This window comes from Novosphingobium sp. BL-52-GroH, from assembly GCF_044813085.1.
Taxonomy (GTDB): domain Bacteria; phylum Pseudomonadota; class Alphaproteobacteria; order Sphingomonadales; family Sphingomonadaceae; genus Novosphingobium.
Genome location: NZ_CP171151.1, coordinates 57,518 through 170,992 on the forward strand (window position 1 = coordinate 57,518; position 113,475 = coordinate 170,992).

Consider the following 113,475-nt stretch of genomic DNA (forward strand, 5'->3'; position numbering starts at 1 on the left):
GAGGCCGACGACAAGCGCGAGTGCTTCGGTATGGGACTTGCGGTCCCGGACCACCGCGAGGGCCTCAAGTTCACGAAAACGACGGCCGAAGCGCGCGATTTCCGTAAGTGCCTCTTCACGATCCCGGTCGGACCAGTTGCGGGCGGGCCGATGGAGGAGCACGCTCACAAGGCTTTCCAGATCGCCGGTACCTTGCTCGATCGCGCCCGCGCGATCCGCGAACGCATCGAAGGCATAGTCGTTCGTCAGGCCCTTGATGGTCGCGGCCCGCTCGGAAATGCCTCCAAAGCTGTCGACATCGATCCCGAGGGCTCGTGCCAGGGCCTGTCGCAGTTCGCCAAGGAGATCCGAATAGCTCGTCTCGCAGGACACAAGACCTTGGAAGACGAGGTCTGGTGAAAGCCGATCGCCGAACGCTTCGGGCAGGGCGTCGAACAGAAGAGCTTCCGGATCCTCGGCCTTCAGGACCACCGAGCGAACCTTGCGCGCATCCCCATCCAACCGGCTCGTGCGCGTGGCATAGTCGGGGAGCGCTTCAAAACGCTGGAAGAGCGCAGCGGCGACCGGCAGCGATCCCTCACTCGACGTGCAGCCCAAAAGCTCCCCAAGGCCACTCAGGAATGCCGTTTCGCGAACTGATCGGTCTATCCGCCGCAGGCGGAACTCGGCTGGGTTTTGCAGCAATTTGTCGACGACCACGTCGTCGATCGCCGTCTGGTAGATGCCGTCGATGTAGATGGCGACGGTGTCCCGCCTCGCCAGCATATAGGCGAGCGCCAGCACGGGCATCACACCAGCTTTGAGCCCGTAGGGTGGCTGCGCCCAGTGGTTGAAGACCACGTCGAGACCATCCACCCCCATCTTGTCGATGAGATCCCAAGCTGGTTGCAGGGATTTACCTTCGGCGCTGTCGTCGGGTTCACCGAAGGCGAAAGTCTCGTTGCCAGTGCTGCGATGCAGGCCGAACGGCTTGAGGACTGTCAGATAGAGGCCAAGCTCGGCGGGGTAACCCGTGATCCCGAGATCGGATTCTGCAAAACGGCTGACCATGGCGTGGGCAAGATCCCTTAGTGCCGCCATGGCGTTGGACGAGGGTTTGTCGCGCTGGAGCAACTCGCTCTTGAGAATCGGTGCGGACGGATAACCGGCGTCGGCCAGCGCGCTCGCGACAACCGCAAGCGGCTCGCGCCATCCCTTCGTGGGGGCGGGGGCGAGAAACCACCTCGCCGTTTCGAGCGCCCCTTCGAGGGTGCGGTGGAGTTCGTCGATGCACAGGGACTGGCGCGCGGCAATTTCCCGGCGCGCGATCCTGTCCCCCTCGAGCTGGGGATGGTCCCGGATCACGCGTTCGACAGCGAGTAATTCCGCAGCCGAAGAACGCAGCGCGAAACTGTCCGCCGCCGCTCCTACCGCTATCACGCAGCCATTGCGCTTGAGGAGTTTCGCTGCCGCCTTGGCAAGAGCGTCGAGGTCGGACGGCTGGAGCGCCCCGTCGCTGAGGGTCAGAGCGAGCAACCCGCTTCCGCGCTTACTTCGGGCGAGCAGGGCGGCGGCGAGAGTTTCGGCGGTTTCATCGGCACCGACGATCTGCAGTGCGACCTCGAAGGTCCGGAGTGCCCCGGACATAAAATAATGCCGCTTTGCGGTCGCGAACCCGAAGCCTGCGCGCTGGGGAATATGTTCGAGTTGCCGGTTGTCTATGGGCGTGGTTGCACGGTTAACTGCGTCTTCCAGATCGAAGTCGCTCCCGGCGAAAAGAGCGTATCCGCCCAGTCGGGGCTGGCGGATGAGCACCGCCCAGTCGAGGAGATCTTTGATCGCCGCGGCCCGTTCGGGCTCCGGGACCATCGGGTGCGCGGCGGCGAGGAAATCGTTCGCAAGTGCCAGGCCCGAACCATTACGGAAGAATTCGATGACCGCGGCGGACTTGGTGAGGGCAACATGGAGCGGTCCCCCTTTCGCTCCGGCCCGCTCTATCGCCTCGAAGGCAAGGCTGAAGCGGCTGCCATCGGGTCCGCTCGCGAGCGCCATACCGAAGTTGGCGGAGAGATAATCCCACAGCATGGACGGGTCATAGGTTCCTGCTCCCACCTTGGTGGCCGTGAGGAACTGCTGGAATCCGGCGGGTTCTGCGGAACTGAGGAAGCCAAAGACGCTTCGCTCATTCTGCGCGAAGCGCGCACGCGAAACCGGCCCCAGAAGCAGTGCTGTGACGGGATTGAGCGGCCAAGTGTCGGCGAGGGCGCGGGCAAGGCTTTCCGTTTCCGTTGGCCGGCGCTTTGCCACGGCCTCAGATACGAGCCGCGCATTCTCGAACGCGATAGCGGGCGGCGTGCTGGCAATGGCTCGCCCGAGGAGTGCGACCGTTTCGTCCGCGCCGCTGAGGAACGCGATATCCTGGTATCGGCCCTGGACCTTGGCCCATTCCTGCCGGGCATCGCGCGCTGCGCGAGCGGCATATTGCTCGAAGGACTGGTGAAGGATACCGATGACGACAAGCCTGCCGTCGCTGCGTGATGCCCGCTCCGCGAGATCCTGAAGCAGATGCACGTCACCGCCCTCGAGCGCCTCGTGCTCGAGCATTTTGCCGAGTTCGTCGAGGATCAGGAGTATTCCGCTCGCGCGCTTTTTCTGTGCTGACAGGAGGGATTCTATCAGGTTGTCGTCGCTCTCGCCACAGCGCAGCTTTGTCTGGCCGTCCCATCCCAGGCTTTGCGCTGCCGCCTCAGTGATGGCTTCGCGGAGCCGAACCCGCCCGCCGGTCACGGCGACGACTTTCCAGTCGCCTCCGCGCTTGGGGAATGCTTTTGCATAGAGCTCGCTGAGCTCTTCACCGGCAATTTCGCGGGCGATCTTCCGGTTGGCATGAGGCCCTGCGACCAGATTGGCCAGAAAAAGCGCCGCGCTCGACTTGCCACCGCCATAGGGGCCGGTCCAGGTGAAGGCGCCCTGCTGGCTCTCCATCTGGCTTTCGGCGAGCAAGGTCAGCGCCTTGGCAACCGTCGCCTGCAGGACATAACCGACGAGCGGCGGCGTGCCGTTGAGATCGGCATCCAGCCTGGCCGACCGCGCGAAACGCCGGTCGATCGCGACCTGTGTAGCAAGTGCCTTCATGCTGCGGCTTTCCAAGCCGTTCCCGAGCGGTAGGCGGCGGGGACCAGTCTTCTCGCGTCGATGTCCCTGATCTTCTGGATCTGTCGCAGGCCGGCGGTATCGACCCATTGCCAGGCACCATCGGTCACGTCATCAATTCGCATAAGGCGGGTAACCACGCTGTCTTCGTCGAGCTTGAAGACGCGCCCCGGTGATCCTGGCGCATAGCAGATTTGTTCGGCAGTTAGGGTCGTTGCACCGCCACTGCGTTCCCAGAAGGCACCAAGGGCATAGGCGAAAATGGCGTCGTGCAGCGTTGGTTTTGGCCCCCGGACGAATTCATACCAGCCACCTAGCCGCGCTTCGCGGATGAGGGAGAGCTCGGCGAGTAGCGGTTCGGCAGCGTCTTCGCTGAATGTCTCGCCTTTGCGCACATAGCTGCGCAAAAAGACTTCGATGTCGCGTTTCAGCGTACCGCGCGTGGCGCGCCAACCGTTGGCGGTGACGGAGGCAATCAGTTCCTCAAGGAGGTTGGCCGGATCGAAGTCAATCGCGTTTAGGATATTGAAGGCATAAAACGCCGTCGTGGCCTTAGTCTGGATGCTCGCGATATGCCAATGGACGAGCCAGATAGATGCGGCCTGTTCAAGAAAGGGGTCTAGGCCGTCATCGGCTAGAATGGCGTGGCCGAGCATGGTGGGCCGGATTATCCGGTCCGCCTCGTCGAACAGGCCTGAGGCATTGGCCCAATAACGCATCGAATTGGCCATGTTGCGGCCGACGCCGAAGCGCGCTATGGCCTCTTGTTCCTGGAATGTTCTTATAGGAGCTTCAGTACCAACGGCGTCATACGCTTTTTTCAGCCACAGCAGTCGGAGCGGGAACGTTTCATGTCCCGTGAACTGCACCTTCGAATCAATTTTCAAATCATCCCGCGCCATGGAAATGTGCTACTGGCGAATGTCACCAGTAGCAAGTCCGCATCGGTGGACGGCCTCTACAATCTGTTCGGCAGCAGTTCGAATTTCCTGTTCACCTGTGTAGCGATTGCAGAAAAGTCGAATGACAGATCGAGCCTTTTTCTCTGAAAAGCCAATGGCTTCAAGCACATGAGATGTCCGAATTTGGCCTGATGTACAGGCCGACCCGGTCGAGATTGCCACTGTTCTAGCGAGTAGTGCGCTCAAAATGTCCCCATCGGCGTCAGAAATGGCGATTGCAGCGCCGCCGGCGATGCGTTCGGCGTCGCCGCTAACGATCGAGAAGCGAAGCTGGGCTCGGCGCATTTCGTCGAGAAGCAGACCAAGCAGACCGTTCCCATGCTCTGCGTCCATGGCAAGGCTCGCCTCGGCCAAGCGAGCCGCCGCCCCGAACCCCGCGATCAGGGGCACGGGCTCTGTGCCGGAACGCAAGCCGCCTTGCTGATGACCGCCGAACAATTGCGCGTCAGGTCTGATGGCGGCCGCGGACACGTAGAGCGCGCCGATGCCCATGGGACCGTAGCATTTGTGCGCTGACAAACTGAGATAGTCGATGTCGAGATCGATTACGTTGACCGGGATCTTGCCCACCGCCTGGGCGGCATCGCAGTGGACGAGGCCGCCGGCCTCGTGAACGATGTCCGCTGCCTGGGCTACGGGCTGGATTGTCCCGAGTTCGTTATTCACAAGCATTATCGACCCGAGGGCGATGTCGTTGCCCGCAAGCGCGCGCAGGGCGGCAAGATCGATGACGCCGTTTGGCGTCACGGGCACGATCGTAGCGACAAATCCCTCGGCTTCGAGCTGGCGCACGGGTTCAATCACCGCCTTGTGCTCGATGGCCGAAAGTAGAATGCGCCGCCTATGCGGCGCTTCGCGTGCGATGGCGCGTGCGGCGCCGAGCAAAGCGAGATTATTCGCCTCTGTCGCGCCCGAGGTGAAGATGATCTCGTCCGGTGCGGCGCCGATCAGTGCGGCCACCGCCGCACGGCCATCAGCCACGATCCGCGCGGCTCGTTCTCCCGCGGCATTGGGCGAACCGGCATTACCCGGCTTAGACCACGCGGATACCATGGCGGTCTGGGCCTCTGGGGCAAGCGGCAGGGTCGAGAAGCCGTCGAGGTAGATAGGATCGCTCATAGACTGCCGCTCTTAATGGATTTCGGCAAATGTACCTCCCAAAACATTCGCCCCAGCATAGTACATCCAAGGCACCAAGCTACGAGGTGGGGGCCCCAAATATAACGGGCAAAGATATACGCTAAAAGACCTCTGTTTCGAGTTCGGCGGCCAGGCTGATGAGGGCCTTATCTGCCCCAGCATGGGGCACATCACATACCCATCTTCAAATCCAGCTTGATTCCTTCGATCGGCATGCCCGTTAGGACCGCAATCTGTTCACGCGAAAAGGTCAGTACCTCGGCCACGGTCTTTAAATCGAATGCGCGCGCCGCATCCGGGGTATGCACCACCTCTTCGGCCAGCGCCTCGCCAGCATCCCCGTCTTCAAGCAGATCGTCGATATTGTAATTGGCGATCGGCGGGAAATCGGCCGCAAGGCCGTGGCCCGCCTGGCTGGGAACAGTGTCGTCGGCCTTGTCGAGCGGCACCCACATCCCATAGTCATCCTCGACCTTGTGACCGTTCTTGATGCGTACCTTATGGCTCGTGTCGAACCGCTGCGTCACTTCCGTCGCGTCAAACAGGTGTACCGCGATAAACCGGGGGTGTTCACGGCTGTCGATGGCGCTGACCAGAACTAGGTCGCTGTCGCTCAACGTTTTCCAGCGCTTGCCGCCCTCTTGGGGGACGAAGGCGATGGCACGATCTTTAGTTGTCCGCACGCAGGCGATTTTCGTCACCTTGTCCTTGGTCAGCTCATAGGTGTTCGACAGCCCGCGACCGGGCCTGCGCTTGTAGGTGTAGCCCTTCTCCGTGACGGCCTTCAGGGCGGCGTCGATCAGCATGTCTCGAGTTACGGCTTCCAGCGAATGATTTGTCATGGCTTTCGGGTCCTAATCCCACGAAGAACAATTCCGTCAGGATGGCGAACGGATATATAACATTTGACCGCATGGCAATTGGTTTTGCATTCTCTGCCAGAAACAATTGGATTCCTTGGATCTAGTACGCGAATGGTCTCTGTGAGAATTATCTATGCATTGGCGTTCCTCAAGGAAGATAGGGATTCTCCCTTCGTTCGGGTCAGCAGCCTGTGACGAAACTTTGCAGATAGGCATACCCATCATGGTTAGGTTTTGGCCACCCGGTCAGGGCGCCCCATTTTCGCTAATTCGGCGGCCGCGAGCCGTTTACGCTGCAACGAATGCATAAAGGCCCAATGGCAATGGAATTCTGCCGGGTCTTCGGGCCGAACCGCCGTCAAGGCTGATGATTTCTACCGGTCGCCGTCCAACATGCTGGTCTCGGTGGTGGCTGGCCTATTAGACGAGGGCATCACGCCTGCGGCAAGACCGGAACACCTTTCGATTTAGCTCTGAGAAGGGAGATGCCGGGGGCCTCTCCGGGAGCATATATCGGCATGGCGCGCTACCTATACCATATGCGCCAGGCGCAAAAGCTATGGCGCATATGGTGGATCAGGCAACCCTATTGAGCCACCCCTCTAGTGCCAAGAATTTGCGCCTAGCGGCCCCGTCTGGACTGCCAGAAATTTTTCCGTCATCATAAGGGTATGATTGCATACCTTGCTCTCTTGGTACTCGCTGCCACTGCGCCGGTAGGTGGGCGAGACGCGCAAATGAAGTGTGCCTCCGTTTTAGAAGATCAGGCCGCTAAATTGCGTGCTCATAGCCATATGCTTCTAGCAGATGCGGAGTATGCCGAGTCGCATAATAATGAAATGTCACCCGACATGATGCAGCGATATATTAGTTGGTATCGAGATAGGGTGGCTGAAGGCGCGAAATACCCAGATTTAACTTCGGCAATTTTATCCGCTTCCGAGCGGCATCAAAGACAACGATCAATTATCGATTTTCTTGATTACGAGAAAAGAGAGCGCGAAGTTTTCGATTTAGAAGTGAGGGCAGCGCTTATCGAAGCCTGCCCTTGGAAGACTGCTGATATAAAGGCGAAAAGTTGGCCGGAAGGGCTTTAGAAAACGTCATTTGCCCAATAGCAGTTTTTCGCGACACGGGCGCGATCGGATCGCATCCCAAAATCGTTGCCGATTCATAGGATACAGCCAGCGGTTTCCTGGCGGATCGGTCGCGCGCACATAAACTGTCCGCGAGCGTGATCGAAGCGCAATGTACGTGTTGTGTTTTTGCTATGTTCCCTTCGTGTTCATTTTTGCGGTATGAGCGACCAATGTCCACCACTCTTGCCATACCCCCGTCCACGCCGATTCCCCTCAGCGACCTCCCTCGGCCCGTGCAACTTAAGGTTGTCGGCGCGGCCGGCGCGGGCTTTCCCAGCCCCGCCCAGGACTGGGAGGAATCCGCGATTAACCTCGTTGACTTGCTGCGCCTCGATCGCGCCGCCAGCTTCGTGTTCCGTGTCAGCGGACAATCCATGCTCGATGCGGGCCTGTTCGATTCCGACGTGTTGGTGGTCGATCGTGATGCGAAGCCGGTGAACGGCCGCATCGTCATCGCCGTCGTCGATGGCGGCTTCGTCGTCCGCCAGCTCTGCGTCCGCAATGGCGTGCCAACGCTCGAGGCGCGCAACAGTCGCATGCACTATGACCCTGTCGTCGCGGATGAGAGCGTCGAGGTGTGGGGCGTGGTCCGCGCCAGCGTCCGCAACCTTCAGGCCTGATCCGTCATGAGCTGGGCCATTGTCGATATCGAGAACTTCTACTGCTCGGCCGAGCGGGTCTTCGATCCCACGCTGCGCAATGTGCCGCTGATAGTATTATCGAATGGCGACGGATGCGCCATCGCGAGATCGGCAGAAGCCAAGGCGCTTCATATTTCGATGGGGGCACCCATGTTCAAGATTCGCGACATCGTGAAGCGGCATGGCGTGCAATATCGATCGAGTTCGTACGAGCTTTACTCGGATATGAATCGGCGCTTCAATATGGTGCTCTCCGAGTTCAGCGATACCGTCGAGATATATTCAATCGACGAATCGTTCTTCCATCTACCAGTTTTACCTTGTGGCCTTGGTGATGTCGAGCAGGCGCAGCGCATTCGCGCGACTATCAAACTACATGTTGGGCTGCCGACTCGGATTGGGCTTGGTCCGACACGGACCCTAAGCAAGGTCGCCAACGCTTTGGCGAAGGCGTCCGAGAAAGTCTGGAACGGCGTCATCGACCTGCACGACGAGGGGCTGCGCCGGCGCATGTTCGCCAAATGGCCAATCGAGGAGGTGTGGGGTATCGGCAAGGCTATGGCAAAACGGCTGCACCCGCTCGGCATCCGCACGACGGCCGATCTTGCAGCGATGCACCCTGACATCGCTCGTGACGTCGGGACTGTCGTGCTCGAGCGCTTAGTGCGCGAGTTGAACGGCGTCGAATGCAGTGACTTCCAACCTGAGCCGGAAGCACTGAAGTCTACGGCGGTGACGCGCACGTTCGGAGATCCGGTCCACGATCGCGAGGTACTGCGTGAAGCGATGGTGCGAAGGGCTGTACGCGCGGCCGAGAAAATCCGCGCTCAAAAACTTCAGGCTTGCCGGTTGTTCGCATTCGCGCACGGAAGCCGGTTCAAGCCTAATGCACCGTCGGCCTCCAAGGTGGCACGGCTTTCGCCCTCCACCAACGATCCGCGCGTTATTGCTGGAACCGCAGCGCGCATGGCCGAAGCGATGTTCGAGCAGGGCGCGGTCTACACCAAATGCGGCGTAATGCTGGAAGGTCTTGAAGCGGAATCAGGAGCGCAGCACGATCTCTTTGCTGCGCCTGATCCCCGTTCGCCTGCCTTGCTAGCCGCGCTTGACGGCATCAACGACAGGTTCGGGCGTAATACGCTGCGCCTCGCCTCCGAAGGTATGGGCGCCAAATCGTACGATACCAAACGGACCTTCAAAAGCCCGTCATGGACCACGCGCATCGACCAAGTGCCCGTCGCGCGCTAAAGCCAAGCCAAGGAATCGGCCATGTGTAACCGTGCACGCCTGAAGAACGAGCCGGAGACTCTATTTGGCTCGGCTGCGAAACTATTCAGCGCTCGGCCGCGCGACAACCGGTTCGATCCGCAGGAGTTGCGGCCCAAGGGGCGCTGCTACGTAATTCGCGAGGACGCAGGCCAGCGTGCCTGGGACGTGATGACGTGGGATGTGCTGGGCGGTAAGGCACCTTGGCCGATGACCAACGTGCGCAAGCTGGCGCTGCCACAGTGGCGCGTGCTTGCCGAGAAGCCCGGCAACCGGTGCATTGTCCCACTCACCGAGTTTTGTGAGTTCACGCCAGACAAGCACGACCTTGCCGATGGCAAGCCACCGCTGAAGGGCGAGATGTGGTTCTCAGTGACCAATCAACCCGTGTTCGCTGTGGCGGGCCTTTGGCAAACCACCGAAAAGGGAAACGGGTTCGCCATGGTGACATGCGATGCCAACGACCTGGTGGCGCCGATCCATCCCAAAGCGATGATCACGATCCTCGATCCCAAGGATGTCGATACCTGGTTGCGCGGCTCCTACGACGATATTGCTGCCCTTCAGCGACCCTACGAGGCCCGCAGTATGAGCGTGCGCGGGCCTGTTTTTCCGACGCGCAATCGGTAGGCTTGAAACGAGTGATCCTAGGAACGACCGGACTTTAGGTTCAAGTGGTTTGCCAAAGCGTTTGGCTCATTGAGGCGCCAGCCAGATCAGAACCATCGTCAGTGATGCGCAAAAAAGCGAAAGCCAAATCGCTATCTGACTGTAGATGTGCAGGGCGACGCCCACCCATGAATACTTTCTCCGTAGGATTGCACCGCTGCCAAACGCGATGAAGAAAGCGACGACAATGGGGGCAGCGATCGAGGGAGAACGATGTAAAGAAGCTTCCGCGAGCGGAAGAAGCCCTAGCGCCGAGACAATCAGCCACGAGAATCCGAGCGCGCAGTAGCCAATCGGATCATCGCTGTATCTACCTATCCCGGCAGACCGATTTCTTGGGTTTGTTGCCATGATGTTCTCGTTATGCTATCCTCCGCTTGGAGGAAGGTCCAATGAGTTTCGATCTGAATATCTATACCGCGACATTGAACAATCCAAACGGTCCAATCTTCGTACCGGAGATGACTGATTGGACGCCATCGTCCGATGATGATTCTGCGACTGCGTTGGAATTTTACGGGCCGCCAAGTCCTGCCGTGAAGATTGCCCTTCTCCTCAACGCAGTCATGCTTCTCGCATTTCTCGGATGGCTGCTGTCGATCATTTTCTAAGCTTGGGATCGCGGAAGTAGTCCTTATCCAATGCTTGATCAACTTCACGCTGCAGATCGGACCCGGCAATCACACTTTGAGTTCGTCCAGCTCTCTTGGCTGCAGATGTTGCTTCAATTTGTGACCTGCCGGCGCTGATCTGATCGGCTACCGCCGATCCATCACTTTGGCTCCCCAGGTTAACAGTGGGTTTGAGACCTGAAGGGTGATAACTGGCGGTAACATCTGCAGCATCCTGAATAGTCGGTGCGGTGAGGTTTTGCGCAAGTTCAGGCTCTTTCAAATACGGAGCGATTTCCTCGTAAATTGCCTCCCTGCGCTGCTCGAAGAACTTTGCAATGAGTGAATCCCGCGCTTGCCGCTGCGTAGCGTTCAGCACGACCTCGTTCAACCCTGGAGCATTCAGGGATGGGTTTATCGACTCTTGGTGGCGATACCATTGCTGGAGTTCCTGAGACAGGTTCTCACTCATCTGCAAATTATGAGTTTCGGCATAGCTGGCGTCCTGCGAGAGCTGCTGCGCTTTCTCTCTAAACTCGCGAGCCCGTGCCTCAAATGAGTTTGCAAGAGACAATGCTTCTTCGTGACTTTGTGAGGACGTGCTTGAGCGCGAGCTTCGGCTAAAGGTTCCGCTGCCGTCTTCGGTTCCCTCCCGTGCCGACAAGTTGGTACCATTCGAGTGTTCATCTCGAACACCATCAGTTGCCGCCATGCTGCTATCGCGAGAACGGGAATGATCTGTATTGTAGTGAAGGTTATTAGACTGCTGGATATTATTTGTTTTTTCCGCGCCGATCGTAGCGCTCGGAATTGGCAATTTCCGCTTTCCAGCAGCAACTGACCCGCCACCGCCACCGCCACCGCCACCGCCACCGCCACCGCCTCCCATCCCAGCGCCAACTTTGGTCGAGAATATATCATTCAACGTCGATTGATGGCCGACACCGGCCTGAATGCGATCGGTAGAGCCGATACTATCGCGATTTTCCAGCCCGTCGAACTCGGACGACGAATTGCGGTCGAATTTCTCCGAATTGGTCCCAGATGTTGTTCGACTGCTGTGGTCCGATCCAGATGATGTTTCGGTAGATGTGCCATGGGCGGTTCGATCGGTCGACGTAGCCGTTCTGATTCGCGCTGCCGAATTTTCCAGAGACTCTGCGGCCCTCATGTAGCTGGATGCCGCTTGGCGATTTTCCGCTGCAAATCCAGTGCCTAGGCTCACTGACATCGGTAGTTTCGAGATGGCTCCGGTCGTATCGGTGACGATCGCGCCATTCTCCATATATGTGTCTGTCGAGCCGTTAGACCCTCTTACTGTGAAGGCGGACGCCCCCGTCGAAAACGTCGGTGCATCGGACCACTGGTTGCTCTGCCGCATGTTCGAGGTGAGGTTTGCAAAGCTGGTATTCCCGTAGGAATAATTTCCGGTAGTCTGCTCGACGGCCGCCGCCTCGGCGGCGTTCTGCGCCGGCGCCAGGATCGATGTCGCCTGCCCGGAAATGCTCATGGCACCGCGCGCCAGACCCGCCGCAATGAACGGCACGCTCATGAGCATGAAGCCGGCGATCGTCGCCGTCTCGGCGTTCACGGCCCCGATGCCAGCATAACTCGAGAGGGTTATCCCGCCTTCAGCGACGGCGTTCGATGCGCTCTCTCCCCGCGTCATGCAGATCATATGCAAAATGACGTAGAGCGGTCCCCAGGCGGCGAGGTAGAAGAACCCCGTCACATACCCCTTGAGCGCCTGGACCCCGGTCTGCGGCATAAGGAAGAGGGGGAAGATCACCGGGAACATGGCGTAGAAGACGACGGTGAGCACGATGTTGAGGATCGGCACCCACGACATCGCCTGCATGGCAATCGAGTTGTAGGTGTTGCGAGCCTGGATGTCGGCGCGCGTCGCAGCAAAGGCATCCATCGACGCGCTGCCGGCACTTCCTCCCATGGCATCGCGAGCCTGCATGAAGGCGTTGATCGCCGTGGTCTGCCGCATCGCAGATGTGTAATCGCTCGACGATCCGGTGAAGGTCTGGTTCACGATCGGGACGTCTTGCCGTAGCTTCGCGGCCGCGGCCGTCTCGCTGAGGTTCGTGTAGGTCTGACGCCCCCAAAGCGGCGTCGAAGCATCGATGATAGTGTTCCATTGCCCTGTCAGCGCCTGATAGGCCGCCTGGCAAGTGATGATGGTGTTACTGACGGACCCGCCAGCCTCTTTCTGAAGCCAGACTTGCGATCGCGCAGGCGAGCCGGGCCCGATCGATGCCCAAAGGTCGGTGCTGCTCGCAAGATCCGTCAGCGACTTGAAGTTCAGCAGCACGTCGCCGAACACGCAGTTCTTGTAGTGGTTCTGCAGGTTGGTCGCGAACTCGGCATCGCGGATCTGGAAATTGCGGGTCGCATCGAACAGCCGTGATCCATAGATCATGCCGTTGTTGGAATAATTGAGCTGGCTCGGCATCGTGAACACGGTCTCGGCCGTGCGTGTGAGCCAATCGCCCACCTGGCTCGAGAAGCTGGCGATCACACCGAGCCCGAGCGGAACATTCGCGACCGTAGCCGGCGCGAGCGACGGGTTGATCCGATCCGTCACCTTCACGTCGACGGTCGGGACCATCAGACAGGAATAGATCAGGGTCGAACCGAGGAACCAGTTGAGCCACACGCGGAAATTGAGGGTGAATGCCACGGAGAGAAGGGCGTAGATCAGGCCGATGACCATCACCACCTTGATCAGCGATCCATAGCCGCCACCGCCCGTCCAGGCAGCAACGGCGTTGAACGTGTTGACGATGTATTCCCCGCCGCCGATCGTGAAAACCTCGACCATGGCCCTACCTCCCGCTTAGTTGAGCCCCTGGACGTTGAGACCACGCGAGAAATTCAGCGCGGCCGCCATCCCCGGCGACATGGCATTCTGCAATGTCGATTCCAGCATTATCGACTTGTTGATGAGCGAGATTGTGATGTTGAGCGTGTTCTTCACCTTCACGTCCCGCTCCGCATACTTGGCGCGAGCCTCGCCCAGCTGCTTGCGCCAGGTTTCCGCCGTTGACTGGTCTGCTGGCTGAAAATGGACCTGAGACTGCGTCACGCGATCGAGCATGTTTTCGATCATCGAACTCAGAAGATTGACGGCGACAATCTCGGCGAGAGCGTCGAGGTCGCCATCGATGTAGCCGCCATGGGCCATCGCCTCGACGGCCAGCAACTTGTAGAGCGGCACGGTGGTCAGCGCCAAAAGCTGCTGTTCAGCCCCCGATAGCGCGGCATCGCTACGGATCTTGTCCCGCATCGAGATGATCATGGTCTTGATGCGAGGGCGCAGCGCGACATTCGTCGGGATCGAGAGGTTCTGCTCCGACACCTGCAGGCACTTGTCATCGTCCGTACAGGTCAGGATTTTGGCCGTGTTGCCGGTCTGCGTGCCATCGAGGAGCGCCGTCACAACCGCATCCTCGGCGGGGCCGATATACTGGATCGAGGCAGGATTGCTGCCCTCGGCCTTGTTGACGATGATCGTGCCGACGACGGTCATCAGGTATTCGGAAAACTCGGCGTCGAAGGCACCGAACTTCTGGGACCGCTTCAGGGCCTCCCAGGTGTAATTGCGCGGCTCGCCCGGGATATGCTCGTTCATGTTCGGGTCGTTGTTACCCGAGAGCACATCGTCGATCTGGCCGTCGGCACCGCAGCCCTGGCGCGAACGCGCCCAATCCGAGAATACGCCCTGGCTGTTGCCCACGGCGGTACAGATCGTCGAGCGCGCACCCTGCATCTTGGGCCAGACTGCACCGACGAGGCCCTGCGCCGCCTCGCACGACGAGATGTTCATCTGGTTCATCTGCTGGGCGGCTTGCTGGAACTCACCCATGATCTTGCCGATTTCGGGCGAGACGCTGTCGATCGCCAGCTTGAAGGCGAAGCCGAGGGCATTGTTGGCGGTCGCTTTCAGCATCGCCACCATCTCAGAGGCGTTGATGAACGAGAATGAACCGGTGAACAGATCGATGCCGCCGCAACCAGCGCGGGCGCTCGGCAGCTGGAGGTTGAACGGCGACACGCTCTTTTGCGGGAAACGGGTCCATGCATTGCCAAGCGAGTAGTAGCCCGCCGACTGGCCTTGATAGGCGGTCGGGCCGGTCACGTTGGCAGCGCCGCCGGCGTCGTTGAAGAACGAGTTCATCGAGCTGGCGATGTCCGCGCGCGCGATGCCGATCGGCACCATGCTCCCGGCCCCGAGGCTGAGGGCAGCGACGGCGAGCCGCCTGCGAAAGGCGCGGAAGCGGGGGGAGGCCAGGCGATTGGCGCGAGGGAAGGGGGGAAGCTCGGCCATCAGTAGTCACTCCCGACCTTGGTGTTGGTGAGCATGAAGATCCGGTCCATGATCTCGTCGGCCGAGAGGATGCCGAAGCCGATCGGGACGGTCTTTTTGGTGGCGGTATCGAAGAGGACCAGCGCCGGCGTCGCGTTACCCGGCACGCCCATTCGTTCGCGTTGACCGGAATCGACGACGTAATTCGGGAAGTCCTTGCTCGGGCCGCCATCCATCGAGACGGCCATGACGGCCAGCCCATGGCTGTCCGCAACCGAGCGCAGGATCGGCGCGAAAATCTCACAGGCGCCGCAGCTCTGCGCGAAGAAGTAGAACATACCATAGCGCTGGCCGAGATGCGCAAGCACTTGGCCGCGATCGGCGGTGCGATTGTCGGTCCACGCCCGCTTGGCGACCGTCGAGACAGGCCGCTGCAGCGTGTAGTCGATGTCCGGGTTCTGCCACAGGGCGCGCTGCCAGGTGTCGGAGAAGGTGGAGGCGCGATCGAGCTGCTCGCGCTGGAAGCGCACATAGGCGATCACGTTCTCTTCGCTCGGCTCGAGGATGGCGCGGGCCTTCAACTCGTCCAGTTGCCTTGCGATCGCGGCGATCCGCTCGCTGGCAGACTGCGCCGGTTCGGCCGCCATCTGTTCGCTCGGTTTCGGCTTGGGCTTCTCGCAATAGAACCACTGCCCCAACTTGCGCTCGCGGCAATAGAAGTCATCGTTGTCCTCGCCTGCCTCGAGCCCGGCATCCTGCGGGGCGGCGAGCACCGGCAGGGGAAGGGCAGGGGCAAGAGCCAACAGAATCGCACCAAGGCGGGCAATGCGCCCGGGCAACCTGTCAGCGCTGCCACTTGGGCGGATCTCCAGTGCGTCACGCTCATTGGTCATCATCGACTGAGTGCTCCCCATCCAGTTCCTGCATTGCGATGCCCAGGACGGACATCATTCGGGCCACGTCGAGCATGCTCGTGCCCTGATCCATCATCCGAACCAGACCGCGCAGGTGTGTGCGGCCGTGCCGTCGCCCGTCGAGCGTCGGGCGAACACCGCCCGTCCGGCGAACGAGCCAGCCCTTCTCGATCATCGCGCGGAACCGCTGCTCGATCTCGAAAGGGTCGATATGGCAATCGAACCAGTGTCCGATCGTCGCGGAAACCTCGCCTGCAGGCGTGACCTTGCTGACGCGGTGGACCCGCATGAAGATCGCAAGGTCGAGAACGCTCATATCGATCAGGCATGGCACGCAGGTGCCAGCGCCGCCGGCGTCATTGGCTGGTGTGGATGTCATAGTAGTCCTGGATCTTGTCCTGGATTTCGCTGAGCGTGCTGACTTCGTCTGGCAGCTTGGCGGCGTCCACGAACTCGGAATAAACCTCGGTGAAGTCCATGACGGACAGATCGAGGCGCGAAAACTCGTCGATGGTGAAACCCTCGCACTGTTCCTTCTTGGGCTTGCCCCAAGGCTTGTTCAGCTGGGGGCGGCCCTGCTCCTGAAGGATGCGCGAGAGCTTGCTTTCAAAGCAGCAATAGGCCGTGCGCTTGGTCTTGCAGATCCCGAGGACGCTCGAGGAGCAATAGGTGCCGACCTTGTGGCAGAAACCCATGCGATCCTTGATGTCGAGCATCTTCTCCTCGGTCGAGCACAGGAACATGGTGAGGAACGGGGTGGCGAGCGCAGCAATGGCCGTCGGCCCACCGGCCAGGGCAGCAGCACCGGCGCCAGCGGTCAGCAGGCCCGACGTCTTGCCGGCGCAGCAATTGACCAGACCGAAAACCGGCTTGTGGCAGGTTTCGCGTGTCCCGGAGAAGACGGTGAAGTTCTCTTCGTCGAACTCCTCCCCGGCCTGGCCCAGCGCATGCAGCGCAACCAGCGCATCCTTGAACTCGGTCGAAGCCTCTCGCTCGATCGTTTCGCAATCCCCGTTGATGCAATAGACGTCGTTGCCGCAGACATATTGCTTAGGATCGTTGCCCGGCGTCGTCGGCACCGGGCAGCGATACACCTTCTGGCTGACCTTGCAGGCGCCAGGGGTGTAATCGGGATCGTCCTCGTCATCGATGCACTCGTCGCGGACGTAACTGCATTCGGGCTTGTCATCGAGCTCGCCGCAGTCGTTGCCCTGCGTGATCTCGTTGCAGGTATAATTCGTCTGCCACGCCCAGCAAGGCTGCGTTACCGACACGCCGTTGATGATGCGGGTTTGCGGATCGCTGTCGGTGCAAACCTCAGCGCTCTGCGCCACGCATTGCGAATTGTTCTCGAGCGCAGTGCAGCCGTTGACCTTGTTGGTTGTGATCACCGGCGCCGAATTATCGACCCTGAACCAGTGCTGTCCTGTCGTGCGGGAAATGACGGCATAATTGCCGCTGAAAGGAAGCGGATTACCGACGATCGTTGCCTGGACCGAGCACTCCATCACCTGAAGGAGTTGGTTGCCATGATCCCTGTTGCAGCTGCCCGCCGCCGTAGACCCATACTCGGCCATTGTGCCGCAGTACGATGCCGTTCCTACCGCCTTGCACGTTCCCGCAGCGATCTCATCGGCCATGCTGTCCGGATCGACGTAAGGCCCGATCGTCGACATATGATAATAGTAGAGGGTCCGGTTCTCGACCGAGACGTTGAGGCTCGACGTGCAAGTGCGCGGCACCTCGTCGAGCTTGGACCCATAATTGCAGGTCGCCTCGTAGTAGCTGACGTTGCCGCCACCGGGGGGCAGGGGCGTGCAGCTGCCGGTCTGGCCGCCCATCTGCTCACCCTGCAGGTAGGTGTCCGGGTTCGCCTCGATCTCGGTCGCGCGCCGGGTGGTATCGAGGATCTCCTGAGCGTCGAACTGCGGCCGCGTATTGTTGCGATCGGTCGAGACGACGAATGCCTCGTTGCTGCTCGCCTGCGCGCCGGCATCGGCCACCAGCTTGTCGGGATCGTCGAAGTAGCCGCTTTGGGGCAGGTCGGTCCCCTGATAACCCGGCACCTGGTCGCGCATGGTTTCGCTGGGCACCAATGCGTCATTGGCGCGCATGTCCGTCGCGAAGTTCTTGCCGTCCTCCTTCGCCTCCTGAACCGTGCTCTGGGCGAGCAACGCCCCGGCGCCGGCGAAAGCGATCGGGAGGATCAGGGAAAGGGCGAGCCGCCGCATCTCAGCTGGCCTTGCTCATGTTGCGTAGCGCTACCGAGGCAACGCCGGCACCAGGGCCATGACCATCGACGAAGGACTCGAGCACGTAATTGACCGAGACGTTGCCGGTCATGCGATCGTGCGGGGGCACCACCGTCTTGCAGTTGAGGCCGGCGCACAGGTCGAACTCGGAGGAAACCGCAACGTAAGTCGGCACCGCCGTCACATCGAAAGCGCGGAAGAGGCGCGGATCGATCCCGACATTGGAAAGCTGGTCCTTTTCCGTGACCACCTTGGCGAGCCCGGAGGTGAACGCCTTCAGGGAATTGTTCGGGAAGCCGCGAAAGACGATGATGCCTCCGGCCTTCGACGTGTCAGCGATCAGCTGGCGCAGCGCCTTGGGCGGCATCGAGAGGCTCGCAAAGACGATGAACTGCGGTGCATCACCCTTGGTCCCCGCCACGTTCTGCGAGGCGCCCTGGATGATCTTGTCGAAGTCGAACGGGCCATCGCCGTTCATCGGCAAATCCGCCTTGGCCAGGTCGGTCAGGCTGTCGGTGCCCTGCTGCTGGACGGCAAGCGCTTCTTCCCGGAAGGCATCGCCGCGACCCTTGACGTGATCGGCAAAGGTCTGGGCATCCTCCTGCATCGCGGCGGCCCGCTTGCGCACCGCCTCGAGGTCGAGGCCGTCAATGTTCTGGGCGATGGCCTGGATACCGCCGATGGCAGCTAGGCCCGCAATCGCGCTCAGGACCATGGTTCTGCGTCGCATCGGATATGTCTCCTAGAGCACACAACAGTTACGCTTGCGCCACACGAGGTAGCCCATGTCCTCGCCCTGGACGGGGTAGGCACGGCCGGTCTGCGGCGGGAGCGTCGAAGCGCCGATCGGCGAGCAACCCATCTTGCCGCTGACCGTCGGGATCGGGTTGGTCATCTGAATCCGGTATTGCTGCTTCTTGAGCACCGGCATCAGATACTTGTCGCACAGGCCCTTGCTACCCATCGTCCCCCATGCGAGGCCCTGACGGTGCATCTTGAAGGCGAAGCGCGAAAGGGCGAGGCGCGAAGCCTGAACATGGCCGATCGACGAAGAGATGTTTCCATTCATCGGGTACATCGAGCCCTGGCAACCCGCACACCAGAAGGTCACATCGAGGGGGAGGCGCGCCGTAGCCGCGATGCAATCGCCGGCGCAGGCCGCCTTGGCGATTGGATTGGCGAAGATCACGACCTCGGGATTGATGATCGTGGTCAGCGTATCGTCCTGCCAGAGCGGATCGACCTCGGTCATGTAGGCGATGTCGAAGGAGGCCTGCTCGAAGCAGAGGAAGTCGGTCAGGATCTCCATCCAGTAAAGGAGCGGATAGACGTACCAGTGGACGTGCCACTTGGACGTATTCTGCGCCTGCCCGCCGACCTGCGAGGGGCCCGTGAACTGGCCCTGGCCAATGTCGAAACCCGGCGCGATCTTCATCCCGCCAAGGTTCACGAAGCACCAAGGCTTGACCGAGACGTCCGCAAGGCGAACCGGCTCCCAGAAGCCGGCGGCGATGCCGATGCGCGGGATCGGGCTGCCACAAGCGCAGATCGGCAGGCTCGGGTTATTGGTGTCCGGACGAGTGCTTGGCCAGATGCTCAGGCCACCGATCGACAGCGGGAACAGGCAGGACCAGCAGACATCGGTGATCGGGTTCACGAACTTGCCGGTGCAGCGCGATTGCGCCTGCGCGGAAGGGGCGATCAGAGCCGAGGCGAAGAGAAGCGCGAAGACCGCGACGAGGCAGCGCAGCGCCTTCACTGGACGCCTCCGCTGCGCCGCATTTTCACTGTCTCGGCGATAGCAATAATGCCGAGGCCAGCGGCCCAGCATCCAATAGCGCGCACTTGAGCGGTGGAGAGTGGCAATATGGCAACCGTCACAAGCAAGGTCGCCACCCACCATTCAATCACTCGCTCGAGTCTCGAACCCGCCATGATGAAGCCAGGGAAATACGGGCGCAGCGCCTTGACAATGGCAACCATTGTTGCGCCCAGCACATAGAGGAACAGAACGTTCCCCACCCAGACCGCAACCCCATTAAAGGAAACCCTGGACGGCAGATTGCCAAGCTCGGCCCCAATTACTAGACCATATGCAAGTGGTGATCGAAACGCGGCCGCATACTGCTTTGCGGTTATCATCGTGCGCCCCCCTGATCATTTCGGTCCATGAGAAGCCAAGCCTCGTCTGCACGGTTCTTTCGAACGACGTAGAGCGCGGTGTAGGCGGCCGTCGAAACCAGCAGCGCTGCGATGCCAACAGGCGCGAGCCTGCCCAGCAGGGCTGTCAGCGGCGTGATGAACGTGACACCCAGCGCGCAAAGGATGCACAGCCCCTGGAAGGTGCGACGCATGGCCTTGAGGCGAGGCGTCTCGGGCGCGGCCATCGGCGTCTTCAGCAGGTCGAGCCACAGCGGCATCAGCTTGCCCCCTTCAGCTTGATCTCGGAAACCTTGATGACCTTGCCGTCCTGCTCGGCGACGGCGGGCGTATGGCGCACCCCGAACTTGCCGGTCAGGCGGCCCTCCTGATCGAAATAGAACCGCCGCTTGCGCGCGGTCATCTCCTCGATCGGCGAGCCCGACACGAGGATGATCTTGGCCTTGAGGTCAGAATACTGGCTGGTTGCCCATTCCATCTGCGCCTTGTCGTCGCCATCGACGAAGACGAGGGCCTGGTGCATCGACACGAAGTCCAGCGGGTTCACCGTCTGGCCGGCGCGAGCGACGTAGTTGCCCTTCTGGTCCTTCACGTCCTTCTCGATGACGATCGTGGGATCGAAGGCCCAGATCCGCGCCTGCGTTGCCGGCGTGATCCCGGCAACCGGGGTCGGCCGACGAACCTTGGCCTCGGCGCGCCGCGCGAACTCGGCATTCATCCGGTCGATCCCGCCCGACGCCTGTAGGTTCTGAAGGCGCTGCTCGATCACCGAGAGAAGATCCGTCTCGATGACGGGAAAAGTCTGACCGACGACACCGTGATCGCTGGCCTGGCCTGCAGACGACAAGGTCAGCGAGCACAGGATGACGAGGGCACCGTTGTCGAGGAGACGCTTCACAGGATCGCCTCCCCGACACCGACAATCTTCTTCGCGCAGGCGTAACCGATCGCGGCATAGCGGCTGTCGAAGCCGTCCTTGTGCGGCGTGCCAACGAAGTAGCACTGCGGCGGGATTACGCCCACAGGTCCGGCAGCAAGCGGCTCACCAAAGCGGGTGCGGGGCTTCATGCGCGCCACGACCTTGCCGTTCACCAGCACTTCGGCGCCGCGATGGCTGACGATGTCCCCCGGCATGCCGTAGACGATCTTGCCGAACATCTGCTTCTTCGCGCCGAAGTGGCGCACGACCAGCGGATGAGCGGGCGGCACGAAGAAAACGTACTGGCCGCGCTCCGGCTTGGCGGTCTTGTGGATCACGAAGGCCCAATTGGGCAGCGATTCCGAAGTGTTGATGAGAAGACCGTGACTGTCACGCCACTCGCAGATTGCGGAATAGACGGCGCTGCCCGCGATCAGGAGACCGATCGGTCCCCATAGCCGCATGTTGGGCCGCCAGCGGCGGGGCTTTGCCTCGACCGGAAGGGGCTCACTGACCGCCTGCGCCATAAGGCCCTCCAAAGCTCGCGGGATCAGCCATCGGCGCCGCAGCTGCGGGGGCCTGTTCCGGCATCGGCCCGAACGCGCTTGCTCCTGCAGCAGCCTGAGGCGCGGGCGGGTTGATCGGCACCTGCGGGATCGGTCCTTCGCTGCCGCTCTGCATCAACTGTTCTGCAGAGGCGGGCGCCGGCCGCTTCACGCCCGAGGCATAGACCGCCTTCATCACGTCAGGAGTGATGTCCTCGACGCCCTTGGAGAGCACCGCCTCGCCGACAAGGATCACCTGTCCCGAAGCGCTGCGGCGCTGCAGCTCGCCATCGAGCGAAGTCATGAACTTGCGCATCTCGGCCTCGACCTCCTGGGGAGGGCTGGCGCTGCGCGCCTGCGCCTGCACATAGTCGCCGACGATGCTCGAGAGATTGGCCTTCACGATCTTCTGCGGAGGCGTGATGATCGTGCGCGTCACCCACATGCCCCAGATCAGCATCGCGACCACCGCGACACCAAGGATCAGCTGGCTCGCGGTATATCCGGCAAACACCGTCTTTCGCGGCTTCGCGCAAGCCGTTGCCGGCGCTGCGGGAGCGGCGATAACGGGCGCAGGTGCGGATGTAGGTGCGGTGGCGGCAAGAGCCTCGCCCTCGGGGCCAGCTTCACTATTCCAGGTCGGTTCGCTCATGCGCCTTGCTCCAGGCTCAATGTGTCGCGCGGCACGATGGCGTGCCGGCGAAAGAAGATGATCACACCGGCCACAACGAGGTGCAGCACGGCGACGAGAACCTTGAAATCGGCGATGCGCGAAGCCTCGGCCGCGATGTAGCGGCTCGATAGGTTGGCCAGCTGGTGCATCATTCCATCGAGGCTGAAGCCGCCGATCGCGACGAAGAAGAGGACGAACGCCCCCCACGTCATCAGCACGGTCACAGCCAGAAAACCGATGGTGTGAAGGAGGACGTAGAGGAGGAACCTTGGGTCGGTCCCCCGGTCCTGTCGCTCTTTACGCTGCACGCCGATGCTCGCCATCCCGCTTACTCCGCTGCAATCGGGACGGCGTCGTCACCGCCCCACTTTTCAGGATTGTTGGGGAAGGCGACCCGCTCGATCGCCTCATCCATCGACAGGCCCTGGCCGAGCAGATCGTGGATCGCGGCAAAGGTCTTGGGCGAGGAAGAGAAGACGGTGGCCGAGTAGGCATCGAGGACGAGCCTGCCGGTCGCCTGCATGTCCGGCCCCTTGATGAAGACGTCGGAATACTCGATGCCGCTGCGCTTCAGGGACCGCACCAGCGCATCGGTATGGTCATCCATGTCGAAGCGGCCGAGCCGCTTGAAGTCGTTGATGGTCTCCTCCTTCTGGGCGAGGATGACCGACCAGTCGCTGTTCTCCAGCGCCGCGCGCGATCCGTCGGACTTGTAGTAGTCGTTGAGGCTCTGCGTCGCCGTCACCAGCGAGGCCCCGTATTTGCGGCAGGTACGGGCATAGGCTTCAATGAAGTCGGCCATCGATCCGCCCTTCAGCATCTGCCAGGCTTCATCGAGCAGCAGCGCCTTGGGGATCGAGCGATCCACCCGGCGCATCATCTGCGATGCCATGAACATGATCGCGGTGAGCACCACCGAGCGCAGTTCCTCGCGCGAGGACAGGTCCGAAAGCTCGAAGACGGTCAGGTTCACCTTCAGCTCGAAGGAAACCTCGCCCTGGAAGAAGCGGCCGTAAGTGCCCGACGATGAGAAGGGGCGCATGGCGATGCCGAGATCCACACCGAGCGGATTGCCGGTGTCGGTCAGCGCTGCGATCACATCGTCGATTGAGCCCTGGCGGCCCTTGGCACTCCAGACCTCGTTGACGGCGCCGTCGATCAGGCCGCGCTCGGTGTCGTTGAGCTTGTCGACGTGGCGCGCCATCTGGTTGACGATGGACTTGAGCATCGCGAAGCAGTCCATGAGGTAATCCTCATCCCGCTCGGCCATCTCCATGTCGATCATCGAGAAGGGGTTGATGCAGAAGCCCGACGACATGGTGAACTCGACGAAAGCACCGCCCTGCAGCTTGGCCGAGTGCTCGAACGAGCGGCCATCGTCGATCACCACGACCTTGGCCCCGGCCCCGCACAAGGCGGAGCACAATTCCTGCAGCGCGACGGACTTGCCCGAACCGGACTTGCCGAACACCGCGACATTGTGATTGCCCGAGTTGTTCTCGAACGGCGACCAGAAGAAAGGCTGGCCGCGCCGCCCGATCAGCATCATGTGCGGCACGTTAGCGCCCAGATACTCGCCCTGGATCGGCGCGAGACTTGACGCCGTCGTCGTCAGGACCGAGCGGAAACGCTTCATGTTCCTGAGGTCGAACGACAGGCCGTTGGCCATCGTCATCGGCATCGCCGCGAGCAGGCCCTGGATCTGCAGGTAGCGATCGTCGAGCAGATCCCATCCCGCAGCGCGGTACACAGACTTCAGGACGCGCTCGTTGGCATCGCCCTTGCCCTTGGGCGAGAAGGACGTCACCGAGTAGAACGCCTGGATCAGCTTGCGACCCTGCCGAAGCTCATCCTTGACGAACTCCCACTCGCGCGACTGGTCTTTCAGCTGCGGCAGCATCCGAGCCGACTTGGAATCGGCAAGACTGGTGGTGCGCATGAATTTGCGCGAGGCCCGCAGGCTCTCGCTTTCGGCATCGGGGAAATCGAGGCACAGGTTCGTCGAAACCGGGCAGGGCATGCGCAGCTTGTCGGCGAACATATCGCCGATCAGCTTCGCCATGTCCCACGGCGCCCAGCGCTGCGGCAGGTTGCGGACCGAGAACGAGCGCACGTCGAAGACGTCGGGATAAATCTCCCCGATCTCCGGAGCCTCGTCGACCATCTTGCCCGTCGGGCGGAACCGTTCGGTGCGCAGCAGGATGCGGTCAGGCTCGATCTTCATCTCAAGATCGTGCCGCACTGCCTGGTCCGCGATCGGATCGAACGGGTTGTAGATGATGTTGTCGTCACCGGGTGCTGTCGTCGGAGACGTGATGTCATCGATCCACGCGATCAGCGCCTGCGGGTCCATCGGCCGCGCATGGATGCCGATCGATTCCAGCGAGGAGGTCAGGCTTTCGAGGACCGAAACGATTTCCTCGTTCGTCACCCGGCTCGTTTCCGGGGTGGCATAGGAAATCGCGAGGCGATGATTGCGCAGATGGAAGGGTGCCGCGCTCGACAGCGAGTTCCAGACCCCATCGAGCAGGTACTCGGTGCGATGCTTGGCCATGCGCTCGTAGACGCTGCCGGCCATGAAGCGCGGCAGATACCACTGCGACAGGCGCTCACCCACGCGCGGGCTCATCCAGCCATGGAACTGTAGCGTTCCCGGTGTCGGCACGCCTTCGGAGAGAAACTGCGTCATGATCTCCGAGGTGCGCTCGTTCGCGCCCATCATCGGCGTCGCCTCGAGGACGAAGCCCCGCGACGCGCTATTGTAGAACAGGTGCGTCTTGGGATCGTAGCTGCGGTAGGGCAGCCAATGGACGAGGCGAGGGACCGTGGTGTCAGGGCGCCCTGCCTCTGGCTTCGAGTTGTCGCCCAGGATTGCGCCCATGATCTTGCTGAACATATTCATGGCTGCACTCCCGGAAACGACCCGGCGCGCATCACGGGCAGGGGACTGGCTTCCTTCGCGGCGGCCCTGGCTTCGGGCTCCGCTCGTCCAAGCGCACCGCGAATGGCCGGATCGGCTTCAACGGCCGCGATCGCCGCCTTGCCCTTCGCGGTTGCGTGCTGTGGCACCGAGATCATCGGTCCAGCCACTACGGGCTGAGCTGCGACACCGTCCTTTGGGGCCGGGGCAGGGGACGCGGATGAGAGGGGGGTGGCAGGCGCCGGTTGGGTGGCCGGCGCCTGCGCGACAGGCTTGGGCTGAGCCTGGCGCTGGGGCTTGGGAGTGGAGGGCGCCGCGCGCGTGCGACGCGGCGTGGTGAGGCTGCGGGCGACCTGATCCTTGATGTCCCCGACCGGGTCGCTCGACTGGACTTCCCCGCCATTGCCCTGCGCGCGCGCCATTGCGACGGCCTCAGGAGTGGGAAGATCGGGATCGACTGCCAGCGTCTCGATCATGGGCGGCTCGGCGCGCTCGACAGCGGCGAGGAGCGTATCGCGACCAGCGGCAGCGGCGACTTCCTCGGCCGTGCCCGCAACCGCATTGCCGGCAAGCGCCTCGGACCATTCACCACGCTCGACGACAGCGTGAACCGCCGTCTGCTCGTGAAGCCGCCCGGAGGCGTCGATCTGCGCGGGGAAGACGATGCGCAGCACCCGTTCGCGCGTGCGAACCGGAGAGCTGGCCTTCTGGTAGCCGCGTCCTTCGCTTGGCGGTTCCACATAGGGACCGGCAGGCGCGATCATGTGATCGCCTTCATCGCCTGAGATCATGGCCAGCGCCCGATCGTCGATGTTGCCGCTCGGCGCGCAGATGCCGTCAGGCGCGCGGCAGGCGAAATCGCCCTTCACATTGCCACTCAGCGACATGCAACCCGAGAGGCTGGCGCTACCCAGCAAGAGGCCCGCAAGGGCAAGACGCCCCCGCATCACGATTGTCCTCCCTTGAGCCAGTTCTCGAGGAACTCTTTGGGCCGATAGCCCTCGAGCACGCTGCCATCATCGCGCACGATGACGGGCGTACCGCCAAGGCCATGCTTGCGAGCAAACGCCTCGTTGGCATCGAGGCCCGACGTGTTGCAGGGCCCGGTGGCCTTGATGTCCTGCCCGGAATAGGCAGCGTGAAGGGCCTTGGCCTTGTCCTTCGCGCAGTAGACCTTGTCCGCCATGTCGCGGCTGCCCAGCACCGAGATCGGCCGCTCGACGACGCGCACGTTCATGGAGGCAAGCGTGTTGCTCAGCGCACGGCAGTAGCTGCAGCGAAAATCGCTGAACACGGTGACGGTCTTGCCCGAGGAATTGCCCCAGACGATCGCGCCTTCCTTGGGCAGCTCACCCAGCGGCAGCTTCTGGACCGGCGCGGCCGCAGCCTTGGCCGCTGCGGCAGGTCGCGCCGCCAGCCCAGGCTCACTGTCGTCAGCGCCTGCCGCGTTTGCCTTGGCCGACCCGCCCAGCAGCATGTCCGGGTTCATCTCGAGGAGCCGCGTCGCAGTCAGATCCTGGCGCGTCTCCATGTCGTAGACGCGGCCGATCACCAGATAGCGCGCAGTGCGATCGATGTAGAACAGGTTGCTGCCGGCAGTCACTTCGCACAGGCCATCGACCTTGTCGCAATTGACGCTCGTGACCTTGGTCTTGGGCAGGCGCGCTTTCAGCAGCTCGGCGACGCTCTTGCTCGGCGGCGCCATGAAATCGCGCGCATAGGCCAGCGTTGCGATCCCGCCACCGGCAAAGGCCAGCGCGCAGGTGAAATAGAGGAAGGCGTTACGCATGAGCGGACGCTTCACCTCCGTCTCCAGGTCAGGAACGGCGCTCTCGGCGCTGCCTTCAAGATGTTCAGTTGCGGACATAGACACCCTCCAGGAAGACGATTTCGACATCGACGCCGGTGGGCATTTCGATGACGGGCTGATACTGCTCGGCGCGCTCGATCAGGTACTTGCTGACCATGTCACCGGTTTGCGAAACGCCCTCGCCAAGGCCACCTTTGGCAATGTCGCCCATCGACAGATCCTGCCGCTTGCCATCGACGATGACGTTGGGCTGCGTGAGCGCATTGTTGGAATTGGCGGCGAAGCCGCGACCGAAGCCGCCGACGAGACCGGCGATGAAGGCCTGGCTGACGAGGCTGCCTTCACGGCTCACGACGCGGCCGCGAACGCCCGTCTTGCCGCCGAAGGCGATGAAGCCCTTGACCTCGGACACCGCATAGCGCCCACCGGGCTGCGGGCAGGTCATCTTCTGCAGCTTGACGTAGACCTTCTCGCTCGACAGCTCGCCGCGCGCGGCGCCGTTGATGAGGCAGCCCTGGATTTTGGTGGTCAGCAGCTTGCCGTTCTGAAGGACCGATCGCGCGGGGCCGGTGACACGCAGCACGACGGGCAGGGGATCGGTCTGGCTCTGCACGCCCGCAGCGGCATCGACGCCGACGATGACCTTGGCAGTCGCGAAGCTGTTGGGCGGAAGATAGTTCGGGCTGTCGGTATAGACCGTGTTGCCCTTCTCGACCTTCTTGGCGTTGCCTGTCTCGCCTCCGGTGAAGGAGACCATTTTGACTTCGCTGGACCGAACGGGGGGCACGTCCGGTCCAGCGTCGCCACCAGCGCCAGGACGCTGATAGGTCGGGGAGCCCGGGCCATAGAGGGCGGCAGGGCCCGGTGCTGGCGCAACTGGCGTAGCCCGCTCATTGATCTGGCGTCGCAGCTGCTCGTTCTCGTTCTGATAGGCGCTGACCACGCGCTGGCCATCAGCGGTCATCGACTGGTTCTGCGCGCGCAGCGCCTCGATCTGCTCGGACAGCTGGGCGACCTTGGCATTGGTGCCGCCCACCGACTTGAGCTGGTTCTCCTGGCTCTGGAAGCGGTTTTCCGACTGCGCCATCCACTCCTGCTCGGAGAGGTTGCGGTTGATCAGATCTTTGGTCGAGACCTCGACGTCCTCGATCTTGTCGTCCGACTGTCCCGCAACCTTACCGTTGTCTGAGAAGATCCACATGCTGGCGGCCACGACACCGACCACCGCTACGCCGCTCAGAAGCATGCGCTGCTTGCGGCGAGTTTCGGTGTTGCCGTCCAGCTCATTGGCTACCGGCGATACGCCCTCACCGCCCTCGGGGCCGTCGAGGGATTTGCGCGAGCGCGAAAAGATACCCTTCAAGTCCATGGCTCAGTTCCCGGTACGAGAGACGAGGTAGGCGGTCGTGACCTTGCCGGGCGCGAGGCGCGGCTCGGCGATCGAAACCGCAAGCGAGGAGGCCGGCGCAACGCTGGCCTCTGTCAGGGTCGCTTCTTGCGTCCCCTTGTTCTCAATGCGCAGAACGCGGCCGGTCATTTCCGAACCGCGATATTCCGCGATCATCTGGACCTTAAGGTCGCCGACGTAGACCGGGCGCAGCGAGCGCTGGCGCATCTCGTAGCCGTCGACGATCTGACCGCCGTACATCGCCTGGACCAGCTCGATCGCCCGATCCTGCGAACTGGCTTGCTGCACGCCTCGCGGCCCGGCCTCGGCGGCATCGGCCTTGGCGATCGCCGTGTTCGAAATGAACACCTGCACCGCCTGGTCCCCCGCGATGCGGCAGATGAACTTGTAGACGTAGCCGCGTTTGGAGGTCGCGAAGAACGACAGGACAGGGCGGGCAAACCCGTCCGGCACCGACAGGTAGATGTCGCCGCGAACCGGCTCGTTGACCACGCTGAAGTCGTCAGCCGGGTTGCCCGTATTGATCTTCGAAACTGACGCGAACTCGTCTTCGACAAGGCTGATCCGGGTGAGGTCGCGCGCCGAGGCGCTGCATTCGACCTGGCTGCCGTCCGAGGCCATCAGCGTCTGGTCGCCCAGCGCCATAGCGGGCGCCGAAATGCCCATTGCCGATGCTGCAATAAGCAACGCTCCCGTCGTGCGGCTCACAATGCACATGCGTGAGCACAGCGCGGCGCCGGCGATGGCCGAGCCGCTCAGGTATTGGGTGGGTGTCATGACAGCCCGCCTTTCTTCTTTTCTGGCTGGACCATCCCGAAGCCAATCAGCTTCAGCGAGAGCCCCGAATATTCCCAGGTGAACTGGAAGGTGCGAATGTCGCTGGAGACGACCTTCTGGCCGGCCACCGTGTTGAGCTTGCCGGTGACGGTGGACCGCAGGTTCTGGGTGTCGATCTCCATCGATTGGATCTGGAAATACTGCGAGATGCTCGAGCCGCGCTGCTCGTTGACGATCTCGAGCAGGTCCGCCTTGATCTTGCCCTGCGCACGCGGCGAGACGATCTCGAGCACCGACTTCATCCAGTAGTCGAGGCTACCGGGCGAGCGATCCAGGGTCAGGATCGCGGTGTCCCGCGTCATCAGCTCGAGATACTCGCGCGAAACGCCCGCGCTCGACAGCGTCAGCGGCGAACGCAGGACGGGCTGGAGCACGATCTCGCGGCTGCGCGTGACAGAGAAGAGGAGAAGCAGGGCGACGACGCCCGCCAGAACGAGGGCCGTTACCCCCAGCATGTTGCGCTGGCGCAGGATGCGTTGGCTCTGCGCGTGCTGATACGAAAATTCCATGTCAGCCCACCATTAGTCTAAGGTAGGAAGGCGGCGTGGCCCGCAGCGACGGGAACCCGCCCGGCAGATGCCAGTACGCAAGATGGATCAGCCACGATGTTGCCCGCCCCGCCTTGGCTTTCCGCAAAGCCCACCAGCCCAGGAAAGCAAAGCCGATCCCGATGACGATGTGTTGGGACAGGATTCCCCAGATGAAGGGGAGGACCATCGCGAGGAACTCATCAAGCGTCCAGAAGCCGATCAACTCGGGATCGTCGAGATGAGAGGGGATCACATACTTGTCGGCTGCCATGCCACGCCACCTTCCATAAGGTGCCGGCGAAGCTGCTACTTCGCCGGCAGTCGGGTCAGATCGTGGCGGTGACGGTCGAGGTGACGATCGGGATACCGGTGCCGGCGCCAACGCCGACGCCGACCGGGATCGCGACCTGGCCGAGGCTGAAACGGCCCGAGGCGAGACCGACGATACCGCCCGCGAGCGAGAGCACCGTGATGATCTTGCCACCCGAACCTTCGAGGAAGCCGGTGAACTGCGTCAGCGCGGTGTCGAAGGTGGTGTCGGCGCCGGCGAATGCCGGGCCGGCGAAAGCAACGGCAGCGGCGGCGAGGCCGATCACTGCAGCTGCGGTGGCTTCACGGCTCACGCCGCGGTTGAGCAGGGTCTTCATATAAGAGTCTCCTTCAATCGAGCGCATTTCAGCGCGCCCAACGGAAGGCTGCGGAACGGTTTGACGGTCGAGCAAGGCGGAACGACCGGAACGATGTTGGTCCTGCGACATTATTTTCTAGGGAGAGGGATATGATGCTCCGAATCACCAGTGCTGTCCCCGGCTACGGACAACCGTCCGCCGTCAGGGACGACCGTCCTTCATCAGGGACCATGGTCCGCCAAGGGGGACAACTGTCCTTGGACAGGGACATCAGTCCCGCGTTGAGGACACGTCAAACTTCAAGGCGCATGATGCCAAGGTTCACCCTCCATAGAGGAAGGCGACGGGTGCCGCGTTGAGTTGTTGGAAATCCGGCAATCTATCGTATCTTGTGAAGTCAGGGAGCGGCAGAATCGATGATTCGACCCGGGGGGATTTAGTAATCATGGCTGATGGTAGCAATATTTATCGATTTGACGTTTCTGAATACTATTTCCGACTTACGACGGAATGTATTCGCCTTCATTCAAATGAGCGTAAAAAATATAGTGCGTTGAGCGACGTAATAAATTTTCGAGCAGAGCGCGCCTTGAGTGTTAGCGCTGCTCACCCGCCCGAATACATCAGGGAGCACCTAAGGCTTATTCCTTCTACTGGGGAGATTCCCGTCGAAATCGAAATTCTACAGTCGAGTTCTGACAAAATAAATAATGGGGCGGAAAGTATCTCTGCTGCGATCGGTAGTTCTATTCAGTTTTCCGATGCGCTTTCAGTTATCATGTTCGATTTTATGGTTGAGGCTAATAGAACCGAGATTCTTACAAAGATCGGCCTTACATCTGCTGAGGCATCTCAGTATCGCAAAATACTCAAGGCCATGTCGCCGGGCGTAAAAGAGATTAACTGACGCAGCTTAATTATTTCTTCCTTATTGCGACTTCGCAACTGCGAAGGGTTTGCAAGTGGCGATCCTTTGGTTACCCTTCGAGGGCATTACCGGAGGATTGGCGATGGGGGCACCAACATTCGAAGGGGATCTACCCGCGCAAGGTGAGGTCCATTCGTTTGGGTTCGTTGACTATGTCTTGTCCAAGATGGGCGTTGAGGGATTACGTTACCGCGAACTGGCGTTGAAGGCCGGCCTTTCGAAGTCGCGCGCTCACAACGTTTTCCACCCGGATCCTAGCAAGCGCCGACCACTTTATATTCACGAGTTCCACGCGGTAGCGGCCGCGCTTGATCTTTCTCCGCTAGAAGCCGCGCTGGCTAGCGACCTGTTCGCCGGTGCTGGCGATGCCACCGAAGGTATAGAGTCCCAGATTAAGTTCTATGCAGGCGTCCTCAGCCGTTTTCATGAGGAAATGAAGCTGATGATGGAGCGGATAACCGCCCTTGAGTGGGCGGACATAAGGCCTTCACACGGTGATCTGCTTATCAAGCGACTGATGGCCGACGTCGAAGATGCCTACGCCGGCGTCGCCAAGCGAAAAGATCTGCGACACCTCCGCGGACTGGATCAATGACTAAATTCAGCGCAGATCGGACATTGCAATCCCGATGTCGTGATAGAACGCGACGGGTCCGATAGGGGGCGACGCTACAAGAAATCCAGACGATGGGCAGCACAGCGAGAAGTAGAGCACCTATCTCACTAGTACTTTGATAGGCTCGGCATGTTCAAAACATGCAATACGCTACAAACCCAGCATCCATAGAACCACTTTCACGCATTGTTGAGAACAATGCTGAAGGGCGGCGCGCGTTCTAAACGTACAAAGCGCCAATGCATCCAACAAATCGGAGTTTTGGCTGTGACCAAATAGAGGAAAACCCGGCGCTAAGGCCGGGCATCCCAATTTCAGCGATCGAATTTCGATCGGGTATGTCAGCGGCGCCAACCGCTAACGGTCTACCAGTACAAGACCCGACATAACCGATCCCGGTCCCCGATGCAAGGATGCGCGTTCTGCGCCAAGGAACGTCTTTGCCTGGTCCAGCCTCCTTCAAGGAGGATGACGATGGGGATCTATGCAGTCGGTGATACGGCACAAAGTGTGCTGTCCGGTGTCCCTGTAAATACGAAGAAATCCCGTTCCGACGCGAAGCATCGCACCGGGGCGCCTGTAAGGGCGGGCAGCCTCGAGGCGAACACCTTCGAAGAAACCTTCTTCCACGTGCCGAGCAAGGGCGAGCCCGATCGCATGCTGGCCAAGGCCAAATATGCGCTCGACGCCGGCAGGAAGATGTTGCGCGAGCACAAGGCCGGGCTACGGACCCTCACTGCCTCAGAGAGGCTGCTCACAACCCTCACGGCCTCGGCCGTGCGCATCTACGAAGAGTTGACCAAGCTCGCGCGCCTGTGTGCCGGGAAAATCTATCCCAGCTATGACCATCTTGTTGAAGCAACAGGGCTTGGCCGTTCGACTGTCAGACGCGCTCTTGCTGTCCTTGAAGCCATCGGCTTCATCATCCGGCAGCGACGGTTCAAACGGGTTGAAGCCGAAGGCCCTGGACCTCGTTTCAAGCAGACTTCCAACGTCTATCGCGTTCTCACACCCAAGAGCGTCGCTCGTTATACGCCTCGCTGGATGCGCTCTGCGCCGCTCCCCGTCGACGATGACTGGCGGCGTTCCGACGAAGCCGAGCAGGTCAGCGCCATGGTCGCGTCCCTCTCATGCAAGGAGTTCGCAAAGATGTCCGTAGGCGGTGTCCTTGGTGGCGTCCTCGCCCAGCTTGGGGCTGCGATGGACAACAACGAAGAGCGAGAACGCAAGGCATCCGGGAGGGCAAAGGCAGGCTTTCCCTGTGCTTCATAGCGCGAGGTTCATTATGGAGCTCAACCGCTACCCTATTTTTTTGTAGAAGGGAAAATGGAGTTGGCCTAAGTCGGCCAACGCACCGATCTGACGATCCAAGGCCGCATCAACAGCTCACTCAGGAAACCCACGCACAAAGCCGCACCCTCAGGAGTGTCGGCTACGCCGCCACGTGCTCCCAGGGGGAGCATGCGACTTCTTCCGCTCTCTTTTCGCGCCCTCGCGCTAAACGAAGGGTTGGAAAGGCGCGAAATTTACAGGGATCAGAATGCCGATACCGCGACAGTGCGGCCTTTGAGCTCAGGCACGAAACCGGCCCGTTGCTGTACCGCACCATATCCACGAAGCCGCGACCAATTATCGAGGATGGTCGCCACGTAGCCCTGCGTTTCCCTGATCCGCGGAACAACCCCGCCCTTAACCCGGCCCGGCCCGGCGTTATAGGCCGCCAGTGCCAGATGCACCTGCCCGAACGTGTCGAGCTGGGTCCGCAGATAACGGGCGCCGCCGCGCAGGTTCTGGACGGGATCATAGGGGTTAACCCCAAGCTGGGCCGCAGTCCCCGGCATCAGTTGCGCCAGGCCGTAGGCTTTCATCTTCGAGATCGCTGCCGGATTATACCGGCTCTCCTGAATGATCATCGCGTCAAACAGCCCGGTCGAAATGCCGTGTTCGCAGGCGATTGCACTCATCATTCCATAATAGGCGGCGCGGCGCGCCTCTGCATCCGGCTTCAGAAAGCCCGCCGGACGATAGGGAATGGCGGCGCATCCCGGCGTGTAAGGCACTGCAGCAAGCGCGGGATATTGCCCTTTCATCCATCCTGGCACCGCGATCGAGGAAACCGGTGCAACCCCGGCCGCCGCCAGATCATACCAGGCTGCAAGCTCGCCCTGGCCCACTGCCGGCGCAGAAAACTCCTGCCCCATCTGGTACTCAACATAGCGGCGCGACAGATCATGGACGCGGAACGCCTCGGGAATACCCGCGTCAGATCCAGCAGCCGGCATTACCGGCGAGACGTCCGCCTCCGGCACAGGCTGCCCCATGACGACAAGCTCCACCTTGCGCGTCGTTTTTACTTCGCCCGCGCTCACACTATTGGGAACGATGCAAAGTAACGCGATCAGTCCCGATGCTCGATGTACACGCATATGAACCCTCCAAAGCCTTGATAAGAGAATTGGAGTTCACCGCCTTTGCCCTTGTCAACGCCGCCAAGCTCACGAACACTTTTTTAGAAAAAGGCTTTGGAAGGCTTCCAGCATGTGGCTCGTCCCCCGCGACACCAACGGCAAAGGCTCAAATCGCATCCCTCTACCCCCCGATCTGCGCGCGGCGCTGATCCGATGGTACGTCGGCAAAGGCACGGTCCACGACGAACAGGCCGGCATCACGCTCGTCCAGCAGGCCCGGATCGGGCACAGGTGGATCGCCTGCGACTGTCTGGGCGCCGACAAGGCTCCCGCCATCCTGACGCCGGCCTTTCTCTCCGAGGCAGAAACATACTATCTGCGCCGACTCACCAGTTCGAAGCGGCCCGAGCATCTGCCCGACTGCCCGTTCTTCCGCGACCAGGTGACGATCCGCATCAGCGAGGTACGCTCGCGATCGACGCCGCTCGAGCCACCCTCAGGCTTCTTCGAGGTGCTTAAACCCGCGCCGGAGAAATTGGCGCAGCGCCCCGAGGACGATTCCAACGACGATCGCACCCGACAGGCCTCGATCCCGAGGCTGGCCCGATTGCTCTGGCGCCTCATGGCCGCTGCCGGCGTCAACCGCATTGCTCCGCTCGCCTATCGGGAGGAATGGTCGATCCGGCATGAGTTCGCGGCGCTCACCAGAGCGGCGGGGCTGATCGAGATCGCGCCGGGAATCCAGCTGGAGAAAGCCTTCTGGACCCACCCGAAGCCCCTGCAGGCGCGCGCCGTCTACGCCACGCTGCGCGCGCTGGAGGACAGATGGCCCCGCGACCATGCGCCGCAAGGCTTTGTCCTTCTCTATGCCAAGGGCATTCATGGACAGGAAATCACGCTGCCGGACGGCGACACCGTGACGATCGCTAACCGCATCCAGTCGCCATCGGTGCGCGGCAACCCGATTGCGGGTCCGTTCCTGGTCATCATCGTCGTCGGCAAATATCCCGAGGCCAAAGGATACGCGCCGCTGCGCGCCTATGCCCAGCCCATCCTCAATGGGCGCCTGTTCGCGCCGGTCGATTCCGATTTCGAGCGCGACGTTTTCCGAACCATCCTGCGCACCCAGCAGGAATTGCACGGCCGCGGCATCGACCTCGCGATCGACAAACCGGTTTTCGACACGCTGACACCCGATGGGCCGTGTCGCCCGGATTTCCTGATCGAGGCAAGATCACGCGAGACCGGCGAGATCCGCAATCTTGTCGTCGAGGCCATGGGCTTCAAAACCGAGGAGTACGAGGCGAGCAAGGCCATCACGCATCCACGCATGGCGCATCTTGGGCAAATCGTGACCATCGACCGGCAGGACGATGACGCTCACACGGGACGGCGCGCGCTTCTTCGAGGGCTCGGCCTTTGAGGCCGTCAGCGCCAGGAAAGGCTGGCCGCAAAATATCCGATGATGCCAAGCGTCACTGGCGTCGAGAGCAGATAGAGTTTCTGCCAGCGCCACCATATCCGGGGCAGCAGCAACGCAGCACCTTTGACGCTGCGCGCGTCCTGCCAGATCCGATCGTTCCAGATGCCGTGCAGCGCGACCGAGACCGACAGGACCATGGCAATCGCACAGCACAGGCTGGTCGCGAGGTAAATGGCCATCCAGTTGGCGATCTCGAGAGGCGTGAACTGTGACATCTATCCTTCCGCTATACCTGTAATTTTCTACCAGGGCATCCGATTCCGAAACCTACATTCTTACAGGTAAATCGATAATATCGTTGGACTATCAAGTATTTTCACAGACAAATGCGGCAAGAGTGGAGAGGGAAGAGAGGGAGTGGACCGAGCAGATCGGCCAAACGCCCTTCAACCATAAGCAGCTGCCTTATCGCGCATCTGCGTCATGGAGGTAACTCCCCATGGAACGCTTTGTTCTCTTCATCAGCGAGCCGGGATCTGATGACATCGTAGACATTCACCCCAGCAAGCCGGCGGCCGAAAGCGCGCTTGTCGACTATGTGCGCGCCCGCTCCGCCACCATCGGCTTGCCTGCGCATCCTGACGACGATCGGGCGGTGGCCTCCTATTTCCAGAACAGCGAAGCCATTTACGCGATCGCGCGTGTCATGCCGCTGGCCAAACCGGGCAACGATCAATGACTATCGTCGCCCGTCGCCCCTCGCAGAAGCTCATCGACATCGTCGGCACCCTGCGCGGCACCTGGCACGGCACCCGGGCCATGTGCCGCTGCCCGGCCCATGATGACCACGAGCCCAGCCTGTCCCTCCGCCAGGGGGATCGCGGCATCCTCGTGACCTGCTTTGCCGGTTGCGATTCCATCGACGTGCTGCGCGAACTCGATCGCATCGCCATCACGCGCAACTACGAGCCGCCGCCAGACAACGTGCGCGCCGGCACCGCGAATATCGAGCGGCTCTGGTCGCAGGCGCAGTCCGTCCCGGGCACGCTCGGCGAACGTTATCTAGGGTCGCGATTCCTGCTTCCCGTTCCCGGTGACGTGCGCTTTCATCCGCGCTGCCCGCATGGCGCAAAGCCCAATACCGTTTTCAAGCCTGCCTTGCTGATCGCGGTGCGCGAAGGTCAGCGCCTTGTCGCCCTGCAGCGGATTTTCCTCGATCCCGAAACCACGCGCTACACCGCCAAGGCGACCATCGGTTCGCTTGGCATGGGCGCATGGCGCGGGGGCGGTATCGGCCCCACCATCGGCCTTGCCGAAGGCTTCGAGACAGCCCGCGCGTGGAGCCGGATCAACAACCTTCCGTGCTGGGCGACCCTCGGTTCGCGCAGGTTCGGCCTGGTGACGATCCCCGACAGCGTGAACGAACTGATCCTGGCAGGCGATTACGATACGGCGGGGCGCCGTGCCGTAAACCGGGCATCGCACCGCTACGCCCATGACAACCGTGTGATCCGGGTCGATTTCCCAAAGGGCTTCAAGGATTGGGCCCAGGCGCTCGAAGCCCTCGAGACGCAGAAGAGTGGAGGGGGAGGGGAAGGGTGATCTGCCGTTCGGCAGAGAGCCCAAGGAGACCCCCATGCGCGACCTTCTCGATCTCACGCACGCCAATGATGCGCCGGCGGCGCGCACGATCGCCGCCCTTCTCGCCACCAATGCCGCCATCTCCCGCCGCCAGCTGAATGACGCCATGGTGCAGGCGTTCGGCGGCAGCGACGCGGACGGGCGTTGGACCCAGCGCGACAGCTTCGAGATGCTCGAGCATGGCCTGGCCCTTCATCTCGCAAGCGACGGCCATCGCATCAACGCCCCTGCAGACATCGCCATTTCGTCCGCGCTGATGCAGCGCCTGCCGACCCAGACCGTGCGCAGCGAGGAACAGATCGAGCTGCAGCAGTTCTCGACCCCCGCCGACATCGCGGCGATGGCCGTGCTGCTCGCGTCGATCGGCGCCGACGACGTCGTCCTCGAGCCGAGCGCCGGAAACGGCCTTCTGATCGCCCAGGCCCCGCGCGGCCGCGTCCTTCAGCTCAACGAAATCGACCCGCGCCGCCGCGAACGGCTCGCGCACATCTTCCCCGATGCGACGATTACCGGCCAGGATGGCGCGGCGCTAGTCGCCCTTCACGCGGATCTCCCGCGCCCGAGCGTCGTGCTCATGAACCCGCCGTTCTCGCGCAGCATGGGCCGCGGCGCCGATGACCTGGCGGCGCTGCGCCATCTGCAGGCGGCAATCAAGCGGGTCAGCCCAGGCGGACGCGTCGTCGCCATCATGCCCGACTGGTTCACGCCCTGCGCGCGCCTGCGCACTGCCTACGAAGCGATCCTGAGCGGCTGCACGGTGCGCTCCTCGCTTCGCCTCGAGCACTGCTATCGCAAGCACGGCACCAACATTGCGGTTCGCCTCTATGTCATTGACAAGATCGCCGGCGACCTCATGCCCGCCGTCATCGAGCGCGCAGCCGTCCTCGACTTCCTTGATGCCGTCGAAATCCCCGCGCGCATCAAGCTGCAGCCCACAGCCGATCTTGCCGCTCGCGTCGCGCCCGCGAAGCCCACTTCGCTGTTCGGCGCCGTGCGCAAGACCAAGGTGGCCGCGCCGCGCCCCTATCACGCGCCCAAGGCCAATGCGGTCCTGCCCGTCGGCTATCGCAAGCTGGACACCCCGGCACCGCTGGCCGAACAGGTCGGCGTCTACCTGCCGTACCGGCCAAGCCGCATCGTCTTCGACGCTGCAGGAGAGCACCCCACCGCGCTCGTTGAGTCGGTCGCCATGGGCTCGATCCCGGCGCCGATTCCCGATCACATCCCCCATCTGCCCGAGCGCACCGTCAGCGAGCGGCTCCTCTCCTCGTCCCAGCTCGAAACCGTCGTCTATGCCGGCCACGCCTGGAACCAGACGCTGCCGGGCACCTTCAAGCCCGCCAAGGAAGGGGTCGGCCTCGTTGTCGATGCCGAAGGCCGCAAGTACCGCAAGGGCTTCTTCCTGGGCGATGGCACCGGCGCGGGTAAGGGGCGCCAGATCGCTGCCTGTATCCTCGACAACAAGCTGCAGGGCCGCCGCCGCCACATCTTCGTCACCAAGAACGAGCCCCTGCTCGAGGACATCCGCCGGGACGTCACCGCGCTTGGCGGTCTGTCGGCCGACGTGCAGCCGCTTTCGAACTGGAAGATCGGCCAGCCCATCACGCTCGAAGAGGGCACCTTGTTCGTCACGTATCCGGGGCTGCGATCAGGACGCTCTGACGCAACGCGCCTACAGCAGATCCTCGATTGGGCCGGACCCGACTTCGACGGCGTGATCGCTTTCGACGAAGCCCACGAAATGGGCGGTGTCGCGGGCGGCGAGGGCGCCCTTGGCAAGACCGAAGGCTCCCAGCAGGGCATCTGCGGCGTCCTCCTGCAGAACCACCTTCCCGATGCGCGCGTGCTCTATGCGTCCGCCACCGGGGCTTCCGACGTCAACAACCTGGCCTATGCCGTGCGCCTCGGCCTCTGGGGACCGGAAACCTCCTTCCCCGACCGGGAATCCTTCATCTCCAACATCCGTCAGGGCGGCATCGCGGCGATGGAACTGGTGGCCCGTGACCTGAAGGCGCTCGGGCTCTACACGGCGCGCGCGCTCAGTTTCGCGGGCGTCGAATACGAAGTGCTGCGCCACGAGCTGACGCCTGCCCAGATCGAGATCTACGACACCTATTGCCGGGCATGGCAAGTCATCAACACCAAGCTTGCCGCCGCGCTCGAGGCGACAAACGTGGTCGACGCCCTCGAGGGCAAGACGCTCAACTCCGGCGCGAAGGCTGCCGCCCGCTCGCGTCTGGAAGGGACGCGCCAGCGTTTCTTCGGCCAGGTGCTGCTCTCAATGAAGCTGCCCACCGTGATCGCGGCGATCGAGGGGCACCTGAAGCAGGATCATTCGGTGGTCGTCCAGCTGGTGACGACGGCGGAGGCCATCCTCGACAGGCGCCTCTCCGAGATGACGGCCGAGGAACGCGCCGAGCCCCAGATCGAGTTGTCGCCCACCGACCAGATCGTCGATTACCTCAAGCGCGCCTTCCCGACCCACCAGATGGAGGTCTTCAAGGACGACACCGGCGCCCTGCATTCCCGGCCCATGCGCGACGAGGACGGCAACCCAGTCCACAATCCCGAAGCCATGGCCGCGCGCGACAACCTGATCGAGCATCTGTGCGCGCTGCCACCCATCAAGTCCGGCCTCGATGCGCTCATCGAGCATTTCGGCCCCGATCGCATCGCTGAAGTCACCGGGCGTTCCAAGCGCCTGATCACCGGCCCGGACGGTCGGCAGAAGGTCGAGAGCCGCACTGCGCGCACCAGTCAGGCCGAGGCCAGCGCCTTCATGAACGATCAGAAGAAAGTGCTCGTCTTCTCCGATGCCGGCGGCACGGGCCGGTCTTACCATGCCAGCCTCGAGGCGGTGAACCAGGACCGGCGTGCCCATCTCCTGCTCGAACCGGGCTGGCGCGCTGATCGGGCCATTCAGGGGCTCGGCCGAACGCACCGTACCCATCAGGCATCGACGCCGCTGTTCCGTCCCGTCACCACCGACTGCAAGGGAGAACTGCGCTTCACCTCGACGATCGCGCGGCGCCTCGACAGCCTTGGCGCCCTCACGCGCGGGCAGCGCCAGACCGGCGGGCAGGGCCTGTTCGATCCCGCCGATAACCTCGAAAGCGAGTACGCCCGCGACGCCCTCGTGTCCTGGTTCCACCTTCTGTATCTCGGCAAGCTCAAGAGCACCAACATGACCGAGTTCGTGGATTTGAGCGGGCTGGAGATCACTGATGGCGACGGCGTCCTGAAGGAAGATCTGCCGCCAATCCAGCGCTGGCTCAACCGCCTGCTGGCCCTGCCGATCGCGCTGCAGAACAAGATCTTCGAGGAATACCTCACCCTCGTTGAAACTCGCGTCGCCGCAGCGCGCGAGGCCGGCACCCTTGATGTCGGCGTCGAGACGATCACGGCCGACAGCGCCCGCGTCATCAGCGACACGATCCTGCGGACCGATGCCGGCACCGGCGCCACCACGCACCTTCTCACGATCGAGATCGCGCGGCGCAAGAACCCTATTTCGCTCGAGCGCATCCTCGACATGGTCCGCTGGCGGGACAATCCCGCTTTCGTGCTGAATGCCAAGTCGGGCCGCGTCGCGCTGCGCTGCCGGGCAAACGCCTGGATGGACGATGAGGGTGAGCCGATCCTTCGCATCGAGCTGCAGCGGCCCTGCAGCCGCAAATCCATGCGCGAGGCGGATCTATTCGAGACGGCGTGGGAAGAGATCGACGAAGAGACCTTCCGGGCGAAGTGGCAGGCCGAAGTCGATGAAGCAGCCGAGCAGCTGGACACCGAGACGGTGCGCCTCGCAACCGGCCTTCTCCTGCCGATCTGGTCGGCGCTCCCTTCCGATCATCTCGCCGTCAATCGGATCGTCGACAAGAATGGCAACAGCTGGCTTGGCCGTATCGTCTTCGAGCACAGCATCGTCGACCTCTTCACCAAGCTGGGCCTTGCGAGCAGTGAGGAAATGCCCGTCGAAGCCATCACCAATGCCGTCCTCGCCGGGCGCAGCGTCCAGGTGACGCGCCCGTTCCCGATGGCCTTCAAGCGCTCACATGTGAACGGCAACACGCGTATCGAGATCGTCGACGCCCCGGCATCGCAGCTTGCATGGCTCAAGTCTCTCGGGGCCTTCACCGAGATCATCCAGTACCGAACCCGCGTCTTCATCCCCGTCGCGCAGGCCGTGGTCATCATCACCGAAATCCTCAAGCCCTCCTGACCATCTGCGCCTCTTCATCCTGATCGGACCCGAGCCCCATTGCAGCCGGGTCGGTCAGGAGAGGGGGAGGGGGAGGGGAAGGGTGTCCGTGAATTGGCCGGACGATGAGAAGAAGGTGTTTTACCATGATCCAGACCGTCAAGCTCGCGAAGCTGGTCCTGTCCGACATCAACGTGCGCACCCGCGGCGAAGACCTGATCGAACAGTTCGCCGCCGACATTTCCGCGCGCGGCATTCTGCAGAATCTGGTCGTAGCCTCGGTGAAGAAGCCCCGCGGTTCCTACGGTGTCATCGCCGGCAGCCGCCGCTTTCGTGCCCTGAAGCTGCTCGCCGAGCGCGGCGAGATCAATGAAGCCGAATACGACGTACCGGTCCTCATCCTCACCGGCAGCAACGACGAGCTTTCCGAAGCCTCGCTCGCCGAAAACTTCCATCACCTCAATATGTCGCCTGCCGACGAATGCCGCGCCTTCCAGCACTGCCTCGGCCAGGGCGGCGACATCGACGCCGTCGCCAAGCGCTTTGGCATCACCCGCCGTTTCGTCGAAGGCCGCCTGCGCCTCGCCAATCTCGCCGAGCCGATCTTCGAGGCCCTGAGATCGTCCGAGATGACGCTCGACATGGCCAAGGCTTATGCTTCGACCGAGAGCCATGAGCGCCAGCTGATGGTCTGGAATAGCTACGGCGCCAACAGCGACTACGTAAGCGCCGACACCATACGCCGCGTCATCGCCAACGAATCCATGAAATCGACCGACCCCGTTGCGCGTCTCGTCGGCGAGGAAGCCTACACGGCCGCAGGCGGTAAAGTTGATCGCGACCTCTTCAGCGACAACGGCGATCGCTGGACCAACCCCGAGATCGCCCAGACACTCGCAGCGGCCGCCATGGAGGCCGAAGCCAAGCGCATCGGCGAAGAACGCGGCCTCGCCTGGATTCGCCCGGTCGCCTCGAACTCCGCCTGGGAAGTTGCGCGCGGCCTGTTCCACGTCCACCTGCCGAGCTTGCCGCTGAGCGAGGCACAGACCACCCGCATCAGCGAGATCGAAGCGCGCCTCAGCATCGTCAGCCTCGAGATGGAAAACGAGGAACTGGAGGAAGAAGCCTGGCAGGCCCTCGATGCCGAACAAGATGCTCTCAACGACAAACTCCGCGATGCCGGTCGCCGCGAAAAAATCCTTCCCCCCGAACTCGCGCCTCGTGTTGGCCTGTTCCTGACGCTCTCGCAAGACGGGACCATGCAACTCGGCGACACCTATTACAGCGAGGCGCCGCTTAGTGTCACCATGGTCGAACCCGACGAAGGCGACGACGACGCGGACGAAACGGGCGAAGGCGATGCCGAGGACGAAACTGTCGGCGATGCAGCGCCGCGCACCCCAACCTTCCGCATCGAGGAAGGCGAGACCGGGACCATCACCGGCAATATTAAGGATGTGGCACCCGATGAGGCTGCCCCTGGCGGCAAGGCGCTCAGCCAGGTTCTCCTCGATCAACTCTCGGTGCAGCGCCGCGACGTTCTGGGCGCTTCGATGATCGCCAATCCCTCGCTGGCGCTCGATTACATGCTGTTCGTCATGGCCGACGAACGCACCGGCGACGGCGATGTCAGCGGCACCAGCATCCGCGCCTCGCACCCTGACGATCCGGTACGCTACGATGCCTACCCCAAGTCGGTCGCGCACGACTACCTTGCCGAAGTGCGCGAAGGGCTCGACGCCTCCTGGAAGGAGCACAAGGACAAGATCGCGCGCTTCGATGCCTTCCGCGCGCTTAGCGACGACACCAAGGCCGCCTGGCTCGCGTGGATCGTGGCGAAGTCCTTCAAAGCGAAGGAGCCCTACACCACTCGGCAGAACGCCCTGCAAAACCACCTTGCCGGTATGCTCGAGATCGATGTTGCCAAGTGGTGGCGCCCGACCTCGGAGAATTTCTTCGACCGCGTTCCCAAGGGCGCGCTGCTCACGCTGCTCGACGAAGTGGGCGGTCCCGCCCTCTCGGGCCGCCATGCGAGCCAGAAGAAGGGCGAAATCTCGACGTCTTGCGAGAAGCTGTTCGCCGGCGACGCGGTGATCGAGGCCGACGTCAAGGAAAAGGCACTGGCCTGGGTGCCCGCCGCAATGCGCTTCACCCCCGCCGAGACGACCGATCAGGACGAGGGCGACGAAGCCGGGGAGACCGGTGAGGCGAACGCACCTGACGAAGCCGAAGACGATCTGGCCAGCCTGATTGGCGAAGCCCTTGCGGGGCCCGACGACGGCGATGACGGCGAGAACGTCTCGATCGACGACGAGCATACCAGCGAGGGGGACGACGATCAGCAGATCGATGACGGATCGCCGGCAGTCTACGGCGACGACGACGCCGTCAGCCAGTGGGCAGAAGCGGCCGAATAACCCCGATCCATAAAGGTTCCACCGCCGACGCCTCCCCCCAGAGACGCCGACGGTGGAACCATTTTGCTATCTGGAGGAATGCTTCATGTCCACTAAGCCCCGTAATTCGCGCGACATCGCGCGCCAAGTCACCAATGCCATCGTTTCCCGGCTCGAGGCCGGCACAACCCCGTGGACCCGCTCCTGGTCGCTGACCGGGGAGGGCGGCCGACCGCTCCGCCATGAAGGCACTCCGTACAACGGCATCAACTGCCTCTGGCTCTGGACGATCGCTGACGCGCGTGGCTACCGCAGCCGCTACTGGATGACGGCCCGCCAGGCCGAGGAACTCGGCGCGCATGTGCGCCGCAAGGCCGATCCATCCATGTCGATCTACGCCTCCAGCTTCCGCAAGGCAGGGCAGCCGGGATTGCTGGGCGAGGCCACCGGCCAGCTGATCCGCTTCCTGCGCCACTACATCGTCTACAATGCAGACGAGATCGAGGGCCTGCCCGATTACTACTACGCCCGCGACGTGCCCCCAACCCCGAGCCTGCTATCGCAGCGCCAGGACGCGATCGATACATTCTTCGCGGCGATCCCTGCCAGGGTTCACCACGGCGGCGACGAGGCGTATTACAGCCCGCTCGGCGACTACATCCAGCTTCCCCGCCCCGGTAGCTTCAGATCGGGTGACGCCTTCGCTTCCACGAGGGCACACGAAAGTGCTCATTGGAGCGGCTCCAAGGACCGGCTCAATCGCACTTTCGGCAAGCGTTTCGGTGACGACGCATATGCCGTCGAGGAACTTTGTGCCGAACTGACAGCAAGTTACGTTTGCGCCGACCTCGGCTTGCCGACCGAGCTGCACGACAGCCACGCCAGTTACCTTGCGCACTGGATCAAGGTGCTCCGCGCCGACCACAGCGCCATCTTCACCGCCTCGGCCAAAGCCGAGCAAGCATTCAACTATCTGCGCGCCTTCAGCCTTGCCGAGGCGAACGCGCTTGCCGGCGATGCCCTGAAGGCCGCGGCATGACTTCCATTAAGGAGACATCACCATGGGCTGGCTCTTCATGAACAGGCACCACATGGGCGGGCACGCTACGCCCAAGTCCTATCTCGACGCCCAGTTCACCTTCATCAATGCGCCGGACGACAACGGAATCGCGCGCGGCGCTCGCGTCCTTGCCTCGTCCTGCCCCGGCAACCGGGTCTGGTACGCAGCAGTGCAATATTCCGAAAACGGCGTGCCGACCGAGGTCATCGCCATGGTCTGCCTCGTGAAGTGGAACCCGAGGGACAAGGAGGCAATGCACTTCGGCTACAAGGACATGAGTGAAGGCATGGGCCCTTGCGAGGCAGAAGCACCCGAGAACATCCTTCGCCTGCTCACGCCGACCACCAACGAGAATGCTCTCGACTGGCGCCGCCGATGCCTCGCACGCCTGCAAAAGCGTTCCCGAAAGATCGTCGACGGCATGCGCGTCAAATTCCCGCAGGCGATCACATTCACGGACGGCTTTGCCGGCGACGAGTTCACCGTCATCAAGCGGGGCGCGACCATCACCTTCCGGCCTGTCGGTAAATACGGGCACTATCGCATTCGCAATTTCCGTGACCTGGAATGGTCGATCGTCCCGGAAACGAAGGTCCACCGAACGGTCTTCGCCCCCCGCCCATCCGCTGCGATGCCCCCGCCATGAGCGGGGCATCCACCCTCTCGCCGCTGCGGGCACGGCTCTGCAGCCGCGAGAATGCCATCCGCGTCGCACAGCGCATGATGCAGGCCGGAATCGCGGTCATGATCGCCCCCGGCGATGACCTGCAGCCCTGGCGCGTGATCGAGCGCACTGACCTGTCGGCAAACGAGGTCGCCGCGCGCATTGCCCTCAAGAAACAGGAGGACTTGAGATGCCCCGCCTGAAGCCCGCCACACCGCGTTCCAAGCAACAAATCGACGACGCCCTGAAACTCATGCGCCGTGCCCGCGGCCTCTTGCGCGAGGCCGGGGCCTCAAAGGCCGCTGGCCGCCTTCACAGTGCCATCAACAGCGCCGAGGGCGCTCGGCGGCACTGCGAGCGGCGCCCCGTCGTCCAGAACATGGCGACCTGGCTCTCTGAGGCTGAATGAGGGGAGCGGGAAGGAGGGAGCGAACGATGAAGGAGAACACACATGCCCGCATTCGCTTCCTCCCCCGCACCGGAGATGACCCGCTGGGGCAAGCCCGTCACTACCACGCAGCGCCTCCCCGGCATCTGGCGCGTCGTGACCCCGTCACATGGCGGCTTTGTCCTGTCCGAGACACGCCAGGCCGCCATGCCCGAGGCGCTGCGTCTGGATGAACCCGAGTACGAGCATGACGTTGACTGGTCGCTCGTGATCGTGGCCTTCCAGACCGAATTTGCCGCTGCCGGAGATCCGCTCTTCGACATCGAACTTTCGCTTGCCACCAGCACCGTCAAAAGCTGGCGGCCCGAGCGATGGGAAGCCTATGCCGGCGAGGCCGTAGAACCGCGTCAGAGCCATGTCAGGCGCGAGCGCGAAGCGTTCGAGGCACGCATCGGCAAGGTCGTCGTGACCACCGCCTATGGCGATTGGGCCGATTGGGTGCCGAGCGGCAAGGTCGGCGTGTTTGGCTACCGGCTCGCCAGCGTCGATCATCTGGCCCGTCCGACATACGCCGACCCCATTTTCAAGGCGCTCGTGGACAAAGCCCGTTACGATGAGCGCGCCAGCGTCATCAGCTTCGACGAACTCGACGCCGAGATCCTGCCATGACGATCGAGGTGATCGTCGGCCTGCCCCATCTCAATGAAGGGCCAATCCTTCAGCGCGCGCGCATCATGCAGCAGCCCATGCTGATTTCCGCGAACTGCCTGTCGCGCTGGCGCACCGCATCAGGGGGCTGGCGCGAATGGCGAGGCTGGCGCACCGGCCAACTCGGCAACGCCCACGGGCTCAGAAGTCTCGACCTCGACAGCGCGGGCTATGTCCTGATGTCCAGATATGGCGGCTATCCATGGTCGATCGCCGACTACATGGCTCTAGCCGCATCCTATCCGTTCCGGCGCTTCGCGGCCGCTGACTATTGCTGCGAGGCCGAGATCGCCGCCGATCGCGCCGAAGTCCTCGACCGTATCGCCCGCACCGTGGCGACGAACCGCGAATGCCGATCACGCGCGCATGACCTCGGCATCATTGACCGATTCATGCCCGTCCTTCAGGGGCGCTATCCAGAGGACTATGAGCGCTGCGCCGAAATGCTGGCGTGGTCGATGAATCCCGGCACGATCGTCGGTGTCGGCTCCATGTGTCGCCGCGACATCCATGGCCCTGACGGATTGATCGCCGTTGTTGCGCACCTCGACGCGGTGCTGCCCAACCCTGGCCCCCGTCTCCACCTCTTCGGCGTGAAGGGAGCCGCCATCCCCTTCCTTCAGCCCTACGCGCATCGCGTAGCCTCTCTCGATTCCCAGGCTTGGGGCGCGGCCGCGCGGCGCGATGCCCGGCGCCGGCAGGTCTCGAAGACAGATGCCTTTGCGGCCGACCACATGGAGAGATGGACCATCGCCCAGCTCGATCGACTGCGCGAGCCCCATCGCCCGCTCACGATCACGATAGAACCGGCACCTTCACAAATTCCATCTGATCCATGGGAAGCCGCCATCCAGCAAGCACAGGCGGAGATCCGCGCGCTTATAGAAACCGGCGATCTGGCCCACGATGAAGTAACCACTGGCTGGATCGAGACGTGGGCGGCCGACATCTACCGCGCTCGCCCCAGCATAGCTTGCCTATAGCTTCAATTCATTTCCTCGCATACGCTTCACCCCGAAGGAGATCGTCATGACTGCCATCAATATCGATCACACCAGCGCCGCCGCCGCTCTCACTCGCCTGATCGAGGTCGCCAAATCGGACACCGGGCAGTCGGCCAAGGTGGCGAACTTCCTGTTGGCATGGTGGACCGCTGATGAGGACAATTCTTTCCGCATTTCTGATATCTTTGGCCTCGATCGCCAGATAGGAATCGATATCGCAACAATCATTGGCTTCATCGCCAACTATCCAGGTGCGGTGTATGCGGATGTTTTCGGGGAGCGCGATGCCATGAGCGATTTGATCACCCTGTGGGGCGTCAGTAAGCGCGCAACGGCCTGAAATCCGGATCGTGGCCAAGAGAAAAGAGGGAGTGTTCTCAGCGCGAAATTCTTCGCGAGAGGAGTCACTCCATGCCCGACTGCTACATCATGACCAGCGAGAACCCGCGTCCTCAATCCTATATTGCCGAGGCTGCGGACCAGAGGCAGGCGCTCGCCGCATACCAGCGGACTGACCCGACGGCCTACCTTCTCGACTGCGATGAATACTGGAAGGCCGAAGTCGCCCGCACGCTCGCGAAATTCCCGCTGACCCGCGTCACTGAGCGTTTCTACACCCACATGCTGGGCGTCCTCCCCCCGATCTACAGCCGCTTCAACCCCGGTTGGTTTGTCGGTGAAGCCGTCGTTGAGCGCGTCTACACGCAGTTCATCGAGCACAACGGCCGTTTCTACGCGGGCTATGCCAATCTTGGACCCGGCGGCAGGCGATGGCAAATCGCCGACATCGAGGCGCTCGAGGCCACCGGCACGGCCACCGAGGTCGACTGGTTCCCCTCCGAGACCTGAAACAGCCCAGGGGCCGAGGCCGCAGAGGAGAGGGGGAAGGGAGGATCGAGCGCGGGAATGCGCTCGGTCTGACCCGGAGCCCTACCATGACCTACGACGTCCCGTTCCGTCACATGCAGGCGATCGACCCCAGCAGCCTCACGACCGTTACCGCGACCCTTCATGCCCTCAACAGGGCGATGGAAGACTGCCGTATCGCCGGTGTCGATCCCGACCATGACCCGGCAATCGCGCTCCTCGCGCGCCATTTCGCGGCCGTCACGTCGGACCGTGCCGATGATGACAGCCTGCGTTTCGCCTGCAGCTGCCGCGTCATCGAACTCGAACGCTTTCCGGCACTTCTCACCCTGGCCGTGCGCGGAGTGGCCCATGACCGCGTTGCCAAAGAGCTATTCCACAAGGACGGTGCCAAGGCCATGAAGGCGCTCGCGATGGAAATCGGCCCGGCCCCCGGCAGCTACACCATCAGCTCCACGCCCAGCGATCCCGCGATCGCAGGATATGTCGCGCTGTCGAGCGATGACATTTCGATCATGCTCAGCGTCGGCCCGCTCCATGAGGGCAACGAGGTGCAATACTTCGCCAAACGCGGTACTGCAGCCGGTCAGAAACTGCGCTTTGCGCCTATGCGCGACTTTGTGCGCCGAACCCGCTTTGCCGCGCGCATCCGCCGTGATCTGCGCCTCGATACCATCGTGCCCTCGCCCGCACCCATCGAACCCCACACGCAGGCGCCGCGCGAGCCCATCGCCGCTTAGGGAGACATCCCATGCTCACCACACATCAGGTTCTCGATCTCGTTCGCAGCGATGCCGCCCGGATCGAACGCTTCACCCAGCGCCGCGAGGTTTTCCTCGATGCGCTGGACTGGACAATGCTCACTTGTGAACAGGTCCATGAAGCTGCCATGCTGGACTTCATGCTGGAAGATGACCTTGCCGAAGCCCTCCAGCGGGTTTCCATGGCGGAAAGCCTCGCCGCCATGGGCATGCCCCTTGTCCCTGCCTTCATCCGCTACAATCCATTCCCGCGCCCCTGGCATGTGGAATGGCTCGCGCTGGCGAATTGAACGGAGATCCTCCCTCATGAGCCGTTACGATTTTCCCGGAAAAGGCGTGGCGAGCAGCGTCGCCATCGGATGGGACCGGCCTTTGGCCACCTTCTTCGTCCAGGTCATGCAGCCCCATCCCCGCATCGACGGCGAGGAAGCCACATACATCTGGAAGGGCGCTGCCCCCGGCGAACTTCCCACCGCAGCGGCCGCAATCACGGTCGCTGCCGAATATGCCAATCTGCCCAAGGATCTTGGCGCGACGCTGGAGACTGATCGCCTGAAGACCCTCGGCACATTCGATGGGCCTGCCCAGGAGGCTGCGAAGCCCTTCATCCAGGCATCGCCTCCGCCGATCCACACCGAGGCCGAAGCCCGCGAGGCCGGTTACACGCGCGCCGTCATCGCGGACAGTACCCACCATACCCTCGAATTGCTGATCGAACCTGAAGCCGACCTCGATGACACTTTCCTGGCCTTCGACCGCGGGGCGAACGAGATGCTTCATGTGCATGGCTGGAACTTCACCATCGAGCCGGAGTGACGTGGCAACAATCATGTGATAGAGTGAATACACGTATTCAATCGGAGACAGTGCCATGGCGACGTCAGTACGCCTTGCCCCTGAAGTAGAGCAGCGCCTCGATCATCTCGCGAGCGCCACCGGGCGCACCAAGGCATATTACCTGCGCGAAATTATCGAACGCGGCCTTGAGGACATGGAAGACATCTACCTCTCCGACAAGGTGCTCGAGGACATTCGTGCTGGCCGCGAAACCACAAGTTCCCTCGAGGACGTGGAGGAGCGCCTTGGCCTGGCAGATTGAACTGTCATCCAGCGCCGAAAAATCCCTCTCCAAGCTCGATCGCCAGACCGCTAAGCGGATCATAACCTTCCTGCGCGAGCGGGTTGCATCCAGTGACGATCCCCGCGCATCTGGAAAGGCATTGACCGGACCATTGGCGGGACGTTGGCGCTACCGCGTTGGAGACTACCGGATTGTCTGCGAGATCGAGGATGGCAGGCTTGTCGTGCTTGTGCTGACCGTTGGCCACCGAAGCGGCGTTTACCGCTGACCCCCCAGGCGATCCGTAACCCATAGAGATGAGGGGGAAGGGAACAGGCGATCCATTGAGGATCGACGGAGGTTCCCTTGTCCTACACCATCGACATTGGCGCAGCGCCCGCGAACGCCGACTGCGCCCAGCTTGGCCAGACTCCCGACTTCGAGCGGGTCAATCGCTTCGAGATCGACGCTTATCGGATCAGCATCATCGCCATCCATGGCCTTCCTCCGCAGGGATGCCGCCTCACCAGCAAGCCTAACCGGCATGATTTCGGCACCTATCGTACTCTCGTCCTGCACATCGACGATGAAGACGATCCTGCCGTCGCCGCCTACGCCGAGGCCGTAGAAGACGGGCTCGGCTCCTGGATCGAGGCTGCGATTGCCTGTCCTGTCGAATATGACGGCAACGTCGCCTCCATTCCCCGGCCCGAACTCGACGAAGTGACGATCGGCGCGCTGCTGACCACGCGCCCAGGCGCCAACGGTCGTTTCGCGATCCCCGCATTCGAGACGATCCACACCAACCTTTCGGCCGCATTCCCCAAGCTCGCCGAGACCGCCCGCGCGCGTCTCCCCGGCGATGCTGCCTGACCATTCAGGAGATCCATCATGGCAAACAATTACCTCTCCAGTTCCTTCATCCTCGAGATGACCGCCGAGGATGCCGAAATGGTCAGGCTGGCGCAGGATGCCAGTGTCATTCTCGAGTTTTACGCTGGCGATAGCCCTCGAGACATCGAGTACAAAAAGCTCGGCCCACGCTTCGCCGCTCTCTTGCCGCCCAAGGACGGGGACGATTTCGGGAGTTTTCTCGACCTCTTCGACGATCGCGATTTCCCGTCGTTCGACTGCAGCATCGTCATCAGCGAAGTCGATGCCGAGGGACACTGCAAAGTCAGCTTCAGCGGCAACCAGTTCGGCGTCGATCAGGTGGCAAACCTGATCTTCACCGCCTGCAAATCCGCACTCCCTTGCGCATTCTCATGGGCGCACACCTGCGATGCCTTGCGGCCAGACGAATTTGGTGGCGGCTGCGTCATCATCACCGAAGCCGGGATCGATTTTCACAGCACCACCGGCATCATCGGCCGCGTTCTCGGAACGGGCGCCGGTCCTTCCGAGACACCCAAGCCGGTCTTCGACCCCGCCCTTGTAACCATCGAGCAGAAGCGCTTCAGCGTCACCCAATGGGAGATCCTGGTCTGCTACAACGGGCAGCGCATCGAACAGTACGGCGACAAGATCGAGCTGGTCGGCAAGGAATACAGAGGACACCCGCGCGAAATGTGGATGGCGGTCGCCTACCGCGAAGCGATCGCGCGTGACCTCGCCAGCAGGCTTCCCGTCGTCGAGGAAGCGGCGATCACCACCCATCTGACGTTCCACTGATCCCATGCTGCATCAGCATCTGCAGCCTGCCGGCACCGCGCCGGCAGGACTGTCTTCGCTCGTCCTGCCTGCCGAGATCCGCGCCGCGATCGAGGCCGGTGCCTGGATCGTCTTCAACGTCTCGGGCGGCAAGGATTCCTCGGCCGCGATGTTCGCCGTCTCGATCGTGCTGGATCAGCTCTGCCATCCCCGAAACCGTCGCCTGGTTATCCATGCCGACCTCGGCCGCGCCGAATGGGAGAGCACGCCCGCCATGGTCGAACGGCTCGCAGCACTTGCGGATCTACCGCTCTGCGTCGTGCGCCGTAACGCCGGCGACCTGTTCGACCGCTGGGCACAGCGCTTCGAGAACGGCAAGCGCCGCTACGAGGCCCTCGAAACCTACAACCTGATCGGTCCATGGTCCTCGGCTTCGCTGCGCTTCTGCACCTCCGAGGCCAAGGCCCATGTCATCGGCCCGCACCTGGCGCGCACACTGCGCGGCGAGACCATCATCAACGTCCTTGGCATCCGCCGTGATGAAAGCACCGCGCGGTCCAAAGCCCCGGAATGGAAGGATGACACGCGCTATGCCGGTGTCGGCAATGCCCATGGCACGCGCATGATGCTCTGGCATCCCATCGTCGAATGGACGACGGCCGAAGTCTTCGCCGCACACCGCCATCTCGGCATCCCGCTTCACGAAGCCTATACCTGCTACTCCAGTTCGCGGCTTTCTTGCCGTTTCTGCGTGCTGCAGTCGATCGCCGACGCCCGCGCATCGGCCAGCGCTCCCGCCAACCGCGATGCACTGATCCACCTGTGCGACCTCGAGGCGACGTCGACGTTCTCGTTTCAACCGGCACGCTGGCTTGCGGACACCGCACCTGATCTCTTGCCGCCCGACCTGCAGATCCGCATCGCGGCCGCCAAGATCGACGCGCAGCGGCGCCGCGAGGCCGAGGGCGCGATGCCCAAGGGTCTGCGATACGTCAGGGGGTGGCCGCCGCGCCTGCCGACATTGCCCGAGGCCGCGGCCATTACCGAGGCCCGCGCGCCGATCCTCGCGCGCCACCAGCTTGCCAACCGCTTTCCGACCGCCCGCGCCGTGCGGGACCGCTTTGCCGATCTCATGGAGCAGCGCCGCGCTGCCTGACCTCCCTTACGAAAGGAAACTGTCATGGCCCTTATCACTGACCTTCCCATCATGACCCGAGCTGACGCTGTCGCGATTGGTTTCGCCGGGTTCAATGACGTCCCGCACAAGCCCATCGACGTTCCCGATGGTGAGTTCACGATCACCGCAAAAACAAGCGACGGCCGCCGCGTGACCTTCTGCTTCATGCCCGATCGCGAACGAAGCCCAGCAGGATTCGTAGATATTCAGTACCATGATGCCGGGACGAAGTGCGCCAATGCCAATGGCGGACATTCGCCCACCTTCAACGCATTCGGCATCGGGCGGGGTGGCCGCCATATCCTCGATTCCCGCCCTCTGGATGAAGCGGATCGCCCCTCCATTCTGGTGCTGATGCTCGACAAGGCCGAGCCAAAGTCCTCGCCCCGCGCAAAAGCGCGCGACGCAGGCGGGCGCCGCGAAGTCTCGTGGTCGTTCGGCGAAGGCACGATCTTCCCCGGCTACACCGATGACCGTGAATGGAACGGCTTCCTCAACATCAGCGTGGCCGAACATACCTGGCCGCATGTTCGCGCCGAACTGCTTTCGAGTGCCGACGGTGACCGCGAGTTGATCGCATCCGTCAAGGCGCTGAAGGCTGAGGGTGGCTTTGTTTCGCTGGCCTTCGGCTACACCACTCACGAAGTCGAAACCCGGTGGGCTTTGCAATTCCCTGACTATCCCATTGCCAGCATGCCGCCCATTCCGGGGAACTGGACCGACAAGAGCTGGCGCAACGACACCAAGCCCAGCTTCGAAGTCTGCACCGGGCCGATGGGTGAGCTGGTCGAAATGTGGATCGACTATCCCGAGCCTGCGCTCCGCGAAATCGCAGGCGAGCCGCGCTTCGGCCTCTATCGCCGCAATGCCGAAGACGAGCTTGAGGCGATCTACACCGGCGAGAATCACGCCGAGGCTATGGAGCACGCCAACCGCGAAACGCTTGCATGCGCCTTCGCCAAGGCTCTCGCCCACCAACTGACGCCTGAAGAATGGCAGACCATGCGCCTCACCAACCAGACGATCACGCCGGGGTGCTGCGCGTCGCACGATCACCTCGATGTCAACATGGTCATGCTGGCCGTGTGGCTCACCTATCGCGGCGATCAGCTGATCGCCCGCGGCGCGATCACGGACATCGGTGATGACCTAGATCACGTCAACGCGGCATGGACGATCGCCAGAGAGCGCTACATGACCGCCAGCGCCGAAGGCGAACGCTTCGACCTGTGGCGCTGCACCGGCATCACCGTACCCGACCTGGCAGCCGCCGGTTGCGAGATGGGCGACAACGAACCCTGCATCCGGCCTGGCCGTCTCTACGAACCCGGCCACATCTAACTGGATGAAGAGAAGGGCCTGATCGTCACCGTCGGAAATTCGATCCGCACCTTCGAACACCAGATCGAGGCCGAAGGCCATCTCTGGCGCGCCTATGCGTCTTCCGAGTTCACTGCCCGGCCCGGGGGCGTTACATAAACGGGCACGGAGATGCGCTAGCGACCGCTGGCGTCGGCAACACCTGTTTTCCGTGCACTCGCGGCAGACTGCCTGGGCCGGTAGGCGACCATCCGGTTTGGAGCCGGGGTGCGGGGATAGCCGACGCTCGCGCGAGGCGGGTGCCGACCAGACCCGGTCGTTCCCAATTTGCCAGAAGAACGGCGGGTTACGCCGCCAGCGGTCCTTCGCCTGGCCATGGTTGACGGGGGAATCAATGTCCGCTTGCAGGCGGTTACTGCCTGACCGCTTGTTGGGGTCTGATTCACCCATCATAGCCTAGTCGGACTACAGATCCTTGGATGAGGTTTGTGCGCAATGAGACAAATTCAGTCGGCACTCACATTTGGAATAGTGGCCTGCGCCATACTCTCATTCCCTTGCGGAGCACTGGCGCAAGGGAAAGCTGTTAAATCTGACGATCCTGGCTTAAAGACCGGCGATATTTCTGGTTCGTCCCCCCAACCGGCCCAATTCAGCGTGCCCGATGGATGGAGCGTCGAGCGGCGCGAGGAAGCCACCATCCTTCGGCCCGCCGAACAGACCAACTTCATTGCCATCGTCGAAGTTGGCGCGCAGCCAGATGCAGCTGTGGCCGCTGCAGCGGCGTGGAAGGTGCTTGGTCCCACACAACCTTGGCCCGTTCGCCTTGTATCAAATCGCGCCGGGCGAGACGGGTGGGAAGCGAGTGCCATCGTCGACTATCAAGTTCCCCCATCCCTGCATACGGTGGTTGTGGCTGCGCCCCACCTGAGCAAGGGCCGGTGGACCGTGCTGATACAGAGCTCCGCGGAGGACGTCGCTGAGCGACGCGGTGCGGCCTTTGGTTCAGTCTGGGATACGCTACAGCCCGCTGGCTATGTCAGGGAGAGCTTCGCAGGCCGTAATGCTCACAAGCTGGATGCGAAGCGCGTGCACACCATTAAGGCGTTTGTGTCTGACGCCATGAAACGGCTCGAGATCCCGGGTGTCGCCCTGGCTCTGATCCAGAATAAGAAGATCGTTTACGAAGGTGGTTTCGGCGTCCGCGAGGTCGGACGATCAGATCAGATCAATATGCATACCCGATTCCTTGTCGCATCCAACACGAAGGGCATGACGACTTTGCTTCTCGCCAAGCTCGTTGATGAGGGGCGTCTGTCTTGGGATCAGCCGGTCGCCAGCGCTTATGCAGACTTCAGGTTGGGGGATCCTGACCTCACATCCAAAGTGCTTGTCAGGCAGCTGGTTTGCGCTTGCACTGGGCTTCCGAGGCGAGACTTCGAATGGGCTTTCGGCCGATCTCGCGAAACGCCAGCGTCAATTGTGTTCAGTGAACTGGCGACGACCAACCCCACGAGTGGCTTTGGCTCGACCTTTCAGTACAGCAACACGCTGGCAGCGGCTGCAGGCTATGTCGCGGGGCATGTGCTGTATCCCGACAAGGAGATCGGAACCGCCTACGATCGTGCAATGCAAGATAAGGTCTTCAGGCCTTTGGGTATGACAGACACGACCTTCTCGACCGATATCGCTTTGTCAGGTGATCATGCTTCACCGCACGGAGAGAACCTTAGGGGCTCGACCGTTCCGGCCGATCTGGCATTTGAGTATCTTATCGCCCCTTACCGGCCGGCGGGCGGCGCTTGGTCCTCTGCGCATGATATGGCCCTGTATGTCAGGAACGAGCTTCTCACTGGTGCCTCCCCAGAGGGGCCGTCGCTGTTTTCTCGAACAAATATGTTGGAACGACGAAAGCCGGGCGTGCCGATCGGCAAGAATAGCCGGTATGGATTAGGCTTGGTCGAAGACACTAGCTGGGGGGTACCCGTATACCACCACGGCGGTGGCATGCCTGGCTACCAGACAGATTTGCTCTTCATTCCCGACGCGGGCATCGGGGCCGTGCTTCTAACCAATTCAAACAGTGGCAGCCGTATGGTAGCACCGTTTATGCGAAGGCTGCTCGAGGTTCTTTATGACTGTATTCCTCAAGCGGAAGGTGATCTGGCGAGCGCTGCCACCATGCGGCTCGGTCAGTTGCGGCAACTCAGAGCCGATTTAACTACCCCGCCAGATGACGGCCATTTGGGAAGGGAGTATATCAGTCCCGAGCTGGGCCGCATAATCGTGCGATCCGTTGATGAACGACGCATTTTCCAGTTCCCGGGGTGGGAGAGCGAGGTCGCATCCAAGCGCAATTCAGATGGGACTACGTCCTACGTAACGATCGCGCCTGCAAACAGTGGGTATGAGTTTACGGCAAACCCCGGGCCGGGGGCACAGCCGCTTGTAATCCGGGATGGCCAGCATGAGTACCGCTATACAAACACGAAAGACTAGCTCGCCTTTGTCCCCTTCCCGGTCATCAGGCGACGGCAAGCCGGCGCTCGGAAGGGGAATGACCGCCTTGAATTAATTTAACCCGGTGAGCGGTCCAGCGGCAAACGCCCCGTTCCGGACACTGCTTTGGTGCGCTATGGTCCCCATCAGGCGCAATTCGGCGAGGAGAGATAACAATGCGGATCAAACTGTGTGTCGCCGCCGTGATGCTTTTGACCCCCGCGCTCGCTTTAGCGCAGGTTCCTCCGCCGCCGTCTTTGCCTGGCCAAGACGATCTTGGTGCTCGGTTGGTCGCTGCCATCGAAGCCAAAGACGCGAAGGCCTACGCTTCACTCCTTTCTGACGACTTGCAGGTTTTTGAAGACGGCAAGCTGATCGCTGCCAACAAGGCCAAATGGCTGGATATTTTCGGGAAAAAGTTGGTCGCCGAAGGAGTTTCATTTACAATTTCGTCTGGGTATTCCTCGACAGGACGACTTCTTTTTACAGAGTATTTTAATTCAATGGCGAGTTGGGGAGGCGTTATCCCGTCCCACTGTTGTTGGTCTTACGACGCAGTCGCATACGACATCAAGGACGGCAAAATCGCAGTGATAATGCGGCTGCGGGGCGGCGATAAAAAACTGGATGTGAACCGCTAGGTCAACCGTCGGCTTTCCACCCCTTTCGGCTAGTCAGGAGGGAGATGGCGGCGCTCCATAGCGGCCTGCCTGTTTCCTGCCGCATGGAAAGAAAAGCAGCCCGACCGGACGCGCCCCATTGCCGTCGCTTTCTCATTTCGTCAGATTGCGTTTGGCTTGCTAACTGTTGATGATTGATAAGGCCAACGCAGATGCCATTTCAGCGATTTCTACCCAGCCTGCTTGGTATGTTGGCAATCAATGCCCTGCTCTGGCTCGGCCTCAGAGTGTTTTTCCCGTGGTTCGCGACTTGGGAGCGGTTAGCGGCTGTAAGTGCTGGGGTCGTCATCGGTTCTCTGCTGTGGCCCCTACGAGCGAAGTCAGAAAAGCAATCTAACGGAAGCTAACCACCCAAGTCGGCTATCCCGGCGCCGCGATAGCTAGCCTGGAACCGGACGTTCGTCCGGTCGATCCAGCCTCCACAGGCCAACGGCAGGTCATGGCATACTCTGCCGTTCAGCAGCGGCTCCGTGAATGGCGGCTCTGTCCAAGGCCCCGTCATAATCCGACGGTCCGGTTCCAAGCTTAGTAATTTTGCGGTCGAGCGGCTTGGATGGGCGCAAGCGTATATCAGTGCCCCTTTCATGTAATGCCCTGAGTCCGAGGCCGAAGCCGCCTCGGGGGCCAGTGCCGAATTGAGGAGAGGGGGAAGGGACAGGCGAGCAACCCGAAAGGAGCCGCCCCATGTCCAACGTCGTGAAACTGCCGGGACCGCCAGCGCCGCCACGCTGCGCGGTTCCCATCGGCCAAACGTCCTACGGCCCCCTCGAACTGGATCTCGACGGCGTCCTTGCGGGACGCATGCTTGTCCAGGGCGGGTCCGGTGCCGGCAAGAGCCAGACCATGCGCCGCATCGTCGAAGAGGCTTTCGACTACGTTCAGACCATGATCGTCGATCCCGAAGGCGAGTTCGGCAATCTCGCCGCGCACATCGGCGCGACGACGCTCAAGGCCGTTGAAATCGCTGCCGATGGCCTGACCGCCGCCGCAACCCGCGCGCGTCACCATCGCATCGCCCTTCATCTGGATCTCACCGACCTCGACCCCGAACAACGGATCATCAAGGCATCGGCCTTCTTCGCCGGTCTCGTCGGTGCTCCGCGCGAGGACTGGAAGCACACGGTTCTCGTCGCGATCGACGAAGGACACCTGCTTGCCCCCCATCAAGCCGGTTCCGCCCGCGATGCGGAAACCCGCCGTCTCGGCGTCGCCACGCTCACCGACTTGTGCGCCCGAGGCCGCAAACGCGGCATCGCGCCCATCATCGCGACACAGCGCCTTGCCAAGCTGTCCAGCTCCGTCGTCTCCGAGCTTCAGAACTTCCTCATCGGCATCAATGTCTTCGACCGCGACATCATCCGCGCCGCCGACATTCTGGGATTCAGCCGCAGCGAAGCCGAAAAGCTGCGTACCTTGCGCGCCGGCGAGTTCTACGCCTTCGGCCCCGCGCTCACCCGCACCCCGATCATGGCCAAGATCGACCAGACCATCACCGAACATCTCGGCGCCACCCCTCAGCTGCATGGAGCGGCCGACCTCGACCATTCCGAGGCTCAGAAGCTCCTCGACCTCGAGCATCTTCGCGAAGCGCCGAGCCAGCGCGACGACAGCCTGAAGTCTCGCGGCAGCCGCGCCCTCGATGCCTTCCTGCTCGATCCCATCGCACCCACGGCCACGGCAATCTGCCTGGCGCTGAAAGGGATTTCCCCCAACGCCACGACGGCCAACGAACTGGCCAAGCATCTTGGCATCTCGCGCGAGGCCGTGGATCAGGCGCTGGACGTCCTCTCCGCGCTTTCGGCCGTGGATACGATGCCACGGGCCGATGACCGCATGGCGCGCCTCCATACGCGGCTGCGCGCCCGTCTCAGCGATGTGCATGTGGTGGGTCTGTCATGAGCGACGACACCGCAGCCATCATCGTCGAGCTTGTTTCACTCGGGGAACCGGTACCGAAGGTATCAGCGCCGCTGGGCGAGATGCAGTACCGATCCGACAGCTGGACCCCGCAGGAGGTTCGCACCCTGCGTCAGCTGTTCAACGGTGACACCCCGATGCCCGAAATCGCCGAGGCCCTGGGGCGCGGCCTGCATGGTGTCAGGGACAAGGTCTGCAACCTTGGCCTGCGCCGTCATTCGACACGTCCCTGGAACGAGCTTGAAGACCACGAACTGATCCAGACTTATGGAAAGGAGCCTGCAGCCACTATTGCGGCGCGGTACGGACGCTCATGTGGCGCGGTCTATGCCCGTGCCGCGATCCTTGGCCTCAGCGAAGCGGCAGCACCGGCATGGACGCCATGGGAAGATGCACAGCTGCGCGCCGGCTTTGCCGCCGACATTCCGACAGCACAGGTCGCCCTGATAATCGGCAGACCCCATTCCGGTGTCTATAGCCGTGCCGGCAAGCTGGGCATCAAGCATGCCAGCACCCCCAAGGGCTGGACAAACGCCGAGATCGAACGCGCCACCGAATTTGTTGAAGCCGGACACAGCTACGCTGAGATCGGCACGATCCTTGGCACGGAAGGATTCCCGACCCGCACCAAGTCGTCGCTTCAGGGACTGATGAAACGCACCGGGCAGGGCAAGGGCTGGGGCCGCGTCTGGATGCCCGAGGAAGATGAACTGCTCATCAAAGCCTATCGCGACAAGGCCAGCCTGACGCATCTTCGCAATCGTCTGGGTCGATCGGTCTTCTCGATCCGCTGGCGAGCGGAATATCTGAACCTTCGCGGCCCCCATGCCCGGTCCAAAGGCTTCCGCCTTGGTCCTGACTGGTCCGAGGCCGACGAAGCACGGCTTCGCCGCGACTACGGCAAGATCCCGACACCTGAACTGGCCCGCCAGATGGGGCGTACCCGCGCGGCCATCTTCACACGCGCGAATATCCTCGGCCTTGCGCATGCAGGGCGCCAGCGCTGGACGAGCGACCATCTGGCCGCGCTGCGGATCGCGCATGAGCATGGCATCAGCCTCACGGATCTTGCCGCGGCGCTCGGCCGTGAAGTCGATGCTCTGCACAAATATGCCGCAAAGCAGGGCCTCGCCTTCGGCCGTCGCCCCCGCAGGCCAGCCCCTCCGACACTCGCTGACATCCTGAATCTGCCCGAGGCCGCGAAAGGAAAGGGGGAGGGGTGAAGGCGAAGGCAAGGATTTTCCGCGCCAGCAGGAGATGCAGCATGTGCCCCAAAACTCAGCCGGCTGCCGCCCCGCACGCCAACGAAGGCATCAAGCTCGTCCTCTGGCCCGACGGAACCTGGTGCTGGCATGACGACTTCCGCGAGGAAGACTGGACCTTCATGTCCGACAATTACGAAGTGATCGACATGGGCGACATGCCGCGCGTCGAACGGCTTGCCCGCGAGGATGCGCAACTTTGCGCCGATGTCCTCGAAGAACTGCGCTGAGGGCGGGACCATGGTAGACCGCGTTTCCGCGTCGATCACGATCGGCGGCACCATCAGCCTCTCCCTCTGGCAGACCCTCTCGGCCGCTATTGCGGCCGAGGCCCTGTCCACAGATTGGGACGGCGAACCTTTCACGGACGCCGACCTTGCCGAAGGCCAGCCCCTGCGCCTCTATGCCCACGAAGTCGCCAATGGCACCTTCAAGGAACTGGAACCGATCTGCCAGGTACACGGCGCACCGTTCGTGCGCTCCTCCTACGGCTTCACCGGGCAATGGGGCCCGGAGAAGGTGGTCTTTACCGGGACCGGCGATCCGATCATCTATCCCTGCAGCGAAGACGGCACCGCCTATGTCGATCGCGCCAAGATCGAGGCGCTCGGCAGTCTCGCCGCGGTGAACGTCTATCTCGACGAGGCCGAATTTCCCGTACCCCCGATCGTCGTCACCGACGAAATCGGGGAGGACGCCTTCATGCCTCCCGTCGCGCTCGCCCAGGCCGTCCACGTCCCGCCGCCTCTCGAGATCGCCAGGATACTCGTGCTCGGCACCATCCACATGAGCCCCGCCACGGCCACGAACTGGATGCCGCACTGTCCCTGGACCTGCTTCGACAAGGACGACTATGGCTGGTTCATGCACGTCTGCGACGACGTCGGCATAACCGAGGCCGAGGGCGTTCCCCTCGAGATCCGCTCTGCCATCCACATCGCCAAGCGCGAAAACTGCGCATGGATCATGTGGGACTGTGATGGGCCCCAGATCGACGAACTGCCCGAGTTCGATTGGGACCATCACCCCAGGGCCTCGACATGACGGGCGCGAAGATCACTGCCAAGGCCGTGGACGGGGGCTCCCGCGTCCCGGACTACATCCTGCCGCCTCGGGCGCCGACTGTCCTCGCCTATGGCGTCGGTGTCGATTCCACCGCACTTTTGGTGGAGCTTGTCGCGCAAGGCAAAGTTCCTGACCTGGTATTGACTGCTGATACCGGCGTCGAGAAACCGTCCACTTACGAGTACCTCGACGTGATCCGGCCATGGATGGCCGCGCGCGGCATCCGCCACGAGATCGTGCGCTACCAGCCCAAGCGCTTCAAGCACTGGCCACCCTATTATTCGCTGCTGGAAATGTGCCTCACCAACGCGACTTTGCCGAGCAAAAGTCGGTGGATCAAGCTGTTCGTTGAAATATAAGAAGGCTCCACAGGACGCATTCCTGAAGACATGGAAACCCGCCCAGGACGCATGGGCTCGCGGCCAGCGGGTGATCCGCCTGATCGGCTACGATGCCGGTCCAAGAGACACCTTGCGCGCCAACCATGCCCTGTCGATCGACGATCCACTCTACGAATGCCAGTATCCCCTTCGGGATTGGGGCTGGGATCGCGATGCCTGCATCCGCCGCATCGAGGCCGAAGGTCTGCCGGTCCCGAATAAGAGCGCTTGCTGGCTCTGCACAGCCAACCGCGCCCACGAGATCCGCGACCTTCCTGCATGGTGTCTGCGACTGATCGTTCTGGTGGAGGCGAGGGCGGCACCGCGACTGCGAACGGTCGAGGGCCTCTGGCGCAAGACCACCAAGGCGCGGCCGGGCCGTATGACGGATTTCATCCGCCACGAGGGGCTACTACTCGCCGAGGACATCGACCGGATCATCAGCGAGGCCCCGCTCGACCTGATCCGGTTTCAGGACGTCGCCGCTTCGATCCCCGTCGATGAGCGCCCGACCATGCGCAGCTGGATCGAACGCTTCAACGCTGCGGTGCCCGCATCACAGCGTCCCCGTCTCGCCGCCTGACCTACAGGAGAATTGCCATGTCTCTCGCAACTGCCATCGCCGGCATGTCCGAGCGGGAAATCATCGCCAGTCTCAACGATCGCTGCCGGCACGGCCTCGACCGTACCGGGCGGATCGTCATTACCCGCACCTGCCTTGGCACTTTCGCTGACAATACCATGGCCGAGCTTGTCGCCCAGGCCCAGATCCTCGCCGAAGTCCGCAAGTTCACCTATCCCGAGGGCGACAGGACCGAGCGCGACCGTGGCCAGATCGAATATGGGGGAACGACGGTCTATTTCCAGATCGACGCCTACGACGCCGACCTGAAATGGGGTTCTCCTGACCCCACTGACGTAAGCGTCACGCGCCGCGTCATGACCATCATGGTCCGCGAGGATCTTTGACCTGCAATTGCAATTCCGGGCATTCCGTATTATACGGAATGTCGATAGTTGTACGGATTGCGCGGTATCTGCGCGATAGCAGGAGATCAGGCCATGAGCTTGTCCATCGAAACCTTCCGCTCGAGCGAAGTCTCGAAGCGCTTCGGCTTTTACTACGATGAAGCCATGACCCATCCGATCGCGGTCGAGCGCAATGGCGCCGCGCGCGTCGTCATGCTCCCTGCAGCAGAGTACGAACGCCTGGCGCGGCTCGACCACATCGCGCTCGCTCCCGAGGAACTGAGCGACGATGCGTTCAACGCGATCGCCAATGCCCAGCCAGTGCCCGAGTCCTACGATGCCAACAAGCTCCTGGACTGAACCGCGCCCGGGCGAGGTCATCAACTATCCCTACCTCTGGCGGCACGAGCACGACCGAGGCGAGGAAGACGGCCGGAAAATCCGACCCTGTAAGGTTGTTGGTACGTACCTGAAGCACGGACGCTTGCGCGTCATCACAGTGCCGCTGACGACGCGCGACTATTTTCCCGAGCACTCGGTCGAATTGCCCCAGCGCGTGATCGAGCATCTGCGCTTGGATGTGCGAAGCCGTATCGTCTGGAACGATGTGAACGAGTTCACATGGGTCGGGCCTGACGTGCGATCGGGCGCTAGCGGCAGCCCGGTTATCGGCGTCATGCCCGAAAAAATCTACCGTCAGGTCGCTGCCAATATTCTGGCGCGCCGGGTGAAGATCACGCCCAGGACGGAATAAGATCTATGCAAACGGCCTCATTCCTGACGATCAGCGTCTTCGGGGTCATCGTTGTGGCCTCCACGATAATCGGCGACTTTGGCCTGACGCCCTTAGGCAAGTGGACCTTGCGCCTGGCTGGCTTGATACTGATCGGGACAGGCCTGCTACTCGCTTGAAATAAGTTGCCGGTGACGGGCCGGTCGCGCTTAGCCCGCCGCCTACAGCCGGCATTGCTATTCTGGCCATTCTGGCTATATTGGCTGGAAGGCTTCGACGGAGATTATCATGGCCACCAATGCCGAGAGCTTCGCATCCGTTGCTCTTACCGATTTTCATAATCATCCCGGCACCGTTGTCGATCAAAGCCAGCTCGGGCCAGTCGTGCTGACGAAGAACAGGCGGCGCTATGCAGCCGTCGTCAGCATCGACTACCTCGATCGCGCTGCAGCAGCGCTTGAAGCGATGCACGCCAATCGCCGGGTGTTCACCAGTGAGACTATGACCGATGACGACGCGGCGCGTGTTGAAGCCAGCCTCCCAAGCGAAGCCGAAATCGCAGCAGGCCGTTTCGACTGGCAGCAGTAATGATCTGCCGCCCCGGCGCGGCGAGGTCATAAACTACGTCTACCTGTTTGCTGCCGAGCAAGCCGCTGGCCGAGACGAAGGCGTCAAGGATCGCCCCGTCATCGTCATCGCCGCTGATGGCAAGGGCTATATCGTTTTGGCCGTCACGACCAAAGGCGAGATCAACCCCTCCAACGCGATTCCGATACCCGGGGACGTTGGAAGGGCCATGGGTCTGCCATATCCCGAAACCAGCTCCGTCGTCGTATCGGAGGCGAACAGTTTCGATTGGATGGGCTTCGATGTCCGGGCGCATGCCAACGGCGATTATCGCTATGGGATGGTAACGCCCGGCTTTTTTCAAAAGATCGTGACCGAATTTCTCAGCCGCAGTGGGCGATCGGTAAACCGGCGCTAAGAGCCAGCGCGGATATTTAAGGCTCGATAATAATGGTGGCGGTGCCGGGCGGTCGCGTTTACCCGGCACCTGCCAGCGCCTCTAACACCAATACGATCTCGTTCAAGACGCTTGGCTGTTGCTGCAACAAATCGTCATAACCCTAACGGATTTCGACAGATCGATATTGCGCCGCTCGATTTCATCGAGAATGGCCTTTTCAAAATCGTTCAGGTGTTCACCGTCTTCGACTTTGTCCTAGGCGTCGACCAACTCTTTGTCGGTCATATGTTTGGGCTCCATCATCCGCGCTCCTTCGACACTGGAAGCGTGGTGATCTCACGCACCAGCCTTGCGGGCAACACCCCGAAACGTGTTCCTGCTATTTAGAGAAGACACTATTTCCGCCAGATAGAGATGTCACCCCCGGATGCAGCAGGGGCAGCGCGTAGCCCTGCGACCTTGCGCAGCGCTGACCCTGCTGGTGCTCAGGTCCATCGTTGAGGCGCCCGGACCCGCTGCTCTGCAGTGGGCCCCCTCAATGGCCGCTTTCGCGCTTCACGTTTGCTCGCGTGTATGGCGATAAGGGGTGGAAAGCGGTCATGCGCATCAGTCGATAGGCAATTTCTCCGCGATAAGTTTGAACTCCTCGGCGGTGAAACCCGTGAGAGTGGGAACCTCCCAATCGAAAAATTTCTTATCCGAGATTGCATGCAGAATGAGGCATCTGACGCCAACCAATTCTTCGAGTGACAAAGACGTATGTGGCACCACGCTGAGCACTGCTTCGGCCAGCTTATTCGCAATCGGTTCGACACTCGATGACGTGACTACCAGTTCGCCTTCTTCCTCCAGTCCGCCCACTGCGATTGCTATTGTTCGGCTCAGATACTGATCGTCCACAACGTTACCTCCATTTAAAAAACGGTGTTGGCAGACGAACTGCTATGTCCGCTAGGGGGCGTAACCGGAAAGGCCGGTTTTAAGCGCTGTCTCGCCTATCCCGTCCGTTCCTTCATGTAAGCCACGGTGGGATTGCGCCGGGCAAGAGGAGGGCGCCCGCGGCGGCGCTTTACCGGCTCTGCTGCTCCTGATGATGCGGGAGCCGGGAAAAGGTGCGGTCCTTGCGAACTGCGGCACGGTTCGTTGTTGTTGCGTTTGCGCGCCGGCAACTGCTCCTGCAGCAGCTTCGCCATAGCCAGCGCTGCGTCCAGGTGCTTGTTATCGACGATCGCAGCCTGATTGACCTGACGGATCTTGTCGAACACGCGGTAGGGCAGGGAGTGATCCCCGTGCCGGATCTCCAGCGCGCCGTCAGGAAACTCGCAAACTTCCACTCGCTTGCCGGCGAGCGGGCGGCTGATCTCGGTCGGCTCAAGAATGAACATCGCCTTGTTGTAATGCAGCGTCAGCGAGGACGTGACCGAACGCCATTCCCGCCACACCATCTCGGTGCGCAGATTCTCGTGCAATGCCAGCGGGCGATGAACATCACGTTCGTCGAAAGCTGCCTTGGCGAACTTGGCATTATGCGCGGCCATGTAAACGGGTAGGAACGCGTTCGCTTCGGCGATGGTCGAGATGCCTTCCAGCCTCATTGCCTTGACCAGTCGATCCTGCAGCGTCGCATTGGCGCGCTCTACGCGACCCTTGGCCTGCGGCGAGTGCGCGCAGATTATCTCGATGTTGAGTGCCTCCATCGCCCGCCCGAAATGCGTCATGCCATCGCCTCTGGCCGACGCTGTATTGTTGCGGAACACAGAATGCTTGTCTGAATAGAAGGCCACCGGCTTGCCGTGGGTCTCGATGTATTCCCGCGTTGCATCCATGTAGGAGAAAGTACTCTCGCTCTCGACCATCTTGAGGTGCATCAGTTCGCTGGTCGCATCATCGATATAGACGAGCAGGGTGCATTGTGGTCCGCGATCCTCGAACCACCAATGCTTGGAGCCATCGATCTGGATCAGCTCGCCGCGACAATCCCGGCGATAGCGAGGCTGGTAAGGACGCGGGCGCCGCGCTTCGCGATCCTTCCACAGACCCGCCTCGATCATCAACCGTCGCAATGTCTCGCAAGAGACCTTGATGCCATGGCGCTCGATCAGATACTCGCGCGCCAGCGTGGGTCCGAAATCAGCATAATGATCACGAACGATGCCAAGAACACGCTCACGAAACGTATCGCTGTGCCTCCGATTGCTCGGTCGGCCGCGTTTGCGGGAAACAAGACCGGCAGCACCATCGGATCTCAACCGATCGAGCAACCGGAAAACCTGGCGGCGCTTCAGGCCAAGTACCGTTGCTGCATCATCAACCCGGAGCTCTCCGCGCTCCACGCGCATCAACGTATCAAATCGCGAAAGTTCACCATGGCTCATCGCCAGCACCGTCATAGCTGCGTTCTCCTGACCAGCAGGAAAACCATGCCACCGACATTCCGCAGACCACACAGGCAGTGTCATTTCTATCTAGCGGAGGGGTGTCATTTCTATCTGGGGCTTACAAAACGGCGGCGCGATAATAAGACTTATGTTAAATTACAACAGCTTAGAGCGATTGCCGTTCTAGGGTCACGCCCGCTGTAGGTCAACCCTGGCCGCGAAAGGAGCACTTCAATCAGCCTCGAGGAGAAACCAATGCGTAAGCAATCTCGCAGCGATGAAGATTTGGGCGTCCGATATCTGCGAATGGCGCTCGAGTATGGCCGTGCCACCCGCACATTGCTGGACGGGAACCAGTGTGAAGCACCGTTCTGGCAGAGCGTGGGTCACGCCCTGGAGCTGTCGTTGAAGTCGCTGCTCAAAAAGTACGGCTTCGACGAGATGGACCTCATGCATTTCATGAGTCACGATCTTTATGGGGCGGAGCTGTCCTACCTCAGGCAGTGCCCGGATTCCCAACTGATCTCGGCCGACGCGTCACGGCTGATCCGTCATCTGTCGGATTACCATGCCCGTTTGGATTTCCGGTATCCCTGCCTTTTCCCGGTCGCCTCGCTGCCCGACCCGGCCGATGCTGAACGGGCGCTCGCTGCACATCTAACGGCGGTGGCCAGCCATTTCGGGGGTCACAACCCATGACCCAAGCTAGTAAAGCGCTTCGGGCTGGGGGCATGCGATACAATCGCAAACTTGCCACAGTCTCGCCCGAAGAGTTCGCCGAGCTTATGGCGATCGTCTATTCCGAACCTGCGCCAGCGCGCCCCCTCACCCCTGATGACCACTGGCGCCGAGCCTATCAACTCGAACAGCAAAGCAAGCGCGTCCTCGGCTGCCAGGCGGACTTTTCAGCGGGCGAAGCATCACCCACTACCGGCGTCACCGGCCTGCGGCCGAGGTCGAGACACCGGCCATGGAAACGATCGAAGCAAAGCTCGATCGCATCGCGGACGATCCTCTTGCCACTTTCGGGCCGGAACGGGCAGATCGACAGTGATTAGGAGTCTAGCTGCTAACGTGTGATTGTGGAAAACTCTGTCGATAAGATGTTCAGAAATAGTGAACTAAATCGCTGTCAAAAGCAAAGGTAGGTTGCCCTATCGGATGAGTGACACCCGAGGGGGTAGCTTACAGAAGATGGACAGCTGTGAGTTGTTGTCAGGGTTACCTATCCCACACACGAGCGTCAAAAACGAGTCCGGTGGCCTTACAAAAGGGAATCAGGATCAAATGTCGCGACGATCTTCCCAGCGGGCGTGTACAGAAGGCCTGACGTGACCCCCGGATTTACTCCAGTCGGGATTAGAGCCGGGCAGCTTTGTTGCGCATGAGCGCGGATGAAGCAATGGCCTGTGGAGCGGAGCCCGGAGGGCGCAGCGGAGCAGGCCATTGCTTTTGCAGTTCGGCGGCGAAGGCCGCTGGGGTCTCGTATCCAAGGGATGAGTGCGGTCTCTGCTGGTTGTAATCCTCTGCCCAGGCGGAGATCACCACACGGGCATGGTCCAAACTCAGGAACAGGGTCTCGTTGAGCAGTTCGTCGCGCATGCCACCGTTGAAGCTCTCGACGTAGCCATTCTGCATCGGCTTGCCCGGGGCGATGTAGTGCCACTCCACGCCGATCTCGCCACACCAGGCAAGGACGGCGTTCGACGTCAGCTCGGTGCCGTAGCACATTGGGAAACGCCGGATCGGGAGCCGCTATGGCCCTGATGAAGACAAGGTCGCGAAGCGGCCGCCGGCTTCATCAGGGCAAGCCATGGCCGGCCAGCATGTGTCTAAAGTGAAGTTGTCGAGACAACACTTTGGAGGCCAACCGACCATGACCAAGCTCATCCCTACGCCTGCCGATGCCGTGCTGGTAGCCATCGATATGTCCCAGAACCGGCAGGAGGTTCTCATCGAGCGACCGGAAGGCGGGCGGCGCCGACGTATGACCGTTATGGCGACCAAGGAGGACTACGACGGCTTTGCCGAACAGCTCGCCGCCATCGGTCGTCCTATCGTCGTTGGATTTGAAGCGACTGGAAATTACCATCGCACGCTGGCGCACAGACTGCTGACCGCGGGGTTCGAACTGCGCCTCATCTCATCAGTCGCGCTCGCTCGAACCCGCGAAGCGCTCCATAATGGCTGGGACAAGAACGATTCCAAGGACGCGCAGGTGATCCTCCACATGCTGCGGATCGGCGCCACACAGCGCTACGTCGATCCGCTCGCCGCTGGGATCAACGACCTTCAAGAGCTGTCCAAGACCCACGAGGTCGTCTCCAGAATGAAGACGCAAACCTGGCATCGCATCTTGACCCATTACCTCCCCCTGTATTTTCCCGAGATCGCGCGCTTCGCCGGCAACAGTCGGTCGGATTGGTTCTTGGCGATGATCGAACGGTTCCCGACCTGGCCAGCATCACCTCGCTTGATCGGGAAGAATTCTCTGCCGCGGTATGGCCTCTGATCGGGCGCAAGGTCTCCAAAGCCCGTTTGATCAACGATGTGTATGAGACCGCCCGCAGTTCTGCGGCGTTGCCGGTGCCCGAGGACTCGATCGCGATCACCATGTTTCGCATGGTCATCGCGCAAGGTCGCAGCCTCATACACCAGCGCGACGAGATCGAACGGCTCGCCCATGCCCGGCTTGCCGAGCATGTGGATTACCGGCTGCTGCGCAATATTCCTGGCATCGGTCCGATCAACGCCCTGACGATCCTGGCTGAGGCAGGCGACCTTCGCCGCTTCAACCATCATCGCCAGTTCCTCAAGTTCTGCGGCCTCGATCTTGCAACTTGCCAGTCCGGCACGTTTCGCGGTCGCACGAAGCTATCCAAGTACGGCAATGCGCGATTGCGTCGTACATTCTGGATGGCAGCTCAGGTCGCCGCGCGTCAGCGCGACAACAGCTTCCGCGACAAGCTCGGACGATACACTGCCGGGCACGCGGACGATGCCGATCGCCGCCGCAAGGCGATGACGGCGCTCACCGCCAAGATGGCGCGCGTGGCTCACGCCGTCGTCAAGACGGGGACAGAGTACCGGCCGTTCGTCGAACGGCCGGGTGCCAGGTGGAAGGACCCCTCTCTGCAAGTGCCGTGAGGGCGCGAAAGCGACCCTGTAGATAATGTTCGGGCCTTCCACCTGGGTGCGTATCTCATTCTAAGGACGGTGAGGACCACGGCTGCTTCGGCGCCGCTGGATCCTGTGTTTGCTATGGCAGAGAGCGATCCCGTTGACGGTGGAAGCCATCTGGCTCAGAATGCATGCCGTGCCGATCATTGTCGGCGCATAGAGACCTGCTGGCCAAATCTCGCCGTTGCTTCCCTACCCAGGACGTTGTCGCTGACAATCATCCCAGGCTTGCCGCGCTCGGCGATCAGTTCGGTGAGTTCACGCACCACCCGACGCCCTGAGATCGACGTGTCCGGCACTGCGCGCAGGCACTCGCGGGTTACATCGTCGACGATGTTGAGCACCCGGAAACGACGCCCCGTCGCCAACTGATCATGGACGAAGTCCAAGCTCCACCGTTGGTTGGGTAGCGCCAGCACGGGAGCCGGTGCCCGTGCGCCGATGGCACGCCGCCGGTTTCTCCTCACTATAGAGCCGCTGCGTCTTCTTGCGGTTGATCACCACGCCCTCACGTCGCAGCAGAATGTGCAGCCGACGATAGCCAAACCGGCGGCGCTGCTGCGCAAGCTCCCGCAGCTTCGCCCGAAGATCGGCATCATCTTCCCGCTGTGACCGGTAACGCATGCTCTTCCGGTCTGCGCCGATAACACGGCACGCCCGCCGCTCGCTCATCCCCAGAACCGCCTGGAGACGAGCGACCGCCTCTCGCTTGGCAGCGGGCGTCACCAATTTTTTGCGAGAAGATCCTTCAGACCGGCGTTATCCAGCATCGCCTCGGCCAGCAGTCGCTTCAGCTTGGCGTTCTCGTCCTCGAGCGACCGTAGCCGCTTGGCCTCCGAGACCTCCAGACCGCCATACTTGGCCTTCCAGTTGTAGATCGTCGCTTCCGATACCCCGTGGCGACGAGCCAGGTCGGCAGTCTTCGCGCCAGCCTCCTGCTCCTTCAGCACGCCGATGATCTGTTCTTCTGTGAACCTTGCTCGCTTCATTCGTCCGTCCTTCCATCAGGCCAGACTCTAATCAAGCTTGGAGGAAAATCCGGGGGTCACGTCACCCCTACCCCATTCACTTGGCGCACCGAGATGGAGGTGGTCAAACGCTTTGCCGGGTTTGAATGGAAATGATTCCTCGAGGGCATCTTTTGCGGCCACCAGCTAGGCCGACTAACGCGTGAGCGCTGTCGTATGCCGAATCATAAGCAGCGCCTCGTAGTAGCCGCGTCTGCCTCTTGGCCGATTAGTCACAACATTGACTTCACTCTAATGGGCTATTTATGACATGCCATTTATATCACATGAACCTTTTTATTTCAGGGTGAGAACTTTTGCTTGCAGCTGAACCGCCGATCGATGTCCCTTCCGAGGTTTCCGAAGATATTAACGATGTCATCGAGGTCATAGGGGCGCGGACTGCAGAAGCTCTCAAGATAGATCGACGGACCTACCAAGTCCGCGACACTCCCCACTCAGCCCAAAAAAACGTCGTGCAATTGCTCCGCGGTCTGCCGGCGGTGACGGTTACGCCCGACGGACGGGTCCTTGTTCTGGGGGCCGGAATGACCCGGATATACGTTGACGGTCGCCCTTATCTGGGTGATCCGACGCAATACCTCCGCACGGTGCATGGCAGCGATATAGAGCGGATCGAGGTAATTACCAACGCATCGGCGCAGTTTTCATCGGAGGGCGCAGGCGGTGTTATCAATCTGGTGCTGCGAAAGACGCGGGGTGAGGGTCTCACTGGCAATGCAAGCCTCGAGGAATCAAGCTACGGTTATGCCCTTGTTGATACGACGCTAGATTACAAACACGGAGATTGGACCTACCAATTGAAGGCGGGGGGCAACATCGGCACCATACTCCGCCGGACTTATCGTCGGCAGAGGAGCATCCTAAGATCTGATAGTGATGCGGCTACGGTCAATAGTGAAGTTGGACTATACGCATATGATGGTACCGTCGGTCGTGTGAGTGGCAAGGCAACATATAAGCTGGACGCAAGAACGAGCATCTCAGCGCAAATTGGTGGCGGCGGCGGTCACGATATTATATCTGACAGGGTCGACTATCTGGCCGTTACTCCTGATTTTATGCCCTTTTCAGAGCATCGTCGTCTCAGTAGCGTCGCGAGTTTCATCACTGGAGAGTTAAACGTCGACCATTCAGGTGCGAGGGAAGGCGAAGCATTGAATGCAACCCTTCAATTTTACACCAACCCGGGCGTCCGAGATGTGACTAATGCGCGTTTCAGTGACGGCCGCCGCTATCGCATCGATCTACGAAAACCGGCGACATCGATTGACGCGCAGATCGACTGGAAACATCCGGTGGCTGTGGGCCAAATCCTTTCGTTAGGCAGCGCTTGGCACGTCGATGATACAAACCAGGATTATAAGTTCAGCAGCCCTGACCGCAGCGGTTCGTTTGGTTCTGACATGGAAGATTCCTACGACGCACGCAGCAGGACGTTTTCTGGATATGTCTCTTTCCAGCAAACGTTCGGGCTACTGACGTTGGCACCGGGTCTCCGCGGCGAAGCCAATGAGCGCCAGATTTCGAGTCCTGGCGGGGACGATGTACGCATTAGGCGCGCAGATATCTTCCCAAGTTTTCACGCCAGTTACCAGGGTAGCAAGCAGCTGCAGTTCGCTGCCAGCTTCAGCAAACGGATCGACAGGGTGCCGCTGGAATATTTGCGGCCTTTTGCGACTGTCGAGGATACCTACAATGTTTTTGAGGGAAATCCCCTCCTCAAAGACCAGAGCACCAACGCGTACGAAATCAGCGCCCAGTTTCGGCCCGGCAATGTTGAACTGGGGGCCACGATCTACTTGCGAGAAACGCGTCGGCTATGGAGCAAGAGTTATGTCGTCAATGCGGAGGGTAGTAACGCCTACAGCTACGTGAATTCGGGGAATCGCTGGAACAGCGGCGCACAGTTCGACATCACATTCCCTATTCTTCCCGAAATCAAAGCGAGTGCAAGCGCCAACCTTTTCAGTGAGCATACGCCGGTTGAACTTACGGATGGCCAGGATATGCAGCGCACATTTCGCTATTCGACGAACGGGACGTTGGAGTGGAGTGGCAAAGATCGCGGCAGCGTGGCTGGCGATGTGGCGCAACTCCAGTGGTCTTACAATAGCCGCTCGCGGGAGTATCAAATCCGCAAGGCGTCTTGGTTCGATCTCAGTGCGTCCTACACTCATAGCCTGGACCGGACGCTGTCGCTCTCGGCGACGTTTCGATATTCTGGCCGTGAAAGCCAGCGACTGATTGCCCCCTCTGTGGATGAAATCTTTTCACGCCGAAGAACGCCTGATGTCCAAATCAAATTGCAAAAAACGCTGTGATCTATCCCGAAGGTTGAACAGCATTCGGCGCAGATCGCGAGCAAAAGAGCGTAGACGGGCTTTGTTTGAGGGATTGATATCAAGCCATGAAATTTGCGGGGATGCAAGCGCCGATGTTCAGTGTAACGGGGCCGAAAACGTAGCAGCGGCTTCGACCCCGTCGATTGAATGAGACCCATGCATTACCGTGGATCGACCGTAGCAACGCTTGAACGTCGATTCCGGCTGCAAGCACGATACATCGCAATGGGTCAATTTAACATGAACGAACCTGTATGGCTCGTTCCCGCGCATTTGCGCACATCACCCGACGGACATCACCCGAAGGACTAACCTATGACAATCTCGCCTCTCTCAGCCCGCCGCCGCCATCTCACCTCGTTCGAGAAGTGCTATGCCGTCGCCTGTCAGCTTCGCGACACTACCGGCGCCGACCAGTTCGTCGTGCGCACCGACAACCCCTTGCAACCCTTCCGCGTCTCACGGCATCAGCCGATCGAGCCGGAAACCATCCTCGCGCTCGTAGCCTGAGCGCTCAATTCCAGACCGTCTTGTCCGCCACCAGTTCGGCGGGCGTCTTGCCCACGACCAGATTGCGTGCCGCTACATGCAGCACATCTGCCCCCGATTCACGCACGGCCCGCGCCATGTACCCGCGCCGGTTGGCAAGGATGGCGAGCCAGCGCATGTCCTTCACGGTCTCATTCAGATCGCGCTCGCAGGTCAGATACCACAGCTTCATCTGCAGCGGGTTCTTGTCCTTGAGAATTTCCTCAAAAGCCAAGTACCCTTCGCCGTAGCGCACGCCCTTGCGGACGTCATTCCACAGATCGAAATAGGCATCGGCCATTTCGCGGGTCGCGAAATACCCGGCATCCAGGCTCTCACCCATAAGCGCTCCCGCCAGCAGCCGGCGAAAAGGTCGAAGTTCGGCGTCGTTCATCGCGTCGATCAGGGGCAGATCGTAATTGTACCCCTCCAATACGTCCTTCATCTTCATAGGTTGTCCTCCTTCGGTGAGACCTATGGCGCATTTAGAACATTAAGCGAACGTGCTAGTCAAGGCTCCCTGCTGTCATTCAAATGACGTCAGTTTTCATTTTCGAGAACTTCAACCTCGAAGGAAATTAACCTTTCGTTAGGATTTGAAACGCAAACTTTCCCTGCGAGCGAGATGCAGTCTTGTTCCCGCCGGTCTGGCAATCCCGATACCCCCTGTTCCAAACTCTTTGCCAGACCGGCGACCCGCAGGTCGCCGCGCTTTCGCTTGCCTTGCTCGTCGATCAAATGCTTCAAAGACTCTGAGACGAACCATGCAGCTCTGCCCATCGCCGTGGGCAATGGCACTAAAAGGAACCATCGATGCTGACAAAAACGCTTGGATCGCCCCCTGTGGACGCCATGGATTTGCGTCCTGGGTCTGCTCATCGCCAACTTCACAATCGCGACACTGTTGGGGAATCTGACCGAACTACCGCCTTGGTCATGGCAAACATGGTCCGTTGTCGCGATGGTCGCATCGGCAATCATAGGCGCCGCGATCAACCTTGCCTGGGACAACACCCAGCACCATCGTCAAGACGAGGATGAAGCCTGAAATGAAAGCCGCCCTCCCCCCTTGCCATCCTGTTCAGCGTTGTCCCCATGGCATTGTTCGTCGCCTCCACCCGCGCATCGGGCATTTTCCAGCTTCGCCCCGCCGATGCCCCGCCACTCACCCGGTATGACCGCTGGCGCCGCTTCTCCTTGCTCAACTGGCACTGGTCGCTCCTTCTTGGTCTCGGCGCCTACATCATCAGCGCCTACTTCTCCGAGCGCGCTCCCGGGATGCTGATCTACGCGCTCAGCATCGCCGGCATCCCCGTCGCTGCCTACGGCCCCCCTCGAGCGGCATGGACTCTGTTCGCCGCCCTCGCCGCTTCGCTCATCTATGCGTGGCTCTTCATAAAGATCTGACCGATTGCTGCGCGATCGCTCCTGCAGAAAGGATCATCACCATGGAACCTCTGCGTCACCTCGATCGCGACACCCGCCGTGCCAGACTGCTGGCCGCTCGCACCCGGCCTGTCGGCGGCATCAACAGGCGCGGAATCTTCAGCGGCCATTGGGATCGCGGCGACGTCGTGCGCCAGTTTAGAGGCGGCAACGGTTCGTGGCTCGGCCTCGCGACCTACTCGGCCGCTGGCCGCGAAACCTGATCACGAAGCCCCTGGCTCGGCCTGAAGGTCACTACGCGCCGCGCCGAAACAGTCGCCTCTTTCCCGGTCTTCGGATTACGGCCGAGCCGCTCTGCCTTGTCGAGCAAAAGAAACGTCCCGAAACTCGAAATCTTCACGTTCTCACCCGCCGCAAGCGCATCGGACATGCGATCGAGGATCTGGTCGACCATATGCTGACCCTCAGCTCTCGATAGGCCCACCCGCCAATGCATCGCTTCCGCTATATCGGCGCGTGTCAACGTCCCCACGTTCTGCCCTGCCGGTTTCATACGCCCCTATCCGCTGCTGATCGCTCGCCACGATTTTGATTTCACACGATAAATCTCGCGGCCGCATGCCGTACAACGTGCGACATAATGCAAGCCGTCCCACACAGCCTTATGGCGGTCAGGCTCATGCCGATTGAAAACGCACAGGATCTTCTGAACCAACATCGGTTCACGCACCTTTCGGCTGATGACATGCCCCGCGCCGTAGGCATCGGCGCCGACGTACCGCAGTGCAACATACACCACCTTCAACCGTGTCGCCAATAGGTTAGACCGCAGTTCGGGGTCATCTCGCCTGCGGCGAGACCGGGCTCTGCTCGCCTTCGGCTCATGGAGCCCCTGCGGGTCTCCACCCTGACGGGCAACGATCCCTTGCCCGGGCGCCCTGCCCTCCTCTCAGCGGGCCATCAACGGGCCTGAGAGGTCCTGCGTCGCGCGGGCGCCCTTCCCTCTCCTCCAGCCTCCCACGGCGCCCCTGGCCACGCGCAGCGCCGGTAGCCTTCGGCTGTTGTCGTCCCCTTCGGGGCCGGTTCTCTTGTCCATGCTGGGGACCGGCGAGGACGCCGATCCCCAGCACCAACCTCGCGCCAGGTCATTCACCACACACTGCGCCACCCCCGCCAGTGTCCCGGCGTCGCACACCGGGTTGCTCAATCAAAAGCTGCCTCCGACCAAGCTGCGCTAGCCGATCCGCGCTGGCTGGCTTTTGTCTGCTTGTCGCAGACAGCCAGCGCGGATCGGCAAACTCCACTAGGCCGCAGCGTGACGTCTTTTGATCGAGCGATCCCCGGCGTGCCACTTGGGACCCAGGCGAAGGTGGCTCCGTGTGCGGTGAATGACAACCCGCCCCCGTGTGCTCTGTTGGTCAGTAAAGACGACCCTGACGGGCCGACGTTTCTTCGTAATGTCGCTACCGCTCCAACTATTTAGGCTCAGGTTCACCATGTACGGTAAATAGCTGTCAAGAAATCAATGCATTTCAGTATTTTGAGTTTAGCGAGTAAGATTAGTGTGTCGGAAGGGAAGGGGAGAGGCCTCGGACCAAAGACTAGGGGATAAGCCCCGCACTATAGGAGTAATGCTCATGAACATCGGTTCTTTCGCCCTCAAGAACGGCCAGCTCATTGGTTCGATCGCAACCCTCACCGTCGACCTTGCCCGCCTTGGCCTTCGCCCCGTTGAAAGCACGAACGAGAAGGCCCCCGCGTTCGAGATCATGGCGTTGAACGTCGCTCGCAAGTGGGTGCAGGTCGGCGCGCTTTGGGAAGCCACCAGCAATTCGACCGGCGAGGTTTTCTATCAGGGCAGCCTCGACGATCCCAGCCTGCCCGAGAAGATGGCAATCATGGTCTTTGGTGACGACGAGGACGGCTATCGCGTTGTCTGGAACCGTCCGGCCCCCATGCGCCAGAACATGGACGGCACTCGCCAAACCCGCCGCCGCCAGCGTGACGACAGTTTCGGTGAAGGCAACGCCACCGAAGATGGCCGGATCGCGCAGACCGACGAGGATTTCGTCCCCGAGTTCTGATCCCCCCGACGGGAAGGGAGAGGGTTGCCCCCCTCTCCCGACCCTATTCGCTATCCCCTGCCAAGGATGAGTTATCATGACCAAGGAAACGAACAGTCGCAGCTATAGCAGCTTTGCCGACCTCGCAAAGGCCATCGGCACCACGCCCGCCGAACTGCGCAAGCAGTATCTCGACAAGGCGATTGCCGACACCATGCGCGGCGAGGATGAAGCCGGAACCGCAGCCACGCCCGACGAGCTGGCAGCGCTGGCCCGTGAGGCAGAGATTGCCGACATGATCGCGCAAGGTTCCGTGCTCGACAGCTTCACCGAGGCATTCGGCGACGTGACGGCGCTTTCCATCCTCGACATGGGGGGCGAGCGGCAGGAACTGGACATGCCCGAGCCCGCCGAGGCGCAGGCAGAATGCCATGCCATCATCAACACCATCTTCGACCTTTTCCGCGACACCCGCATTGAGCCGAGCGCGCAGGCCATCGCATGGGGCATCGTCAATTCGTTTCACTACGAAGCGGAGAAGCTGGCCCGCGAAGAGGACACGCTTTGCCGTGACCTTAAAGACCGGATCGAGCAGGACGACCGCAGCGAAATCTATGCAACCGAGATGGAGGATTTGCAGCTTCGCGCCCGTACCAAGATGGAGCAGCGCGCAGCCGTCGAATGCATGCGAGACTATGCCGCCAACTGCTACCGTTCGCAGACCGGCCGCCCATGGAGCACCGCGCGCGGATCGAGGGTTTCCAGCGTCACCACCGCAAGCCAGATCGCATCCGCCGATTTCCTGAAAGCCCGCGCAACCGCCATGCGCGAAAAGCGCAACCCCACCGGCCCGCTTGTCGTCTTTTCCGGCGGTCAGGAATGGCACGACTATCAACAGCTTTACGCCCGCCTCGACCAGATCAAGGCCCGCATCCCGAGCATGACCCTTTGCACCACCGGCCAGCGCAAGGGATGCGACGCCATCGCCGCAGCTTGGGCCGCGCAAGCTGGCGTGCCGATTGTCACCTTTGCCCCGAACGCGCAGCGCTTCGGAAAGAGCGCCGGTTTCAAGCGCAATGACCAGCTTGTCAGCATCCGGCCCGTCGAAGCGATCATTTGCCAAGGCACCGGCATTCAGTCGCACTTGCTGGACGAACTGAAGGACGCAGGCGTTCCCACCCACGCCTTCCGCTATGACGCACAGGCACCTATGCCCGCCGACGCCAAGCGGCAGAATTGGGGATGAGATAACAGGGGCGGACCAGCGCCGCCCCTACCCTTTCCTTGGCAGGAGCATTGGGCCAGCATCGGGGCACGTCCCCGGCGCTGGCTCTTTGTCGTCCACGTCGCGCTAGGTGGGGGAAACCCTACGGTTCCCCCCACGCCAGGCCGCCGCGCGCGCCGCCGCCAACATCGCCCCCGCCGGGGCTCGCTGGCGACGCCGCGCGCGGCGGCCTTCCCCCCTCCGGTAAGGAGCTGCCGCAGGCCAGACGATCGGCCCCGGGCCGCTCGACCTGGCCCCGAGAAATCGAGGGCGCGCGCTGCTGCCGCAACCATGGACACAGATCCGCGGCGGTCTGCCAGCGAAGCGGCTCCCGATCAGGGCTATCGGGACCTCCCTGCCCTCCCCCCTTCGGGTGGCATTTCGCTCTGTCTCCCATGGCGCCTTCGACGCCCCCGATCCGTCACCGGATCGGCGCTGGAGGAGAGAGGGAGAGACGAGGCGAGTTTAACGAAGGAGGTTCCCGATGATCACGTTCCGCATCAAGGATGACGCCGAACCCGACAACCTGCGCCCCGTTATGATCGCCCCCCTGCAGATGGGTGCGCTGCGCGAAACCCTCACCGAATACGGCGAGCGCTATGGCCACGATCTCATCATCCACGACTATGGCTCGCTCGACGAGCAGGTCTTCGCATGGGAGGCCCGCACCGCCATGATGCCGATCGCCATGATCGCCCGTCACTTCACCTTCGACGTCGACGCGATCGCCCTGATCGAGACGGCCCAATACCTTGGCCGTCGCCTCCGCATCGCCCGCCGCGATAACGAACCCGACATCGTTGCGACGCTTTCGACGAGCGCCGAAGCCGCACTCGAAATGAACGTCTCAAACTCGAACGCCTACGCGATCCTCGCCATGCTCGGCCTCGACGTCGAAAGCTGCGGCACCATCAGCATCGAGCAGCTGCGCAGAAGCCTTGCCGATCCCGTCATGACAAGCCGGCTCGATGCCGAGCCCGGCCTTGCCCGATACCTGCCGGCGCTTGACAGAATGGCCGCGATTACCTCGCCCAACTGCGCCCTTCACATGGTCTGATCATAGCACCCGGCAAAGCCCCTCACCCGTCGCGCGGTCCCGCCTCGCTCGCCTTGGCCTGACGGCCAGGGCTACGCATCGCCGCCCGCGCCACGCCGAAAGGTAAAGCCACCACACAGTCTTCCCATTGTGACCTCCGGCTCGCGGCCGCGTCAAGGACGGCGGGGCCCCACCATTTTCTTCGGCGGCTCGACCTCGTCCCGCCAATTACAGCGCAGCGGCCGCCAAAGAAAATCGTGACCCCCACCGCCGCTTCGCGGCGCGAAAGGCTCGCCTTTCGCGTCCCTGGCCCGACCGCGCCCCGAAGGTCCGACCGTAACTGTCGTTTTGACCAAGGAGTGAGCGTTATGAGCACGTCAGTTACCCTCCCCGAAGACAAGATCGAGTTCATCGCCAAGTCGGATAAGGAGATCCGAATCGAGCGTCGCATCGCCTCGCTCGAAGCCGAAATGCACCGCGCCTGTCGCATCCATGACCGCCGCGACGACTTCATCGAAATGATCGACTGGACCTCCATGACGATCGACGATCGCGAGACGATCCACAGGGCCGCGCTTCCCTTTTTTTGTCTGATGCTGTCCCGATCGCTGCCGCGTCTGCCCCCGGCTCGCTCGCCTTGGCCTAACGGCCAGGGCGACGCATCGCCGGTGCGCGCCGCTTAAAAGAATGGCCGCACGAATGGGCGAGCCCATCCGCGCGGCCATCGGTCGTTTGTTCGATGCCGAAACGGCTCAGGCTGACGCCTGAAGCCGCTTCTCCACCTCGTCCACGCCCAGCGTCTTCACCGCCTTCATGATCCGCTCCAGTCGATCATGCGGGAGCTTGAACAGCCCCGCCTTCTCGACCGTCCCGATCGCCGCCTCCCGCACCTTCTGTTGATGCGCCTTGCGACGCTCCGACAGCTTACGTTCCTCGGCCTCGATCGCGGCCATTTCTGCGTCCAGTGACTTCGCCATTTTCATTACCTTCTGGTCAGGCTGATCGGCTCTGAACAGCGCCACCATAACCGGACCTGGCGCACCGGAAAACCCGTGTCGTACTCCCCTACGATACGACTGCGAAGTCGCACCCTTCACTCACGGATGATCCATGCACTTGCGACCCCATTCGACCCGCGCAAAGCGCCCTTCCCCTTCGGTCGCTTCCGCCTCACGGCGGACCTTTGCCCCCCGGAAACCGGAGGCAAGCCCGGACCAGACGAGAATCCAAACACAACGAGGCTACACGGACGATACGACAGCTCAATAGGCACACCGAACGCACGAGATGTGCGGGATTATATTGATGAATCAAACAGTTATGGACTATTTTAACGTGATCCCATTTGATCCTAATTTCGATCTCATTTGATCCCATCTCATATAGGCTGAAATAACAATGGGTTATGTGGAATCAAATGGGATCATTGAGGCCAGATAGCCGTGAATAGACTTGCCATTCGACGAACCTGCGAGTATGTAATCGGCGCTTTCCGCAAAAGCCCACCATCCCCTCATTTGAGAGGATGGTATGAATATGAAGATTATCCAGCGGACCGTCAGGTTCGAAAAGACGGATATGGACCGGCTCGATGCGATCGCAGCTGGCGAAAATAGATCGTTCGCTGATCTATTGAGATCCATAATTAAGCAGCACTTAAATGGCGGCAAAATCGAGAATGCGAGCCACCTTCGGCTAGCGCGAGTCTGTGAGTACACTCAGGCTGCCGTCGATACGATTCTACGCGAAGAACATCCCGATCATCGCCAGCTTGTCCTCGACGAAACGACCCGGCGTATGGAGCGGTATCATGGCTCGCGCTGATATCCGCAACGACGGTCGGCCTGTCCCTCTCAGGCACCATTCCGCGCGCGGCGACACGCCTCGCAACAACGGCAATTTCGTGCGCGGGAGCCAGTTGCTCAACACCCAGGTCATCATGTGGCTGCAGGGCGCGAAGATGCCCTTCCTCATGTGGTTGGGCATCTTCGCCCTCTCGTACTTCACGATGCTTTCGTTCACCCTCGACGAGAACAATTTCCAGCTCATCTGCATGCGCATCCTGTCATGGCTCTGGGACTGGTGTGCCCTCGATCCTATGAAGCAGGCCAACCTGCAGCTGCCAGACCATACCGTCCGCCATACCTACATGGGGTACGTGCCCTATGTTCCCGAGGTCGCCCTCGCCTGGCACAAGGCAGTACGCGGCGTGATCGGTTCGATCCTGATCGCCTCGTTTGCGACCATCCCGGCTTCGATCTGGTATGTCGATTTCTCGCGGCGGCGAGGCGGCTCGATCATGGAAGAACGTCATGAGCGCGGAGCCATGCTCGTCGATCGGGATTTGCTCTACAGGGAGATCAGCCAGCACAACCAGATGAAGTTCGTTGAGGAGGCCAAAGACCTCTTCCCCGGCAAGAAGCCCAAAGCTGTTCTCAAGATGCCGCTCGATGCCCGTAAGGCTGCTGGCATCCACCATCCCTACTATCTTGCGGGCATCCCCTACCCACACCGCCTCGAGCAATCCCACACCATGCTCCTGGGCACTACCGGCACCGGCAAAACCACGGTCCTTCGGCGACACCTGGCTCAGATGCGCGAACGTCAGGATACCGCCGTCGTCTTCGATCTAACCGGTGCTTACGTGGAGGCATTCTACGACCCTGAACGCGACACCATCCTCAATCCCATGGACGTGCGCTGCCCGTCATGGTCGATCTTCAATGACTGCTCGACATACAGCGAGTTTACCGCCGCGGCTGCAGCTCTGATCCCTTCCGACGGCGGATCGTCGGAACCGTTCTGGGCCCTCGCCGCACGCACCCTCTTCATCGAGATGTGCATGAAGCTCATCGAGAAGGGCCAGACCTCCAATCAGGCGCTCGCCGACAACCTGATGACGGCCGATCTCAAGCAGGTCCACCGTCATCTTCAGAAGACGATCGCCGATCCACTCACTGCCCCGGAAGCCGCCCGCATGGCGGAATCGATCCGCGCCGTTTTCAACACCAATGCGCAGGCGCTGCGATTCCTTCCTGACGAGGGCGAGCCATACTCGATCAAGAAGTGGATCACCGGCGAGAAGGAGCCCGGATCGATCCTCTTCATCACCTGCACCTACACCGACCTCGAGATGAACAAGGCCCTCCTGACCCTGTGGTCGAACCTTGCCATTCACTCGCTCATGACCATGCCGCACACACGTTCTTTGCGCACCTGGTTCATGTTCGACGAGCTGGGCGCGCTCCACCGCCTGCCCGCCATCGAGAACGGCCTCCAGACCGCTCGTAACTTTGGCGGAGCCATGATCCTTGGCCTCCACTCCTTCGACAAGCTGGTGCAGGTCTACGGGGAAGAAAACGCCCGCAACCTCTCCTCGCTTGCGCGCACAAAGCTGATGCTGGCCGCCGCTGATTTGGACACCGCCGAGCAGTGCGCCCGCTACATCGGCAATCGCGAAATCCGGCAAATGGATGAGGGCTATTCCTACGGCTACAATTCCACCCGAGACGCATCGACGCTGACGCCGCGCAAGCAGATCGAACCGCTCGTCATTCCCGACGACATCATGAACCTGCCCTCGATGCACGGCTTCGTGAAATTCCCGGACGGATTTCCGGCAGCGCGCATCCAGCTGGAGTGGCAGTACTATGCCAAGGTTGCCGAGGGCTTCATGCGCCGACCACCGTCAAAGCCGGACGATCCGGACGGCAAGGTTCGCGGAGGTGGGGGAAAGCCGAAGGGTGGAGATGACGGTGGGCGTGGTGAGAGCCTGACCCCCGCGCCAGAGGACATGGAAATGGGGTTGACGCCGATCGCGCTTGCCGCCGATATTCTCTCCCAGCCCACCGAGGAACAGCAGCGCGAGGCAGTTGAGAACGAGGCTGCTCAGCGCATGGATCTGGGCGTCCAGACCCCCGCCGATGGCAAAGACGATAGCGATCGGCGTGACGAGCGTGATCGTGATGCGCGCGACCTCGACGCAGGCCAGGACAACGCCTCCACACAGTCGCGGGAATCGGAAATCAGAAATCACGCCCCCCTGCCCCACGAGGAAGATCTTGGCGTGCGGGAGGCGCGTGATGATTTCGGGACCGGGGATGGCATCGATCACCATCATGATCATGGTCATGACGACGGCCTTGGCATGGGTGACTGACCATGCATTCCATCGCCTCTGTCCGCTCCGCCGGCGGCGCCGCAAAATACTTCACTAACGACGATCTCGTCAGCGGTGAATACTACACCACCGAACAGGCCGGCGAAGTTAGCCAGTGGGGCGGCGAAGGGATAAAGGACAGCCCTATCGCCGCTGGCACACCTGTCACCCGTGAAGCCTTCGAAAAAGTTCTGAACGGTGAAACGCCGAACGGTCAGCAGCTGCGTCAGTTCGAAGGCCGTCGCCCTGGCGTCGACATGACCTTTTCTGCGCCAAAGTCGGTTTCGCTTATGGCCTATATCGCCGGCGACAAGCGCATCCTCGGACCCGAGGGCGCGCACCTCAAGGCGGTCCAGAATACCATGGCCTGGGTGGAGAAAAACCTCGCCGAAACCCGCAAGGACATCGACGGCAAGAAAGTGCCCGTTCAGACAGGGAACCTCGTCTACGCACTCTTCCAGCATGACACGAGCCGCGCACGAGATCCGCAGGCGCACATCCATGCCGTAGTCGCCAATATGACCCGTATGGCGGACGGCACCTGGCAGGCCCTGCACAACGACCGGATCTGGCAGAGCAATTCGGTGATCGGCACGATCTACCATTCCTTCCTCCGGAACGAGATGGAACAGCTCGGCTACAAGGTGCAGCTTGAGGGCAAGCACGGCACTTTCGAGATCGTCGGTGTGCCCAAGGCGGTCATCGAAGCCTTCAGCCAGCGCCGCGAAGAGATTGTTGCCCTTTCCAAAAGCCTCGGCATCAAAAGCACCCAGGGCATGCGCGAAGTGACCGCACGTTCACGCGACCCAAAGGTCGCGGGCCAGAACAACCAAGACCTCGTCAAGGAATGGATCGAGAAGGCCGAAAGTCAGGGATTCAACGGCAAGGAGATTCTGGAGTCGGCCCTCCGAGCGTCGCGCGAGCAACCGGATAACCTTGCCGTGCGCGGCTATAAGGCCATGCTCGAGGTCGTTAATACGGCCCGCGAGTTTGTATCCGGCCTCCTGCGGTCCCCCGAGCCACTGGTGGATGCCGGTATTGCGCGCCTTGCCCAATCGCCGGGGGATGCCCGCGCCCAACTCGCTGTCGCATCGGCAGTGCGCATCCTCAGCCAGCGTGAAGCCGCCTTCCAGGTCCACCAGGTTTCAAAGACCGCCCTCGATCTCGGGCTGAAGGGTGTCACGATCGATAATGTCGAAGCGCGCATCGATCGCCTGATCAAGAACGGCGACCTCGTATCCGGCGAGATCCGGCACAAGGGCCGTTTGGTCGAGGCTGTCACTACCCCTGAAGCGCTGAAGGTCGAGCAATCAATTCTCGATCACGTTGACGCCGGAAAGGGCAAGGGAACCTCGATCGTCGACGCCGCCAGCGCGCCATCCCGGCTTCAGGAGGCCGCTTCACCGCGAGAACTGAACTCGGGCCAGCTCGCGGCCGCAACCATGATCGTTTCGAGCGACGATCGTTACGTCGTCGTCCAGGGTGTCGCCGGCGCCGGTAAATCCACCATGCTCCAGACTGTCGCCGCCGTTGCCCGCGACGAAGGTAAGCAAGTTCTCGGCCTCGCCTTCCAGAACAAGATGGTCGGGGACATGCGCGAAGGCATGGTGCCCAAGCACCTTTCGGCCGAAGACATGGAAAAGGCCGGGGTATCAGCGCAGACGATCGCGTCCTTCGTTTGGCAGAACGAGAAATATCTCAGCGATCCGAGCAGCCCGGGAGCCCAGGCACGGCGCGATGAACTGGCTGGCACGATCGTCGTCGTCGATGAAACCTCAATGGTGTCGAGCGAGGATATGCTCAAGTTGATGCGCATCTCCGAGGCACTGGGCATCGAAACGATGGCCTTCGTTGGCGACCGCCAACAGCTCTCCTCGATCGATTGGGGTAAGTCCTTCGCCATGGTGCAGGCGGGCGGTATCACCATGGAGCGCATGGAACAGAACGTGCGCATCAACCCGGAAAACAAGCAGCTTCTCACCGTCGCCGCCCTCGCCAACACCGGCAGGGCCGGCGCTGCCCTGAAGGTTCTTGGCGACAATGTCACAGAGCATTCTGAACCGGCGGCCGAGGCTGCCGATACATGGCTGGCGCTTTCCGCAGAGGACCGCACCGCCACCGCAGTATTCGCCTCGGGCCGCGAGACGCGCGCAGAGATCAACACCGCGATCCAGGAAGGGCTTCTGCGCGAGGGCACGCTCAAGGGCGACGGGCTCTATGTCACGGTCCACGACCGGGTCAGCAAGGAGCGTGAGCAGCTGCGCTATGCCCATCACTATACCGTCGGCCAGACGCTCACCGTTACCGGCCAGGTCCGGGAGGTTGGTCTCGGCCGCGGCCAGTACCAGATCAGCCGCATCTTCGACAACGGCAAGGTCCAGATCACCGGTCCTAACGGGTGCAACATTCGCTTCGATCCTCAGCGCATTGATCCCGCAATACGGCGCGACCGCCTCGAACTGACCACACTTCAGACCTTGAAGATCCACGAAGGCGATACAATCCGCTGGACCGCGACTGACAAGGACCGTGGCCTCGACAATTCCGCGCTCGCCAAAATCGTCTCGATCGCGGATGGCGGCGTCACCTTCGAGACGGCGAACAAGGAGCAGGTCACGCTTGAGCGTGGCGATCCCATGCTGAGCCGCATCGACCTCGCCTATGCCCTCAATATGCACATGGCGCAGGGTGTCACTGCAGACAAGGGGATCGGGGTGATGCTCTCCTACGAGCACAACCTGTCCAACCAGCGCCTTTTCAACGTCCTTATAACCCGCGTGCGAGATGCCCTGACCATGATCGTTGACGATCGTCAGAAGCTGGAATGGCGCCTTGATTCAAATCCCGGAGACAAGACCTCCGCGCTCGAAAGCACCGGAAAGCTGGATATTGATGGAGCTGACGCCAAGCAAGAGGCGGCAGACGCAGCACTTACCGCCGCGTTCGATGCACTCGATAACGAGATGGCCGGGGGCGCTTTGCCGAGCAGACCTAGCAGCGATGCCAAGGCGGATTTGAACGACATACCCCCAATGCCTCCTGGCGATGCCCCGGACGGCAGTACTGGCGCTGTCACAGGAAACGAAAGCGCGGCCACAGGACGCAACGAAGCCGAGACGAGCCAGATCGGCATGTCCGGTCCCGATTCATTGGATCTAGATGAACTGCCTCCAATGGGACCGTCGGACACCGACTACTCCACCTTCGATGCCGACACCGATCAGATCTACGATCCCGGGACGAGTGAGCCCCCTGCCCCCACGCAGGACAGGGAAGACGTCGATCCCCTGAGGCAAGCGCTGCTCGATCACCTGGAGGGCGACGGCCTCGGCATTGTCGATACCACAGTTGATGACCTCACCGGCATCCCCCCGATGCCCGGCCGTGACCCTGACCAGATCCCGGGCCTGCCCGAAAAGAACCTTGGATTGGACCTCTGAGCCATGGAAAAGCAAACCGCCCTCCTCATCCTGCTTGGCATAGCCGCGATCCTTCTGAAGGCACTCTACGGGACGAACAAGCCGCCAAAGCCGGTCGCGAAGGATTTTTTGACCAGGCGTGAAGCGGCCATGCTTGTCGCGCTCGAGCGAGCCCTCCCCCACTGCCGTATTCATGCCCAGGTGGCGATGGGCGCCCTTTTGCGCGCGCCCACCAGCCCACTGCGGAAACCCCGGCATTCAGACCGCAACGCGTTTTCGCAGAAGATCGTTGATTTTGTCGCCCAGGACCGCGCCTCAGGTGCAATCCTCGCTCTGATCGAAGTCGATGATTACAGCCACATCGCAGCACGAGATCGTGCACGAGACGCCATGACCGATCATGCCGGCTATCGAACAATAAGAATTGGACGCTCCGTGCAACGGGTCAAAGATGTGCGCCAAGCCGTAGCATCGCTCATGATGTCGTCCATTCCCTACACTATGCAAGGCGGCCGCCACAGGGATCGATAACCGCATGTGGTCGAGCATCATCTATATCAACTGCGATTGTTGTTGCGCCAATTATTGTTTGGAAAGGTTCATATTATGTCTCTGATAATTATTACCGCCGCTGCGCTGGCAGGCTGCACCGTGACCGATGGCGACACAATCAGATGCAATGGCGAGCGCATCCGCTTGCTTGGCGTGGACGCCCCCGACGGTCCCGGCAACAGCAGGTGCCGGCCGGTTCCCAAACCCGGTGCGGTCTGCGATCGGCAACGGGCCGCCGCGAGCAAGGCTTCGCTGCAAAGGATAATGACCGGGCCTCTGTCTATCGAGCGCGTGGGCACAGATCCTTACGGGCGCACGCTTGCAATGGTCTACGCGCAGGGGCGCAGCCTTTCGTGCCAACAGATCGAAGCTGGGCAAGCCACCTATTTTGCGCGAGGCATCCGAGTTGCGGATTCCGGGATGATCCCGGCCACCATTCCGAGCAATTGCCGGCCACCCGGGAGGGAGTGAGAAGCCCGATCGTTGGGTCCATCCTATCGGCACAGCAGCCGGAAGGATGGAGATGCCGACGAGGAGGCCGAAGATGCGCCATGTGCGCGAAGTGATGAGAATGCATCGGGAAGCTTGTGTCCCGATGCGCGAGATTGCCCGGCTGACTGGCCTAGCTCATTCTACAGTGCGTGACATGATCGATCGCTCGGGATTGGCTTGGCCGGTGCCGTCCGAGATCAGCGACATAGTTCTGGAGGGCCGCTTGTATGGCGCCTCGGGCGTCAAACCTGGACGGCGCAAGCTTCCGGAGCCGGACTGGCCTGCGGTAGCGCGCGAACTGAAGCGCAAACACGTGACGCTGCAGGTGCTCTGGGAGGAGTACCGTACCGAGCATCCGGATGGATATCGCTATAGCCGGTTCTGCGATCTGTTCCGACGCTGGGAAGGCCGTCTACCGCTGGTCATGCGCCAGAGCCATGCCGGGGGCGAAAAGCTATTCCTCGACTATGCTGGCGACACGGTGCCGGTCGTGGTGAACCGGCGGACCGGGGAAGTCCGCGGTGCCCACATCTTCGTTGCCGTAATGGGCGGATCGAGCCTGTCGTTTGCGCTGGCGACATGGACCGAGCAGTTTCCCGATTGGATCGCGGGCAACAACGCCGCCTTCGCCTTCTTCCGCGGCGTTCCCCAGTTGCTGGTGCCCGACAACGCCAAGGTGGGGGTGGTCAAGGCCTGTCACTTCGATCCTCAGGTGAACCGCAGCTACACCGACATGGCGCGGCATTACGGTACGGCGAGCCTGCCGACGCGGCCGCGCAAGCCGCGGGACCAGGCCAAGGTCGAAGCCTGCGTCGGTATCGTCGAGCGCTGGCTATTAGGCCGCTTACGTAACCGAATCTTCTACAGCCTCGCCGAGGTCAATGCAGCGATTGCCGAGTGCCTTGCTGATCTCAATGACCGGCGCGTGCTGCGCCAGTTTGGCAAGACGCGCCGCCAGTTGTTCAACGAAGGGATGTTCCAAACCTCAAGCCGCTGCCGACAGAGCCGTGGGTTCATGCCGAATGGCGTCGCTGCCGCGTCGGGCTCGATTACCATATCGCGATCGAGCGACATCATTACTCCGTTCCGCACCGCTTCGCGCGCCGCGAGGTCGAAGCCCGGTTCACTGCCAGTACCGTCGAGATCTTCCTGGGAGGCGAGCGCATTGCCGTGCACCTGCGCAGCAGCGGCAATGGCCGGCACACCACCGTCCCCGAGCACATGCCATCCAGCCACCGGCGCTACGGCGAATGGACGCTGGCGAAAATCCGGCAGGAGGCAAGCCGGATCGGGCCGATGCTATCCTTGCTGGTCGAGAAGGTCATCGAGGCAAAGCCCCATCCCGAACAGGGCTACCGGTCCTGTCTGGGCATTATCGGGCTCGAGAAACGCTTCGGGGCCCAGCGGCTCGAAGCCGCGGCGCTGCGCGCGCTGGAAATCCAGGCGCGCAATTACCCGTCGGTTAAATCGATCCTCGAGAAGGGCCTCGACCAGGTGCCCGTTCCCGAATCCCCCGAGCAAGAGCCGATCATCCATTCCAACATCCGCGGCTCGAGCTACTACAACTGAAGGAGCAAGAATGCTGAAGCATCCCACTCTGGACCTTCTGGGCCAACTCGGCCTCGCCGGCATGGCCAAGGCCTTCGCCGAGATGGAAAGCAACGATGACGCAGCCTGTCTCAGTCATGCAGAATGGCTAGCACTGCTGCTCGACCATGAGGCCACCTACCGAAATGACAGGCGCCTCGCTCTGCAAGCGCACGGCGATGATCGACCCGGCAGTTCTGCGGGTCACTCGAGATCTCCTTGACCGGCAGCGGCCCGCAGATCGCCGCGCCGCCCCGCTCTCCCCGCCTCAATGGCTGTTACAGGAGGATTCCATGCGCGAGGATGTAACCCCCACACCACTCGCCCCCCGCGATACTATGATCGAATATGCGCTCATCCTGCGCCGCTCCCTCACCGACTGCGTAAAGACGTTCGATCAGTGCATAGTCGACCTTTGAGGCTGGCCCCTCCCCGCACCAGGATCTCGAACGGCGCCAGCTCGTGGCCACCTTACTGCGTACCTTATCCCCGCGTCTGGAGCGGTTGATCCGCCTCAGTTACGAAATCGGCGTCCCGCAAACCGGTGGTGCTGAAATCGCTGTCGACTTCGGAATCACTAGAACCCGCATCGATATGATGCGCCGAGAAGCCCTGCCGCGCCGATCCTATAGTAGACGAACGTGAGGCTGCTTAATTAAAAGAAAAAATGTTACGTTTGATCCAAAGACGAAAGCGGCGCTATAAACCGGGCGCGAAGTCCGTCTGGACCGTAAACAAGTTCGTTCATACGGTTCCCATTTATCCCCAGCCCAATAAGGCGTGATCCGAAACCCTTTTCATGGGGCTCACAGGCAGGCGGACCGCCCACTTCTCGCCAATCGACTTCAAATAGCTCATCACTAAGTCTCCAGCTAACCTCAACTCGGCCATTATCGGCCGACAATGCTCCGTACTTGACCGCGTTGGTCGCCATCTCATGCAGCAGCAGCGATAGCGACAGGGCGGCCTTGGGACCTATCGAGACATCTGGGCCATCGATCTCGAACCGCTGCCCTTCCGCTTCGATCCGAAGCACCTTTTCAACCAACGGACGCATTGTCGCGCCGGTCCAATCCTTCTGCAGAAGCATATCGTGGGCCCGGCTTAAAGCCATCAGCCGATTCTGAAACGTTTCCAGGTCAGCACCCGCGCTTCGCAACGTTTGAGCCGCTATAGCCTGAACCGCCGCAAAGGTGTTCTTAACTCTGTGAGACAGCTCGTCCATGAGAAGTTGCTTCTCTTCTTCTGCCTGTATCCGCTCGGTCACATCGACCGTGAAGCACCGTGTGTTGCGAAAATGTCCGGCCTCATCAAAAAACACACTCGATGAGATAAGAACGTGCTTGATATCGCCGGATTTGGTCTTCAGCCGGGCAGGATACTTGTCTAGCACCTCCCCGCGGCCCAGGCGCGCGAGAATATCGGCTATCGTGTCCGGGTCGGCGTGGAAATCCCCGATATGGCGGCCAACATACTCTTCCGCCGTGTAGCCGAGCAACGCCAGTTCGGCCTTATTCGCGCGCAAAATCGCGCCGTCTGGACCAACGATATGCAGGCCTATAGCGCCATTCTCAAAAAAATCATCGAGGGGAGCCAAGTGGCTTTGGCTTAGATCTGAAACCAATGGCACAGTAACCTCCTGACGAACCGACATGTGACGCCCTTAAAGCAATTCGCTGCTCGCGCACAGCGCCTCGAGCAGTCATGGGATCTCGGCCCCGCGTGTCGGGCGGGCCAAGGCACCACGGTGAGCCTTTGGCTGCCGGTGGCAATACCGAAACGTCAGGCACACCAGCGTTAACGGGTCTCGCGGTGGATGTGTGCGCGCATGAGCGCGCTCGGCCGCGACCTGATGGAGCAAGGAGTTGAGCGCTGGCAGGACTTCGATGACGTCGAGGTCTCCTGCGCCGACTGGGATCGTGCTATGGCGGTGGTTAACCAGGAATTTCTTGCAAGTTTTGTGGGTAGAGCGAATCCTTGCGCAGCCTTACCAAGGCGCGCATCAGGTGTCGGCAACCAGCGAGAATTCGCGCATCTGCACCAGACCCAAATGCCTTTTCCATCACTCGGATAAGGATTCTTCGATGACCTCGCTGCCCCCCTGCTACCGATCGCGGCGCTTGGCCTGCCGATCTCCGCGCCCGCCAGTGCGCAATAGGGTACCTACGAAATCGCTGCAAACGACACCATCGACCTGACGCCGAAAGTTCGAAGACGCCCTCTTCCTAGCGCTTAGCCAAGAACGTCGGTCTGCGCTAAAGTTCGGCGCTCGCCCATCGGTTCGCCAAGGCGAATGGGGCGACCGGGTGCCCACTGACTGTGAAATGCGATAGTGTCCCGCTGGAACAGCGTCACCACAGTCGAACCAAGGAGGAATCGGCCCATCTCCGCGCCCTTTTCCAGTGAGATGCCACCATCGGAGTAGGTCCATTCGGTGATTCTCCCGGCTGCTTTTGGCTTGACCAGGCCGTGCCACACTGTGGCCATGCTCCCGACAATCGTGGCGCCGACCAGCACCATCACGAACGCCCCGTGGCATGGCGAGGAGAATACGCAGACCACCCGCTCGTTTCGGGCGAAGAGGTTCGGCACTCCGCGCGCAGTGACGGGATTCACAGAAAACAGTCTTCCCGGCACATGGATCATCCGTGTGAGTATGCCGGCGCAGGGCATGTGCACGCGATGATAGTCCTTCGGGGACAAATAAACGTTCGCGAAGCTGCCATGCTGGAACTGGCTCGACAGGCTGGTGTCGCCGGCGAGGAGGTCGGTGATGCTAAAGTAGTCGCCCTTGGCCTGCAGGATACGATGGTCATCGATGGCGCCGAACTGGCTGATAGCGCCGTCCACCGGATTGACAAAATCCGTGTTCGCCAACGGACGAGCGTCGGGCTTAAGCGCCCGGGTAAAAAAGTCGTTGAAGCTCTCGTAGTGATCAAAATTGGTTTGTACCGCGCCGGTCATATCGACCTCGTACTTGCGTGCAAACCATCGGATGAGCCGAGCCGTCATCGCGCCGCGTTTCGCCCGGGCGACCCTGCCGGCAAGCGCGGTCAACCCTTTTTTGGGCAGAAGGTATTGGAGCAGGACCTTGGAGCGATCAGACATGATCGTTCGAATCCTAAAGTTATCGCGATGAACCGCAAGGAAGAATTTGGTTGATGCATCATGGGGAAGTGGGGGCGCTTTTCCTGTATCTACTGCCGAGCGGCGTCCTGCCTTTCAGGCGATCCCAATGCCGCCGGTCGCGCCATCGATTATGTCCGTAAGGTGGCTGTATTTCTGCGAGACGGAGCAGGTAGACAAGATCGATCGGACCCGCTCGCATGGAAACCGAGCAGGCTGTGATCATGAATCCCAGCACATTCGCAAGTCTGCCGATCGCACGGGAGGTATGTTGCCGAGTCCCTCCCGGGGTGATGGTCGTGAGTCGGTGGAATGGAGGCCCCCCGCGCGATGCGCCACGATCGGTTGCTAACCTCCAGGCCAGTTGGACCGGGGATGGTGTGGCTCTACCGGCGGAGGGTGATCATGTAAGACCCAAGGCTGAACGTGGCGCAGAAGGGCCCGCGTCTCCCGAGACTCGCCGATAAATAAGTGAACGTAGACTTGAGAAAAGTTCAGAATACCTATTTGTGAACCGGCCAGCATAAGCGAAGCCATACGGAACATTGTCCCTTTCCACGCGCTCAAGCGGAGCGGTCGGCGCTAAGCCCGGCAGCTGCGAAGAGAGGAACACCATCATGTCCGCACCGGAAAATTTTCAGGAAATCTACACCGACGAGCTCAAGGATCTGTGGTCCGCAAACGACCAGATGAACCGATTGCTGAAGAAGATCACCCCGAAGGCAAGCGATCCGGAGCTCAAGGAAATGCTGACGAAGTCGCAGACGGGAATCTCGGTGCATACTGACGTGCTCAAGGAGCTGATCGCCGGCCAGGACGAGAAGGTTTCCAAGGAGCATTGCAAAGGTATGGAAGGCTTGGTCACCGAGGCGACCAAGCACATCATCGAGGAAGGGCCGAAGAAAGGCCCGCTGCTCGATGTCGTCATCATTGCTCAGTACCAGCGAATGAGCCACTATGGCATCGCAGGGTTCGGTACTGCAGCAGCCTATGCCAAGGCTCTTGGCCTTAAGGATGACAACAAAAAGCTTCGCGAGGCCACCAAGGAAATCTATGGCGGTGACGAATACATGACCAAGCTGGCGGAAACGAGCGTAAACATTCAGGCTGAAGAATCCTGATCGCCTGGTAATTGATCGCGTCCGGAATGGCGCCGTACTTCTCAGTACGGCGCCATTTTTTATTCATGCGCAGTGGTTATGCGGATATATACGGGACGGCCAAGGCAAATTCTACATATGCTAATGCGGGCGCGGGACCGTCCGACGTCGGAGTCAGCGTGCCTTTGTACCAGGCGTTTTTATCATCCCCGCCGGCAGAGTTCCGCTTTTTGGCGGTTTGGCGACCTGTCGGTAGCGACCGGTCAGCGCGCCCTTGGCAAGCACATGGCCCTGAGCGGCTCCCAGCACCTGGTCGCGGTTGGCACCGATCGGGAGATCAAGCACCGTGTCGAGAGCCAGGACCTGGAAGCTGTAGCGATGCGCAGGATCACCCACCGGCGGCTGCGGACCGTAGTAACCCGGCGTGTTCTTGCTGTTACGGCCCTGCATCATGCCATCTGGCAGGGTCAGCCGTTCTTGCTCTTGCAGGCCTTCTGGGAGGCTGGTTGTCGACGGGGGAATGTTCCATGCGACCCAGTGAACAAACGGCGTGATGGGAAGCGAATCCGGATCTTCCATGATCAGCGCGTAGGATTGTGCGCCGGTAACAGGATCCCAACTCAGGGGCGGCGAAACCGCGTCGGCATACTCGCTGTATTTTTCAGCGATCATGCCTTGCGGCGTGACCGCCGTGGAACGCACCTTCACGGAACTTTTCGAGGAGGCTGTTTCCGGTCGATCAATTGTCAGAGGAACGCCGATACCCTTTGCCGCTTGGGCGAGCATGGGCCCTGCGGGTGGGGCAATGGCCGTGGTGACCTGCCCGGCAGCCCCGGTATAAGCGATGCGATAGATCGTACCGTTGCCATCGTCGGTTAAAAGCAGCGAGCCGTCCTTCAGCATGGCGAGGCCGACGGGGCGAGCTATATGCTTCAGACCGCTGTCTGTCAGGAACCCGGTAACGAAGGGTTCAAAGCGGTCAGGTTTGCCGTCTCGAAACTTGATGCGAACGACTTCATAACCCGATGCCGGCTTCCGGTTCCATGATCCGCGCATCGCGACGAACGCATCGCCTTGATAGTCCGCCGGGAAATTGCCCCCCGAGTAGAACACCATGCTCATGGGTGCTGCATGGGCAGTATACCCCAGGACCATGGGCGTACTCGCCGCCAGCCATTGGGCCTTCGTTATCTCCCCGGGAGGCGTGGTCTGCGGGTGGATGCCATTCACGCCATAGGCGTGCGGCCAGCCATATTGCTTGCCCTGCTCGATGAGGTTGAGTTCTTCGGGCTGTAAATCGTCGCCTAGGTCATCGATCCCATGATCCATGCCCCAAAGCTCGCCAGTTTGAGGCTGCCAGCCAAAGCCAATCGTATTGCGCAGATTCCTTGCGAAAATTGTGCGCATTTTGCCGTCGGGTGAAACCCGCAGAATGCTGGCGTTCTCCGGATTGGTTTCGTTGCAGGCATTGCAGGTCGAACCCACGCTCACATAAAGCATACCGTCGGGACCGAAGCCCATCGTGCGATTAGGATGTTGGCCGCCATCAGGCAGATCGCCGACAATCATCTCGAGCGGGCCTAGAGTGCCGTCGGGCCGGATTGCCGCGACGAAAATCTCTTTTACCGTCGCGATGTAAAGCTTGTCGCCCTTGATCGCGAGGCCATGGGCATTGGGGCGGTTGGCGACTACCAGGGGCGCTGCGTCCGCTACCCCATTACCGTCTGCATCCTTGAGCAGGACGATATCACCCTGTTCGCGCCGACTGACGTAGATCGCTCCATTTTGAGAAACGGCGATGATACGCGGGTTTTTCAAGCCCGTCGCGAAGGTGGAGACTGTAAAGCCAGCGGGCACTTTGAGCCCGGCAAGCCGTTCCGGCGTTGCCGGTGCCTTGTCAGGCTTAAAGACGTGAATTGCCACAGGCACATCCGTTCCATCGCCCTGCTGGGCAAAAGCGGCAGTCGAAAATGCAAGGGCAGTACACGATACGGCCAGGACGGACATAGGCTTCATGGAATCTCCCTAAGGTCAAGCGTTATCGGGCAGCCTGAAGCGCGCGGGCGTGCTCCAGGTGCTGCGTGATAATGGGAATCGCGGCCATGGCCGACGTCCGTAGCGGAGCTTTGTCGCCCTGCGCGGCATATGCGGTCTGCACTGTCAAGGCCTGTTCATGCGCTGGAATTTGCTGCGCGATATAGACGCGGTCAAAATCGTCTGGCGCCGCTGCATAGAGTTGATCGATCTTTGAGCGACTGCCTTGGCCGAGGACCGCCGGTGGAGGCAGTAAGCCTGCGGCTTTGGCCTGGGTCAACGCCGCATTGGTCGTTTTGGTATGGTGGTCGATCAGCATTGTGGCGAATGCGCGCACCTTGGCATTCTGCGAGCGCTGGAGTGCGATCTGACTGGATGTGACCTCGTAGACGTCGCTTTCCCCGGCGATCTGCAGATAAGGCACTGCGGCACCCGTCGAAGCCGGTGGCGGCGGAGGCGGATTAGACGGACTCTGGGCATACGCGGTAGCTGGGACGCTCCACGTCAAAACCGAGACCAATAGAAAGCTTGGCGTCTTCATCTTCAGGCACCCTCTATTATTACCGCGCTAGCAATTGATGAACCTCACAATATTGCCCGGGTTCCAACCAGCTGCGATGAGGTTGCAATTTCTCTCCTTGCACCTGCGCAAAGGGGAACAGGAGCAAGAAACGGCCGTTGCGCCTTCAATATGGGATTTGAAGGACCGCCGGTATGAAGATGAGAAAACCAGTAGCACATTCTCTGGCTGTGGTAGCGATCACAGTTCTATATCCGCTCGCCGTGCCCGCGATCAGCTTTGCGGCGGCGCCCAAAGGGCAGGCTGGGATACCTGCCAGCGGCGAGAAAGCGGATGCTGACAATCAGGCGGTCCTCGATGCGCTGAAAACCTTGGGTCAGCGTCCCTACCACACGCTCAGCCCAGCCGAGGCGAGGCTGCAGCCCAGTTTTACCGACGGTGTAAAGGAAGTCATGCGCAAGCAGGGCCGGCCGACAGCCCCGCCGCCCGGGATAACAACGCAGGACATCCAGATACAGGGTGCCGCCGGCATGATACCGGCGCGGGTCTATCGGCCCGACAATGTCAAAGGCCCGCTTCCCACGATCGTTTACTATCACGGCGGGGGCTGGGTTCTTGCCACCATCGACACCTATGACGGTTCTGCCCGGGCGCTAGCCCGAGAAGCTCAGGCGGTGGTCATCTCGGTGGAGTATCGCAAGGCACCGGAATTCAAATTCCCGGCGCAGCACGACGATGCGCTCGCCGCCTATAAGTGGTCGTTGGCCAACGCTGGGGCATACGGCGGCGACGTTCTCAAGGTTGCTCTTGCAGGCGAGAGCGCGGGTGGAAATCTCGCGATAGCGACGGCAATAGGGGCACGAGATAACAAGCTGCAAAAACCGTCCCAGATACTGGCGATCTACCCGATCGCCGGTTCCGATCTCAATACGCCGTCCTACCAGGCCAACGCCAATGCGATGCCGTTGAACCGGGCGGCCATGGCATGGTTCCTTCACCACACCACGCGGGGCCCCGCCGATGCAGCGGACCCGCGTATCAACCTGCTGGCGGCCAATCTCAAAGGCCTGCCGCCCGTCACGCTAATTCAGGCGTCGATCGACCCGCTGGCGTCCGAGAGCCAGGCTCTTGCAACCCGGCTGCGGTCCGCCGGTATAACCGTAACAAGCCGGACGTACACGGGGGTTACGCATGAGTTCTTCGGAGCGGATGCAGTCATTCGCAAAGCCGGAGAGGCGCAGCGCTTTGCCGGCGAGCGTTTGCGCGCGAACTCACGGTAGGCCTAGATCGACAGCGAAAAAAGCACACCAAAACCGCCCTTCAGTGGCGAGTATTGCGAGGAGGAATAAATGGGTATCATGAGACTAGCTGCTGCAGGAGCCATCGGTTTTGCGTTCTACAAGTATGCAGTGAAGAAAGCCGGAGAGCCGACGGCTGATCGAGGCTGCCCTGAGGTCCGTGACGCGGGGCCAGAAAGCATGACCTCGCCGCCAAAGTCGTGGAGTGCTACCGATGAGGCGCTGGACGAAAGCTTTCCAGCTAGCGATCCGCCATCGACGTATTAGGCTCTCGACCTAGCAATCATGCCCGGGCATGGCCGGGGCATGATTGCCAAGAATTCCTCGGCGGGGCGACGCAGGTGGACCGGTCCCGATGTCAGTGGCGGGCGTGGGCCGATCCTAGCCGCCTAGGGGACGCCATTGGGATCGGGTAGTACGGGTCATCGCGGAGAACGCGTAGCGTTTCACCGCTGCGAGTGACGAGGTGGTGTGACGATGCAGATCCCCCCAGGCGCGAGCCAGCCCTACGGTACGCGCGGTCCATCGAGCCGACGACCGTCGTGGCAAAACGGTATGGCATTGGCGACGAGACGGTCCGCAAACGTGGCAAGCGCGGCGAGCAAGCCTGCCCAGACCGATTAAGCCCTCCGAAGCAGTCGCCGAGGCATTGACGAATTCAAAGGTGCGTTCAGCCCCGTCGAAACTGGCAATGAAGCTTGGCGCCTGCTCCAACAGTCGGCGCTGACGGTCAGTGTCCGCACGGCAATAAAAGCAAGTTCCGGCGTCTTGGGCACAGGCGTCTTCAGCGGCTTGTCATCGGATTCGTAGAGGAAAATCTCGTCTGAAAGGATGTTCATGAAGAAGAGGCGGCCGTGTTCCAGCGCGTCGTTCACCTCCTGCAGAGAGTGGACCACGAAATTCGTGGGCGTGCGCAGCGTCTTCTCGAAGTTGTACGCCGTGACGATCCGCTGTTCGGTCTCGTCCCAGTAGGCCGCGCGATCGGCCCGTTCCTTCTGGTTCACGATCACAACCAGGTCGTAGTCCGACTTTACTGGTTCGCATCGAGCGGCGCATGGACCCAGCCGCCGCGGGCGTACGATCCAAACAGGATAATCTTGCGGACGCGGCCCGACTTGCGCCGCCCCGTCGCATTCCCGGTAGCCTCGCGCAGGCACTGGAGCAGCATCTCGACGATCAGGTCGAGTTCACGCTGCTTGTGTGGAGGACGATGATTGATGTCAGTGCGCATGGCTCAGCCTAGGCGTAGGGCTCCAACGAAATGCAATGCGAATCTTACACATGCTCCGGAAGAGTCTCTGCGATTTCTGCCTTCGCGCGGCACGGCCAGCCAGACGTATGTCAGAAGCACAAATATAGAACGAAAAGCCGCTTTTGCGCAACGTTGTCATTCGCTTGAGTTTGCGTTGCGATCGATAGCCCGCGTTTTGACGTTCGGAGGAGAGCAGTGCGCAATGACTATAAACTCCAGGCCGCAATCGCTTGAGTTCGTTCACCCTTGCCAGTCGTCCAGAGCCTCGCGATACGCTTCTTCCTCGCGCGCACGGCGCTCTTGCAGTTTACTTATCTGCGATCGCGCTGCACGTGCAGGTCATCCCGCTCGCGGCGCAGGGCCTCGATCCTGGCATCGATCTCGGCCACCGACGCTGCATATTTCTTTTGCCCGCGTTGCAGGCGGCCTCCGCCGTGTCGAGCCGTGCGCGACTTGGCTTGGGCGCCCTCTTCGCTAGCCGAACCGGCGGTGCTGGCGCCTTGCCGGGCGCGGGAGCGAGCTTGTGCGCTCTTCCCGCCGCGGCAAGATGCTGCGCCGTACTGCCCCGCGCGACGCGAATGACGACGCCGGGCTGCGCGAGCGGGGCTTTGACAAGGCTGGCGTCGTTCACCGGTTCCGCCGCGCCGCTGGCGAACAGGTCGCTGCCCGCGCCCCAGGCCTCGAGCGTCGCCTTGCGACTGGTGGTCGCGACATAGGCGTCGTGAAATCCGATCGATGTCCGAAAGACCTTGAGGGGACGCTTGGCCATGCCCGCACAACGCACGAGGAACCCATCGGCACCAGTGCGCTTTGCGAAAGTCATGAAGATCGCGACGTACAACGTGAACGGCATCAACGGCAGCCTGCCGGTGCTGCTGCGCTGGCTGGAGCTTGCCGCGCCGGACATCGTGTGCCTCCAGGAGTTGAAGGCGCCCGATGAAAGCTTTCCGCAAAAGGCGATCCGCGATGCCGGTTACGAGGCGGTCTGCCATGGCCAGAGCCGCTGGAACGGCGTCGCCATCTTGAGCCGCGTCGGTGAAATCCACGAAACCCGCCGCGGCCTGCCCGGCGATCCAGCGGACGAACAGAGCCGCTACATCGAAGCGGGGGTGAATGGCGTGCTGGTCTGCGGGCTGTATCTGCCCAACGGCAATCCACGCCCCGGCCCCCAGTTCGATTACAAGCTGCGCTGGTCGAACGGCTCCGCAATCACATCGCCACCTTGATCGGTTTGGATGCGCCGGTCGTGTGCCTGGGCGATTTCAATGTGATGCCGACCGATCTCGACGTCTATGCGCCCGAACGCTGGCGCGATGATGCGCTATTCGCGCCCGAGGTCCGCGCCGCCTATGCGCGTCTGCTCGATCAGGGCTGGGTCGACGCGGTGCGCGTCCTGCACCCGGACGAGACCATCTACACGTTCTGGAAATACCGGCGTGGCGCCTTCGAGCGCAATGCAGGGCTCAGGATCGACCATGCCTTGCTCAATCCGGTCGCGGGAAAGCGCCTAGTCGCCGCCGACGTCGACACGCGACCGCGGGGGTGGGAGAAGACCAGCGATCACGCGCCCATGTGCATCAACTGTCAGTGCGCCCTGTGGCGCGTAAGCACGCCAAAACCCTAAGGAAATCCGCGCTTCGGCGGACATCCTGAGCGTTTCTCGCCGCTGTGAGCGCACTACTGAGCACATGACCAATGATCCTGCGTCCCGCCCTTCCCTCGCGGCTGCCCGCCGAGCAGCTCGCTGCGCTTCGCGCCCAGATCGCGCATGTTCAGGGCGTACGCGGTCCAGGGAAAATGCCGAGAGACGAGCCGATTACCGGGCGCCTTTGGACGAATCCAGAGGCGTCAGTGGTGCCCCGAAGAAACCCGCAACAGGTCTGGCTTCATCTCGCACGGGCGTATACGAAAATGAGAATGGGGTTTCTTCCGGCTAGCCGTGGCGTAGCATCAAGAGTTCTATGTCGACCGGCAGACCGGCATAAGCCTGGGCTACGATTGGCTCAAGATCGCCCCAGACGTCCAACACGTCGCGTCCCGGGGCTGCCGGAGGCTTGCTGGAGAGGATCGTGGCATACCAATCTCAATATACAGTCTCTGCGGCCAAAGCGCAGGCGTCCCCAATGGCGTCGCCATTCAGTCGAACGAGCAAAAAACGATCCTGTTTTACCCCCGTCGGCGAGCAAGTCAGCGGAGGCCGGGCTTAGCTGGGAATTCGAATTCATTTTCGACAACGCCTGCCGCTCCCAGAATCCCCCAAGAGTCGCGAACGAGTTCTAACGATGAGCGAACAAATCCCGGATATCAGAGAGGAGTTTTTCGCTCATCCACGGCTTTGAAATAAATTTTCCGGCGTCCGGAATCTCGGCGTCTGTGAGTTCATGACGTCCTGAAGTCAGCAAAAGCCGGATATCCGGCCAACGCTCGTGGACGACCCGAGCGAGATCTAATCCGTCCATGCTCCCTGGCATGTCGACATCTGAAAAAAGCAGCAAAACATCGTCATGTGCCTTCAGAATTCGCAGAGCTTCGTCGGCGTCCGCCGCCTCCAGCACATTAAATCCAGCATCCTCCAGGATCTCCGCGCCTACCATGCGTATTAGCGTTTCGTCTTCGACGACCAAAATACGGGTTTTTACTTCATCCTGCGGCATTTTCCAGCTCTCCTGTCAGGCGATGCCTGACCTATGGAACTGCCGAAAGCGCGATCTGGTTCACATGCTCGCAAAAATCAGGTTGGTAGCTCCTGAGCTTTGTCCAATTGCATGGTGAAAGTAAAAGCAGTTTGAACCTCGTCGGAATCAACTTCCAAGGTGCCGCCATGCGCCCACGCTATGGCAAAATCCGGGACGTTTTCGATGAGGCCGGTCCCGCACGATATTCCCGTCCATGAGCCCGAGCACTTTTCGACCGCGTTTGTTCAGGTTTTCTTTGGACAGCATCTGCGTAATCCGCTGGCGAGTGGGGCCAGCGGATTACGCAGATCGCGGCTCACAATAGCGATAAACCTTTCACTCAACTCCGCTTCCTTTCCCTCAGCCGCGATCGTCGCATTCGCTTCATCTCGTTCCTCGAGGAGACCAAGTTCGAAAGCGCGCCCTGAGCGGCCATAAACAGCGTGAAGCAGATGAGCGGTGTACCGCCTTGAGCCCTGCGTTCGATCGCGTTCACCATCATCGGGATCTTGCCACCCCGTCAGGACCACTTGGCCTCGGTGAAACTTCCATACATAATGCAGGGACGGCGCTTATTAGGTCTCGTAAAACATCTTTTCAGCGATCGGGACAAGGTCTGAAAAGCGAAGACCTAGAAGTTCGTCACCTGCTCGGCCGATCCAGCTTGCAAGAGCTTTGTTGACGCTGGAAACGCGCCCATCTTTGTCAGTGAAAGGTAGCCGCAGCGTGCGATCTCGCACCCTGCTTCGAAATCGATTGGTACGGCTGTCGGCGTCATGAAGGCTGGCAGTCCTGAGGCGTGAAAGGAAGGCCCTGATCAAAGCTATTGTAGAATCGAGAGCGCTCAGATTCGGACAGCGGTCGGTTGCGTCCAATACCACCAGTTCGCTGCCTGGGTTAGCATCGTGGACATACGCACCAACGCTCACCCCGCCTTTATGCAAAAAAGCTTTCGAAGGTGACAAGGCGCCTGGCGAAAGGCCGCTCCAAGGATTGGCTTTGTCGAGTCGAATTGCCAGTTCGGGAAGCGTACCAGGCTATAAGGTGTAGTCCTCGCCATATGGCGATTGAGGTCCGGCGCTCCGTCATCCCACCAGACCTCTCCCCTTTCTCCCAGAGCGTGCTTGGCCCGATCGACGGCGGTGTGCGCCTCGTCTTCGGCGATCTTGTCTTTTGATCGCCGCGCCGCCGCGATCGCGCGGCGGGCCGTCATCAGTTCTGTCACCAGTTGTGCTCTACGGTCTTCGGGAAGGCGGGGATCCGACATCCGCCACAGCCTTCCACGGACCACGAAGTAGCGGCCGTCGGGCGTGACCGGATGGTTCCGCGCGGTTCGCGGCCTGTCAGCCATGGAGCACAGTCACGGGCCTCGTGCGTGACTTATCGGGTTTCCGCTGCACGATCGGATAGCTCAACTGTGTTTCCGGATGGGTATGTATTGGCAGGTGAAGCTGGGTTCGATACCAGAAGAAGCCGGTGTCAAATGCACGAAAAGTCGCTCGCCGACGGGCTGGTCGGTCAGGCAGAAAGCTTGCTCCGCTTCGTACAGGTCGTCCCTGTGCGGATCGACCCAGTGCCTGACCGACTTCATCGCGCGGGACTTGGCCTTGCCCTCGCTTTCAGCCACGACGAAAACGTTGCGGTGACGTTCCGCAAACTCTCCGGGCTCGTAGCCACCAAGATTGACGAAATAGAGTTTTTCCGGCCCGGTGAAAGGCTCGGGGCGCAGCGACACGTCATGGCCATCGGCATGGGTGATCTGGGCCCAGCAATCGATGTGCAGACTTCGGGGCACGCCCCACCAGTCGCGGCGCAATGTTGCGTAAGTCTCTTCGATCGCATTGGCGACGACGAACCGCACGTCGTGGACTTCGATGTTGGCGCCCGGAAATTCGCCGCCGATGTAGATTGCGAACAACTTCATGACAAAGCCATGCCCCTTGCATGGATGGCCGGTTCGCCCACTGCCGCGCTTTCCCGGACAACCGCGGCGGCCAGTTCCGCGCCGACGACCCGGCCCATCTCGCAGGAGCTGGTGATGCCCTGGATGAAGGGATGCCGACCCATGATGAAAGGCAGGCTCAGACAGAAAAGCTGGTCGTCCGGGATGTCTGGCGATATGGGATGGAACTGGTCATCCAAGACGATGCCCCGCGCAGGACCGCGCTCCTGGTCGGCAGCCACGTCGCGCACGATGCCCTGATCGCGCAGCGACGCAAAAGGGAAGTCCTTGGCGGCCAAGGCACGCTGGCCGGTAGCCTCGATGAAAACCGGGAAATGGACCAACTCACCGTCGAGGTGCAGGACGGCGCCGCTCTCGGCCCGGTGGCTGTCGATCCTGTAGTTCTCGCCCACCTTCATGACGTCGAGCTTTCCGGCTTTGTGAAGCGCCAGCATCCGCTTGATCGATTCGTGCGGAACCGTAGCGTAATCGTCAACGAACACAGGTTTGAACAAGCGAGAGAAGCGCTGGAAATCCGCATCGTCGAGATGCGGTATGAGGTTTTGGATGACTTCGTGCATTCGCAAAATCGCGTAGCGCCAGGCCACGGTGCGGCGTGCCTCGTAATCTGCCTTCGCTTCCGCCAGGTTCCGTTCAGCCCATGCAAACGGAGCAGCCGCCATGCGCTCGGCGAAATAGCCGTCGCAGAACTCCTCCATATTGAGTCGATCGAGCCCTACCTGTTGCGCATAGGCGCCATCGGCTGCGGCCAGTTCCTGCTTGAACAGCGCGAAAGCCTGATCGAGAAGGTCGTCGTTCTGCCCGGCGATCAGGCCTTCGATGGCTTCGTCGTTGCAGATGGCAAGCGGTTCGTAAGGGATAGGGAAATAGAAGTCCGCTTCCGGGAGAAGCCCCTTGCGCGACAGCATGGTCATATGGAAGTCGTGGGTATCCGCGCAAGGCGCGTAGACCAGTCCATCCTCGCCATCGTCGACGAACTCGCCGTGGCTGACCGCGAGCGCCACCGCAGCATCGATCGCGGTCAGCGACGAACCGCGAATGCCGATCCGGCAGGCAGGAATTTTCTCGATTTCGGAAGCAGGCCAGGGGCTGACGAAGTAGCCCGGCCGTACTTCCGGCTGATCAGGCCATTGATGACCCGTCGCGAGCACGACATGGTCGAAGCGAGTCTTGAAAACATCTCCCTGCTCGGGTCGGACGACCAGGGTCATTCCATCGTCCGCGCTTATCGCATCGACGACTTCGCACCGCGTACGCACGTTCACCATCACACCGGCGCGCGTGGCCCGATCGAGCATCGCATGAAGCTGATCGTAGAAGTACTCCCCGAGCAGCACGCGTGGGTAGAATGCGCGATCATCGATCTGCTCGCGACTGATGTGCAATTCCGCAAGCCGATCGTCGCTCTGCCGGTCGAGCCAGTCGACCAGTGTTTCCTCCAGCAGCGGGATCTCCACGCTGGCGATGTTGGACAGCATTGCCGGATCGTTCCAGCCGGGCCGATAGGGGGTGCCCCGTCCAACGCTCGCCTGCTTTTCAAACAGGGTGAGTTCGAATGGCGGTGGCTCCTGTCGCAGCAAGGCGTGCAGCGTATAGATCGAGGTCGGGCCGGCACCGACGAATGCAATGGAACGAGTCATTTATGCAAAATGCGCAAATGGTCCGCTCGGCTCCCGCGAAAAAGGGCTTGATCCATGTTAGCCTCGACTGGCGGCGGTGAGGATTCGGCAACAGCTCGACGCGAATTGCCACCATCCCGGCCCGAACGGGCGTTTCCCGCGAAACGGAGATGCTTGTTGCTGGCTTTGCAGCGGCAGTTAGAAGGAGAGCGACGATGTCAGGCGGCGGTGAATATGAACCTATGGATTCGCGCAAGGCGACCGGGACAGCAGGAAACCCGAACAAGTCGTGGCGCGAGCAAGAGGAAGCCCGGGCAGCCCGTGGCGAATACGAACCTAAGGATCAGCGTAACGTGACCGGACAGCCGGCCGAGCAGGCGGATCGGTGGAAGAAGGCCGAAACGGACCCGCCGAAGGCTTCCGGTGAGACTGCTGCGGGCGTACGATCGCTCGAAGACGAGCGCGTGAACCCAGGCGCGGATTCCACCGCAGGCAACGACGCGGGCGGCGCTCGAACGCAGCACTACAAGGCGGCGCAGGACGATGCGTTTTTTCGGGAAAACCATGTGCAGGCGGGGACGCAGCGTGACCCCGTGCATCGTGAGGAAAATGGGTAGCCGCGCATTCCGGCCTCTTGACGGGCGGCGCCCCCCGCGACCGGCCTTCGCGGCGCCATAGCAAACGAAACCCCTGGCCGACCGGGAACATCCCATCCACCAATTCGGTTAAGACGAAATGGAACCCCCGCAACCGCATTCACGCTGGCCTGAACTCCTCTGGTTGATCCGGCACGGGCAAAGTGCGGGAAACGTCGCACGCGACGCCGCGCATGAAAGCGGCGAACATCGGATCGCGCTCGACCACCGAGATGTCGACGTCCCGCTTTCGGCGCTGGGCATGGACCAGGCACAGGCGCTCGGACGCTGGTTCGAGCATGAGGACGAGCGGGACCGCCCCGAGGTGATTCTGTGTAGTCCTTATGTACGTGCCGTGCAGACAGCCGAGCTGTTACGCGAGTCCATTTGCGGCGGATCTAACTTGTGCATCTGCATTGACGAGCGTCTGCGGGAAAAGGAGTTCGGGATTCTCGACGGCCTGACGACTATCGGAATCCACGAGCTTCAGCCTCAGCAAGCTGAATTTCGCAAGCTGCTGGGCAAGTTCTATCATCGTCCACCTGGCGGGGAGAGTTGGGTCGATGTGATCTTTCGCCTCAGGGCAGTCATGGACACCATCTCGCTGCATTATGCCGGTAGGCGGGTGATGATCGTGGCGCACCAGGTCGTGGTCTTGTGCATGCGTTACGTGCTCGAGCAGATGACCGAAGCGCAGATCCTGGCGATCGATGCAGAAGGCGACGTGGCTAACTGCGGCGTGACCCGTTATCGCTTCGATCCCCAAGCGGGCGACGGCGGCAAGCTGGTTCTGGACCGCTACAATGCCGTCGCCCCTCTGGAGCAGGACGGAACCCGCGCCACGAGGGAGCCGGACAAGATGGTCGCGGCGCGTGGATAGGCGGCTCGCGTCGCCGCTTGCCGCCACCCCGCTCGATGATGCGTGGATTGCCGCCAATCCGTTGCCCCAACCCCATGGTGAGGTGGATAAGAATTCCCGCGGCCGGATCCTCGTGGTGGGCGGCTGCCTCGATGTTCCCGGCGGTGTGCGGCTGACGGCCGAGGCATCTTTGCGCGCAGGCGCGGGCAAGGTACGGGTCGCGACGATCCATGCTGCCGCCATCGCGATCGGCACACTGCTGCCGGAAGCCGCGGTGCTGGCGCTACCGACGGATGCGCGCGGCGATATCGACGCAGCCGCGTGCGAAATGGTCGAGCACTTGCCGGCCTTCGACGCTGTGGTCGTGGGGCCAGCGATGTCATGCCACCAGCAGGCCTTTCGACTGGTGGCGTCGATGCTGGCGTCTCCCGGCTGGGACGCGGGGTTCGTCATCGATGCCGCCGCTTTGATGGCTCTTTCTCCGCTCGCTGCCACGTTGCGTACTCGCACGTCCCCGGCGATACTCACGCCGCACATCGGCGAGATGGCCGCACTGATAGAATGGGACGTCGACGCGATCGCAAAAGACGGCCCCGGGGCCGTCCGGGAAGCGGCGCGCAGGTATGGCGCGGTCGCGATACTCAAGGGCGGTACGAGCTTTATCGCCGATCCTTCGGGCGCGCTTTATGCCTATGACAGCGGGAACATCGGGCTGGCGACGGCAGGTTCGGGAGACGTGCTTGCCGGGATCGTGGCAGCGCTCCTCGCGCGTGGCTGCTCTGCGTTGAGCGCCACATTATGGTCGGTATGGCTCCATGGGGAGGCGGGTCGACGCTGCGCCGAGACGATTGGCCCACTCGGTTTCCTCGCCAGCGATCTGCTGAAGGTGATTCCCCAGTGTTTTCCAGCATGACTTTACCATTGGAAAACCAATCTGAATCAATGCGATTTCAACCCCTGTAAGCATCCCACCCCATGTTTCCATGCATCGAGTGGAGCAAGGATCACCTCAACCGATGCAGTCTGCAATGTACGCGAGGACCGGACATTGACCAACATAGCCGAATGGATCGCGCCGATTGCAACGATGATTGCGGCCATGATGACCGCAGTCAACTTGGGCGCTCGTGTGACGGGGTGGGGCTTCGTGGTCTTTACCATCGGCTCAGTTGCCTGGACGACCGTCGGGCTCGGCTCGGGACAGGTAAGTCTGATTGCGGCCAACGGGTTTCTGACGTTCGTCAATCTGGTCGGCATATGGCGCTGGCTGGGAAGACAACGCGCGTATGAGGACGGCGGACGATCTGCCAAGGTGGCCAGTCGCAGGGCGTCTTCTCCCACATTGTTCACCGCCACCGGGATTGCGGGCATGCCCGTGCTCGACGGCGACAACAAACCCCTCGGGAAAACCGTCGAAGCGCTTATCGAATGCAGGTCCGGAGCGGTGAGCTATGTCGTCGTGGCGACCACGGTGGCTGCCGGGATCGCCGAACAGCTGCGGCCGGTTCCGCGCGACGCCATCGTGTTCGAGTGCGACCAGTTGGTGCTGCTGATGCCTCGTGATGCGTTCGAGGCTATCGTGCCGATAACTCCGGATAGCTGGCCGACTTCTATTTAGCTGGGCCACGTGGTGCGGGAAACTCGCTGTCCTCTGTCAGCGTTGGATACCTAAATTATCACAGGAAGCCTTGCCATGACCCACCCCGTCCGTTTTGCCCCTTCGGTCGAGCAAATAAAGCCGGATGAGGCAGAAACCATTCGAGCCCTCGAAGAGCAATTCAATTTGATCCAGGAGACGACAGCCGACGACTACAAATCGGGTGTACGCGCCGTGCATGCCAAGGCGCATGGCATCGCCATTGGCCGTCTGACGGTCAGCGCCGGACTTGCCCCGGAACTCGCCCAGGGAATTTTTTCGCATCCTACCAGCTTCGATGCCGTCATCCGCATTTCCACCAATGCAGGCGATGTCCTGGATGATGCCATTGCCCTTCCGCGCGGGCTGGCGCTCAAGGTCATGGATGTCCCCGGCGATCGCTTGCCTGGATCGGAAGGCGAGACCTCGCAGGATTTCATCATGGTCAACGGGCCGGTCTTCACCGCTCCCGATGCCGCTGCCTTCCTCAAGAACCTGAAACTGCTCGCCAAGACCACGGATGCTGCCGAAGGCGGCAAAAAAGTGCTCTCCTCGGTGCTGCAGGGCGTCAATGCGGCGCTGTCCGCCGTGGGCCATGAATCGCCGACTATCCAGCAGTTGGGAGGCGCCCCCCAGGTCCATCCGCTCGGAGAGACCTATTATTCCCAGACCCCGTATCGGTTCGGCGATTATATCGCAAAGTTCAGCCTCGTGCCGGTGGCCCCTTCGCTGACCTCGCTGACGGGCGTAAAGATCGACGTGACCGACCGGCCCGATGCACTGCGCGAAGACGTCAGCCGCGCCCTGATCGAGCATGGTGGCGAATGGGAACTGCGTGTCCAGCTCAATACCGATCTCGATAAGATGCCCGTCGAGGATTCGACCGTCGAATGGAGCGAAGACGAAAGCCCGTTTGTGACGGTGGCCACGCTCGAGATCGAACCGCAGATTAGCTGGCAGCACGGGACGAGCGACCGGCAGGACGACGCGCTGAGCTTCAACATCTGGCGGGGGGTCACTGCGCACCAGCCGCTGGGCAACATCAACCGCGCTCGCAACGAAACCTACCGTCGCTCGACCGCCGTTCGCAGCCGGGTCAACGGCTGTCCTATGCACGATCCCCGCACGCCACAGGACATTGCGGCAGAGTAAGTGGTAGATCGGCCGGTGTTTCAGGAACGCCGGCCTCCTCGCGATATGGCCGTTGCGATTGGCGCTTTCGGCCAAGTCCAAGCCGCGCCACATCGTTTTCCGCGCTCCATAGCTGGAATTTCCCATGAATGATGAACAAGACGGCACAATCCATTACGATGGTGCCGAAGGTGGGTGGGGCTCTGTACGCGGCATCGTCGAGACCGCCTGGCGCGAACGGCCGACGCCGGGCACCCTCGATACACTTAGGCGGCAAAACAAGGTCAAAGGCTTCATGTGCGTCTCGTGTGCATGGGGAAAACCAGCCAAGCCACATGCGTTCGAGTTCTGTGAGAACGGCGCTAAGGCCACGCTCTGGGAATTGACGAGCCGTCGCTGCACCCCCGAGTTCTTCGCTCAGCATACCGTCTGCGAGCTGCGGACATGGAAGGATCACGACCTCGAACAGCAAGGCCGCCTGACCCATCCCATGCGCTACGAAGCGGCGAGCGATAAGTACGTCGCGTGTTCCTGGGACGACGCATTCGCAGCGATCGGACGCGAATTGAAAGCGATTGATCCCGGCTCGGCGGTGTTCTACGCCTCGGGCCGCGCGAGCCTGGAGACCAGCTACCTCTATGCGCTGTTCGCCAGGCTGTATGGCCATAACAACCTGCCCGACAGTTCCAACATGTGCCACGAGACGACCTCGGTGGCGCTGAAGAAAGTGATCGGATCTCCGGTCGGCACCTGCGTCCTGGACGATTTCGACGTGTGCGACGCGATCTTCTTCTTCGGGCAAAACACCGGCTCAAACAGCCCGCGCCTCCTTCACCCACTGCAGAAGGCGGTCAAGCGCGGCGCGAAGATCGTCACGTTCAATCCGATCCGGGAGAAGGGCCTTGAGGAGTTCAAGAACCCCCAGAGCCCGTTGGAAATGCTCACGACAAAAAAGACCGAGATTTCCACGCTCTACCTGCAGGTCAAGGCGGGCGGCGACATCGCGGCCATAACGGGATTGATCAAGCACGTCCTGGCGGCGGAAGAGATCCGTTGGCGGGACGAGAATCAACACGTCCTCGATGTCGATTTTATCACGCAACATACGGACGGCTTCGCCGAGATGAAGGCCCACGCAGAGGCGACTAGCTGGGACGACATCGAACACGAGAGCGGCCTTTCGCGTGGAGATCTCGGCGAAGCGGCCCAAATCTACATCGAGGCGCCCCGTGCGATCGCCATGTTCGGCATGGGGCTGACCCAGCATGTCCATGGGTCACAGAACATCGCGGCGCTTACCAACCTGTGGTTGCTCAAAGGCAATGTCGGCCGGGAGGGTACCGGCATCTCTCCCGTGCGCGGCCATTCCAACGTGCAGGGTCAGCGGACCGTAGGTATCTCGGAAAAACCCGAACTTGTACCGCTCGACAGGCTGGCGGAGCAGTTCGGCTTCGATCCACCGCGCGACGAGGGCCTGAACACCATCAAGGCCTGCCATAAGATCCTGTCCGGCGAACTCAAGGCGTTCATCGGCCTGGGCGGCAACTTCATCCGCGCCATTCCCGAGCGCGAGCGGATGGAGGAGGCCTGGACCGAACTGCGTCTCACCGTCCAGATTGCGACCAAGCTCAACCGCAGCCATCTGGTGAACGGCGAAGTCGCATACCTGCTGCCCTGCCTGGGCCGGTCCGAGGAGGATGTCCAGGCAACCGGTCCGCAGGCAGTGACGATGGAAGATTCGCTTTCGTGCATCCACGGCTCGCTCGGCAAGAACACACCGGCCTCCGAACATCTCCGCTCGGAAACAGCGATCGTCGCAGGCATCGCCAAGGCGACCCTTCCAGCTAATTCCAACGTGCGCTGGGACGAATGGACAGGAGACTACGCCAAAATCCGCGATTGCATAGAGCGGACCTATCCCGAGCAGTTCCACGCCTTTAACCGGCGCGTCTTCACGCCGGGCGGGTTTCATCGCGGCAATCCGGCGCGTGACCGGATATGGAAGACTGAAAGCGGCAAGGCGCAGTTCAGCGTACCCACCGCCATGCGCTCGATCGGCTTTGAGGACTCGCCCGGTCGTTTCCGCCTGATGACCTTACGCTCGAACGATCAATTCAACACTACGATCTACGGCTATTCCGACCGTCTTCGCGGTATCGAGGGCACGCGAGACGTCGTGCTCATGAACCCGGACGACATCGCGGAGACCGGACTCGTGCAAGGTCAGGTCATCGGGCTGGTCAGCGATGCCGGCGACGGGGTCCACCGGCAGGTCGGCGGGTTGACCGTCACCCCCTTCCTGCTCCCGCGCGGCTGCATCGGCGCATACTATCCCGAGATGAACCCGCTTATCCCGTTATGGTATCATGACGAGCAATCGCGAACGCCTGCCTCGAAGGGCGTACCCGTGCGGCTTGTTGCACACCCACGAACGACCTGAACGCCCCTGGCGCAAGCTGACGTGCCCGCAGTCCCAGGAGCGATTGCGACGGTGACACGTTGGACCGGGTATGAGCGAAAGCAATAGCACGTCTAACCCGGTCAAGCGGTCTATCCGTCAACAGGTCGTCGGCATGTTCAACGACCGCGAGCAAGGCGAGACACCGGTGGTGAGGAGCCGAAACGCGCTGTTCGCGCCGACATCTGTCGCCTGGCGGGTCCATGGTGACGTCACCTCGATGATGGCGGGCGGCATCGCCAGCCTTTTGCTGCAGATGCTGCATCCCGGCGTTTTAGCAGGGGTGTGGGACCATTCCAATTTTCGTGCCGACATGCACGGCAGACTGCGGCGTACCGCCCGCTTTATCGCCACAACGACGTATGCCGACCGGTCCGCGACCGAGGCTATGATCCGGCGGGTCCGTTCCGTCCATGATCGCGTCAAGGGGCATCTGCCGGACGGCACCGCGTATCAAGCGAACGACCCGACGCTTCTGGCGTGGGTGCATGTCACAGAGACCCATAGCTTCCTCAACGCCTGGATTCGCTACGGCGAGCCCTGGTGTCACGCGCCGACCAGGACCGATATTTTGCCGAGATGGCGTTGATCGGCGGGGCGCTGGGGGCAAAGCCCCTGCCGCGCACGCGGACCGAGGCAAACCGCCTGATAGCCGGAATGCGTCCGGCGCTGAGGG

At 61.3% G+C, this 113,475-nt stretch carries 109 protein-coding genes, 9 pseudogenes and 1 riboswitch (2 of these 119 only partly in view); of the genes and pseudogenes, 71 read left to right on the forward strand and 47 right to left on the reverse strand.

Annotated features, from left to right (window positions below):
* The 4 genes from ACFFDA_RS10305 to ACFFDA_RS10320 all read right to left on the reverse strand — a co-directional run.
* Positions 1–3,114, reverse strand: the 5' portion of a protein-coding gene (locus ACFFDA_RS10305) for a hypothetical protein (RefSeq protein ID WP_404479035.1). Its footprint begins 195 nt before the window's first position; 3,114 of the gene's 3,309 nt are visible here — the first part of the coding sequence; the start codon lies at positions 3,112–3,114; the stop codon falls past the left edge of the window.
* Positions 3,111–4,034 (reverse strand): DUF4007 family protein, encoded by a 924-nt coding sequence (locus ACFFDA_RS10310; RefSeq protein WP_404479036.1) that lies wholly within the window; start codon positions 4,032–4,034, stop codon positions 3,111–3,113. Before ACFFDA_RS10310 ends, ACFFDA_RS10305 begins: the two co-directional genes overlap by 4 nt.
* A 9-nt stretch (positions 4,035–4,043) precedes the next feature.
* Positions 4,044–5,213, reverse strand: a complete 1,170-nt coding sequence (locus tag ACFFDA_RS10315; RefSeq protein ID WP_404479037.1) for a cysteine desulfurase family protein — start codon at positions 5,211–5,213, stop codon at positions 4,044–4,046.
* 191 nt (positions 5,214–5,404) lie between these two features.
* On the reverse strand, positions 5,405–6,076 hold the full coding sequence (locus ACFFDA_RS10320) for a hypothetical protein (protein WP_404479038.1): 672 nt from the start codon (positions 6,074–6,076) through the stop codon (positions 5,405–5,407).
* A gap of 331 nt (positions 6,077–6,407) precedes the next feature.
* Positions 6,408–6,481: riboswitch (Fluoride riboswitch) on the forward strand.
* A 353-nt stretch (positions 6,482–6,834) separates the two neighbouring features.
* On the opposite strand from ACFFDA_RS10320, the gene ACFFDA_RS10325 reads away from it, so the two are divergent.
* From ACFFDA_RS10325 to ACFFDA_RS10340, 4 genes are all read left to right on the forward strand, one after another.
* Positions 6,835–7,194: a hypothetical protein gene (locus ACFFDA_RS10325; protein WP_404479039.1), complete on the forward strand. Its 360-nt coding sequence runs from the start codon at positions 6,835–6,837 to the stop codon at positions 7,192–7,194.
* Between the two features lie 212 nt (positions 7,195–7,406).
* Positions 7,407–7,856, forward strand: coding sequence for a LexA family protein (locus tag ACFFDA_RS10330; RefSeq protein WP_404479040.1), 450 nt, complete (start codon positions 7,407–7,409; stop codon positions 7,854–7,856).
* A 6-nt stretch (positions 7,857–7,862) separates the two neighbouring features.
* The gene (locus tag ACFFDA_RS10335) at positions 7,863–9,125 is read left to right on the forward strand and encodes a Y-family DNA polymerase (RefSeq protein ID WP_404479041.1); all 1,263 of its coding nucleotides are present in this window, start codon (positions 7,863–7,865) and stop codon (positions 9,123–9,125) included.
* Positions 9,126–9,146: 21 nt separating this feature from the next.
* Positions 9,147–9,773: an SOS response-associated peptidase family protein gene (locus tag ACFFDA_RS10340; protein ID WP_008828777.1), complete on the forward strand. Its 627-nt coding sequence runs from the start codon at positions 9,147–9,149 to the stop codon at positions 9,771–9,773.
* Between the two features lie 66 nt (positions 9,774–9,839).
* On the opposite strand, the gene ACFFDA_RS10345 is transcribed toward ACFFDA_RS10340, so the two are convergent.
* On the reverse strand, positions 9,840–10,163 hold the full coding sequence (locus ACFFDA_RS10345) for a hypothetical protein (protein ID WP_404479042.1): 324 nt from the start codon (positions 10,161–10,163) through the stop codon (positions 9,840–9,842).
* Positions 10,164–10,204: 41 nt separating this feature from the next.
* Between ACFFDA_RS10345 and ACFFDA_RS10350 the strand changes: the two genes are divergently transcribed.
* Entirely contained in the window at positions 10,205–10,423 is a 219-nt protein-coding gene (locus tag ACFFDA_RS10350; protein ID WP_008828778.1) for a hypothetical protein, read from the forward strand.
* Here the strand turns inward: ACFFDA_RS10350 and ACFFDA_RS10355 are convergent.
* From ACFFDA_RS10355 to ACFFDA_RS10455, 21 genes are all read right to left on the reverse strand, one after another.
* The gene (locus ACFFDA_RS10355) at positions 10,413–13,253 is read right to left on the reverse strand and encodes a conjugal transfer protein TraG N-terminal domain-containing protein (protein ID WP_404479044.1); all 2,841 of its coding nucleotides are present in this window, start codon (positions 13,251–13,253) and stop codon (positions 10,413–10,415) included. The genes ACFFDA_RS10350 and ACFFDA_RS10355 overlap by 11 nt on opposite strands.
* Before the next feature lie 15 nt (positions 13,254–13,268).
* Positions 13,269–14,759: a conjugal transfer protein TraH gene (locus ACFFDA_RS10360; protein WP_404479045.1), complete on the reverse strand. Its 1,491-nt coding sequence runs from the start codon at positions 14,757–14,759 to the stop codon at positions 13,269–13,271.
* Complete coding sequence (locus tag ACFFDA_RS10365; protein WP_404479234.1) at positions 14,759–15,547, reverse strand: conjugal transfer protein TraF; 789 nt, start codon at positions 15,545–15,547, stop codon at positions 14,759–14,761. Before ACFFDA_RS10365 ends, ACFFDA_RS10360 begins: the two co-directional genes overlap by 1 nt.
* A gap of 73 nt (positions 15,548–15,620) precedes the next feature.
* The gene (locus ACFFDA_RS10370; RefSeq protein ID WP_037518117.1) at positions 15,621–15,968 is read right to left on the reverse strand and encodes a hypothetical protein; all 348 of its coding nucleotides are present in this window, start codon (positions 15,966–15,968) and stop codon (positions 15,621–15,623) included.
* Between the two features lie 40 nt (positions 15,969–16,008).
* Positions 16,009–17,883, reverse strand: a complete 1,875-nt coding sequence (locus ACFFDA_RS10375) for a conjugal transfer protein TraN (RefSeq protein WP_404479046.1) — start codon at positions 17,881–17,883, stop codon at positions 16,009–16,011.
* 1 nt (position 17,884) lies between these two features.
* Positions 17,885–18,634, reverse strand: coding sequence for a type-F conjugative transfer system pilin assembly protein TrbC (trbC, locus tag ACFFDA_RS10380; RefSeq protein ID WP_404479047.1), 750 nt, complete (start codon positions 18,632–18,634; stop codon positions 17,885–17,887).
* A gap of 12 nt (positions 18,635–18,646) precedes the next feature.
* Entirely contained in the window at positions 18,647–19,663 is a 1,017-nt protein-coding gene (gene traU, locus ACFFDA_RS10385; RefSeq protein ID WP_404479048.1) for a conjugal transfer pilus assembly protein TraU, read from the reverse strand.
* The gene (locus ACFFDA_RS10390; protein ID WP_404479049.1) at positions 19,660–20,046 is read right to left on the reverse strand and encodes a hypothetical protein; all 387 of its coding nucleotides are present in this window, start codon (positions 20,044–20,046) and stop codon (positions 19,660–19,662) included. The genes traU and ACFFDA_RS10390 overlap by 4 nt, the downstream gene beginning before the upstream one ends.
* On the reverse strand, positions 20,043–20,324 hold the full coding sequence (locus tag ACFFDA_RS10395) for a hypothetical protein (RefSeq protein WP_404479050.1): 282 nt from the start codon (positions 20,322–20,324) through the stop codon (positions 20,043–20,045). The genes ACFFDA_RS10390 and ACFFDA_RS10395 overlap by 4 nt, the downstream gene beginning before the upstream one ends.
* Positions 20,324–20,962: a type-F conjugative transfer system protein TraW gene (gene traW, locus ACFFDA_RS10400; protein ID WP_404479051.1), complete on the reverse strand. Its 639-nt coding sequence runs from the start codon at positions 20,960–20,962 to the stop codon at positions 20,324–20,326. Before traW ends, ACFFDA_RS10395 begins: the two co-directional genes overlap by 1 nt.
* Positions 20,959–21,510 (reverse strand): S26 family signal peptidase, encoded by a 552-nt coding sequence (locus ACFFDA_RS10405; RefSeq protein ID WP_404479052.1) that lies wholly within the window; start codon positions 21,508–21,510, stop codon positions 20,959–20,961. The genes traW and ACFFDA_RS10405 overlap by 4 nt, the downstream gene beginning before the upstream one ends.
* The gene (locus ACFFDA_RS10410; RefSeq protein ID WP_404479053.1) at positions 21,491–22,180 is read right to left on the reverse strand and encodes a type-F conjugative transfer system protein TrbI; all 690 of its coding nucleotides are present in this window, start codon (positions 22,178–22,180) and stop codon (positions 21,491–21,493) included. The genes ACFFDA_RS10405 and ACFFDA_RS10410 overlap by 20 nt, the downstream gene beginning before the upstream one ends.
* Positions 22,177–22,524, reverse strand: coding sequence for a hypothetical protein (locus tag ACFFDA_RS10415; RefSeq protein ID WP_404479054.1), 348 nt, complete (start codon positions 22,522–22,524; stop codon positions 22,177–22,179). The genes ACFFDA_RS10410 and ACFFDA_RS10415 overlap by 4 nt, the downstream gene beginning before the upstream one ends.
* A gap of 5 nt (positions 22,525–22,529) precedes the next feature.
* Entirely contained in the window at positions 22,530–25,097 is a 2,568-nt protein-coding gene (traC, locus tag ACFFDA_RS10420; protein WP_404479235.1) for a type IV secretion system protein TraC, read from the reverse strand.
* 2 nt (positions 25,098–25,099) lie between these two features.
* Entirely contained in the window at positions 25,100–26,068 is a 969-nt protein-coding gene (locus ACFFDA_RS10425) for a TraV family lipoprotein (RefSeq protein ID WP_404479055.1), read from the reverse strand.
* Positions 26,068–26,988, reverse strand: a complete 921-nt coding sequence (locus tag ACFFDA_RS10430) for a DsbC family protein (RefSeq protein WP_404479057.1) — start codon at positions 26,986–26,988, stop codon at positions 26,068–26,070. Before ACFFDA_RS10430 ends, ACFFDA_RS10425 begins: the two co-directional genes overlap by 1 nt.
* Positions 26,975–28,300, reverse strand: coding sequence for a TrbI/VirB10 family protein (locus tag ACFFDA_RS10435; RefSeq protein ID WP_404479058.1), 1,326 nt, complete (start codon positions 28,298–28,300; stop codon positions 26,975–26,977). The genes ACFFDA_RS10430 and ACFFDA_RS10435 overlap by 14 nt, the downstream gene beginning before the upstream one ends.
* A gap of 3 nt (positions 28,301–28,303) precedes the next feature.
* Positions 28,304–29,116 (reverse strand): type-F conjugative transfer system secretin TraK, encoded by an 813-nt coding sequence (locus ACFFDA_RS10440; protein ID WP_404479059.1) that lies wholly within the window; start codon positions 29,114–29,116, stop codon positions 28,304–28,306.
* Entirely contained in the window at positions 29,113–29,685 is a 573-nt protein-coding gene (locus tag ACFFDA_RS10445) for a type IV conjugative transfer system protein TraE (RefSeq protein WP_404479060.1), read from the reverse strand. Before ACFFDA_RS10445 ends, ACFFDA_RS10440 begins: the two co-directional genes overlap by 4 nt.
* Before the next feature lies 1 nt (position 29,686).
* Positions 29,687–29,977 carry a type IV conjugative transfer system protein TraL gene (traL, locus tag ACFFDA_RS10450; protein ID WP_008831575.1) on the reverse strand — a complete coding sequence of 97 codons (291 nt, stop codon included), beginning with the start codon at positions 29,975–29,977 and terminating at the stop codon, positions 29,687–29,689.
* A 55-nt stretch (positions 29,978–30,032) separates the two neighbouring features.
* On the reverse strand, positions 30,033–30,353 hold the full coding sequence (locus ACFFDA_RS10455; RefSeq protein ID WP_008831576.1) for a hypothetical protein: 321 nt from the start codon (positions 30,351–30,353) through the stop codon (positions 30,033–30,035).
* 427 nt (positions 30,354–30,780) lie between these two features.
* On the opposite strand from ACFFDA_RS10455, the gene ACFFDA_RS10460 reads away from it, so the two are divergent.
* The 3 genes from ACFFDA_RS10460 to ACFFDA_RS10470 all read left to right on the forward strand — a co-directional run bounded on the left by ACFFDA_RS10460 (position 30,781) and on the right by ACFFDA_RS10470 (position 33,151).
* Entirely contained in the window at positions 30,781–31,242 is a 462-nt protein-coding gene (locus ACFFDA_RS10460) for a hypothetical protein (protein WP_404479061.1), read from the forward strand.
* A gap of 55 nt (positions 31,243–31,297) precedes the next feature.
* Complete coding sequence (locus tag ACFFDA_RS10465; protein WP_404479062.1) at positions 31,298–31,858, forward strand: hypothetical protein; 561 nt, start codon at positions 31,298–31,300, stop codon at positions 31,856–31,858.
* Between the two features lie 495 nt (positions 31,859–32,353).
* Positions 32,354–33,151, forward strand: a complete 798-nt coding sequence (locus tag ACFFDA_RS10470; RefSeq protein WP_404479063.1) for a helix-turn-helix domain-containing protein — start codon at positions 32,354–32,356, stop codon at positions 33,149–33,151.
* A 263-nt stretch (positions 33,152–33,414) separates the two neighbouring features.
* On the opposite strand, the gene ACFFDA_RS10475 is transcribed toward ACFFDA_RS10470, so the two are convergent.
* The gene (locus ACFFDA_RS10475; RefSeq protein ID WP_404479064.1) at positions 33,415–34,305 is read right to left on the reverse strand and encodes a lytic transglycosylase domain-containing protein; all 891 of its coding nucleotides are present in this window, start codon (positions 34,303–34,305) and stop codon (positions 33,415–33,417) included.
* Positions 34,306–34,417: 112 nt separating this feature from the next.
* On the opposite strand from ACFFDA_RS10475, the gene ACFFDA_RS10480 reads away from it, so the two are divergent.
* Positions 34,418–35,710: a hypothetical protein gene (locus tag ACFFDA_RS10480; RefSeq protein WP_404479065.1), complete on the forward strand. Its 1,293-nt coding sequence runs from the start codon at positions 34,418–34,420 to the stop codon at positions 35,708–35,710.
* A gap of 5 nt (positions 35,711–35,715) precedes the next feature.
* Here the strand turns inward: ACFFDA_RS10480 and ACFFDA_RS10485 are convergent, their stop codons facing one another.
* Positions 35,716–35,985 (reverse strand): hypothetical protein, encoded by a 270-nt coding sequence (locus ACFFDA_RS10485; RefSeq protein ID WP_142639919.1) that lies wholly within the window; start codon positions 35,983–35,985, stop codon positions 35,716–35,718.
* 224 nt (positions 35,986–36,209) lie between these two features.
* Here ACFFDA_RS10485 and ACFFDA_RS10490 point away from each other — a divergent pair, with 224 nt between their 5' ends.
* From ACFFDA_RS10490 to ACFFDA_RS10655, 34 genes and pseudogenes are all read left to right on the forward strand, one after another.
* Positions 36,210–36,449, forward strand: a complete 240-nt coding sequence (locus tag ACFFDA_RS10490) for a hypothetical protein (RefSeq protein WP_404479066.1) — start codon at positions 36,210–36,212, stop codon at positions 36,447–36,449.
* A complete protein-coding gene (locus ACFFDA_RS10495) occupies positions 36,446–37,312 on the forward strand; it encodes a toprim domain-containing protein (protein ID WP_404479067.1) in 867 nt (288 codons plus the stop codon). Before ACFFDA_RS10490 ends, ACFFDA_RS10495 begins: the two co-directional genes overlap by 4 nt.
* A gap of 34 nt (positions 37,313–37,346) precedes the next feature.
* The gene (locus ACFFDA_RS10500) at positions 37,347–41,570 is read left to right on the forward strand and encodes a strawberry notch-like NTP hydrolase domain-containing protein (protein ID WP_404479068.1); all 4,224 of its coding nucleotides are present in this window, start codon (positions 37,347–37,349) and stop codon (positions 41,568–41,570) included.
* Between the two features lie 125 nt (positions 41,571–41,695).
* Positions 41,696–43,966: a ParB/RepB/Spo0J family partition protein gene (locus tag ACFFDA_RS10505; protein WP_404479070.1), complete on the forward strand. Its 2,271-nt coding sequence runs from the start codon at positions 41,696–41,698 to the stop codon at positions 43,964–43,966.
* Positions 43,967–44,051: 85 nt separating this feature from the next.
* Complete coding sequence (locus ACFFDA_RS10510) at positions 44,052–44,984, forward strand: ArdC family protein (RefSeq protein ID WP_404479071.1); 933 nt, start codon at positions 44,052–44,054, stop codon at positions 44,982–44,984.
* Between the two features lie 22 nt (positions 44,985–45,006).
* Complete coding sequence (locus ACFFDA_RS10515) at positions 45,007–45,651, forward strand: DUF6927 domain-containing protein (protein WP_404479072.1); 645 nt, start codon at positions 45,007–45,009, stop codon at positions 45,649–45,651.
* Positions 45,648–45,872: a hypothetical protein gene (locus ACFFDA_RS10520; RefSeq protein ID WP_404479073.1), complete on the forward strand. Its 225-nt coding sequence runs from the start codon at positions 45,648–45,650 to the stop codon at positions 45,870–45,872. Before ACFFDA_RS10515 ends, ACFFDA_RS10520 begins: the two co-directional genes overlap by 4 nt.
* Positions 45,860–46,078 (forward strand): hypothetical protein, encoded by a 219-nt coding sequence (locus tag ACFFDA_RS10525; protein ID WP_008832890.1) that lies wholly within the window; start codon positions 45,860–45,862, stop codon positions 46,076–46,078. Before ACFFDA_RS10520 ends, ACFFDA_RS10525 begins: the two co-directional genes overlap by 13 nt.
* Before the next feature lie 42 nt (positions 46,079–46,120).
* The gene (locus ACFFDA_RS10530; protein ID WP_404479074.1) at positions 46,121–46,726 is read left to right on the forward strand and encodes a DUF7007 domain-containing protein; all 606 of its coding nucleotides are present in this window, start codon (positions 46,121–46,123) and stop codon (positions 46,724–46,726) included.
* Positions 46,723–47,748 carry a hypothetical protein gene (locus ACFFDA_RS10535; protein WP_404479075.1) on the forward strand — a complete coding sequence of 342 codons (1,026 nt, stop codon included), beginning with the start codon at positions 46,723–46,725 and terminating at the stop codon, positions 47,746–47,748. The genes ACFFDA_RS10530 and ACFFDA_RS10535 overlap by 4 nt, the downstream gene beginning before the upstream one ends.
* Before the next feature lie 46 nt (positions 47,749–47,794).
* Positions 47,795–48,109 (forward strand): hypothetical protein, encoded by a 315-nt coding sequence (locus ACFFDA_RS10540; protein ID WP_404479076.1) that lies wholly within the window; start codon positions 47,795–47,797, stop codon positions 48,107–48,109.
* A gap of 71 nt (positions 48,110–48,180) precedes the next feature.
* Complete coding sequence (locus ACFFDA_RS10545) at positions 48,181–48,618, forward strand: hypothetical protein (RefSeq protein WP_404479077.1); 438 nt, start codon at positions 48,181–48,183, stop codon at positions 48,616–48,618.
* Positions 48,619–48,704: 86 nt separating this feature from the next.
* On the forward strand, positions 48,705–49,376 hold the full coding sequence (locus ACFFDA_RS10550) for a hypothetical protein (RefSeq protein ID WP_404479078.1): 672 nt from the start codon (positions 48,705–48,707) through the stop codon (positions 49,374–49,376).
* An 11-nt stretch (positions 49,377–49,387) separates the two neighbouring features.
* The gene (locus tag ACFFDA_RS10555; RefSeq protein WP_404479079.1) at positions 49,388–49,687 is read left to right on the forward strand and encodes a hypothetical protein; all 300 of its coding nucleotides are present in this window, start codon (positions 49,388–49,390) and stop codon (positions 49,685–49,687) included.
* Positions 49,688–49,703: 16 nt separating this feature from the next.
* Complete coding sequence (locus tag ACFFDA_RS10560) at positions 49,704–50,213, forward strand: hypothetical protein (RefSeq protein WP_404479081.1); 510 nt, start codon at positions 49,704–49,706, stop codon at positions 50,211–50,213.
* A gap of 55 nt (positions 50,214–50,268) precedes the next feature.
* The gene (locus ACFFDA_RS10565) at positions 50,269–50,496 is read left to right on the forward strand and encodes a DNA-binding protein (RefSeq protein ID WP_404479082.1); all 228 of its coding nucleotides are present in this window, start codon (positions 50,269–50,271) and stop codon (positions 50,494–50,496) included.
* The gene (locus ACFFDA_RS10570; RefSeq protein WP_008833434.1) at positions 50,480–50,746 is read left to right on the forward strand and encodes a type II toxin-antitoxin system RelE/ParE family toxin; all 267 of its coding nucleotides are present in this window, start codon (positions 50,480–50,482) and stop codon (positions 50,744–50,746) included. The genes ACFFDA_RS10565 and ACFFDA_RS10570 overlap by 17 nt, the downstream gene beginning before the upstream one ends.
* Before the next feature lie 77 nt (positions 50,747–50,823).
* Complete coding sequence (locus ACFFDA_RS10575) at positions 50,824–51,330, forward strand: hypothetical protein (RefSeq protein WP_404479083.1); 507 nt, start codon at positions 50,824–50,826, stop codon at positions 51,328–51,330.
* A gap of 57 nt (positions 51,331–51,387) precedes the next feature.
* Positions 51,388–52,128 (forward strand): hypothetical protein, encoded by a 741-nt coding sequence (locus ACFFDA_RS10580; RefSeq protein ID WP_404479084.1) that lies wholly within the window; start codon positions 51,388–51,390, stop codon positions 52,126–52,128.
* Between the two features lie 4 nt (positions 52,129–52,132).
* Complete coding sequence (locus ACFFDA_RS10585; RefSeq protein WP_404479086.1) at positions 52,133–53,263, forward strand: phosphoadenosine phosphosulfate reductase family protein; 1,131 nt, start codon at positions 52,133–52,135, stop codon at positions 53,261–53,263.
* Positions 53,264–53,287: 24 nt separating this feature from the next.
* Positions 53,288–54,625: a hypothetical protein gene (locus ACFFDA_RS10590; protein WP_404479087.1), complete on the forward strand. Its 1,338-nt coding sequence runs from the start codon at positions 53,288–53,290 to the stop codon at positions 54,623–54,625.
* 474 nt (positions 54,626–55,099) lie between these two features.
* Positions 55,100–57,103: a serine hydrolase domain-containing protein gene (locus ACFFDA_RS10595; protein WP_404479088.1), complete on the forward strand. Its 2,004-nt coding sequence runs from the start codon at positions 55,100–55,102 to the stop codon at positions 57,101–57,103.
* 176 nt (positions 57,104–57,279) lie between these two features.
* Positions 57,280–57,744, forward strand: a complete 465-nt coding sequence (locus ACFFDA_RS10600; RefSeq protein ID WP_404479090.1) for a hypothetical protein — start codon at positions 57,280–57,282, stop codon at positions 57,742–57,744.
* Positions 57,745–58,467: 723 nt separating this feature from the next.
* Entirely contained in the window at positions 58,468–59,682 is a 1,215-nt protein-coding gene (locus ACFFDA_RS10605; protein ID WP_404479092.1) for a helicase HerA domain-containing protein, read from the forward strand.
* The gene (locus tag ACFFDA_RS10610) at positions 59,679–60,923 is read left to right on the forward strand and encodes a hypothetical protein (protein WP_404479094.1); all 1,245 of its coding nucleotides are present in this window, start codon (positions 59,679–59,681) and stop codon (positions 60,921–60,923) included. Before ACFFDA_RS10605 ends, ACFFDA_RS10610 begins: the two co-directional genes overlap by 4 nt.
* 41 nt (positions 60,924–60,964) lie before the next feature.
* Positions 60,965–61,192: a hypothetical protein gene (locus ACFFDA_RS10615; RefSeq protein ID WP_404479096.1), complete on the forward strand. Its 228-nt coding sequence runs from the start codon at positions 60,965–60,967 to the stop codon at positions 61,190–61,192.
* 10 nt (positions 61,193–61,202) lie between these two features.
* Complete coding sequence (locus ACFFDA_RS10620; RefSeq protein ID WP_404479097.1) at positions 61,203–62,006, forward strand: hypothetical protein; 804 nt, start codon at positions 61,203–61,205, stop codon at positions 62,004–62,006.
* Positions 62,003–62,990, forward strand: a pseudogene (locus tag ACFFDA_RS10625) (hypothetical protein). The gene ACFFDA_RS10620 and the pseudogene ACFFDA_RS10625 overlap by 4 nt, the downstream one beginning before the upstream one ends.
* Positions 62,991–63,007: 17 nt before the next feature.
* On the forward strand, positions 63,008–63,376 hold the full coding sequence (locus ACFFDA_RS10630; RefSeq protein ID WP_404479099.1) for a DUF3768 domain-containing protein: 369 nt from the start codon (positions 63,008–63,010) through the stop codon (positions 63,374–63,376).
* Between the two features lie 93 nt (positions 63,377–63,469).
* Complete coding sequence (locus tag ACFFDA_RS10635; protein WP_285019708.1) at positions 63,470–63,736, forward strand: type II toxin-antitoxin system Phd/YefM family antitoxin; 267 nt, start codon at positions 63,470–63,472, stop codon at positions 63,734–63,736.
* A gap of 124 nt (positions 63,737–63,860) precedes the next feature.
* Entirely contained in the window at positions 63,861–64,130 is a 270-nt protein-coding gene (locus ACFFDA_RS10640) for a hypothetical protein (protein WP_404479100.1), read from the forward strand.
* A gap of 267 nt (positions 64,131–64,397) precedes the next feature.
* Positions 64,398–64,697, forward strand: a complete 300-nt coding sequence (locus ACFFDA_RS10645) for a type II toxin-antitoxin system prevent-host-death family antitoxin (protein WP_404479101.1) — start codon at positions 64,398–64,400, stop codon at positions 64,695–64,697.
* A complete protein-coding gene (locus ACFFDA_RS10650; RefSeq protein ID WP_404479103.1) occupies positions 64,618–65,094 on the forward strand; it encodes a hypothetical protein in 477 nt (158 codons plus the stop codon). The genes ACFFDA_RS10645 and ACFFDA_RS10650 overlap by 80 nt, the downstream gene beginning before the upstream one ends.
* 111 nt (positions 65,095–65,205) lie before the next feature.
* Positions 65,206–65,463, forward strand: coding sequence for a hypothetical protein (locus ACFFDA_RS10655; RefSeq protein WP_404479105.1), 258 nt, complete (start codon positions 65,206–65,208; stop codon positions 65,461–65,463).
* 219 nt (positions 65,464–65,682) lie between these two features.
* On the opposite strand, the gene ACFFDA_RS10660 is transcribed toward ACFFDA_RS10655, so the two are convergent.
* Positions 65,683–65,976, reverse strand: coding sequence for a hypothetical protein (locus ACFFDA_RS10660; RefSeq protein WP_404479106.1), 294 nt, complete (start codon positions 65,974–65,976; stop codon positions 65,683–65,685).
* A gap of 95 nt (positions 65,977–66,071) precedes the next feature.
* Positions 66,072–67,466: an ISNCY family transposase gene (locus ACFFDA_RS10665; protein WP_404479108.1), complete on the reverse strand. Its 1,395-nt coding sequence runs from the start codon at positions 67,464–67,466 to the stop codon at positions 66,072–66,074.
* 243 nt (positions 67,467–67,709) lie between these two features.
* Between ACFFDA_RS10665 and ACFFDA_RS10670 the strand changes: the two genes are divergently transcribed.
* On the forward strand, positions 67,710–68,153 hold the full coding sequence (locus tag ACFFDA_RS10670; RefSeq protein WP_404479110.1) for a hypothetical protein: 444 nt from the start codon (positions 67,710–67,712) through the stop codon (positions 68,151–68,153).
* Positions 68,154–68,813: 660 nt separating this feature from the next.
* On the opposite strand, the pseudogene ACFFDA_RS10675 reads toward ACFFDA_RS10670, so the two are convergent.
* Positions 68,814–69,176, reverse strand: a pseudogene (locus ACFFDA_RS10675) (transposase); the annotation flags it as partial.
* Positions 69,177–69,330: 154 nt separating this feature from the next.
* Between ACFFDA_RS10675 and ACFFDA_RS10680 the strand changes: the two are divergent.
* Positions 69,331–70,623, forward strand: a pseudogene (locus ACFFDA_RS10680) (IS110 family transposase).
* 190 nt (positions 70,624–70,813) lie between these two features.
* Here the strand turns inward: ACFFDA_RS10680 and ACFFDA_RS10685 are convergent.
* Positions 70,814–71,623, reverse strand: a pseudogene (locus ACFFDA_RS10685) (IS3 family transposase); the annotation flags it as partial.
* Between the two features lie 335 nt (positions 71,624–71,958).
* On the opposite strand from ACFFDA_RS10685, the gene ACFFDA_RS10690 reads away from it, so the two are divergent.
* Positions 71,959–73,986, forward strand: a complete 2,028-nt coding sequence (locus ACFFDA_RS10690; protein WP_404479112.1) for a TonB-dependent receptor — start codon at positions 71,959–71,961, stop codon at positions 73,984–73,986.
* 336 nt (positions 73,987–74,322) lie between these two features.
* The gene (locus ACFFDA_RS10695) at positions 74,323–74,517 is read left to right on the forward strand and encodes a hypothetical protein (RefSeq protein ID WP_404479114.1); all 195 of its coding nucleotides are present in this window, start codon (positions 74,323–74,325) and stop codon (positions 74,515–74,517) included.
* Positions 74,518–74,521: 4 nt separating this feature from the next.
* On the opposite strand, the gene ACFFDA_RS10700 is transcribed toward ACFFDA_RS10695, so the two are convergent.
* Positions 74,522–74,986 (reverse strand): hypothetical protein, encoded by a 465-nt coding sequence (locus ACFFDA_RS10700; RefSeq protein WP_404479116.1) that lies wholly within the window; start codon positions 74,984–74,986, stop codon positions 74,522–74,524.
* A gap of 89 nt (positions 74,987–75,075) precedes the next feature.
* On the reverse strand, positions 75,076–75,516 hold the full coding sequence (locus ACFFDA_RS10705) for a hypothetical protein (RefSeq protein ID WP_404479118.1): 441 nt from the start codon (positions 75,514–75,516) through the stop codon (positions 75,076–75,078).
* A gap of 114 nt (positions 75,517–75,630) precedes the next feature.
* Between ACFFDA_RS10705 and ACFFDA_RS10710 the strand changes: the two genes are divergently transcribed.
* Positions 75,631–75,942 carry a hypothetical protein gene (locus ACFFDA_RS10710; RefSeq protein WP_404479120.1) on the forward strand — a complete coding sequence of 104 codons (312 nt, stop codon included), beginning with the start codon at positions 75,631–75,633 and terminating at the stop codon, positions 75,940–75,942.
* Between the two features lie 41 nt (positions 75,943–75,983).
* Positions 75,984–76,184: a hypothetical protein gene (locus ACFFDA_RS10715; protein WP_404479122.1), complete on the forward strand. Its 201-nt coding sequence runs from the start codon at positions 75,984–75,986 to the stop codon at positions 76,182–76,184.
* Here the strand turns inward: ACFFDA_RS10715 and ACFFDA_RS10720 are convergent.
* Complete coding sequence (locus ACFFDA_RS10720; RefSeq protein ID WP_404479123.1) at positions 76,157–76,474, reverse strand: integration host factor subunit alpha; 318 nt, start codon at positions 76,472–76,474, stop codon at positions 76,157–76,159. The genes ACFFDA_RS10715 and ACFFDA_RS10720 overlap by 28 nt on opposite strands.
* Positions 76,475–77,558: 1,084 nt before the next feature.
* Here ACFFDA_RS10720 and ACFFDA_RS10725 point away from each other — a divergent pair.
* The 4 genes from ACFFDA_RS10725 (at position 77,559) to ACFFDA_RS10740 (ending at position 80,967) form a co-directional block, all read left to right on the forward strand.
* Positions 77,559–78,005: a DUF736 domain-containing protein gene (locus tag ACFFDA_RS10725; protein WP_404479125.1), complete on the forward strand. Its 447-nt coding sequence runs from the start codon at positions 77,559–77,561 to the stop codon at positions 78,003–78,005.
* Between the two features lie 76 nt (positions 78,006–78,081).
* Positions 78,082–79,230, forward strand: coding sequence for a DUF2493 domain-containing protein (locus ACFFDA_RS10730; protein WP_404479127.1), 1,149 nt, complete (start codon positions 78,082–78,084; stop codon positions 79,228–79,230).
* Between the two features lie 502 nt (positions 79,231–79,732).
* Complete coding sequence (locus ACFFDA_RS10735; protein ID WP_404479128.1) at positions 79,733–80,305, forward strand: hypothetical protein; 573 nt, start codon at positions 79,733–79,735, stop codon at positions 80,303–80,305.
* 236 nt (positions 80,306–80,541) lie between these two features.
* Positions 80,542–80,967 (forward strand): hypothetical protein, encoded by a 426-nt coding sequence (locus ACFFDA_RS10740; RefSeq protein ID WP_404479130.1) that lies wholly within the window; start codon positions 80,542–80,544, stop codon positions 80,965–80,967.
* 69 nt (positions 80,968–81,036) lie between these two features.
* Here the strand turns inward: ACFFDA_RS10740 and ACFFDA_RS10745 are convergent, their stop codons facing one another.
* A complete protein-coding gene (locus ACFFDA_RS10745) occupies positions 81,037–81,309 on the reverse strand; it encodes a hypothetical protein (protein WP_008828607.1) in 273 nt (90 codons plus the stop codon).
* A gap of 505 nt (positions 81,310–81,814) precedes the next feature.
* Here ACFFDA_RS10745 and ACFFDA_RS10750 point away from each other — a divergent pair.
* The 6 genes and pseudogenes from ACFFDA_RS10750 to istA all read left to right on the forward strand — a co-directional run bounded on the left by ACFFDA_RS10750 (position 81,815) and on the right by istA (position 90,475).
* Complete coding sequence (locus ACFFDA_RS10750) at positions 81,815–82,108, forward strand: hypothetical protein (protein ID WP_404479132.1); 294 nt, start codon at positions 81,815–81,817, stop codon at positions 82,106–82,108.
* Entirely contained in the window at positions 82,095–84,443 is a 2,349-nt protein-coding gene (locus tag ACFFDA_RS10755; protein WP_404479134.1) for a type IV secretion system DNA-binding domain-containing protein, read from the forward strand. Before ACFFDA_RS10750 ends, ACFFDA_RS10755 begins: the two co-directional genes overlap by 14 nt.
* 2 nt (positions 84,444–84,445) lie before the next feature.
* Complete coding sequence (gene mobF / locus ACFFDA_RS10760; RefSeq protein ID WP_404479135.1) at positions 84,446–87,883, forward strand: MobF family relaxase; 3,438 nt, start codon at positions 84,446–84,448, stop codon at positions 87,881–87,883.
* 3 nt (positions 87,884–87,886) lie between these two features.
* A complete protein-coding gene (locus ACFFDA_RS10765) occupies positions 87,887–88,393 on the forward strand; it encodes a DUF2726 domain-containing protein (protein ID WP_404479137.1) in 507 nt (168 codons plus the stop codon).
* Between the two features lie 75 nt (positions 88,394–88,468).
* Positions 88,469–88,885, forward strand: coding sequence for a thermonuclease family protein (locus tag ACFFDA_RS10770; protein ID WP_404479236.1), 417 nt, complete (start codon positions 88,469–88,471; stop codon positions 88,883–88,885).
* A gap of 73 nt (positions 88,886–88,958) precedes the next feature.
* Positions 88,959–90,475, forward strand: a pseudogene (istA, locus tag ACFFDA_RS10775) (IS21 family transposase).
* Between the two features lie 688 nt (positions 90,476–91,163).
* Here the strand turns inward: istA and ACFFDA_RS10780 are convergent.
* Positions 91,164–92,147, reverse strand: a complete 984-nt coding sequence (locus ACFFDA_RS10780) for an HWE histidine kinase domain-containing protein (RefSeq protein ID WP_404479138.1) — start codon at positions 92,145–92,147, stop codon at positions 91,164–91,166.
* 174 nt (positions 92,148–92,321) lie between these two features.
* Between ACFFDA_RS10780 and ACFFDA_RS10785 the strand changes: the two genes are divergently transcribed.
* Positions 92,322–92,567, forward strand: a complete 246-nt coding sequence (locus tag ACFFDA_RS10785) for a hypothetical protein (protein ID WP_404479140.1) — start codon at positions 92,322–92,324, stop codon at positions 92,565–92,567.
* 158 nt (positions 92,568–92,725) lie between these two features.
* On the opposite strand, the gene asd is transcribed toward ACFFDA_RS10785, so the two are convergent.
* Positions 92,726–93,601, reverse strand: coding sequence for an archaetidylserine decarboxylase (gene asd / locus ACFFDA_RS10790; protein WP_404479142.1), 876 nt, complete (start codon positions 93,599–93,601; stop codon positions 92,726–92,728).
* A 635-nt stretch (positions 93,602–94,236) separates the two neighbouring features.
* Here asd and ACFFDA_RS10795 point away from each other — a divergent pair.
* Complete coding sequence (locus ACFFDA_RS10795) at positions 94,237–94,740, forward strand: ferritin-like domain-containing protein (RefSeq protein ID WP_404479143.1); 504 nt, start codon at positions 94,237–94,239, stop codon at positions 94,738–94,740.
* A 153-nt stretch (positions 94,741–94,893) separates the two neighbouring features.
* On the opposite strand, the gene ACFFDA_RS10800 is transcribed toward ACFFDA_RS10795, so the two are convergent.
* Both ACFFDA_RS10800 and ACFFDA_RS10805 read right to left on the reverse strand, forming a co-directional pair.
* Entirely contained in the window at positions 94,894–96,735 is a 1,842-nt protein-coding gene (locus ACFFDA_RS10800) for a YbhB/YbcL family Raf kinase inhibitor-like protein (protein WP_404479144.1), read from the reverse strand.
* A gap of 22 nt (positions 96,736–96,757) precedes the next feature.
* Positions 96,758–97,177 carry a DUF4142 domain-containing protein gene (locus ACFFDA_RS10805; RefSeq protein ID WP_404479145.1) on the reverse strand — a complete coding sequence of 140 codons (420 nt, stop codon included), beginning with the start codon at positions 97,175–97,177 and terminating at the stop codon, positions 96,758–96,760.
* A 290-nt stretch (positions 97,178–97,467) separates the two neighbouring features.
* Between ACFFDA_RS10805 and ACFFDA_RS10810 the strand changes: the two genes are divergently transcribed.
* Positions 97,468–98,553 carry an alpha/beta hydrolase gene (locus tag ACFFDA_RS10810; RefSeq protein ID WP_404479146.1) on the forward strand — a complete coding sequence of 362 codons (1,086 nt, stop codon included), beginning with the start codon at positions 97,468–97,470 and terminating at the stop codon, positions 98,551–98,553.
* Positions 98,554–99,029: 476 nt separating this feature from the next.
* A pseudogene (locus ACFFDA_RS10815) lies at positions 99,030–99,209 on the forward strand (hypothetical protein); the annotation flags it as partial.
* On the opposite strand, the gene ACFFDA_RS10820 reads toward ACFFDA_RS10815, so the two are convergent.
* The 3 genes from ACFFDA_RS10820 to ACFFDA_RS10830 form a co-directional block, all read right to left on the reverse strand.
* Positions 99,192–99,575, reverse strand: a complete 384-nt coding sequence (locus tag ACFFDA_RS10820; RefSeq protein WP_404479147.1) for a hypothetical protein — start codon at positions 99,573–99,575, stop codon at positions 99,192–99,194. The pseudogene ACFFDA_RS10815 and the gene ACFFDA_RS10820 sit on opposite strands and share 18 nt — an antisense overlap.
* Before the next feature lie 26 nt (positions 99,576–99,601).
* Entirely contained in the window at positions 99,602–99,802 is a 201-nt protein-coding gene (locus tag ACFFDA_RS10825; RefSeq protein ID WP_404479148.1) for a hypothetical protein, read from the reverse strand.
* A 328-nt stretch (positions 99,803–100,130) separates the two neighbouring features.
* A complete protein-coding gene (locus ACFFDA_RS10830) occupies positions 100,131–100,676 on the reverse strand; it encodes a hypothetical protein (RefSeq protein WP_404479149.1) in 546 nt (181 codons plus the stop codon).
* Between ACFFDA_RS10830 and xth the strand changes: the two are divergent.
* Positions 100,645–101,447, forward strand: a pseudogene (gene xth / locus ACFFDA_RS10835) (exodeoxyribonuclease III). The gene ACFFDA_RS10830 and the pseudogene xth sit on opposite strands and share 32 nt — an antisense overlap.
* A 652-nt stretch (positions 101,448–102,099) precedes the next feature.
* On the opposite strand, the gene ACFFDA_RS10840 reads toward xth, so the two are convergent.
* The 4 genes and pseudogenes from ACFFDA_RS10840 to ACFFDA_RS10855 all read right to left on the reverse strand — a co-directional run bounded on the left by ACFFDA_RS10840 (position 102,100) and on the right by ACFFDA_RS10855 (position 106,101).
* Positions 102,100–102,477 (reverse strand): response regulator, encoded by a 378-nt coding sequence (locus tag ACFFDA_RS10840; RefSeq protein ID WP_404479150.1) that lies wholly within the window; start codon positions 102,475–102,477, stop codon positions 102,100–102,102.
* Between the two features lie 1,057 nt (positions 102,478–103,534).
* Positions 103,535–103,849: pseudogene (locus ACFFDA_RS10845) on the reverse strand (hypothetical protein); the annotation flags it as partial.
* Between the two features lie 60 nt (positions 103,850–103,909).
* A complete protein-coding gene (locus tag ACFFDA_RS10850; protein WP_404479151.1) occupies positions 103,910–104,422 on the reverse strand; it encodes a DUF1543 domain-containing protein in 513 nt (170 codons plus the stop codon).
* On the reverse strand, positions 104,419–106,101 hold the full coding sequence (locus ACFFDA_RS10855; RefSeq protein WP_404479152.1) for an FAD/NAD(P)-binding protein: 1,683 nt from the start codon (positions 106,099–106,101) through the stop codon (positions 104,419–104,421). The genes ACFFDA_RS10850 and ACFFDA_RS10855 overlap by 4 nt, the downstream gene beginning before the upstream one ends.
* Before the next feature lie 194 nt (positions 106,102–106,295).
* Between ACFFDA_RS10855 and ACFFDA_RS10860 the strand changes: the two genes are divergently transcribed.
* The 7 genes and pseudogenes from ACFFDA_RS10860 to ACFFDA_RS10890 form a co-directional block, all read left to right on the forward strand.
* Positions 106,296–106,697 (forward strand): hypothetical protein, encoded by a 402-nt coding sequence (locus ACFFDA_RS10860; RefSeq protein ID WP_404479153.1) that lies wholly within the window; start codon positions 106,296–106,298, stop codon positions 106,695–106,697.
* A gap of 118 nt (positions 106,698–106,815) precedes the next feature.
* The gene (locus ACFFDA_RS10865; RefSeq protein WP_404479154.1) at positions 106,816–107,595 is read left to right on the forward strand and encodes a histidine phosphatase family protein; all 780 of its coding nucleotides are present in this window, start codon (positions 106,816–106,818) and stop codon (positions 107,593–107,595) included.
* Positions 107,588–108,487, forward strand: a complete 900-nt coding sequence (locus ACFFDA_RS10870) for an NAD(P)H-hydrate dehydratase (protein WP_404479155.1) — start codon at positions 107,588–107,590, stop codon at positions 108,485–108,487. Before ACFFDA_RS10865 ends, ACFFDA_RS10870 begins: the two co-directional genes overlap by 8 nt.
* 135 nt (positions 108,488–108,622) lie before the next feature.
* Positions 108,623–109,192, forward strand: a complete 570-nt coding sequence (locus tag ACFFDA_RS10875; RefSeq protein ID WP_404479156.1) for a PRC-barrel domain containing protein — start codon at positions 108,623–108,625, stop codon at positions 109,190–109,192.
* 75 nt (positions 109,193–109,267) lie between these two features.
* Entirely contained in the window at positions 109,268–110,362 is a 1,095-nt protein-coding gene (locus ACFFDA_RS10880) for a catalase family protein (protein ID WP_404479157.1), read from the forward strand.
* Positions 110,363–110,486: 124 nt separating this feature from the next.
* The gene (locus ACFFDA_RS10885) at positions 110,487–112,781 is read left to right on the forward strand and encodes an FdhF/YdeP family oxidoreductase (RefSeq protein ID WP_404479158.1); all 2,295 of its coding nucleotides are present in this window, start codon (positions 110,487–110,489) and stop codon (positions 112,779–112,781) included.
* Positions 112,782–112,851: 70 nt separating this feature from the next.
* A pseudogene (locus ACFFDA_RS10890) lies at positions 112,852–113,475 on the forward strand (oxygenase MpaB family protein) (it continues 220 nt past the right edge of the window).

Coding starts and splice junctions, on each gene's coding strand:
- ACFFDA_RS10310 (WP_404479036.1), bottom strand. CDS start 4,034: ATGGCGCGGGATGATTTGAAAATTGATTCGAAGGTGCAGTTCACGGGA.
- ACFFDA_RS10315 (WP_404479037.1), bottom strand. CDS start 5,213: ATGAGCGATCCTATCTACCTCGACGGCTTCTCGACCCTGCCGCTTGCC.
- ACFFDA_RS10320 (WP_404479038.1), bottom strand. CDS start 6,076: ATGACAAATCATTCGCTGGAAGCCGTAACTCGAGACATGCTGATCGAC.
- ACFFDA_RS10325 (WP_404479039.1), top strand. CDS start 6,835: ATGAAGTGTGCCTCCGTTTTAGAAGATCAGGCCGCTAAATTGCGTGCT.
- ACFFDA_RS10330 (WP_404479040.1), top strand. CDS start 7,407: ATGTCCACCACTCTTGCCATACCCCCGTCCACGCCGATTCCCCTCAGC.
- ACFFDA_RS10335 (WP_404479041.1), top strand. CDS start 7,863: ATGAGCTGGGCCATTGTCGATATCGAGAACTTCTACTGCTCGGCCGAG.
- ACFFDA_RS10340 (WP_008828777.1), top strand. CDS start 9,147: ATGTGTAACCGTGCACGCCTGAAGAACGAGCCGGAGACTCTATTTGGC.
- ACFFDA_RS10345 (WP_404479042.1), bottom strand. CDS start 10,163: ATGGCAACAAACCCAAGAAATCGGTCTGCCGGGATAGGTAGATACAGC.
- ACFFDA_RS10350 (WP_008828778.1), top strand. CDS start 10,205: ATGAGTTTCGATCTGAATATCTATACCGCGACATTGAACAATCCAAAC.
- ACFFDA_RS10355 (WP_404479044.1), bottom strand. CDS start 13,253: ATGGTCGAGGTTTTCACGATCGGCGGCGGGGAATACATCGTCAACACG.
- ACFFDA_RS10360 (WP_404479045.1), bottom strand. CDS start 14,759: ATGGCCGAGCTTCCCCCCTTCCCTCGCGCCAATCGCCTGGCCTCCCCC.
- ACFFDA_RS10370 (WP_037518117.1), bottom strand. CDS start 15,968: ATGAGCGTTCTCGACCTTGCGATCTTCATGCGGGTCCACCGCGTCAGC.
- ACFFDA_RS10375 (WP_404479046.1), bottom strand. CDS start 17,883: ATGCGGCGGCTCGCCCTTTCCCTGATCCTCCCGATCGCTTTCGCCGGC.
- trbC (WP_404479047.1), bottom strand. CDS start 18,634: ATGCGACGCAGAACCATGGTCCTGAGCGCGATTGCGGGCCTAGCTGCC.
- ACFFDA_RS10390 (WP_404479049.1), bottom strand. CDS start 20,046: ATGATAACCGCAAAGCAGTATGCGGCCGCGTTTCGATCACCACTTGCA.
- ACFFDA_RS10395 (WP_404479050.1), bottom strand. CDS start 20,324: ATGCCGCTGTGGCTCGACCTGCTGAAGACGCCGATGGCCGCGCCCGAG.
- ACFFDA_RS10405 (WP_404479052.1), bottom strand. CDS start 21,510: ATGGCGCAGGCGGTCAGTGAGCCCCTTCCGGTCGAGGCAAAGCCCCGC.
- ACFFDA_RS10410 (WP_404479053.1), bottom strand. CDS start 22,180: ATGAGCGAACCGACCTGGAATAGTGAAGCTGGCCCCGAGGGCGAGGCT.
- ACFFDA_RS10415 (WP_404479054.1), bottom strand. CDS start 22,524: ATGGCGAGCATCGGCGTGCAGCGTAAAGAGCGACAGGACCGGGGGACC.
- traC (WP_404479235.1), bottom strand. CDS start 25,097: ATGTTCAGCAAGATCATGGGCGCAATCCTGGGCGACAACTCGAAGCCA.
- ACFFDA_RS10425 (WP_404479055.1), bottom strand. CDS start 26,068: ATGCGGGGGCGTCTTGCCCTTGCGGGCCTCTTGCTGGGTAGCGCCAGC.
- ACFFDA_RS10430 (WP_404479057.1), bottom strand. CDS start 26,988: ATGTCCGCAACTGAACATCTTGAAGGCAGCGCCGAGAGCGCCGTTCCT.
- ACFFDA_RS10435 (WP_404479058.1), bottom strand. CDS start 28,300: ATGGACTTGAAGGGTATCTTTTCGCGCTCGCGCAAATCCCTCGACGGC.
- ACFFDA_RS10440 (WP_404479059.1), bottom strand. CDS start 29,116: ATGACACCCACCCAATACCTGAGCGGCTCGGCCATCGCCGGCGCCGCG.
- ACFFDA_RS10445 (WP_404479060.1), bottom strand. CDS start 29,685: ATGGAATTTTCGTATCAGCACGCGCAGAGCCAACGCATCCTGCGCCAG.
- traL (WP_008831575.1), bottom strand. CDS start 29,977: ATGGCAGCCGACAAGTATGTGATCCCCTCTCATCTCGACGATCCCGAG.
- ACFFDA_RS10455 (WP_008831576.1), bottom strand. CDS start 30,353: ATGAAGACCCTGCTCAACCGCGGCGTGAGCCGTGAAGCCACCGCAGCT.
- ACFFDA_RS10460 (WP_404479061.1), top strand. CDS start 30,781: ATGGCTGATGGTAGCAATATTTATCGATTTGACGTTTCTGAATACTAT.
- ACFFDA_RS10470 (WP_404479063.1), top strand. CDS start 32,354: ATGGGGATCTATGCAGTCGGTGATACGGCACAAAGTGTGCTGTCCGGT.
- ACFFDA_RS10475 (WP_404479064.1), bottom strand. CDS start 34,305: ATGCGTGTACATCGAGCATCGGGACTGATCGCGTTACTTTGCATCGTT.
- ACFFDA_RS10480 (WP_404479065.1), top strand. CDS start 34,418: ATGTGGCTCGTCCCCCGCGACACCAACGGCAAAGGCTCAAATCGCATC.
- ACFFDA_RS10485 (WP_142639919.1), bottom strand. CDS start 35,985: ATGTCACAGTTCACGCCTCTCGAGATCGCCAACTGGATGGCCATTTAC.
- ACFFDA_RS10490 (WP_404479066.1), top strand. CDS start 36,210: ATGGAACGCTTTGTTCTCTTCATCAGCGAGCCGGGATCTGATGACATC.
- ACFFDA_RS10495 (WP_404479067.1), top strand. CDS start 36,446: ATGACTATCGTCGCCCGTCGCCCCTCGCAGAAGCTCATCGACATCGTC.
- ACFFDA_RS10500 (WP_404479068.1), top strand. CDS start 37,347: ATGCGCGACCTTCTCGATCTCACGCACGCCAATGATGCGCCGGCGGCG.
- ACFFDA_RS10505 (WP_404479070.1), top strand. CDS start 41,696: ATGATCCAGACCGTCAAGCTCGCGAAGCTGGTCCTGTCCGACATCAAC.
- ACFFDA_RS10510 (WP_404479071.1), top strand. CDS start 44,052: ATGTCCACTAAGCCCCGTAATTCGCGCGACATCGCGCGCCAAGTCACC.
- ACFFDA_RS10515 (WP_404479072.1), top strand. CDS start 45,007: ATGGGCTGGCTCTTCATGAACAGGCACCACATGGGCGGGCACGCTACG.
- ACFFDA_RS10520 (WP_404479073.1), top strand. CDS start 45,648: ATGAGCGGGGCATCCACCCTCTCGCCGCTGCGGGCACGGCTCTGCAGC.
- ACFFDA_RS10525 (WP_008832890.1), top strand. CDS start 45,860: ATGCCCCGCCTGAAGCCCGCCACACCGCGTTCCAAGCAACAAATCGAC.
- ACFFDA_RS10530 (WP_404479074.1), top strand. CDS start 46,121: ATGCCCGCATTCGCTTCCTCCCCCGCACCGGAGATGACCCGCTGGGGC.
- ACFFDA_RS10535 (WP_404479075.1), top strand. CDS start 46,723: ATGACGATCGAGGTGATCGTCGGCCTGCCCCATCTCAATGAAGGGCCA.
- ACFFDA_RS10540 (WP_404479076.1), top strand. CDS start 47,795: ATGACTGCCATCAATATCGATCACACCAGCGCCGCCGCCGCTCTCACT.
- ACFFDA_RS10545 (WP_404479077.1), top strand. CDS start 48,181: ATGCCCGACTGCTACATCATGACCAGCGAGAACCCGCGTCCTCAATCC.
- ACFFDA_RS10550 (WP_404479078.1), top strand. CDS start 48,705: ATGACCTACGACGTCCCGTTCCGTCACATGCAGGCGATCGACCCCAGC.
- ACFFDA_RS10555 (WP_404479079.1), top strand. CDS start 49,388: ATGCTCACCACACATCAGGTTCTCGATCTCGTTCGCAGCGATGCCGCC.
- ACFFDA_RS10560 (WP_404479081.1), top strand. CDS start 49,704: ATGAGCCGTTACGATTTTCCCGGAAAAGGCGTGGCGAGCAGCGTCGCC.
- ACFFDA_RS10565 (WP_404479082.1), top strand. CDS start 50,269: ATGGCGACGTCAGTACGCCTTGCCCCTGAAGTAGAGCAGCGCCTCGAT.
- ACFFDA_RS10580 (WP_404479084.1), top strand. CDS start 51,388: ATGACCGCCGAGGATGCCGAAATGGTCAGGCTGGCGCAGGATGCCAGT.
- ACFFDA_RS10585 (WP_404479086.1), top strand. CDS start 52,133: ATGCTGCATCAGCATCTGCAGCCTGCCGGCACCGCGCCGGCAGGACTG.
- ACFFDA_RS10590 (WP_404479087.1), top strand. CDS start 53,288: ATGGCCCTTATCACTGACCTTCCCATCATGACCCGAGCTGACGCTGTC.
- ACFFDA_RS10595 (WP_404479088.1), top strand. CDS start 55,100: ATGAGACAAATTCAGTCGGCACTCACATTTGGAATAGTGGCCTGCGCC.
- ACFFDA_RS10600 (WP_404479090.1), top strand. CDS start 57,280: ATGCGGATCAAACTGTGTGTCGCCGCCGTGATGCTTTTGACCCCCGCG.
- ACFFDA_RS10605 (WP_404479092.1), top strand. CDS start 58,468: ATGTCCAACGTCGTGAAACTGCCGGGACCGCCAGCGCCGCCACGCTGC.
- ACFFDA_RS10610 (WP_404479094.1), top strand. CDS start 59,679: ATGAGCGACGACACCGCAGCCATCATCGTCGAGCTTGTTTCACTCGGG.
- ACFFDA_RS10615 (WP_404479096.1), top strand. CDS start 60,965: ATGTGCCCCAAAACTCAGCCGGCTGCCGCCCCGCACGCCAACGAAGGC.
- ACFFDA_RS10620 (WP_404479097.1), top strand. CDS start 61,203: ATGGTAGACCGCGTTTCCGCGTCGATCACGATCGGCGGCACCATCAGC.
- ACFFDA_RS10630 (WP_404479099.1), top strand. CDS start 63,008: ATGTCTCTCGCAACTGCCATCGCCGGCATGTCCGAGCGGGAAATCATC.
- ACFFDA_RS10635 (WP_285019708.1), top strand. CDS start 63,470: ATGAGCTTGTCCATCGAAACCTTCCGCTCGAGCGAAGTCTCGAAGCGC.
- ACFFDA_RS10645 (WP_404479101.1), top strand. CDS start 64,398: ATGGCCACCAATGCCGAGAGCTTCGCATCCGTTGCTCTTACCGATTTT.
- ACFFDA_RS10650 (WP_404479103.1), top strand. CDS start 64,618: ATGACGACGCGGCGCGTGTTGAAGCCAGCCTCCCAAGCGAAGCCGAAA.
- ACFFDA_RS10665 (WP_404479108.1), bottom strand. CDS start 67,466: ATGACGGTGCTGGCGATGAGCCATGGTGAACTTTCGCGATTTGATACG.
- ACFFDA_RS10670 (WP_404479110.1), top strand. CDS start 67,710: ATGCGTAAGCAATCTCGCAGCGATGAAGATTTGGGCGTCCGATATCTG.
- ACFFDA_RS10695 (WP_404479114.1), top strand. CDS start 74,323: ATGACAATCTCGCCTCTCTCAGCCCGCCGCCGCCATCTCACCTCGTTC.
- ACFFDA_RS10700 (WP_404479116.1), bottom strand. CDS start 74,986: ATGAAGATGAAGGACGTATTGGAGGGGTACAATTACGATCTGCCCCTG.
- ACFFDA_RS10705 (WP_404479118.1), bottom strand. CDS start 75,516: ATGATTGCCGATGCGACCATCGCGACAACGGACCATGTTTGCCATGAC.
- ACFFDA_RS10710 (WP_404479120.1), top strand. CDS start 75,631: ATGGCATTGTTCGTCGCCTCCACCCGCGCATCGGGCATTTTCCAGCTT.
- ACFFDA_RS10715 (WP_404479122.1), top strand. CDS start 75,984: ATGGAACCTCTGCGTCACCTCGATCGCGACACCCGCCGTGCCAGACTG.
- ACFFDA_RS10720 (WP_404479123.1), bottom strand. CDS start 76,474: ATGAAACCGGCAGGGCAGAACGTGGGGACGTTGACACGCGCCGATATA.
- ACFFDA_RS10725 (WP_404479125.1), top strand. CDS start 77,559: ATGAACATCGGTTCTTTCGCCCTCAAGAACGGCCAGCTCATTGGTTCG.
- ACFFDA_RS10730 (WP_404479127.1), top strand. CDS start 78,082: ATGACCAAGGAAACGAACAGTCGCAGCTATAGCAGCTTTGCCGACCTC.
- ACFFDA_RS10735 (WP_404479128.1), top strand. CDS start 79,733: ATGATCACGTTCCGCATCAAGGATGACGCCGAACCCGACAACCTGCGC.
- ACFFDA_RS10745 (WP_008828607.1), bottom strand. CDS start 81,309: ATGGTGGCGCTGTTCAGAGCCGATCAGCCTGACCAGAAGGTAATGAAA.
- ACFFDA_RS10750 (WP_404479132.1), top strand. CDS start 81,815: ATGAATATGAAGATTATCCAGCGGACCGTCAGGTTCGAAAAGACGGAT.
- ACFFDA_RS10755 (WP_404479134.1), top strand. CDS start 82,095: ATGGCTCGCGCTGATATCCGCAACGACGGTCGGCCTGTCCCTCTCAGG.
- mobF (WP_404479135.1), top strand. CDS start 84,446: ATGCATTCCATCGCCTCTGTCCGCTCCGCCGGCGGCGCCGCAAAATAC.
- ACFFDA_RS10765 (WP_404479137.1), top strand. CDS start 87,887: ATGGAAAAGCAAACCGCCCTCCTCATCCTGCTTGGCATAGCCGCGATC.
- ACFFDA_RS10770 (WP_404479236.1), top strand. CDS start 88,469: ATGTCTCTGATAATTATTACCGCCGCTGCGCTGGCAGGCTGCACCGTG.
- ACFFDA_RS10780 (WP_404479138.1), bottom strand. CDS start 92,147: ATGTCGGTTCGTCAGGAGGTTACTGTGCCATTGGTTTCAGATCTAAGC.
- ACFFDA_RS10785 (WP_404479140.1), top strand. CDS start 92,322: ATGAGCGCGCTCGGCCGCGACCTGATGGAGCAAGGAGTTGAGCGCTGG.
- asd (WP_404479142.1), bottom strand. CDS start 93,601: ATGTCTGATCGCTCCAAGGTCCTGCTCCAATACCTTCTGCCCAAAAAA.
- ACFFDA_RS10795 (WP_404479143.1), top strand. CDS start 94,237: ATGTCCGCACCGGAAAATTTTCAGGAAATCTACACCGACGAGCTCAAG.
- ACFFDA_RS10800 (WP_404479144.1), bottom strand. CDS start 96,735: ATGAAGCCTATGTCCGTCCTGGCCGTATCGTGTACTGCCCTTGCATTT.
- ACFFDA_RS10810 (WP_404479146.1), top strand. CDS start 97,468: ATGAAGATGAGAAAACCAGTAGCACATTCTCTGGCTGTGGTAGCGATC.
- ACFFDA_RS10825 (WP_404479148.1), bottom strand. CDS start 99,802: ATGCGCACTGACATCAATCATCGTCCTCCACACAAGCAGCGTGAACTC.
- ACFFDA_RS10830 (WP_404479149.1), bottom strand. CDS start 100,676: ATGCCGTTCACGTTGTACGTCGCGATCTTCATGACTTTCGCAAAGCGC.
- ACFFDA_RS10840 (WP_404479150.1), bottom strand. CDS start 102,477: ATGCCGCAGGATGAAGTAAAAACCCGTATTTTGGTCGTCGAAGACGAA.
- ACFFDA_RS10850 (WP_404479151.1), bottom strand. CDS start 104,422: ATGAAGTTGTTCGCAATCTACATCGGCGGCGAATTTCCGGGCGCCAAC.
- ACFFDA_RS10855 (WP_404479152.1), bottom strand. CDS start 106,101: ATGACTCGTTCCATTGCATTCGTCGGTGCCGGCCCGACCTCGATCTAT.
- ACFFDA_RS10860 (WP_404479153.1), top strand. CDS start 106,296: ATGTCAGGCGGCGGTGAATATGAACCTATGGATTCGCGCAAGGCGACC.
- ACFFDA_RS10865 (WP_404479154.1), top strand. CDS start 106,816: ATGGAACCCCCGCAACCGCATTCACGCTGGCCTGAACTCCTCTGGTTG.
- ACFFDA_RS10880 (WP_404479157.1), top strand. CDS start 109,268: ATGACCCACCCCGTCCGTTTTGCCCCTTCGGTCGAGCAAATAAAGCCG.
- ACFFDA_RS10885 (WP_404479158.1), top strand. CDS start 110,487: ATGAATGATGAACAAGACGGCACAATCCATTACGATGGTGCCGAAGGT.